This is a genomic window from Staphylococcus sp. GDY8P57P (assembly GCF_017892585.1).
In the GTDB taxonomy this organism is placed as follows: Bacteria; Bacillota; Bacilli; order Staphylococcales; family Staphylococcaceae; genus Staphylococcus; species Staphylococcus borealis.
Map to the genome: position 1 here is coordinate 51,728 of NZ_JAESLK010000040.1, position 88,893 is coordinate 140,620.

Sequence of the window (88,893 nt, forward strand, 5' to 3'; positions counted from 1 at the left end):
CCCAGCAAAGAGAATTTCATCAAGAAATTCTACAAGCAAAGCAAGCTGGGAGTGGACAACGAATTTAAAAGAATTCTGTCCCACTCCCTTACTAGTCTAAGGTTTTAAAATCTTAGACGTATTATTTACGATGTTTCTTTTTATATTTTCTTGCAGCTCTTCTATATTTACGTTGATCTTCAGTTAAGAAGAAGAAATAGTATATTAAATAAATAATGATTGCGATAATTATAAAAGTAAAAATAGTTTTAGCAAATGACATCATAAACGCATTCAGATTTAAGATTAAGCCAATTGCTGCAATAATTAATACTAAATAAAACAATATATTTTTCAAAACAAAAACTCCTATATTTATGAATTATTGGACATGTTAACTTGAGATAGCTTTGTCTTACCTTTATTTAATTTATTAGAATTATTAGTTTCATATCCACTCTTTATATCTTTAAATGCTGATTGTAATTCTTTATTCATTTGTCTAATATTCTTATCTTCATTCTTATTGGCACTTGATAAATCTTTTGTTGAAATCGTGCCTTTATATTTACTATACGCATCATCAATATCGTTTGTTATAGTATTTAATTTTTCAAGATTTTGCTTTTTATCCTCTTTTTTCTTTTTAGTTAAATCTAGTTGATTATAATTACTAATCACTTTAGTAATATCCTGATAGTATTTTGAAGAAGCATCTAGAAATTTAGCTTCTTTATTGTTATCAACAGTTTTAGATACGTTCTTTTTATCTTTATTAAGAGCTTCAACTTGTGCTTTTTGATTACTTATATCTTGATTTAGCTGTTGGATATCTAACTTCAAGTTATGGTTTTCATCTCTTAATTTGGTTGTCTTGTCTTCCAAAGGTCCTAAATTTTGAGAGCCACAACCAACCAATAAACATGAAGCTCCTAGAATAACGATTAATTTTTTCATTAAAATCTCCCTAAACCAAAATCTCTTTATTTCTAAAATAATTATGCTATTATTTTAATGTAAATAGAGCAAATGTACAAACGTTATACTAGGAGTGATTTGTATGAATAAATTAGCAAAAGTTCAAGAACTACTAAATCATCATCAAATAGATGCTTTAGTTATCTTATCAGATTATAATCGAAGATATTTATCTGATTTTACTGGTACAAGTGGTGCATTAGTTATTTCAAAAGATCGTTATCAACTAATAACAGACTTCCGTTATATTGAACAAGCTACCGAACAGGCTACTCATTTCGAAATTATCAAGCGCAGTGGTGGATTAATTGAAGAAATCGTTGAAATTATCAATCATAACCAATTTAAGTCAATTGGGTTTGAAGGTCACTTAGTAAGTTACGATACTTACCAAACGTTAAATCAATCAAGCGCAAATTTAGTTTCAATTGGTGACGACATTGAAAAAATTAGAGAAGTAAAAACACCTGAGGAAATTGAGAAAATTAAATATGCTGCTAAAATAGTTGATGATACATATAATTATATCTTAGAAATTGCCGAGGCTGGCATGACTGAAAGAACATTAAAGGCGAAATTAGAGAGCAAAATGCTAGAATTAGGTGCAGATGGACCTTCATTCGACACAATTGTAGCATCGGGTTATAGAGGCGCCTTACCACACGGCGTAGCAAGTGATAAAGTTATTGAACAAGGGGATATGATCACGTTAGACTTTGGTGCATACTACAGAGGATATTGCTCTGATATTACAAGAACATTTGCTATAGGTGAACCTGATCCAAAGATGAAAGACATTTATAATATTGTTCTTGAATCCCAAATAAAAGCCATCAATGAAATTAAAGCTGGCATGACTGTGGCAGAAGCAGACGCTTTATCAAGAGATTATATTGCGTCTCATGGATATGGAGAAGCATTTGGTCATTCACTCGGTCATGGTATTGGATTAGATATACACGAAGGGCCATTATTGTCTAAAAATGCAAAGGGTACGATTCAAGTAAATAATTGTGTTACTATTGAACCAGGTATTTATGTAGATGGTCTTGGCGGTGTACGTATAGAAGATGATATTTTAATCACTGAAAATGGCTGCGAAGTCTTTACTAAATGTACAAAAGACCTTATTATTTTATAGAAAGCGCATATTTGAGGAGGAAACTGAATGATTTCGGTTAATGATTTTAAAACAGGTTTAACAATTTCTGTAGATAATGGCATTTGGAAAGTTATTGATTTCCAACATGTAAAACCAGGTAAAGGTTCTGCCTTTGTTCGTTCTAAATTACGTAATTTAAGAACAGGTGCAATCCAAGAAAAAACATTTAGAGCTGGAGAAAAAGTTGAACAAGCAATGATTGAAAATCGTCGCATGCAATATTTATATGCAGATGGTGATAATCATGTGTTCATGGATAATGAAACGTTTGATCAAACTGAATTATCAGCAGATTATTTAAAAGATGAATTAAAATTCTTAAAAGCAAACATGGAAGTTCAAATTCAATCATATGAAGGTGAAACAATCGGTGTTGAATTACCTAAGACCGTTGAATTAGAAGTTACTGAAACTGAACCTGGTATTAAAGGTGATACTGCTACTGGTGCAACTAAATCAGCTACAGTTGAAACTGGTTATACATTAAATGTACCTTTATTTGTTAATGAAGGTGATGTATTAGTAATTAATACTGGTGATGGAAGCTATATTTCAAGAGCTTAATTTATTATGAACGATAACTAGAGTCTTTCTGATTACCAATTAGAAAGACTTTTTTTAATACTCAAATCATGCATACAAAAAATTATAAAATATCAGAGTATCATTTATAATATTCATATAATGATATTAACTATTTGCCATAAAATGACACATGCTTGAATTGGCAAGTTGAGTCAAGTAAAATAGATTGGTAGATGAAAACTAAGTCGAGGAGTCAGTAACTTATGAATTTTAAAGAAATAAAAGAATTAATCGAAATTCTTGATCAATCAAGTTTAACTGAAATTAATATTGAAGATAATAAAGGTAGTGTAGTTAATCTAAAAAAACAAAAAGAAACTGAAATAATTACACCACAATATACACAACAAGCACCTTTAGCACCTGCTGCACCAACAATGTCAACACCAAATCAAAGTGTATCAGAAGCACCTGTTGAAGAAAATAAAAGTCAAGATGATGAATCATCATATCAAACGATTAATGCACCAATGGTTGGTACATTTTATAAATCTCCATCACCTGAGGAAGATGCTTATGTTCAAGTTGGTGATAAAGTTACAAATGAATCAACTGTATGTATTTTAGAAGCAATGAAATTATTTAATGAAATTCAAGCAGAAGTTTCTGGAGAAATCGTTGAAATATTAGTAGAAGACGGACAAATGGTAGAGTATGGCCAACCGTTATTTAAGGTGAAATAATGAAAAAAATCTTAATCGCTAACCGTGGCGAAATTGCGGTTAGAATTATCAGAGCTTGCCATGATTTAGGCATACAAACCGTTGCTATTTATTCTGAGGGAGATAAAGACGCATTACATACTCAAATTGCTGATGAAGCATATTGCGTTGGTCCTACTCAGTCTAAAGATTCATATTTAAATATTCCTAATATCTTATCTATAGCAACATCAACAGGGTGTGATGGTATTCATCCGGGTTATGGCTTTTTAGCTGAGAACGGTGACTTTGCAGAACTATGCGAAGCTTGCCAATTGAAATTCATTGGTCCTAGCTATGAATCTATTCAAAAAATGGGTATTAAAGACGTTGCAAAAGCTGAAATGATTGCTGCCAATGTGCCAGTTGTGCCAGGAAGCGATGGACTTGTCACATCTATAGAGGATGCTAAACAAATTGCTGAAGAAATCGGCTATCCTGTAATTATAAAAGCGACAGCAGGCGGTGGCGGTAAAGGGATCCGAGTGGCCAGAACAGAGAAAGAACTTGAAAATGGCTATCGAATGACCCAGCAAGAAGCAGAAACTGCTTTCGGTAATGGGGGACTTTATCTTGAAAAATTTATCGAGAACTTCCGCCATATCGAAATTCAAATAATTGGTGACCAATACGGAAATGTAATTCATCTCGGAGAAAGGGATTGCACGATTCAGAGACGTATGCAAAAGTTAGTTGAAGAATCACCATCACCTATATTAACAAATGAACAACGTGAAGAAATGGGAAATGCTGCAATTAGAGCTGCTAAAGCAGTAAATTATGAGAACGCAGGTACAATTGAATTTATTTATGACTTAAATGACAATCAATTTTACTTTATGGAAATGAACACGCGTATCCAAGTTGAACATCCGGTTACTGAAATGGTTACGGGAATAGACTTAGTTAAATTGCAATTAAAAGTTGCGATGGGTGAAACATTACCATATACACAAGATGATATTACTATTAATGGGCATGCGATTGAATATCGTATAAATGCTGAAAATCCATATAAGAATTTCATGCCTTCTCCTGGTAAAATTACCCAATACCTTGCGCCTGGAGGTTATGGTGTGAGAATTGAATCAGCTTGCTATACGAATTATACAATCCCTCCATATTACGATTCTATGGTTGCTAAGTTAATTGTACATGAACCTACTCGTGAAGAAGCGATTATGACTGGAATCAGAGCATTAAGCGAGTATTTAATTTTAGGAATCGATACAACAATTCCGTTCCACTTGAAATTAATGAATAATGATATTTTTAGAAGTGGATCATTTAATACAAATTTCTTAGAGCAATATAATATTATGAATGACAATGAGTAGGAGGTAGTATAAATGGTTAAAGTGGCAGATTATTCAAATTCAAATTTAGGTAAAATTGAAATTGCACCAGAAGTTATCTCTGTAGTTGCAAGTATTGCAGTATCAGAGGTAAACGGTGTTACCGGACATTTTGCAGAATTAAAAAATAGTAATATTGAGAAAATGAGTCGAAAAAATCTCAATAGAAATTTAAAAATAGATGTTAAAGAAGATGGCATTCAAATTGATGTATATTGCTCTATTAAACATGGTATCAATATTTCTAAGTTTGCGAGCAAAATTCAAACATCCATTTTCAACTCAATTAAAACAATGACTGCAATCGAGCCTAAAGAAATTAACGTTCATATCATGCATATCACTGTCGAATAATATAAAGATTACATTAACAAGGAGTTATTTATGAGTCGAAAAGAATCAAGAAAGCAATCATTTCAAACTTTGTTTCAGTTAGAAATGAAAGATACAGAATTAACTATCAATGAAGCAATCAATTTTATTAAAGATGATGAGCCAGATTTAGACTTTGAATTTATACACTGGTTAGTGACTGGTGTAAAAGATCATGAACCGGTTTTAGATGATACGATCAAACCATATCTTAAAGATTGGTCACTTCAACGTTTGCTAAAAACAGACCGTATTATACTACGTATGGCTACATTTGAATTATTACACAGTGATACACCACCAAAAGTAATCATCAATGAAGCTGTAGAATTGGCAAAACAGTTTAGTGACGATGAACATTATAAATTTATTAACGGTGTGCTAAGTAACATAAAATAATTAATTTGAGTGATGACTATGTCTGAATACTTAAGTGTAACAACATTAACAAAATATATTAAATACAAATTTGACCAAGACCCACATTTACAGTCTATTTTGCTTAAAGGCGAACTATCTAACTTTAAAAGGCATTCTAGCGGACACCTTTATTTCAATGTTAAAGATAAAGATAGTGTCATTAGTGCAATGATGTTTAAGGGCAATGCTAGCAAACTTACTTTTGATCCTAAAGAAGGTGACGAAGTTCTCTTAGAAGCACGTGTTTCAGTATATGAGCGACGTGGAAACTATCAAATTTATGTCAATAAGATGGAATTAGATGGTATAGGGAACTTGTATCAAAAGTTAGAACAATTAAAGATAAAATTAAAAAAAGAAGGCTATTTTAGTAATAAATATAAAAAGCCTATTCCCCGGTTTCCTAAAAAAATTGCGATTTTAACTGCAAGTACTGGTGCAGCAATTAGGGATATTGTGTCTACAATCAATAGCAGATATCCTTTAGTTGAAAAAATTCAATTAAGTACTTTAGTGCAAGGAACTCAAGCAAAAGAAGATATTATCGAAAAAATAAAACACGCTGACGCGCTTGGCGTCGATACTATTATAGTTGGTCGTGGTGGTGGTTCTATAGAAGATTTATGGAACTTTAACGAAGAGGATGTTGTGAAAGCAATCTTTGAATGTCAAACTCCTATTATTTCAGCTGTCGGACATGAAACTGATTTTACATTGAGTGATTTTGTCGCTGATGTAAGGGCAGCAACACCTACTCAAGCTGCGGTCATCGCTACACCCGATCAGTACGAATTGATGCAACAAATTAAACAATATCAATTTTCGCTTTCAAGATATATAAAACAATATCTTGAAAAACAACATAAACAGCTCGACCATTTATCATCGTATTATAAATTTAAACAACCTTCATTATTATATGATCAACAAATTCAACGAAAAGATGATTTAGAAAAGCAATTATCTCAATTAATATCATCTAAAATTGAAAGTAAAAAGTATCAAATTAAAGTACTTCGTCAAAATTTTAATTTAAAAGCTTTAAAGCAATCCATTACGCAAAATAATAAACACTTAATGAACATTAATAGTCGATTAACAAACTTAACAAAGAAAAGTATTCAAAATAATCAATTAGAGCTCAAAAATAAAATTGAACTATTAAACAACTTAAGTCCGACTAATACAATGCTAAGAGGCTATACTATTATTAATAAGAACGACCAAGTGATTACAAGTACACAAGACTTAAATGAAAATGATGAAATTACATTAGCAATGAAAGATGGTAGCGTTGATGCTATTGTTAAAAAGGTTAGGTGTGAACATGAGTAAAGATCAACAAAGTTTTGAAGAAATGATGCAAGAATTGGAAAAAATCGTTCAAAAGTTAGATAATGAAACTGTATCTCTTGAAGAATCACTAGAGTTATATCAGCGAGGAATGAAACTTTCAGCCACATGTGATGCAACGCTAAAAGATGCGGAAAATAAAGTTAATCAACTTATTAAAGATGAAGCAGAGGATGAAGATAATGACAAAGATGTCAATGAATGAGTTAATTGAACAAATTAATAGCGCTCTTGACGGTGTAATTAAACCTTCACCATTAAATACCAATCTTGAAGAAAGTATGCAGTATTCACTTAATGCAGGTGGTAAAAGAATAAGACCGCTACTTGTTTTCTTAACGTTGGATGTATTAAATCAAGATTATATCAAAGGTAAACAAACGGCTTTAGCATTGGAAATGATTCACACATATTCTTTAATACATGATGATTTACCTCCTATGGATAATGATGATTATCGTCGTGGAAAATTAACAAATCATAAAGTTTATGGTGAATGGAAGGCTATTTTAGCTGGAGACGCACTTTTAACGAAGGCTTTTGAAATCGTTGCTGACGATGAGTTATTAGAACCAGAGGTTAAAGTAAAGGTGCTTTCAAGATTAGCTCACAATAGCGGTCACTTAGGTATGGTTGGTGGCCAAACATTAGACATGCAAAGCGAGGATAAACCTGTTGATTTGGAAACCCTTGAACAAATACATAAAGCTAAAACAGGTGCATTATTAAAATTTGCGATATTAAGTGCTGCCGATATTGCAAAAGTCGATCAATCGACGTCACAATTACTTGAATCATTTAGCGATCATCTAGGTCTAATGTTCCAGATTAAAGATGATTTACTAGATGTGTATGGTGATGAATCTAAGTTAGGTAAAAAAGTAGGTAGTGATATTGAAAATCACAAAAGCACTTATGTTTCATTATTAGGAAAAAAAGGTGCAGAAGATAAACTTGATTTCCATAAAAATGCTGCCACTGAATCAATTAAAAAGCTCTCTGAGCAATACGATATTAAGCCTTTACTAGATGTCGTTGATTTATTTTACACTCGTGATCATTAAGTTGAACGAATAAGAACCCTTTAAAGTTATTGTTTTATACATCAGCTTTGAAGGGTGTTTTAATACTTTATTTTAATGACTAGGTGCTCGTTATCATTATTATTAAAAATTTACATAATTATTTATAAATATATACATTTTTTCAAACAAAATCATTCAATAATAGCGCTATGTCATTAATTTAAACAATTTACGATTATTGAGTTATCAGTTACTTATGCATAATAGCAATAGTAGTAGTGAAAATTATGTTGTGTTAAAATCATTGTATAATTATTCGAAACTAGGAGTGTTCATAATGGCAAAAAAATCAGTGAGACACATAAAAATAAGAGAAATTATCTCAAGCGAAAAGATAGAAACGCAAGACGAACTCGTCAAACGTCTAAATGAATACGACCTTAATGTGACTCAAGCAACCGTATCTCGTGATATTAAAGAATTACAATTAATCAAAGTACCCGCACCGACAGGTCAATATGTTTATAGCTTGCCGAATGATCGAAAATATCATCCACTTGAAAAATTGGGACGTTATCTTATGGACTCATTTGTTAACATTGAAGGAACTGGAAATTTACTAGTCTTAAAAACATTACCAGGTAACGCTCAATCAATAGGTGCTATACTAGACCAAATCGATTGGGACGAAGTGCTCGGTACTATTTGTGGAGATGACACTTGTCTTTTAATTTGTAAAGATGAAGAAGCAAGTAATACAATTAAAACTAGAATTTTCAATTTATTATAAGGATGCGATGAATTCATGTTACAAACCTTATCAATAAAACAATTTGCAATTATTGATGAATTAGAAATTCATTTTTCAGATGGCCTTACAGTACTGAGTGGTGAAACTGGTTCAGGTAAGTCAATCATCATAGATGCTATTGGCCAATTAATTGGGGTGCGTGCTTCATCAGACTATGTTAGACATGGTGAAAAAAAGGCAATTATTGAAGGTATCTTTGACATAGACGAAAGTAAAGATGTTATTCATATCCTTCAGGACCTAGATATAGATATTGATGAAGACTTTTTATTAGTAAAAAGAGAAATTTTTAGTACTGGTAAAAGTATTTGTAGATTAAACAATCAAATCGTAACACTTCAAGATTTACGTAAAGTCATGCAAGAGTTATTAGATATTCATGGTCAACATGAAACTCAAACACTTCTTAAACAAAAGTACCATTTAAAATTATTAGATGACTATGCAGAGGATAAATATTCAACTACAAAAGAACAATATCAAAACGTGTTTAACCAATATAAAAGTAAAACAAAGGAATTAGAAGATCTAGAGTCTGCAGATCAAGCGTTACTTCAACGTTTAGATTTAATGAAATTTCAATATGAAGAATTAGAAGAAGCTTCTCTAAAAGAAGGCGAAATTGAACAATTAGAAGTTGATATTCGTAGAATTCAAAATTCTGAGAAACTAAGCTTAGCGCTTAATAATGCCCATGTTACTTTAACCGATGAACACGCGATTACAGATAGACTTTATGAATTAAGTAATCATTTGCAATCCATTGATGAAATTCTGCCGGATAAATTTAGTAAACTTAAAGAGGATATCGACCAATTTTATTATACGCTTGAGGATGCCAAACACGAGATATATGATGAAATGTCGAACAACGAATTTGATGAACAAATGCTCAATGAATTAGAATCCCGAATGAATTTATTAAATAATCTCAAAAGAAAATATGGCAAAGATATCGATGAATTAATGACTTACAAAGACAAACTGCAAAATGAAATTGCTAAAATTGAAAATTATGAGGAAAGTACATCTCAATTACGTGAGGAAATTAATCGATTATATGAAGAAGTCATGTCTCAAGGTAAGTTATTATCTAAGGCGCGTCGTACTGTAGCACGCACATTAAGAGACCATATCGTTTCCGAAATTCAAAATTTACAAATGAAAGATGCTAATTTAGAAATTTCTTTCCAATTATTAGAAAAGCCAACGATTGATGGTATAGAATTCGTTGAGTTCCTAATAAGTCCAAATAAAGGAGAACCACTTAAGAGTTTAAATAAAATTGCCTCTGGTGGTGAGCTATCTCGTATTATGCTCGCTTTAAAAAGTATATTTGTACAATCACGAGGACAAACAGCAATTCTATTTGATGAGGTTGATTCGGGTGTGTCTGGTCAAGCTGCCCAAAAAATGGCTGAAAAAATGAGAGATATCGCAGAATATATCCAAGTCATTTGTATCTCTCACTTACCACAAGTCGCATCAATGAGTGATCATCATTTATTAATAAGCAAAGCTTCCAATGATGACCGTACAACAACTCAAGTTAAAGAATTAAAAGATGATGATAAAATTGATGAAATCGCACGCATGATTTCTGGTGCTAGTGTGACGGAATTAACTAGAGAAAATGCAAAAGAAATGATTAGCCAAAATCAAAGAAAAAAATAGGGTGCGGTACTGCAATTAAAGTTAATCGTTGTCCCACCCCAGCATGCTTAGCTTGTAGAATTTTTTGATAAAATTCTCTTTGCTTGGCAATGCATAGGTAAGAATGACTAGGTTTGAAAAAAAGCTTGATTTAAGCGCATTTTCAAACGAGTCGGCTACTGCTAAAATAATAAATTAGGCTGAGACTTATATTTTGTCCCAACCTCTTAGGTAATATATTAGTTTTATTACTATTAAATTTTGATGTAAAATGTATAATAAATCACTGATTTAAATAGATTAATTTTTATGAGCTATGCTCATTGCGTTATAAATGACATAAGACATTTAAAATCTATTTATATTGAGCATTGTTGCATCATACTATTGATAAATAAATTGTAAATGCGTTAGGAGTAAAAAAATGAGCGAAAAGCAATATGACTTAGTCGTTTTAGGTGGAGGAACCGCTGGATATGTGGCGGCCATACGAGCATCTCAACTGGGTAAAAAGGTAGCTATTGTAGAGAAATCATTATTAGGTGGAACTTGTTTACATAAAGGGTGTATCCCTACAAAAGCATTATTAAAATCTGCTGAAGTATTAAGAACGGTGAAAGAATCCGCTGACTTTGGGGTGAATATAGACCATTTTTCATTTGACTTAAAAACTATGATGGAACGTAAAGACACTATTGTTAGCCAAATGCATCATGGTATAGATAGTTTAATGCAAAAAAATCACATTGATGTTTTTAATGGTACTGGAAGAATAATGGGTACATCTATTTTTTCACCACAAAGTGGTACAATCTCAGTTGAATACGAAGATGGTGAATCTGATCTTTTACCTAATCAATATGTCTTAATTGCTACAGGATCATACCCAACACAATTACCATTTTTACCTTTCAATCATGAAACAGTATTATCTAGCAGTGACATGCTTGAACTCACTGATTTACCCTCAAAGATAGCAATCATAGGCGGTGGTGTGATTGGACTTGAATTCGCTTCTTTATTAATAGACTTAGGTGTAGAGGTTAGTGTAATTGAGGCTGGAGAACGAATTCTACCTGCTGAAAGTGCTCAAATTGCAAAATTTCTTAAAACCGCTCTTAGCGAAAGAGGCGTTGCATTTTATGAAAATTGTGCTTTAAGTGATGCATCAGTAACCGTTAACGCTAATTCCGTAACCATTCAAGTCAATGAGGAAAAAACATTAGAATTAGACAAAGTTTTAGTAGCAATTGGACGTACTCCTAACACCAATGATATTGGGTTAAATAATACTAAAATTCAAACAGATCAATTAGGCAACATTTTAGTTAATGAATGCTTACAAACAGAAGATAAACATATCTATGCTGCTGGTGATTGTATAGGCAAATTACAATTAGCTCATGTGTCTTCAAAAGAAGGCATTTTAGCTGTCGAACATATGTTTAATGGATCTAACTTACCTTTAAACTATAACAAAATGCCAAAATGTATATATACACATCCTGAAGTTGCTTCCATTGGTTATAATAAGGAGTCTGCCAAAGCGCAAAATATTAAATCTAAATCATTTAAAGTGGGATTTAATGCAATAGGTAAAGCTGTGATAGAGACTAATGCTAAGGATAAAGGCTTTTGCGAAATGGTTATTGATCAAGAAACAAATGAAATTATCGGTATTAGCATGATTGGACCACAGGTTACTGAATTAATCAATGAAGCGTCATTATTACAATTTATGAATGGCTCAGCAATTGAATTAGGTCTGACAACACATGCACATCCTTCAATATCTGAAGTATTAATGGAATTGGGATTGAAAGTAGAAAATAGAGCGATACATGTTTAATAGGAGGAATATTTAAAATGATTGATTATAAATCTGTCGGACTCTCAGAAGATGACCTCAAAGAAATCTATAAATGGATGGATTTAGGCAGAAAAGTAGATGAACGATTATGGTTACTAAACCGTGCGGGTAAAATTCCCTTTGTCGTAAGTGGACAAGGTCAGGAAGCCACTCAAATAGGAATGGCTTATGCTATGAAAGAAGGAGATATTTCATCTCCATATTATAGAGATTTAGCATTTGTAACTTATATGGGTATTTCTCCTTATGATACAATGCTAGCTTCATTCGGTAAAAAGGATGATATTAATTCTGGTGGCAAGCAGATGCCATCTCACTTCAGTCATCGTGAAAAAGGGATATTATCTCAAAGTTCTCCTGTTGCAACTCAAATACCGCATTCAGTAGGTGCTGCTTTAGCTTTGAAAATGGATAAAAAACCTAATATCGCTACAGCCACTGTAGGTGAAGGAAGTTCAAATCAAGGAGATTTTCACGAAGGGTTAAACTTTGCAGGTGTACACAAACTACCTTTTGTTTGCGTCATTATTAATAATAAATACGCGATATCAGTTCCAAATTCACTACAATATGCCGCCGAAAAACTTTCTGATAGAGCTTTAGGCTATGGTATCCACGGTGAAACTGTAGATGGTAACGATCCTATTGCTATGTATAAAGCAATGAAAGAAGCTAGAACACGTGCATTAAATGGTGAAGGTGCTACCTTAATTGAGGCCGTTACAAATCGTATGACACCACATTCATCAGATGATGATGATACATATCGTACTAAAGAAGAACGAGAAGCTTTAAAAACGTATGATTGCAATCTTAAATTTAAAGATTATTTACTCGAACAAGGTATCATCGATCAAGCATGGTTAGATCAGTTAGAGCAAGCACATAAAGAAATTATTACCAAAGCCACAAAAGACGCAGAACAAGCGCCATATCCATCTGTAGATGAAACATATCAATTTGTGTATGATCCAGAAGGAGGTATTGGCAATGAGTAAAATGACTTATATTGAAGCGATACAACAAGCACAAGATTTAGCCATGGAACAAGATAACAATGTATTTATACTTGGTGAAGATGTTGGGAAGAAAGGTGGCGTATTTGGCGCTACACGTGGTTTACAAGAAAAATACGGTGTTGAAAGAGTAATTGATACCCCGTTAGCCGAATCTAATATCGTTGGTACTGCTATTGGCGCTGCAATGATTGGCAAACGACCAATTGCAGAAATTCAATTTGCAGATTTTATCTTACCAGCAGTTAATCAAATTATAAGTGAAGCAGCAAAAATGCGTTATCGTTCAAATAATGACTGGCAATGCCCGATTACAATAAGAGCACCTTTTGGTGGTGGTGTTCATGGTGGTTTATACCATTCTCAAAGTATCGAAAGTATTTTCGCTTCTACACCTGGGCTTACAATCGTCATTCCTTCATCACCTTATGATGCTAAAGGGTTATTGTTATCTTCTATTGAATCTAATGATCCAGTACTATTTTTTGAACATAAAAAGGCCTATCGCTTCTTAAAAGAAGAAGTACCAGAAGAATATTATACTGTTCCTCTTGGAAAAGCTGATGTTAAACGAGAAGGCAACGATATTACAGTATTTACATATGGATTATGTGTAAATTATTGTATGCAAGCTGCTGATATTTTAGCCGCTGATGGTATCAGTGTAGAAATTGTTGATTTAAGAACAGTTTACCCTTTAGATAAAGAGACAATTATTGAACGCGCCAAAATCAATGGCAAGATTTTACTCGTAACTGAAGATAATCTTGAAGGTAGTATCATGTCAGAAGTTTCGGCAATTATTGCTGAAAACTGTTTATTTGAACTTGATGCACCGATTATGAGGTTAGCTGGACCAGATGTACCTTCAATGCCATTTTCTCCGAATTTAGAAAATGAAGTTATGATGAATCCTGATAAAATCTTAGAAAAAATGAGAGAACTTGCACAATTTTAAGGAGGCAAAATTATGGATGTTAAAATGCCTAAACTAGGCGAAAGTGTTCATGAAGGTACAATCGAGCAATGGCTTATTTCTGTAGGAGACTATGTAGACGAATATGAACCCTTATGTGAAGTCGTTACTGATAAAGTAACCGCTGAGGTACCTTCAACGGTTTCTGGTACTATTACTGAAATCTTAGTTTCTGAAGGAGAAACAGTTCAAATAGATCATGTTATATGTAAAATTGAATCTTCTGAGTCAAATCAATCAACGAACACGCATAATAATAAACAAGAAACAGATGATAATAAGAATGAAACAACTGTTAATACAAACAATATGGATGTCTTAACTGATAAAACGCCAAAATCAGACTCAAGTGTTCACACTGATCAGAACGTTCGTCAAAATGAACAATCAAATACAGAATCAGCACCGTCACCACTAAATAATGGTCGCTATTCTCCTGTCGTATTTAAAATTGCTTCTGAAAATAATGTTGATTTATCACGTGTGCGTGGCACAGGTTTCGAAGGAAGAGTAACTAAAAAAGATATTGAAGCTTATGTGCATTCTGAGAAACAAAATTCTAAACTTAATAACAAAACAGAGCCATCTTTTGAAAATCAAGTGGCCAGCACTGATTCAAATCATACGCAACCAGGTCAGTCTATTCCGGTAAAAGGCGTACGAAAAGCAATTGCCCAAAACATGGTAACAAGTGTTACTGAAATTCCACATGGATGGATGATGGTTGAAGTTGATGCAACTAACTTGGTTAAAACGAGAAACCATCATAAAAACACATTCAAAGAGAATGAAGGATATAATTTAACCTTCTTTGCATTCTTTGTAAAAGCTGTTGCAGAAGCGCTCAAATCAAACCCACTCTTAAATAGTAGTTGGGACGGTGAGGAAATTATCATTCATAAAGACATTAATATTTCGATTGCAGTTGCAGATGAAGATAAATTATATGTTCCAGTTATCAAACATGCTGATGAAAAATCTATTAAAGGCATTGCTAGAGAAATCAATGAATTAGCACGAAAAGCTAGAAATAAACAATTAACTCAAGAGGACATGTCAGGTGGAACGTTTACGGTTAATAACACTGGTACATTCGGTTCTGTTTCGTCAATGGGTATTATTAACCATCCACAAGCTGCAATATTACAAGTAGAATCAATTGTAAAAAAACCTGTCGTGATTGATGACATGATAGCAATTAGAAGCATGGTTAATTTATGTATTTCGATTGATCACCGTATATTAGATGGTGTCCAAACAGGTCGCTTCATGTCGCAAGTAAAACAACGAATTGAGCAATTTACAGTTGAAAATACAAGTATTTATTAGTATGTAATAAGATGGCATAGCCTTGGACAACCTATTTGAACTCTATCGTTTAAATTAGTAGAATAACATTGAATAAATAAAAGATTGAAAGGTGATTCAAAATGGATTTAAATTTTGATTTATATATGAATGGTGTGGTTGAACAAGCTCGTAACGAAATTGAAAGTGCAGGATACGAGCAATTAACATCAGCAGAAGACGTTGATAAAGTATTACAACAAAATGGTACATCATTAGTAATGGTTAATTCTGTATGTGGGTGTGCAGGTGGAATTGCGCGTCCAGCAGCATCACATGCATTACATTATGATAAGTTACCAGATCGATTAGTTACTGTATTTGCTGGTCAAGATAAAGAAGCTACGCAACAGGCTAGAGATTACTTTGAAGGATATGCACCTTCAAGCCCATCTTTTGCTCTAATTAAAGATGGTAAAATTACCGAAATGATCGAACGTCATCAAATAGAAGGCCATGATGTAATGGATGTTATTAATCAATTACAAAGCCTATTTGATAAGTATTGCGACGAAAGATAAGAGGATTTACCGATGCTAAAGTTAAATCCGTATAAGATTGGATTTAGAACACTTAAAACTGCGGTAGGTATAACGCTAGGTGTCATTTTAGCCAAATGGATAGGACTTGATAATTATGCATCAAGTGCTATCCTCATTGTATTGTGTATCAAACATACAAAAGTTCATTCAGTACAAGCTATCGTATCACGATTTGTATCTTGTATTTTAATTCTACTATTCGGTTCACTTGTATTTAGCCTACTAGGTCAGAGTGCACTTGTTCTAGGATTAATTGTTTTATTATTTATTCCTATAACTGTCATGCTTAAGGTTCAAGAGGGTGTTGTAACGAGTTGCGTCATATTACTACATGTTTTTAATGCAACAACGATTAATTTACATTTAATTATCAACGAACTACTCTTATTAACTATTGGGCTAGGAATTGCATTCATCATGAATTTAATTATGCCGAGTTTGGATAAAACACTCGTTTCTTTCAAGAAAGAAATTGAAAAAGGATTCAAAGACATATTTATGGCATATAGTGAAGCGTGCTCGAATTATAGTAATGATTTGTCTTTATCTTTCGAGAAACTTCAGTTGGATATTCGTAAAGCGAAATCTATTGCATTTAGAGATGTTAAAAATCATTTTATTCGAAATGAAAACTCTTATTATCACTACTTTGATATGAGACAAGAACAACTTGAATTACTTCGTAGAATTAAACCTTTATTAAATCAAGTTACTGTCGACGATCCTCTATTGGCAGATGTATCACATTTAATGACAGAAATTGGTAATAATGTAAATAGTAACGACTATACTGCACTTCGTTTACATTCATTATATGAAATCCGTTTGTCATTAGATGAATTACCACTTCCTAAATCTCATCAATCTTTAAAATCACGTTCAAGTATGATGCAAATATTAAATGAGTTAGAAGAGTATCTAAATATTAAATCTCAGTTTGGTTCATTAAGATTGCATAATGAATTATAATAAGTTATTAAATAGAAAAGAGGCTAAGACGAGATGTTCGTCTTAGCCTCTTTTCTATAAATATTAATGCATCAATGGCACTAAACTTGTGAGTAGTAATGCTGCTATAATAGCGACTAACATTACAATAATTATAATTCTTAGTACTTTATTATTCACTATTTGACGCTCCTTATTAAAGTACTTAGTAACATGTACTTTACCAAATATATAAATTAACCATAAATGATTTTAATACAAATGGCAATCAATTTATTTTTGATATTGTAGAAAGTTAGTTAAAATAGAAATCAAATAAGAAAGGGGTTTTATCACAATGATAAACAGTCAACGATTACTTGAAACATTTCTAGAATTAGTGAAAATAAATTCTGAAACAGGTCATGAGGAAGTCATCCAACCCATTCTAAAAAAGAAATTTGAAGCATTAGGTTTACATGTTGCTGAAGACAGAGCTTCAGAAAAGTCATGGTTAGGTGCTAATAATCTTATATGTACATTGCCCGCAACAAGTGATAACCAAGATGTAGCTAAAATTTATTTCACTAGCCATATGGATACCGTAGTGCCAGGGTTAAATATTCAACCTCAAATTAATGATGATGGCTATATATACTCAGATGGAACAACCATCTTAGGTGCGGATGACAAAGCAGGATTAGCAGCAATTATTGAGACAATACAGTATCTTAATGACAATAAAATACCACATGGTCAAATTCAATTCATAATTACTGTTGGTGAAGAGTCAGGTCTTAAAGGTGCGAAAGAATTAGATAAATCACTCATAGACGCTGAATTTGGTTATGCTGTCGATGCTAGTCAACCTGTTGGTACAACAGTCGTACGTGCACCAACTCAAATGGTCATCAATTCGACTATTTTAGGTAAAACTGCTCATGCTAGTACGCCTTCAGAAGGGATTAGTGCAATTAATATTGCCGCAAAAGCAATAAGTCGTATGAAACTAAGTCAAATTGATCAATATACAACTGCAAATATAGGTAAATTTCACGGTGGTTCTGCAACTAATATTGTTGCAGATGAAGTCATGCTAGAAGCTGAAGCACGTTCTCATAATGAACAAAGTATTGAGCAACAAGTAGCACATATGAAAGAAATATTTGAGTCAACTGCGCAAGAATTTGGTGGAGAAGCCAAAGTAATGATTGAGAAAAGCTATCCTGGCTTTAAATTAAATGATGAAGATAAAGTTACGCAATATGCTATAAATAGTGCGAAAGAATTAGGATTAGCTGGTGATACTGTTATTGCTGGAGGTGGCTCAGATGGTAGTATTATTAATACATTTGGAATCCCTACAGTCATTTTAGGTGTGGGCTATGAACACATTCACACTACATCAGAACGCATTTCAATTAAGTCTCTCAACGACTTAGCAACACAAATTGTCAAAATTATTGAATTAGTAGCTAAATCGTAATTTAGTTTAGTGAAGTACATTCTAGTTTTATGATACAATACTATTGAAAAATTGAATGAGAGAGGTAAGTAATATGACTCAACAAATAGGTGTAGTAGGTTTAGCTGTAATGGGAAAAAACCTGGCTTGGAATATCGAATCACGTGGTTATAGTGTATCTGTATTCAACCGTTCAAGTGAAAAAACAGATGAGATGGTGAATGAATCTAAAGGTAAACAAATCCACCCAACATATTCTTTGGAAGAATTTGTGAATTCATTAGAAAAACCACGTAAAATTTTATTAATGGTCAAAGCTGGTCCTGCAACAGATGCAACAATTGACAGTTTACTGCCATTATTAGATGATGATGACATTTTAATTGATGGTGGTAACACTAATTATCAAGATACAATCCGTCGAAATAAAGCCTTAGCTGAAAGTGGTATTAACTTTATCGGTATGGGCGTATCTGGTGGTGAAGTAGGTGCCCTTACTGGCCCTTCATTAATGCCAGGCGGTCAAGAAGCAGCTTACAATAAAGTAAGTGATATATTAGATGCTATAGCTGCAAAAGCTAAAGATGGTGCATCATGTGTAGAATATATAGGACCAAATGGCGCAGGTCACTATGTTAAAATGGTTCACAATGGTATTGAATATGCAGATATGCAACTTATCGCAGAAAGTTATGCAATGATGAAAGATTTATTAGGCATGTCACATGAAGACATCTCTAGAACGTTTAAAGAATGGAATGCCGGTGAGTTAGAAAGTTATTTAATTGAAATCACAGGTGATATCTTTACTAAATTAGACGATGACAATGAAGCACTTGTTGAAAAAATCTTAGATACTGCAGGTCAAAAAGGTACAGGTAAATGGACTTCTATCAATGCTTTAGAATTAGGTATTCCTTTAACAATTATTACTGAATCTGTATTTGCACGTTTCATTTCATCAATTAAACAAGAACGTGTGAATGCATCTAAAGAATTAAATGGCCCTAAAGCAGAATTTACTGGTGATAAAGAAGCGTTCTTAGAAAAAATCCGTAAAGCTTTATATATGAGTAAAATTTGTTCATACGCACAAGGATTTGCGCAAATGCGTAAAGCTAGCGAAGAAAATGAATGGAATTTAAAATTGGGCGATTTAGCAATGATATGGCGTGAGGGTTGTATTATTCGTGCTCAATTCTTACAAAAAATTAAAGACGCTTATGATAATAACTCAGAATTACAAAACCTTTTATTAGATCCTTATTTCAAAGGTATTGTCACAGAATATCAAGATGCGTTGAGAGACGTAGTGGCAACAGGTGTGCGTAACGGTGTACCAACACCCGGCTTCTCTGCCAGCGTAAACTACTATGATAGTTATCGTTCTGAAGATTTACCAGCAAACTTAATTCAAGCGCAACGTGACTATTTCGGTGCACATACGTATGAACGTAAAGATAAAGAAGGTATCTTCCATACACAATGGGTTGAGGAATAATCACTAATGCTTTAGAGAAGCGCCTAAGACATATATAATATAATGATGCTATTTTGCAAAATCATAGTAGCTGACTGTATTAACAATGAACTTGTAACACGCTTCTTTCAAACCAACTCGAGGCTCTTGAAAATAGCATTTCATCAAGATATGCGACAAGCTAAGCAAGCTAGGAGTGAGACAGAAATAAATTTTGAAACAATACTATTTCTGTTTCACTCCCTTCTTTTTTGCATTTAGTGCAAACGATTGCACAAAATGATTGACTTCCTATAAGCAATTCTATACGATAAAAATATAGATGAATATGAAAGCGTTTACCATAAAATCTTAGTGAGGTGATATGCGACGGTTACAATTAAAGACGTTGCAAAAGAGGCTAATGTAGCTACATCTACAGTATCAAGAGTCATACAAAACAATCCGAAAATTAGTGATTCGACTACTATTAAAGTCAAAGCAGCTATGGCCAAATTAGGTTATATTCCTAATCAAGCGGCGAGAACATTAATAACAAATAAAACATTGACCATTGGATTAATACAAAAAAGTTCTGCGCCTGAAATACGTCAAAATCCCTTTAATAGCGATGTTCTCAACGGTATCAATCAGGCATGTAATCGAAGAGGCTATTCAACTAGAATGACTGTATCAGAGAAAAGCGCTGACCTATACGAAGAAGTAAAGACAATGATTCAATCTAAAAGTGTAGATGGCTTTATTCTTTTGTATTCTTTGCAAGATGATCCTGTAGAACGACTACTTCATGAGTTTAATGTGCCTTATCTGATTATTGGGAAATCTTTAAACTATGATCAAGTTATACACATCGATAATGATAATGTCGATGCAGCTTTTGAATTAGCAAAGTATTTGTATCAATTAGGTCATCGGTCAATGTTATTTTTACAAGAATCTGGACATTATGCAGTTACAGAAGATCGTACAGAAGGATTTAAACAATACTGTAACGACGTTAACATTCCTATTAACTACGCCGTAATAGCGTCTATCAAAGATTTGCGTGATTGTATAAAACACTATTGTATTGATGTTCGTCATAAGCCTACAGTGATTATAACGTCTGATGCTATGTTGAATATGCAATTATTAAATGTGTTGTATGAATATCAAATCCACATACCAAATGATATACAAACTGCTACATTTAATACATCTTTTCTCACTGAAAACGCAACGCCATCACAAACAAGTGTAAATATTAACCCAGATATACTTGGCCTAACAGCAGGTAATACAATCATTGATGTATTAGGAAATAAAGCTATTTCTTTTACTGCAAAAATGATTTCAACTCAAATAGTAGAAAGGGTATCAACTACAAAACGATAAAGGAGCATACTTATGACAAAAAATTGGTGGAAAGAAGCAGTAGCGTATCAAGTTTATCCAAGAAGTTTTAATGATAGTAATAATGATGGTATTGGTGATTTACCAGGTGTAATCGAAAAATTAGACTATCTCAAAGACTTAGGCATAGATGTTATTTGGCTAAGTCCAATGTATAAATCGCCTAACGATGATAATGGTTATGACATCAGTGATTATCAAGATATTATGGATGAATTTGGTACAATGGAAGATTTTGACCGTCTATTAAAAGGGGTACATGACCGTGGTATGAAACTCATATTAGATTTAGTCGTTAACCATACATCTGATGAGCATCCATGGTTTATTGAATCTAAATCTAGTAAAGATAATCCAAAAAGAGACTGGTACATTTGGGCAGACCCTAAAGAGGATGGTTCTGAACCTAATAATTGGGAGAGTATCTTTAATGGGTCAACTTGGCAGTTTGATGAGACAACGAACCAATATTACTTCCACTTATTTAGTAAAAAACAACCAGACTTAAATTGGGATAACCCAGATGTTCGTGAAGCAGTATTTAACATGATGAACTGGTGGTTTGAAAAAGGTATTGACGGCTTCCGTGTCGATGCTATAACCCATATTAAGAAAACATTTGAAGCTGGCGACTTACCTGTACCAGAAGGAAAGACATATGCTCCAGCCTTTGATGTAGATATGAATCAACCAGGTATTCAGAATTGGTTGCAAGAAATGAAAGATGCGTCTCTTAGTAAATATGACATTATGACTGTTGGAGAAGCTAATGGTGTTAATCCAGATAATGCAGAAGATTGGGTAGGAGAAGATAAAGGGAAATTCAATATGATTTTCCAATTTGAACATTTAGGTTTGTGGAGTACTGGTGATTCTCAATTTGATGTTAAATCATATAAAACGGTTTTAAATCGTTGGCAAAAGAGACTAGAAGGAATTGGTTGGAATGCACTCTTCATAGAAAACCATGATCAACCTCGACGTGTGTCTACTTGGGGGAACGATAAAGATTACTGGTTTGAATCCGCTACAAGTCATGCAGTTGTCTATTTCTTACAACAAGGTACACCGTTTATCTATCAAGGACAAGAAATCGGTATGACTAATTATCCTTTCGAAAGTATTGAAACATTTAATGATGTTGCTGTTAGAAATGAATATCAAATTGTCAAAGCGCAAGGTGGAGATGTTGATCAATTACTAGATAAGTATAAAATGGAAAATCGAGATAACTCACGTACACCTATGCAATGGGATGATAGTCCAAATGGTGGATTCACGGAAGGTGAACCTTGGTTCCCAGTTAACCCGAATTATAAAAAAATCAATGTTGCTCAGCAATTAGAAGATGCAGACTCTGTACTTAATTTCTACAAACAATTAATACAATTAAAAAAATCTCATGATATCTATACGTATGGCCAATTTGATTTGATTGATGCTGATAATGAAAATGTATTTGCATATAAAAGACAATTAGATGGCAAAACTGTAGTAGTTGCAGGTAATTTAACTGATAAACAAAGTTCATTAACATTACCTTTTGCTATCGATGACGAAGCAATCAAACTACACAATTACACAAGTCAATTAGACGTAGCATCACTCAAACCATTTGAAGCATTTGTCGCCGAAATTTAATTTATTAAAGACGAGGAAAAGACAATAATAGTATACTGTCTTTTCCTCGTCTTTTTAATTAGACTATATTCCTTGTTATTTAAGAAATGTAAGTAGATAAAAAGTACTCATTAATACTTATCATCGCATGACTTACATGTCATAATTTTCTTGTTCAATAGGCAACCATAATTGAATTTTAGTGAATGGGTCCTCAAATGAGATATCAAAAGGATAAATCTCTACATATAAGCTATCTCTTTCATATGGTAAAGTGAGTTGTAGACTGGATTCAATATAATACCAAGCTTCATTTACAGCATAATCGATTTCGCCTTGTAGATTAAATTTTGCATAATGTCTACCAGGCAATACTCTACTTTCTAAATGAGAAGGGTATCTATCACTTGGAACACCTATGAATAATTCTAAACCACGATCTAATGGGCAAGTAATTACAAATAACTCATATGGACTTATATTATTATACCTTTTCAAATCTTTAATTTTACCATCAAGAATTAAATCTTCTAAAAAATCGGGAACTTTATAAGGATTAGATAAATCGTTTGCTTCAATATAACGTACGTAACCTACTAATGCTATATCTTCTGTAGTATCTAGTCTATATGGATAAGGCGCTCGTTCAGTCGTTGTTAACTTTATATATAAACGTTCTTGTAATTTTAATTCATCTTTTTTGGTAGATGCTTGAATTGGTGAAATGCCATGGAAATCACTAAAGTCATTCGCAAAATCATTAGAACTATTGTAGTTATACTTTTTTGCGACATCTACTAACCTTGAAGAACTTTGAACCATTTCTTTAGCAGCTGCAGTCATTTTTCTTGCATGCGCATAGTGTTCAGGTGATTGTCCAACAATCATTTTAAATGATTGATCAAGATGGTAAGGAGAAAGACCAACGTAATCACTCAAATCTTGCAAATTAAACGGCTCTAACAAACGATCTTCGATAAATACAATTGCCTGTTGTATCTGCTTGATAACGTCCAAAACTCTCACTCCAATAAATATACAATCATTAACTTTTATTTTACCTTATTTTTTGAAAATATACATCTTAACATGTGCTATATAAAAAATTTTTTAAGAAGAATAGAAAAGGGGAGTGGACAGAATTCTATATAAATTCATTCATCCACTCCCAACTTGCTTATTAAATAAATATCTTTATGCTGAAACTCTCGCGCACAGTTGCTAAGAACTGAGATAAAGCCTAGTTTAAGTACATTCTCAACTCTGTGTACTTGCTCAGAAATCTCAAAATATTATCTTTGCTCCAGATGCAAAGTCATAGTTATAAATTGATGATTTATTGAATATCATCCCACCAGTGATTACCGTCTCTACTTAACAATAAATCACTTTCTAGTGGGCCATTTGTACCAGACGCATAGTTAGGGAAATTAGGTTCATTCATTGTCCATTCATCTTGAATAACATCCACAAATTTCCAAGTTGATTTTAATTCTTCCCAATGTGTAAAGTTTGTTGCATCACCTTTTAAACAGTCAAAAAGTAAATTTTCATAGGCGTCTACTGTGTTCATTTTATCTTGAGCACTCATAGCATAAGATAGTTGTACAGGTTCAGTATCAATACCTTGAATATTCTTTTTCGCGTTTAAATGTAAAGATATACCTTCATTAGGTTGAATATTGATAACTAATAAGTTCGAGTCTAATAATTTATCTGTTTGATAATACAGGTTCATTGGCACTTCTTTAAATTCAACCACAACTTGTATCGATTTCGACTTCATACGTTTACCAGTTCTAATATAGAATGGTACGCCTGCCCAACGGAAATTATCAATAGTTAATCGGCCTGAAACAAATGTAGGTGTGTTTGAATCTTCAGCAACACGATCTTCATCTCGATAAGCGATCACTTTTTGACCATCAATAAAGCCTTCATCGTATTGACCGCGTACGAAATTTTGTTTTACTTCTTGTGGGTCCAGTTGTCTAAGTGACTTCAATACTTTAACTTTTTCAGCACGAATATCTTCACTGTTCAAACTAATCGGCGCTTCCATCGCAAGAAGTGCAACCATTTGTAACATATGGTTTTGAACCATATCTTTCAATGCACCACTAGATTCATAATAACCTCCACGATCCTCAACTCCGAGCACCTCTGAAGACGTTACTTGTATATTTGAAATATATTTGTTGTTCCATAACGGTTCAAACATCGCGTTTGAAAAACGTAAAACTTCAATGTTTTGCACCATATCTTTACCTAAGTAATGGTCTATTCTATAAATTTCTTCTTCTTTAAATGATCGTCTTAATTGATTATTTAATTGCTCAGCTGATTTCAAATCACTGCCAAATGGTTTTTCTATGACTAATCGTTTAAATCCATTTGTATCAGTTAAACCTGATGATTTTAAGTAATCTGAAATAATACCGAAGAATTGAGGTGCCATTGCTAAGTAAAATAAGCGATTACCTTTTAATTGATATTTTGAATCTAATTCATTAGAGAAGTTCAATAATGAATTGTAGCTTTGTTCATCACTTACGTCATGTTTAAAATAATATACGTGTTCCATAAACGCATCGATCTGTGATGTATCTTTAACATGCTTTTGAATAGAACTTTTAACTTGTTCACGAAATACTTCATTCGTGTAATCTCTACGTCCAATTCCTATGATAGCGATATGTTCGTCTAAATTATCTTGTTGAAATAAGTGAAATAATGATGGAAATAGCTTTCTATGACTTAAATCTCCGGTTGCACCGAAAATAGTAATTAAACAAGGAATATGTTTAGAATGTTTACTCAAGTTCAAAACCTCAATTCTTTTAATACTATGATTGTATTATTATAAAATATATTTGCACCGCTTCAAACTTATTTGCCTAATTTTAATGTTTCTACAAAGGCACTTGAATTATGGAATGATGCACAATTTAATATCATTATAACTCAAAATGAAACACATGCATTTATTTTATGACTTTTTATAGCAAAATAAATCACATATGATAAAATATAATGAAAGAAAAGGAGGCATATGCATGGAAGTTACATTCTTCGGAACAAGTGCGGGGTTACCTACTAAAGAGAGAAATACGCAAGCGATTGCTTTAAACCTTGAACCTTTTTCGAATAGTATATGGCTATTTGATGTCGGAGAGGGCACACAACATCAAATTTTACATCATTCAATTAAACTTGGAAAAGTTGACCACATTTTTATAACGCATATGCACGGAGATCACATTTTCGGATTACCTGGTTTATTAACGAGTCGTTCTTTTCAAGGTGGGGAAGATAAACCATTGACAGTTATTGGCCCTAAAGGATTGCAACAATACATTGAGACTTCTTTAAGATTATCCGAATCTCATCTAAATTATCCAATCACATATATTGAAATTGATAATCAGTTTACATATCATCATAAAGGCTTTACAGTTAGTGCCAAATTATTAAATCATGGTATTCCTTCTTATGGTTATCGCATTGAATCTCCAACAACGCCAGGGACTATTGATGTCGAAGCACTCAAATCAATAGGTTTATATCCTGGGCCTAAGTACCAAGAAGTAAAGGCTTATTATAATTTTGAACATGAAGGCCAAATTTATAATTCTGAAGATTTCAAAGGACCAGCTAAACCTGGACCAATCATCTCTATCTTTGGAGATACGAAACCTTGTCAATCAGAGTTAAGCATAGCAAGAGATTCTGATGTAATGATTCATGAGGCTACTTATATTGAAGGCGAAAAAACATTAGCCAATAACTATCACCATAGTCATATTGATGATGTTTTTTGTTTGATAAAGCAAGCTAATGTTAAGAAAAGTTTAATTACGCATTTGAGTAATCGTTATAATTATGATGAGATAGATACTATTAGACATCAATTAAAAGCTAAGGAAAATGTTCCTCACTTTGAATTTGTTAAGGATTTTGATACTTTCAAAATTTAAAACAATATATTTTTTAAATACTAGTGGCAATTTTATTTCGTAGAGAGGGAGTGGGACTGAATTCTTTTTAAATTCATCGTCTCACTCCCAACTTGCTTTGCTTGTAGAATTTCTTAGTGAAATTCTCTTTGTTGGGGCCCCGCCCGCAGGGATGACTTGAACTGAGAAAAGCTTGATTTAAGCGTCTTCTCAGTTCAGTCAGCTACTGCGAATTTGCAAAATAGCTTCATTATATTAATTATATCCCAGCCTATTTTCTCTATATATTAATTTAATTATCTTCATTTTTTGATAATTCAACACTACGTTGAACTGCTGCATTTAAACAATCTTTAAATATTGCCTCAATATCATGTTGTGCTAGGGCATTTAAACCTGCCTGTGTCGTTCCACCTTTAGAGGTAATATTTTTGCGCAATTGTTCCATACTTAAATCTGATCTTTCAATCATTTTACTTGTACCGATAATTAAATTTTTAATTGATTCTTCAACTTGATCCTTTCCAAGCCCTAAATCTGTTCCTGCTTTAACATACTGTTCAAAAACATGATATAAAAAGGCTGGACCACTTCCTGTAATGGCTGTTACTTGGTGTAAATGGTCTTCGTTCACTTCAATTACCGAACCAAACGCATTAACTAAATCAATAACTTCTTCTTTTGATTTTGGTCCGAAATTTCCAGAAAAACTAATACCTGTCACTGAATGACCCACTTGGGCATTCGTATTAGGCATGATTCGAGCGATTGGATTTTCAACTTGTAATTGTTCTTGGATATAGTTAATAGGTAAACCAGCCATGATAGAAATAAACCGATTGTTTTCATTAATAAACGGTTGAATACGTTGAGCTACTTTTTCGAAATCATAAGGTTTAGATCCTAAAAATACATAATCGGCATCTTGGAGTAACTTTTCATCGTCATAACTATATTCAACACCTAATTCTTCAGCGAAATTTTTCAAAGCTTCCTCATTAGATTTATTCGTTAAGTAGATATCATGTGACTTTAATTTTTTAGAATTAATAATTCCTTTGAAAATTGCTTGTGCCATATTACCTGCACCATAAAAAACTAATTTCATTGACAACATCATCCTCACTCTTTAATTTATAAACCCATAGTAACATATAAGTGGCACTTCTTTTTATAAAAGTTAGTGCCACTATACGCATATGCTTTAGCTTAGGTGAACCTTTGGGTGATTTTTTACAATTCGTTGTCCCCTCCCAGCTTGCTTTGCTTGTGGAATTTCTTAATGAAATTCTCTCTGCTGGGGCCCCGCCCGCAAGGATGACTAGAACTGAGAAAAGCTTGATTTAAGCGCCTTTTCAGTTCAGTCAGCTACTGCGAATTTCAAAATAGTATCATCATATCATTTATAATTTCATTTTTTACGCATAAGCTTTAGCTTAGGTGATCCTTTGGGTGATTTGTTATAAAAGTTAGTGCATGCAATTAGATATAACTCAATTACTAGAAAACTTTATACACTAAATATTTTAAGGTAATATAAAATTATTCAAAGTTAGAGAGGAAATGTCTATGATAGGTAAACACTATGTGGTAACTGGTGGTACAAGCGGCTTAGGTCTCGAAATCACTAAACAGCTTATTCAAAAGGGCGCGCATGTTACATTACTTGCTAGAAGCAAACAAAAATATAAACACATTGACTTCTCACCATATGAACATAATGTCCAAATGATTCCGTGTGATATGCAAGACAAACATGCAATTAGCCAATTACCTCAATATATCGATACGCAAATAGATGGCATTATTTATAGTTCTGGTTTAGGGTACTTTAAATCAATCAACCAACACACCCCTGATGAAATGACAGAAACGTATGAAGTTAATATTATCGGGTTTAATTTATTATTACATGCTTTAATGAACCAATTGTCTCCACACGCGAGTATTGTTGGAATCTCTAGTCAAGCTGCTTTTGTCACACAAGCTAATGCCGCGCATTACGGTGCGTCTAAAGCGGCATTAAATGCGGTATTAAATGCACTACGACTGGAACACCCATCTTTTCATGTAATGTCTGTGAATACTGGTCCGATTAGAACAGCATTTCATGAAAAGGCAGACCCAAGTCTCGCTTATGCACACAAGTATGACGCAATGATGTTAGATCCAACTTTATTAGCTAATGATGTTATTAAAGGGATAATTGAACGTAAATGTGAAATCAATCAACCTAAATGGATGCACACCACTTTAAAATTTTATCACTTATTCCCTAGGTTGCTTGAATCACTTTTTCCATTTTTATTCAAAAACAAACTATAGATCGGAGTGATTGTATGTTATGTTGTGTAAACCATAACGTTAAACAATGTATTGAGAATATGAATGCACTACCGCCGCATTCCATTTTTACAATTGCAGATTTAATAGGGGAGAATAATTATGACTTATTAAATGCTGACGAACAATCATTCATAGATTTCAAATTTCATGAATTAATTTTGAGAGGTGAAATCATGAATGTGACTATCAAAGACGAAAATCACAATGGTCATTATACTTACTATAAGCAGTATTAAAGTTAGATTTGAGATGTAATAAAAAGGCGGGAGTGGGTCAAAATTCTTTTATGAATTCTTAGTCCCATCCCGCACCGAGGTTTTGCAAAATAGTATTTTTACATCATTTATGTCTCAAACGCTTCTGTATTATAACTACATTATTTTAAATGTTGTGTGTATTCTAAATTTTTCACTCTGTCTCGAGCTGCTTTTACTTGATCAAGGCTTACATGTTTATTGTAATTATTAACATTTTCTTCTAATTGTTGTGGTGAACTAGCGCCAACGATGATTGCACCAAGTGCATCGTGAGATTTTAAATATTCAAAAGATAAAGCACTAAGATTACTTTCTATTTCTTTAACTGAAGCAATCGTTTCGCCTAAATCATGATGTGTATAATCAAATATGCCCTCACTAAATTTATGATCTAGGGCATCAATACTATTAGAAGTTAATAACCCTTTAAACACAGGGCCGCGTGCTAATACTTTAACACCATTGGCATGTATGTCATTTAATAATTGTTCTGGTCGATTATCAATTAAATTGAATTGAGACATAATTGTCTCGATTTCACTATGTTTTAAATAATAATCGATAACATTAGGGCGGATTGAAGAAATACCATAGGCTTTAATAATACCTTCTTGTTTTAACTCATTAAATGCACTGATCGTTTCATCTAATGGATCATCTATTGTTCCACCATGTAATTGATATAAATCGATATGGTCCAATCCTAATCGTTGTAAAGAACCTTTAACACTTTCCTTAATATATTGTTTAGATGGATCCCATGTAGTCCCGCCATCTTCAGTAGGACGATTTCCTACCTTCGTTCCAATTATAATATCATCCCTATTTTGATATTTTTTTAAAGCTTTGCCTACAATTTCTTCGTTAACGCCTCTGTCATAAATATCTGCAGTATCAAAATACGTAATACCACTTTCAATCGCTTTTTCAATGATAGGTTCAGCCTTGGCAAAATCTGTGCCTAAACTCATACATCCTAATCCTAATTCTGAAATTTCGATGCCACTCTTTAAAATATTCTTTTGCATGTCCAATCTCCTTTCGATACACTTTAAGTAACGCATTCATCTTACCAATTTATATACTGAATTAAAAGGGACGTGAATTTTTTGGAATTTAATGAGAAAACTTTCGATAGAACTGTTATTTACAATGGTAAAATTATTGATTTAGAAATACATGATGTAGAATTGCCTGATGGGAATACATCTAGAAGAGAATTAGTTTATCATAACGGTGCGGTAGCAGTTTGTGCAATAACACCAAATGATGAGGTATTACTTGTTAAACAATTTCGTAAACCAGTTGAAAAAGCATTATTAGAAATTCCAGCTGGAAAATTAGAACAAGATGAAATACGTGAAGAAGCTGCTAAACGCGAATTAGAAGAAGAGACAGGTTATGTTGCAAATAACTTAGAATTTGTTACTGACATGTATGGTTGCCCTGGGTTCACCAATGAGAAACTTACGATTTATTTCAGCAGTAAACTAAGTGAAGGTCAACTTAATTTAGATGAAGATGAGTTTGTAGAATTGCATAAAGTGCCTATTTCAGAAATAAAAGCATTACTTGATAATCATGAAATCGAGGATGCTAAAACAATCATTGGGTTGCAGTATATATTATTAAATTATAATCATTCTAATTAAGTGCTGTAAATAGCTTGCATTTAATTGAAAATATTGGTAATTTAGTAATTGAAATATTTTCAATTTAAAATGATTATAATTATTAATAGAGGAGTGTCGCTCCCATGGAAGAACGATTAAATCGCGTAAAACAACAATTACAACAATCTTCATATAAATTAACACCACAAAGAGAAGCTACTGTCCGTGTTCTAATTGAAAATGAAAAAGATCATCTTAGTGCTGAAGATGTATATTTGAAAGTAAAAGACAAAGCACCTGAAATAGGTTTAGCTACTGTCTATAGAACTTTAGAACTTCTCGCCGAAATAAAAGTTGTCGATAAAATTAATTTTGGTGATGGTGTTGCTCGTTTCGATTTAAGAAAAGAGGGCGCTAAACATTTCCATCACCATTTAGTGTGCATGGAATGTGGTAAAGTAGATGAAATCCATGAAGATTTACTACCACAAGTTGAAGAAAGAGTCGAAACAGAATATTACTTCAAAATTTTAGATCACAGATTAACGTTTCACGGTGTTTGTGCTGAATGCCAAGCAAAAGGAAAATAAACAAATAATAGGCTAGGACAATTTCAAATGATTGTCTTAGTCTTTCTTAATATCACATCATAGTTTAATGTGAGTCTATTCAAATAGAGGTGTTGTAATGGAAACAATTATTGAAGAATATTTAAAATTTATACAAATCGAAAAAGGCTTAAGCGAGAATACGATAGGTGCCTATCGCAGAGACTTAAAAAAATATCAAATATATATGCAAGAAAACAAAATTGCGCATATTGATTTTATTGATAGACAAACGATCCAAGAATGTCTAGGTCATTTAATAGATCAGGGCGCTTCTGCAAAATCTATTGCGCGATTTATTTCAACGATTCGCAGTTTCCATCAATTTGCGCTACGTGAGAAATATGCAGCGAAAGATCCTACAGTTCTTATTGAAACGCCTAAGTATGAGAAGAAACTTCCAGATGTATTAGATGTTGAAGAAGTGATTCAGTTACTTGAAACACCAGATTTGAATAAAAATAATGGATACCGCGACCGTACAATTCTCGAATTATTATATGCGACTGGAATGCGTGTGACTGAATTAATACAAATCGAGATAGACGATGTGAATTTAATTATGGGGTTTGTAAAAGTGTTTGGTAAAGGGAACAAAGAACGTATTATCCCATTAGGGGATACTGTAATCGAATATTTAGACACATATATCAATTCTGTTAGACCTCAATTACTAAAAAAAACCGTCACAAACGTGCTTTTTTTAAATATGCATGGACGACCATTGACACGTCAGGGTATTTGGAAACTAATTAAACAGTATGGTTTAAAGGCAAATATCAATAAAACATTGACACCTCATACGTTAAGACACTCATTTGCAACACACCTATTGGAGAATGGTGCAGATTTACGTGCAGTTCAAGAAATGTTAGGCCATTCTGATATTTCGACTACACAATTATATACACATGTTTCTAAAACTCAGATTAGACAGATGTATAATCAATTCCACCCAAGAGCTTAAAAGAATTAAGTATTTATAGTAATGATTAATTATAGATAGATGACTATTTAAAAGGAGATTGGTTTATATCAAGGAATGAGGAGTGGGGAGGAGACAGAATATTTCTTGAATTCGATGTAACCGCAGCAAAAAGAATGTCTTAGTGATATTCTTTTTGCTGGGGCTCTTCCTTAAAAGACTGCTAGAGCTAAAAGCAACTTGACTTAAGTGTCTTCTTCGTTAAGTCAACTATTGGGAAAATTCCAAATAGTATTACTATATTTTTTGTCTCAGTCACTAATAGATTACGCTTTATTTCTACAGTAAAGCGAGTTATTTAGTGGCAGTTTGAATTTTAACTAATCATCCATCCAACTCCTCATCCGCTTTTTATACATCAATGCTTGTTGTCTGGCATTGATCACATCGCTTCTATCTCTCAGTTTGTGGTAATTAACAATATAATTATCTTCAGTAGAAAGAAATGTAAATGAATAATCTGGATACCTATCAATTATTTGTTTTTCAAAGTTTGAATTGATAGGCAAATATACCGGTTTGAATGGTTTCAAGTCATCTATAGCTTTAATCTCATTCACAATTAATGTTTGAAATGCGTGTTCACTAAGATTTAGCACTGTTTTATCACATGCGTCATTAAAAGTATTTAATGACTTCTCAAAAGTTATCCGCGCACCTTTGGTATTTCCTCTTCTATAATGATACATGGCAGTAGAAAATAAAATTAGGCTTACAATGCCATCCTTTTTAGAAAACTGACTATTTGCTTTCCATGCATCCTCTAAAATATCATGACATAAGAAATAATGTTGCTGTTTATGAAAATAATAATAAAAATCGATTAAGGCTTTTTCCAATCCGACTCATCCTTAATTTAATGTTTGTAATATTCATGCTATAATACTTTAGTAAATTATGCACGATTTAGATTCAGTATAAGGACGATTAACATGTATGAAGTAAAATTAGATGCCTTCAATGGCCCGTTAGATTTATTACTACACCTAATTCAAAAATATGAAATTGATATTTATGATATACCTATGAAATCATTAACAGAACAATATATGCAATATGTTCACGCTATGAAACAATTAGAAATCAATATAGCGAGTGAATATTTAGTTATGGCATCAGAGTTATTAATGATCAAAAGCAAATTATTGCTACCGCAACATGATGTTGATGAACATTTAGAGGAAGATCCACGAGAAGATTTAGTAGGTCGACTTATTGAATATCAAAATTATAAAGAATATACAGAATTATTAGCCGAAAAGAAAGAAGCACGCGAGCACTATTTCACTAAGCACCCAACTGATTTATCCCATCTTGAAAAAGACGTCACATGGGATCAGAGTCAAACATTAGATTTAACTGATTTAATTGTTGCTTATCAACGTGTTAAAAATAGACTAGCACTTAATACACCTAAGACTGTTGACATCGTTAAAGAAAGCTTTACGATTCAACAAGCAACTGAAAAAGTAACGACACAATTAAAACATCATACATCGTTTAACTTCTTTAGTTTGTTTACTTTTAGTGAACCATTAGAACAAGTGGTTACTCACTTCTTAGCAATATTAGAAATGTCTAAATCTGGACAAATCAATATTGAACAAGTTAAAAATTTTGATGATATACGTATCGTTAGAGGAGTGAATTTTAATCTTGGATAAACATGGAATCATAGAGGCATTGCTATATACAGCTGGAGATGAAGGTCTTGAAGAAAAGCAAATTTTAGAGATTCTAGATATTAATCAAGCAAAATTAGCTGAATTAGTGTCATCGTATACTTCAAGTGGTTTAATGATTCAAAAATTTGGTTCAACTTATATCTTAACTTCAAAGAAAGAAGCATCACCTTATATTGAACAACTCATTGAACAAAAATCAAATATGAAGTTATCACAGGCAGCAATGGAAACATTGTCGATTATTGCATATAATCAACCATTAACGCGGAATGATATCGAATTAATTAGAGGCATTAATTCCGATGGTGCAGTTAGAACTTTAATTGCCCGTGGTTTAATTGAAGCAAAAGATGTGGAAAATTCTCGTAGTCATGCTTTACAAACAACAGATTTATTTTTAAATGTATTCGGAATAGAAAAAATTGAAGATTTACCAACTACTGAAGAAGATGAAGAAGAGATGGAAGATTTCTTTAGTAATTTAGTAAATCAAAAAGGAGATACGAAATGAGCAAAGAATTAGAAAGGCTTCAAAAACGCATTGCTAATAGTGGGTATACATCACGCAGAAAAGCTGAAACTTTAATTTCAGAAGGAAAGGTAAAAGTCAACGGTGAAACTGTGACTGAATTAGGTACTAAAGTTAAAAGTTCTGATACTGTTGAAGTAGAAGGTATTAAAATAGAACAAGAAGACAAAATGTATATATTATTCTACAAACCAACGCAAGTGATTACAAGTGTGTCTGATGATAGAGGACGTACAGTAGTCACAGACTATTTTAAAGATTTAGAGACTAGAATTTATCCAGTTGGCAGATTAGATTATGATACTTCAGGTCTATTACTACTAACAAATGATGGTGAATTTACTAATTTAATGACACACCCTAGATACCACATTCAGAAAAAGTATGTTGCTAAATTAAAAGGATATCTCATGCGAGAAGAAGTCAAAGCTTTAGAAAAAGGGATTGAACTAGAAGATGGGTTTACACAACCAGCACAAGTGAAAGTAAAAAAACAGGATAAAGATAAAAACACTACACTTGTAGAAATTACTATAAGCGAAGGTAGAAATCGTCAAGTTCGTCGTATGTTTGAACACTTTGGTCACCAAGTTGATAAATTAACAAGAATTGAGTTCGGCAACTTAAATCTTAAAGGTTTAAATGCAGGTGAGGGTAGAGTCCTAACACCCCATGAAGTTAAAGTATTAAGACACATGGCAGAAAATGGAAAATAAATAAATAATATTTTACAATAGTAAGAGAATTTAATTTAACTTAATTTCTCTTGCTATTTTTTTCACAAAGTTAACTTTAAAGTAAAGCTTTCAATCATGCTATATGCTATAATATTGAGTGTATTGAGCATGTGTAGGAGGTATAAACAAAATGACAAACGAAATTTTAATTGTAGACGATGAGGATAGAATTAGAAGGTTACTTAAACTCTACCTAGAGAGAGAATCGTTTACGATTCATGAAGCAAGTGATGGTAAAGAAGCCTATGATCTTGCAATGGAGAATGACTATGCGTGCATACTTTTAGACTTGATGCTACCAGAGATGGATGGAATTGAAGTGGCATCTAAATTACGTGAACATAAAGACACACCTATTATTATGCTTACTGCTAAAGGTGAAGAAACAAATAGGGTTGAGGGGTTTGAATCAGGCGCTGATGACTATATTGTTAAACCATTCTCTCCAAGAGAAGTTGTATTAAGAGTTAAAGCATTATTGCGTAGAACGCAATCTTCTAAACCTGAACAAAGTGAACCTCACGCAAGAGATGTTATAGAATTTAATCATTTAATCATTGATAATGATGCTCATCGCGTTTTAGCTGATAATCAACAAGTGAATTTAACGCCTAAAGAATATGAGTTACTTATTTATTTAGCTAAGACACCTAATAAAGTTTTTGATCGTGAACAACTATTAAAAGAAGTATGGCATTATGAGTTTTACGGAGATTTAAGAACGGTAGACACTCATGTAAAACGCCTTCGCGAGAAACTTAATCGTGTATCTGAAGATGCTGCACATATGATTCAAACTGTATGGGGTGTTGGTTACAAATTCGAGGTAAAGTCTAATGACGAACCGACTAAATAGTGTGGTAATAAAACTGTGGTTAACTATACTTTTCATAGTAACGACAGTTTTAATTTTATTAAGTGCAGCTTTAATTACATTTATACAGTATTATTACACCCAACAAACTGAAAATGCTATAAGGGAAGACGCGTCTAGAATTAGTCACTTAGTTGAACAAGCAGAAAATAAGACGTTAGCCATTCAACATAGCCAACAATTAATTGATGGCTCAGGTGGCGTGATTATTATGGCAAATAAAACTTCAAGTCTTAATCATTCTAATAGTGAAACTAAAAATAAAATGCTTGAAGCAATACACAATAACGCCCAATTCCAACAAGTCTTTTCAAAGGGTAAATCTACTACCCAAAATATTACCATTAGTAATAATGGTAATTCGCACTCTTATATTCTATTGGGCTATCCAATGAAAGCACAAGACAATGCAAACTCAAAGTATAGTGCTGTATTTATATATCAAGATTTGAAATCTATTGAAGATACGAATAATGCAATTACAATTATCATTCTAATTACTGCGATTATCTTTATTGCCATTTCAACTGTATTTGCTTTCTTTTTATCAAATAGAATTACAAAGCCTTTGAGACAACTTAGAACGCAAGCGTTAAATATATCTAAAGGGGACTATTCTAAACAGACAAGCGTCTCAACTAAAGATGAAATAGGTGAATTATCACATACTTTCAATCATATGAGTTCTGAAATACAAGAGAATATTGAAGCACTTTCAACTCAAAAAAATATTAGAGATAGTCTAATCAATTCTATGATAGAAGGTGTACTAGGTCTAAATGACAAAAGAGAAGTTATCCTTTCAAATAAAATGGCTGATGATATTACTAAATCACTTAGTGCACCTGTATATAAAGACATTGAAAAGCAAATCGAAAAAACATTTGTTTCAAAGAATACAGAATTCCAAGAATACGAAATTAATAACAAATATTATGTCATTATCATGAGTTATATCGAGCGAATCCAACAAGATGGCCGTAGTGGTCTAGTAGTCATTATTAGAGATATGACCAATGAACATAATCTTGATCAAATGAAAAAAGACTTCATTGCTAACGTTTCACATGAATTGAGAACTCCTATTTCTTTATTACAAGGGTATACAGAGTCCATTGTAGATGGCATTGTAACAGAGCCCGATGAAATTCGAGACTCTTTATCTATCGTGCTTGATGAAACAAAACGTTTAAATCGTCTAGTCAATGAATTATTGAATGTAGCGCGTATGGATGCAGAAGGTTTAACTGTTAATAAAGAGAAACAACCCATTAAACCTTTATTAAATAAAATGCAAATGAAGTATAAACAACAGGCACAAGATTTAGAGTTAGACATGTCACTTGCGCCAGAAATGACTGATGAATTGTGGGATTATGATGCCGACCGTATTGATCAAGTACTAACAAATCTGATTGATAATGCCACACGTTATACTCAACCAGGTGATTCAATTACAATCACTTCATCATCTGATGACACATATCAGACATTGTACATTAGCGATACCGGAAGTGGTATATCTCCGGAACATCTTGAACTTGTTTTTGATAGATTTTATAAAGTCGAAGCATCAAGAACGAGAGGGAAACAAGGTACTGGTTTAGGACTATTTATTTGCAAAATGATTATCGAAGAACATGGTGGTTCTATTCAAGTAGAAAGCGAAGTAAACAAAGGTACAACATTTATCATTAAATTACCTAAACCTAAGTGCTAATATGATTACAATCATACGCACTTATCTATCAAGCGCTTTAATTTAAGTTACAGTAGAAACTCGTACATCACGACGTTTGACTTAACGTACTAGCTTTTATTCTAAAAATGAAATTACTAGACCAAGAGTGGGTCAGAATTCATGTTGAATCTGATTTCACTCTTTTTTTATCTAATCAGTTTAAGCACCATGATTGCGCAATGCGCTCACATAAGGTAATATAAAAATTAAATTAATATATAGTTATAATTCATCTTCGGGGTAGGGTGTAAGTCCCAACCGGCAGTAATTCAAGCCTGCGACCCGCTTCTTATGAAGTGGCTGATTCAGTGAAAATCTGAAGCCGACAGTATAGTCTGGATGGGAGAAGATGGAGATTTTTTGTTGTGCAAAATTATCTCCTATTCTAAGTAAGATGAATGGAAGGAGATAATTCAATATGCAACAAAACAAACGTCTTATCACGATAAGTATGTTAAGTGCGATAGCGTTCATTTTAACATTTATTAAATTTCCGCTACCATTTTTACCGCCATACTTAACATTAGACTTTAGTGATGTGCCAACATTATTAGCAACATTCCTTTTGGGTCCCGTTGCTGGTATTATTGTAGCACTTATAAAAAATATACTTAACTTTTTATTTAACATGGGCGATCCAGTGGGCCCAGTTGCTAACTTTTTAGCAGGTGTGAGTTTCTTATTATCCGCTTACTATGTTACAAAACGTCAAAGACAACATACACATACGCCACGTTCTTTAGTTATAGGACTCGCAATTGGTACTATAGTTATGACTATTGTGTTAAGTGTATTAAACTACTTTGTGTTACTTCCTTTATATGGGATGATTTTTAATTTAGGAGATGTATTTAATAATTTAAAAATCGTCATTTTATCTGGTGTTATACCTTTTAATATTATTAAAGGTGTTGTGATTTCAATTATATTTGTACTATTATACAATCGATTAAAACGCGTTTTATCATAAAAAAATCTCCTATTGCTGAATGAAGTACGCAGCAATAGGAGATTTAATATTTATTTGATTGTGCCATAAACTATTCAAATTTAAGGGCATCACCATCAAATGGTTCTTCTTCAATTTTAATTGAATCAGTTGGACAACCTTCAAGAGCATCTTCCATATCTTCATATAATTCTTCTGGTACTTCTGCAGTACCTTGATTATCATCAAGGATTACGAAAGCAATACCTTCGTCGTCATAATCGTAAATGTCTGGCGCCGCAGCACCACATGCGCCACAAGCAATACATGTATCCATATCAACGATTGTATACTTTGCCAAATTCTTCGCCTCCTTTGATAAAAATGCTACACTAGTATAACAAATGTTAACTAACACTTCGATTAATTTATTTACTATTTTATTAGTTACATAAAGTGAGGAATCATTAATGCATTCTATTATTACCTATGCATCAAATCATTCATTCGAATATAAAACCAATAAAAGTATCTATAATATTTTAATTGGGAAAAAATCACATCAAACTTTTTTTGATGCATGTTCCCAACAACTTTTATCATTATATCACAGTTTACCTAAATTAAAATATCCGTCTTTTGAGCGATTTTTGAATAGTAATGATGACCAGAATATCAACATTACCATTCATCTAAGGTTTACATACGATAGTATCATTCAAACATTTAGTTGTATTCAATTACTTATACAAACGATGACGCATTACAAAAATAATCATTTAGACTTTATACCTATTACGCAACAAGTCACAGTTCAAAATAAAGTAAAGCAATTATATTCAACTATCATCGAGAGTGACTTAATTGATGATTTAGAAAATGAAATTGAGCAGCTTTTTCATATCATTAATGAAACGTGCAATGGCAACTGTTTGATTCATTATTATCTACAAGGGTATGAAGAACCAATGTATACGCGTCAACAAGTTTCTCTTATTGAAGACATACCAGTAACCGATTTATTTGTCCATGAATTGAATAATTTAGTTCAAATGATGTTTGCATTAGAGCATAAAGAACAATTTCCGATATTATCTCAAACCATTATTTTACCTACATTACTAAATAAAACTACAATTACATATCATCAATTACTCAAAGGACTTTCAATGAATGAAGCTGCAGTGACTCAAAATGTTAAAATCAATACGATTGAAGACCATGTGCTTGAATTATTTATTAAAGGTTATTTTACAGCGTATCAACAATATGTAAGTACGACAGATTATAATTCGTTCATAGAATTCTATCATCAGAATAGAGGATATCGATTAAAAATATATAAAGAACAATTCAATCAATTATCTTATTTTCAAATCAAATTACTAATTATCGGAATTGAAAGAGGTGAGTTAAGTGCTTGAAGATAAATTAAAAGAATGGTTCGGTTTTTCCTCATTTAATCCGGGTCAGAAAGAAATTATTGAAAGCGTATTGAGTGATAAAGATACGTTAGGAATTCTTCCAACAGGTAGTGGCAAAAGTTTATGTTATCAAATGCCAACTTATATAAAAGAAAAGCCAACTCTCATCATTTCACCTTTAATCTCTCTTATGGATGACCAAGTCATGCAATTGAAATCTCAAGGAGAGAAATTAGTTGCTTCTATTCACTCAGGTATGGATGAAAATGAAAAAAGGCAAAATATAAATTTACTACAAAAAAGTCGATTTGTGTTTTTAAGTCCAGAATTTATGTTACAATCTCAAAATTTCAAATTAATTAAGAACATAGATTTCGGTTTAATCGTACTCGATGAGGCACATTGTCTATCAGAATGGGGATATGATTTTCGACCACACTATGCAATTATTGGAGAAATTACATCTTATTACAAGAATGCAACCATATTAGCCCTAACGGCGACAGCACCACCTCATCTCGAAAAAGATTTAAACCTTATTTTATCTAAGGAATTAACTGTTATTAAGACTTCTATGAATCGGCAAAATATTGCTTTTTCACATCTCAATTTTGATGATGATGATAGTAAAATCAAGTGGTTATTAAACTTTTTAGAACAATCTGGACCTACAATCATTTATGTTTCATCCAAAAAAGTATGCTTAGAATTAGCGACCATGATTTATCATCATGGTTATTTAACTGGTATATACCACGGTGATCTATCCTATCAAGAACGTCATACCGTTCAAAATCAATTTATGGAAAATTTTATACCCGTTATTGTGGCCACAAGCGCTTTCGGTATGGGGGTCAATAAAAAAGATATTAGAACAGTGATTCACTTTCATTTATCTACAAGTCCATCAAACTATTTACAAGAAATAGGTAGAGCAGGTAGAGATAATTTACCAAGCCAAGCGATAAGCCTATATCAACCAGATGACAGCTTTATATTGGAAACATTACTTTTTAGTGATGCGATTACAACTGAAGATATTGACGCTTTTGATATTGGCGTATTCCTACCACCACAAAAGGAAGAAATTCTATCCATTTTGAGCCAAAGATATTCATCCAAAGTGCTTAAATCAATATTCAACAACGCTTTAATACGTAAAAAATTAGGTTATCAAAGGATGATTGGATATACGTCTTTAGATCAATGTAGACGCCGCTATTTATTAGAATTTTTTGGTGATACACCAATTCAACCTAAACAATTCTGTGATATTGATTCGGATTTAGAATCCATTCACGTTACAAACCGAAAAAAAGTTAAAAGAAAATTAAATTATAGTGAAAAGTTAAAATATTTATTTAAAGTATAGTTGCTTTTCTTTACTAAAATTATTTTAAGAGGATATAATTAAAATACTTAAAGTTTTTTCAAGAAATATCGTGATACTATACATATTTCACACTTTGTGGGGTATATGGTATGTGATATTAAAATATTTAATTAAGAGAGGATGATGACCGTGTCTAAAAATAATTTTAGAGATGATTTCGAAAAAAATCGTCAGTCTATCAATTCTGATGACCAATTCGAAGAAAACACAAATGAGTTTGATGATAACTCAAACCATTCAGATGAATTTGAGAATCAATCAGATCAACAATTCCCACCTAGAAATGCACAAAGACGTCAAAGAAGACGAAACCAAGCTACAAATAAAAACAGAAAATTCGATAATCAAACTTCTGATTCAAATGCTACTGGTTCACTTGATGACCGACACGATGAAGACTCTTTAAATGAGTTACAACACAATCAAAAAGAGAATCAATTAGATAAAGCATCAATACATAAAGATGATGAACACTCACCCGAAAGAGACTTTAATAATCAATCGTCTCGAGAAAATCATCATCATGAAGCATCAAGTAGAAAGCACGATAAAGACTATGATAATGAAAGTTTAAATGATGATGATCGTCACCGTCGTGATCACCAAGAGCATATCGATGCAAACAAACATGATAAGTCAAAACATGGTAAAGATGCTGCACTAGCTGGTGGTGCTGGTGTCGCTGGTGCTGCAGGCGCCAAAGCTGCTAAGGATAAACGAAATAAAGACACGAATCATCGTTCAAATCATAATGAACATAAAGATGACGATCATTTAGAACATGATCATAAGCGTAATCGTAATAGAAAACATAACAATGAAAAGCAACTCGATGACAATCAAGAACATCTTTCTAAAGATGAATCAAAAAAAGGTAATAAAGGGAAAAAAGCTGCAGTCGGTGCTGGTGCTGCAGGTGCCGCTGGTGCTGCTGGCGTAGCAGCCGCAAAACATAAAAAAGATAATAAAGACCATCATAATCATAAAGATAATCATACGAATGAAGAACACAATGATAAAAAACATCAAGAGGATAATGATGGATTCCAAGCTCATAACGGTAAAAAGAAACGTGGTTTAGCAGGTCTTTTACTTCCATTAATTGCGTTATTACTTATTCTAGCAGCACTTGCTATCTTTATTGGTATGTATTTAAACAATGATAAAAAAGATAGCGACCAAGCTGATAATAACAAAACTGAACAAACTGCAAACAAAGATAGCAAAGACAAAGCTAGCGACGACAATGATAAAAATAAAGATAATGCTACTAAAGATGATGACTCAAGTGACAAAGCTACAAGTGATAATGAATCATCAAGTAATTCAAGCGATGATAATAGTAGTACTTCTGGCAACAATGATTCATCAAACGCATCTGACAACAGTTCATCATCAGATAGCGATGCTTATAATTCAAATAGCAACAGTGATAATGCTAATTCACAAGCCACTCAGAACAGTGGTAATCAAAATAATAGTAATAACAATCAATCAAATAATACTAATTCAGGACAACAAACGCATGTCGTATCAGGTAACGAGAACCTATATCGTATCGCGATTCAATACTACGGAGAAGGTACTGTTGAAAATGTTAACAAACTTAAACAAGCGAACGGCTTATCTAGTAATAACATTTCAAATGGCCAAAGATTAGTAATTCCACAATAATGACATTAAATTAAAATGGCTATAGGATAAAAATTAAAAAATAATGCTACGTTGTTCATTCATCGTAGCAGACTAAAATTGAGAGGGTGCTTAAATTAAGCATATCTCTCATTTTAGCTAACCTTGCAGGGGTAGGACAATGGATTCAAAAAGAATTCGGTCCTATCCCTGTTTTCTTTATAAAACTTATAATCTCATTAAATTGTAAATATTATAGGTGCGATTCTATTTAGAAATCATGTTACAACTGCTATAATTAATTGGTGATTAAAGGAGGCCAATGACATGCAAAGCATAGAAAGTATTATAATCGGCGGAGGCCCATGCGGTTTAAGTGCTGCTATCGAACAAAAAAGAAAGGGTATTGAAACATTAGTCATCGAAAAAGGGAATGTTGTAGATGCTATATATAAATATCCAACACATCAAACATTCTTCTCATCTAGTGATAAATTGAGTATTGGCGATATACCATTTATCGTTGAAGAAAGTAAACCTCGACGCAATCAAGCGTTAGTTTATTATAGAGAAGTTGTTAAACATCACCAATTAAATGTTCATGCATTTGAAGAAGTGTTAACTGTTAAAAAGATTGATAATAAATTTACTATAACAACTACCAAAGATGTGTATGAATGTAAATTCTTAACTGTTGCAACTGGATATTATGGTCAACATAATACATTAGAGGTTAAAGGTGCAGAACTTCCGAAAGTACAACATTACTTCAAAGAAGCACATCCTTATTTCAATTTAAATGTAACTGTAATTGGTGGTAAAAACTCTGCAGTTGACGCGGCATTAGAATTAGAAAAAGCTGGCGCAAATGTAACTGTATTATATAGAGGCGATCGTTATTCATCTGCTATTAAACCATGGATTTTACCTAACTTTGAATCATTAGTTAATCATGAAAAAATCACAATGGAATTTAATGCTAATGTAACTGAAATCACTGAAAATAGTGTGATTTATGAAAAAGCAGGTAAATTAATTGAAATACCTAATGATCATGTATTCGCGATGATAGGATACCATCCTGATTACGACTTTTTAGAATCAATTGGAATAGAAATCAATACAAATGAATTCGGTACTGCGCCAGTTCATAATAAAGAAACGTTTGAGACAAATGTAGAGAATTGTTATATTGCCGGCGTCATTGCTGCTGGTAATGATAATAATGCAATCTTCATTGAAAACGGTAAATATCATGGAGGGATTATTACCCAAAGCATTTTAAGTAAAAAACAAACACCTCTCGAAAGTTAAGGTGTAATCATAAAATGCTAAACGCAACGAGATAAATATTTCATAGCTACAATGCACTTTCATAGTAGCTAAATAGAAGAGTCCGGGACAAAAATAATCTAATGAAGCTATTTTGCAAATTCGCAGTAGCTGACTGAACTGAGAAGGCGCTTAAATCAAGCTTTTCTCAGTTCTAGTCATCCTTGGGGCGGGGCCCCAACACAAAAAATCACGAAAGTGATTTTACAAGCAAAGTAAGTTGGGAGTGGGACGACGAATTTAAAAAGAATTCTGTCCCACTCCCTTGTTATCTTATTTTATTCTGATCAGATTCAATTCAATGCGACTTTTTTCGGCCCTTGCTAATTTTGCTTTTCAAAATAATGCTTCAATTCTGACGTATTAAGATGATTACTTAAACCAATTAATAATTTTAGTCTCGCTTTCGGACCATTTAATCCATTCGAAAATATTAAACCTTTATTTGATAATTGGAACCCACCGCCATCATAGGCATATACAGGGCTTACAATACCATTAAAGGATCTTGAAACTAACACAATTGGTATTTTATTGTCCAAGCATGATTGAACGCCATTTAAGCAACTTGGTGGCAAGTTACCTTGACCCAAAGCTTCAATGACAATACCATCTACATGCTGTTGTGAATAGAAGTTAAATATGTCACTGTCCATCCCCATATACGCTTTAATCAATGGCACGCTTAACTCATGATTGACTGTATTAAAAGACTGTTGTTGATAGGGCTGATTATAAAATTGAACATTATCTTTGGTTAAAATACCTAATGGACCTTGATTAGGACTTTGGAAGGTATTAATGTTAGACGTATGCGTCTTAGTGACATTTCTGGCAGTATGTATTTCATCATTGAATACGACCATTACACCTTTGTCTTGCGCATCGCTGGATGAAGCTACACGAATGGCCGAAATAAAATTATATAAACCATCAGAACCAATTTCATTTGAAGATCTCATCGCTCCAGTAATCACAACTGGATATCGAATATCTATTAATAAATCAAGAAGATATGCAGTTTCTTCAAGCGTGTCTGTTCCGTGTGTAATCACATAACCATCGTATTGATTTGTCTTATTTGCATCAATAATGATATTTCTCAATTGTTCAACGTTTTGAATTGTTATGTGTGGAGACGGAATGTTAAATGGATGGATTTCATCTACGTCAGCGTATTGACCAATAATGTCTGTATGTAAAGATATTGGATTTACATCATTTGTTACTACTTGGTTGGATTGATTTTGAGACATGCTAATCGTACCACCAGTATGTATAACTAATAATCGCTTCATTGCGTTCCTCCTATTTTTGATTTACATATTTATGATAAAATAATACAAACAAAACAACAAGGAAGGATAAAATAATATGGACTTAATAAATATTGCCTTGGATGGTCCTGCAGCAGCAGGTAAAAGTACAATTGCTCGACAAGTTGCTAGTAAATTATCAATGATATACGTTGATACTGGTGCAATGTATCGCGCAATAACTTATAAATATCTTCAAAATAATAAACCTGAAGATTTTAAAGCACTCGTTGATCAAACTACTTTAGAATTAACTTATGATAAAAGTAAAGGACAACGTATCTTATTAGATGATCAAGACGTTACAGATTTTTTAAGAGAAAATGATGTGACTCAAAATGTATCCTATGTCGCTTCTAAAGCGCCTGTTAGAACATTTGCAGTTGAAAAACAAAAAGACCTAGCAGCAAAAAAAGGGATCGTCATGGATGGACGCGATATTGGCACAGTAGTGCTACCAAATGCAGAATTAAAGGTGTACATGATTGCTTCAGTTGAGGAGAGAGCTGAAAGACGACAAAAAGAAAATGAACAACGTGGTATTCCTTCAACATTATCGCAACTAAAAAAAGAAATTGAAGAAAGAGACCACTATGATATGAATCGTGACATTTCACCTTTAAAAAAAGCAGACGATGCGATTACAGTGGATACAACTGGCAAAACGATTGAAGAAGTAACTGAAGAAATAATGAACTTGGTTAACAATTTATAAATGAGCAATAATAGCTATATAGAATAATTTGTACTTAATTTAGAATAAAGTGCGAATTATTTTAAATAGCTATTTTTATTCTATATAATTAAAAGTGGTAATAATTAATCACTGTTTAAATCGTATAACATTTATTAAGGTTCATTAAAATTATAAATCTTTAAAAGTTACAAATCAGTTAAATTTCTATTTAATAATTTTGATAATTGATAATTTTTTAAGAACTTATGAAACTAAAGGGGAATTTCTTGACAATTCTACTGGTTTATAAGATGTTATATGTATGTAGTGTATAAGGAGGCAAATAAGATGACTGAAGAATTCAATGAATCAATGATTAATGATATTAAAGAAGGTGACAAAGTCACTGGTGAGGTTCAACAAGTTGAAGACAAACAAGTCGTAGTTCATATTAATGGTGGCAAATTCAATGGTATTATTCCTATTAGCCAACTTTCAACTCATCATATTGAAAACCCTAGTGAGGTTGTTAAACAAGGTGATGAAATAGAAGCATATGTTACTAAAATAGAAGTTGATGAAGAAAATGACTCAGGTGCGTATATTCTTTCTAAACGTCAACTTGAAACTGAAAAATCATATGAATATTTACAAGAAAAATTAGATAATGATGAAATAATTGAAGCAAAAGTTACAGAAGTAGTTAAAGGTGGCCTAGTTGTAGATGTAGGTCAACGTGGTTTCGTACCTGCTTCACTCATTTCAACTGATTTCATTGAAGATTTCTCTGTATTTGAAGGACAAACTATTCGTATCAAAGTAGAAGAATTAGATCCTGAAAATAATAGAGTCATTTTAAGCCGTAAAGCAGTAGAGCAAGCTGAAAATGATGTTAAAAAAGCTTCTTTACTAGAATCATTAAATGCAGGCGATGTTATTAAAGGTAAAGTAGCTCGTCTAACTAACTTTGGTGCTTTCGTTGATATCGGTGGCGTAGATGGCTTAGTCCACGTTTCAGAACTTTCACACGAACATGTTGATTCTCCAGAAGATGTTGTTTCTGTAGGACAAGAAGTAGATGTGAAAGTTAAATCTGTAGAGAAAGATGCAGAACGTATTTCACTTTCTATTAAAGACACTTTACCAACACCATTTGAAAGTATTAAAGGACAATTCCATGAAGATGATGTTGTCGAAGGTAAAGTTGTACGTTTAGCTAACTTTGGTGCTTTCGTTGAAATCGCACCAGGTGTACAAGGCTTAGTTCATATTTCAGAAATTGCACATGAACATATCGGTACACCAGGTGAAAAGCTTGAGCCAGGGCAACAAGTTAATGTTAAAATTTTAGGTATTGATGAAGAAAATGAACGTATTTCACTTTCAATCAAAGCTACTTTACCTAAAGAAGATGTCGTTGAAAGCGATGATGCTACAACTCAATCTTATTTAAGTAATGATTCAAACGAAGATAATCCAACACTTGGCGATGTCTTTGGTGATAAATTCAAAAACTTAAAATTCTAATCTAAAGTTATGATAGAAATTCATGAGGCTGGGACAAAATAAAATGTCTCAGTCTATTTTATTGTTCTGGCAGTAGCTGACAGATGTGAATCAATTTGATTTAAGCGTGTTATCAACGTGATAGGTTGCATGGATTTTGATGATTAACCTTAACAAAATTTTGACGCCAACCTGATTACCAATCTTAGTATTATCTTTTAAGCAAAACATTTAATGAATCGTTCTCTATTTAATTAAGGTGTTATCATTCAAATTTCAATTATCAATTCATTATAATGTAACTTAACTTATATACTTTGTTTGAAATAAATAGGTCATATGATAAAATTATAGAGATTTTAGAAAGAGAGGAAGTTAGCTTATGACGAAACCTATTGTAGCGATTGTAGGAAGACCAAATGTAGGGAAATCTACAATCTTTAATAGAGTAGTAGGTGAACGTGTTTCAATAGTCGAAGACACACCTGGTGTTACTCGTGATAGAATTTATTCATCAGGCGAATGGTTAACACATGAATTTAACATTATTGATACTGGTGGAATTGAAATCGGTGACGCGCCATTCCAAACACAAATTAGAGCACAAGCTGAAATTGCAATAGATGAAGCAGATGTTATTATTTTTATGGTAAATGTGCGTGAAGGTTTAACTCAAAGTGATGAAATGGTTGCACAGATGTTATATAAATCTAAAAAACCAGTTGTGTTAGCCGTTAATAAAGTAGATAATCCTGAAATGCGAAACGACATTTTTGATTTTTACGCATTAGGTTTTGGAGATCCATATCCTATCTCAGGCTCACACGGCTTAGGATTAGGTGATTTGTTAGATGAAGTGGTTAAACATTTCCCAGAGGATTATGAAGACCCTTACGACGAAGACACAATACGATTATCAATCATCGGACGTCCTAATGTTGGAAAATCTAGTTTAGTAAATGCAATTCTTGGCGAGGACCGTGTTATTGTATCGAATGTTGCTGGAACGACTAGGGATGCCATTGATACTGAATATAGTTATGATGGCCAAGATTATGTTTTAATCGACACTGCTGGAATGCGTAAAAAGGGTAAAGTGTATGAGTCCACTGAAAAATATTCCGTATTACGTGCGCTTAAAGCCATCGAACGTTCTAATGTTGTACTAATCGTTATAGATGCAGAGGAAGGTATAATAGAACAAGATAAACGTGTAGCAGGTTATGCTCATGAAGAAGGTAAAGCCGTAGTAATTGTAGTGAATAAGTGGGACACAGTCGATAAAGATAGTAACACAATGAAGAAATTTGCAGATGATGTTAGAAACCAATTTCAATTTTTAGATTATGCTCAAATCGCTTTCGTTTCTGCCAAAGAAGGTACACGCCTACGCACGCTATTCCCTTATATTAATGAAGCAAGCGAAAATCATAAGAAACGTGTTCAAAGTTCAACATTAAATGAAGTAGTGACAGACGCTATATCTATGAATCCTACGCCAACAGATAAGGGTCGTCGTTTAAATGTATTTTATACTACACAAGTAGCTATCGAACCTCCTACGTTTGTTGTATTCGTAAATGATGTCGAATTAATGCACTTTTCTTATAAACGTTACCTTGAGAATCAAATTCGTCATGCATTTGGTTTTGAAGGAACACCTATTCACATCATTCCGAGAAGAAGAAACTAAAAAGGAGATAATACTATGACTAAAATTACTGTTTTTGGTATGGGAAGTTTTGGTACTGCATTAGCCAATGTGTTAGCAGAAAATGGACATACTGTTCTAATGTGGGGTAAAAACGAAGATAGTGTCAAAGAATTAAATGATCACCATCAAAATAACCGTTATTTAAAAGATGTCGTACTCAATAGTAGTATTAAAGCCACTAGCGATATCAATGAGGCTGTGAATTTTACCGATATTTATTTAATGGCTTTACCTACTAAAGCTATGCGTGAAGTAACTAGTCAAATTGATGGTTTGATCAACTCAAAGAAAACCTTCATCCATGTAGCTAAAGGTATTGAAAATGATACATTCAAACGTGTTTCAGAAATGATTGAAGATTCTATATCTGAAGAACATAATGGTGGCATAGGTGTATTATCAGGTCCTAGCCATGCTGAGGAAGTAGTAATTAAGCAACCAACAACTGTGGCTGCATCATCAAAAGATGAAAAAGTTAGTGAGCTCATTCAAGATTTATTTATGAATGATTATTTACGTGTCTATACTAATAACGATTTAGTTGGTGTTGAATTAGGTGGCGCGTTAAAAAATATAATAGCAGTCGCAAGTGGTATCGTGTCAGGTATGGGCTATGGAGATAACGCTAAAGCTGCTTTAATGACACGTGGTTTAGCTGAAATAAGCAGATTAGGTGAAAAATTAGGTGCTGATCCTATGACGTTTTTAGGACTTGGCGGAATTGGTGACTTAATTGTTACGTGTACATCTACACATTCCCGTAACTACACATTGGGATATAAGTTAGGACAGGGCCAAACTATGGATGAAGCATTAAATGAGATGAATATGGTTGTAGAAGGTATTTATACTACTAATTCTGTATATCATTTAGCCAAACAACAAAATGTGGATATGCCTATAACGAATGCACTTTACAAGGTTTTATTCGAAGATAAACCAGTTAAAGACAGTGTTAAAGACTTGATGGGAAGAGATAAAAAATCTGAATAGCGTGTAATATTACTCTATTTCAAAAAATTTTCGCAGATTTGCACTTAAAATACTGATATTTCAGTGTTTTAAGTGCATAAATTATTGCGGTAACATTAATTGTTGTGTTAAAGTCATAGCATAATGATATAAAGATATCATTATCATTCATCTGGAGGTGAACTCGTAATGAATAAAACTGACTTAATTAACGCAGTTGCAGAACAAGCTGATTTAACTAAAAAAGAAGCTGGTTCAGCTGTAGATGCTGTTTTCGAATCAATCCAACAATCACTTTCTAAAGGTGAAAAAGTACAATTAATTGGTTTCGGAAACTTCGAGGTACGTGAACGTGCTGCACGTAAAGGACGTAACCCTCAAACAGGTAAAGAAATCGAAATTCCTGCAAGTAAAGTTCCAGCATTTAAAGCTGGTAAAGCATTAAAAGATGCTGTTAAATAATTTACTTAAAAGCCCTATAAAGGGCTTTTTTTTATACATATATCATTTCAAAAGACTTAATTTGTAATATGTAATTCAACTTGACTATTGCAAATGTCTCATCAGCGCATATATTCAAATAACTAAAGTAATATCCACTTAAGTCACTGTATTTTATTTTTATTCATATAATGTTAAGATGTATAGTGATAATAACGTGAGGTGTGAACATGGAAACAACAATAAGCAAATTAAATAGACAAATTAATCAAAAGCTTACAGGAATTCATGACTATGAAACGATTCATATAAATGCTAATTTGAGTGCATTACTTGATACTTATGACATTCCTGAAAATGCTAAACTTGCTTGCCTCACTATCGATACTTCAATGAAACATCTTGATGAGATAACACAAAACCAAAAGTCAAAAAAATCTATTTTAATTGGTGATTTACTAAGCGCTCATTTTTATACGCTTTTAGCTGAAATAAATGATCCAACATTTCAATTAGCAATGAGTAAAGCGATAGTCAAATCGAATGAATTAAAATCATCATTACATCATCAAGTATTAGAGTCTGAAGCTATCTATGATGCAATTATTGAAATTGAAACAATCTTCCCATATATAACTTTGTCTCATTTCAGTAAAGAACAAGTAACGCCTTTAGATTTATATCAACAATTAATTTCCGAGGTTGATGACTATTATCCATCTTACCTTAAGATGTACCAACCATCTGATGTACGTCAGTTTTTACAAAATATCAATCAAAGTTATATAGAGAAAAGTAGAGGTAATATTAATGACTGAAAATAATGCAAAAAAAGAACAAGTTCATACAGTCTTCCAAAATATTTCAAGTAAGTATGATCGCTTAAACAACATTATTAGTTTTGAGCAGCACAAAGTGTGGCGAAAACATGTAATGAAAGATATGCACGTTAAAGTTGGTAGTAAGGCACTTGACGTGTGTTGCGGTACTGCTGACTGGACGATTGCACTTAGTAAAGCAGTAAGTGCGCATGGTGAAGTAACTGGTTTAGACTTCAGTGAAAACATGCTAGAAGTCGGTAAAGAGAAAACAAAGCATATGGATAATATTCATTTAGTTCATGGAGATGCAATGAATTTACCATTCGAAGATAATTCATTTGATTATGTCACAATTGGCTTCGGTCTCCGTAACGTACCTGATTATTTAGTTGCATTAAAGGAAATGAATAGAGTATTAAAACCAGGTGGAATGGTCGTTTGTCTTGAAACAAGTCAACCAACAATGCCCGTATTTAAACAAATCTATAAGTTATACTTTAAATTCATAATGCCAATTTTCGGTAAATTATTCGCTAAATCTAAGGAAGAATATGAGTGGTTACAACAATCTACGTTCGATTTTCCAGATAAAGACAAATTAAAACAATTATTTGAACAAGCTGGCTTCACTAAAATTAAAATCCGTAGCTTTACAGGTGGCGTTGCTGCAATGCATCTAGGCTATAAACAAAAAAGTTAGACAAAATAAAAGGTGATTAACGTGGCAAAGTTAAACATGAATAGCGAAATTAAGAACGTAGAAAAACGCCTTCAAAAAGCTATCGAAAGCAATGATCCAATTTTACATGAAGCATCATCTCATTTGCTTTCTTCAGGAGGCAAAAGAGTTAGACCCGCATTCGTAATCTTAAGTAGTCAGTTCGGACCACAAAAGAAAACTGAAGATACGTATCGAGTTGCAGTTGCCCTTGAATTAATTCATATGGCAACACTAGTACATGATGATGTTATCGATAAAAGCGACAAGCGGCGTGGGCGTTTAACCATAGTTAAAAAGTGGGACGTTACTACCGCAATATTAACTGGAAACTTCTTACTTGCATTGGGTCTTGAACATTTATCTGAAATTCGTGATAACCGAATTCATCATATTATTTCAAATTCGATTGTAAACGTAGGACTTGGTGAATTATTCCAGTTTCAAGACCAATTCAATAGTGAGCAAAGTATTACCAATTATTTGAGACGCATCAATAGAAAGACCGCTTTGTTAATTCAATTAGCGACTGAAGTCGGTGCGATTACTTCTGAGGCTGATGATGAAACTATTCGCAAACTTAAAATGATAGGCCACTATATTGGCATGAGTTTCCAAATTGTTGATGATATTTTGGACTTCACTAGCACTGAAAAGAAATTGGGCAAACCTGTGGGTAGTGACTTAATGAATGGACACATTACGTTACCAGTGCTACTTGAAATGAAAAAAGATATATCATTCAAACGTCAAATTGCTTCACTCAACCATCAATCTAATTCTCAAGACTTTGAACCTTTGATTGAGCAAATTAGAAACTCTAATAGCATTAAAGAATCTAAAGCAATTAGTGATAAATATTTAGCTAAAGCGCTCAAGTTAATTAATGAACTTGATGAACCCAATGCTCAAAGTCTTTTTATTAAATTAATAAAGAAAATGGGATCACGTAACGTTTAAAACGAAAAAATATTGAAAGCGCTTTAACAACCTGTTACTATTGAATAGTAGCAGGTTTTTTGTTACGCCAAAATACGATACATATTTAAATATTCATCATTTAAGTCTTATGTTTATATCATTGAGACTTCACACACAGGGGGATAATTTACGATGGAAAGAACATTTTTAATGATTAAACCAGATGCAGTTCAACGTAATTTAGTGGGAGAAATTATTTCACGCATTGAGAGAAAAGGTTTAAAACTAGTAGGTGGTAAATTGATGACTGTTCCTCAATCATTAGCTGAAGAACATTATTCAGAACACACGGATAAACCATTCTACGGCAAATTAATTTCATTTATTACTTCTGCACCTGTTTTTGCAATGGTTGTTGAAGGCGAAGATGCCGTTGATGTATCAAGACATATTATAGGTAAAACAAATCCATCTGAAGCAACACCAGGTTCTATTAGAGGCGATCTTGGCTTAACTGTAGGACGAAATGTAATTCATGGCTCAGATTCAGTTGAATCAGCACAACGTGAAATTGCACTATGGTTTAATGAAGACGAATTAAGTAGCTATGCGTATGCGTCACCTAGAGATGCTTGGTTATACGAATAGAAATTTAATACGCATATAATACTGATAAGGGTAGTCTAGATAAATAGGTTGAGGCTTACCTTTTAGATAAATCACAATGAATGACAAAATAGTGAAGCCGTTAATAATACGTTGCCTCACACTTGTCATCCTTTAGAGGGCGAACTAGAATGCATTATGAATACTAGTTCGCTCTCTTTCTATTTATTTAAGATGAAATATCATCATTTCATTTTTCATTCTTTAATTATTGAAATATTCTAATAAATTCAAATTTACTATTGCACACTAGTTATGTTATACGGTTGAATGTGATATGATAACACATATCACAATTTAACGTAGTAAAGGGAAAGGAGCGTATTCTCATGAGATATTTAACGTCAGGAGAATCACATGGTCCTCAATTAACAGTAATTATTGAAGGTGTACCTGCGAATTTAGAAATTAAAGCAGAAGATATTAATACGGAAATGTTTAAGCGTCAAGGTGGCTACGGTAGAGGACGACGTATGCAAATTGAGAAAGATGCTGTAGAAATTGTATCAGGTGTCAGAAATGGTTATACACTTGGCAGTCCAATCACACTTGTTGTCACAAACGATGATTTCACACATTGGAGAAACATTATGGGTGTTGCGCCTATTACAGATGAAGAAAGAGAGAATATGAAACGTACTATTACAAAACCACGTCCTGGACATGCGGATTTAATTGGTGGTATGAAGTACAATCATAGAGATTTAAGAAACGTTTTAGAACGTTCTTCTGCTCGCGAAACAGCAGCGCGTGTTGCAATTGGGGCAGTATCTAAAATACTGTTAGAACAATTAGATATTCATATGTATAGTCGTGTAGTTGAAATTGGCGGTATTAAAGACGAAGGGTTATATGATACTGAAACTTTCAAACAAAATATAGATAAGAATGATGTACGTGTTATCGATGAATCTATCGCACAGAAAATGAGAGATAAGATAGATGCCGCTAAAAAAGAAGGCGATTCAATTGGTGGCGTTGTTCAGGTAATGGTCGAGAATATGCCTGTGGCTGTTGGTAGTTACGTACAATATGATCGTAAATTAGATGGTCGTATTGCTCAAGGTGTTGTTAGTATTAATGCTTTTAAAGGAGTAAGTTTTGGTGAAGGTTTTAAAGCCGCAGAAAAACCAGGAAGCGAAATACAAGATGAAATCTTATATAATAGCGAATCAGGCTTCTACCGTGGTTCTAATCACCTAGGTGGCTTTGAAGGTGGTATGACAAATGGTATGCCAATTATCGTAAATGGCGTTATGAAACCAATCCCAACTTTATACAAACCGCTTAATTCTGTTGATATCAACACTAAAGAAGATTTCAAAGCTACGATTGAACGCTCTGATAGTTGTGCCGTACCTGCAGCAAGTGTAGTTTGTGAACATGTTGTTGCTTTTGAAGTAGCCAAAGCGATTACAGAAGAGTTTCAATCCAACCATATTGATCAATTAAAAGCCCAAATTGAGGAACGAAGACGTCTGAACATTGAATTTTAAATCAATGTAAGTATAGAAACGAGGTATTTTGAATGCAATTACTAACAACGTATCCAAATAATAATTATCCAATTATCGTCGAACATAATGCGTTTGAAACATTATCTGACTATATACTAGACTATGATAAAGTCTTTCTCATCGTTGATGAATTTGTTGATTTTAATTTTAAACATAAGTTCGCTTCACTACTTAACGCATCAAACACTTATAAGATCGTTGTACCTGCCGGTGAGAAAATGAAAACATTTGAGCACTATCAACAAACATTAGAACAATTACTTGAATATAACTTAACGCGCAACACGTGTTTAGTTGCGATAGGTGGCGGTGCTACAGGTGATTTCACTGGATTTCTAGCTTCATCTTTATTAAGAGGTGTTGATTTCATACAAGTACCTACGACGATACTTGCGCATGATTCAAGTGTTGGAGGCAAAGTAGGTATTAATTCTATTCATGGGAAGAATTTAATCGGTGCATTTTATCGACCAAAAGCTGTCATATATGATTTAAACTTTTTAAATACTTTACCCTATGAAGAAATTTTAAGTGGCTATGCTGAAGTTTATAAACATGCTTTATTAACAGGACAAGTCGCTACAGATGATATTGAGAAGCACTTTTCTACTAGAGAAAAGCTAAATTCTCTAAAAGATATGGATCAGTTTATCTTCAAAGGCATTAAGACGAAATTGAACGTCATCGTTAAAGATGAAAAAGAGCATAATATGCGAAAATATTTGAATTTAGGGCATACGTTCGGCCATGCTGTTGAATATAAGACTAAAATACCACATGGTCACGCCATAATGATTGGTATTATCTATCAATTTATTATCGCCAACAGACTATTTGAATCACAATTTGATGTTTCACATTATGCTAATTATTTAAAAACATTATGTTATCCAGTTGAATTGGTTCAACAATTAAACTTTAATGATATGTATCAATATATGTTAACGGATAAAAAGAATAATGGTGAAGGTATTCAAATGGTCTTACTAGAAGAGCTTGGTAAACCACGTGTCTGCCACGTTGAAAAAGACATATTAATTCAAGCATTTGAGGATTTACAATTAGTATTAAAGTAGGTGGATGATAGTATGTCAAATGAACAAATGATCGATATTAAGGGACCACTAGTTGGTGAAATTGAAGTGCCTGGAGATAAATCCATGACGCACAGAGCCATCATGTTAGCTTCTTTAGCAACTGGCCAATCAACGATATTCAAACCGTTATTAGGCGAAGATTGTTTACGTACAATCGAAATATTTAAATTATTGGGTGTTGACATACACATTGCGGATGACAAAATCGTTGTTAATTCACCAGGCTATAATAAATTTAAAACACCACATCAAACTTTATACACAGGTAATTCGGGAACTACGACACGCTTATTAGCAGGTTTGCTAAGTGGTCTCAACCTTAATTGTGTGTTATCTGGTGATGCGTCAATAGGTAAGCGGCCTATGGATAGAGTGATGAAACCACTCAGATTGATGGGTGCTAATATTTCAGGAATAGATGATAACTATACGCCTCTAATTATTGAACCCGCTTCACTAAACGGTATTACCTATGAAATGGGAGTAGCAAGTGCACAAGTTAAAAGTGCGTTATTGTTTGCTAGTTTATTTTCAAATGAAGTTTCTGAAATTACTGAGTTAGATATAAGTCGAAATCATACTGAAACAATGTTTGAACATTATGGCATTCCAATTAGCATTTCTGGTAAGGTAATTACTACGCAGGCAAACGCTATCCAATATATCAAAGCTACAGACTTTAATGTTCCGGGAGATATTTCTTCAGCAGCATTCTTTATTGTAGCAGCACTTATTACGCCTGGAAGCGATATAATAATTCATAATGTTGGCATCAATCCAACTCGTTCAGGTATTATAGATATCGTTGAACAAATGGGAGGGCGTATTGAGTGCTTTAATGTCACGCAAACGTCAGAACCAACTGCATCGATTCGTGTAAAATATACACCTAACTTAAAACCAGTCCATATTGAAGGCGATTTAGTACCGAAAGCGATTGACGAATTACCTATCATTGCACTATTGTGTACACAAGCAACTGGTACAAGTATCATTAAAGATGCAGAAGAATTAAAAGTGAAAGAAACAAATCGAATTGATACAACTGCAGACATGCTTGGATTATTAGGCTTCGAATTACAACCAACTGAAGATGGGTTAATTATTCATCCTTCAGAATTCAAAAAATCAGCAACCGTAGATAGTTTAACTGACCATAGAATTGGGATGATGTTAGCTATAGCTTCATTATTGAGTGATGAACCGCTTAACATCCGACAATTTGATGCTGTAAATGTATCATTCCCTGGTTTCCTTCCTAAATTAAAGCTTTTAGAAAATGAGGGATAAAATAAAATGGAAGATATCTATAAATTAATAGACGATATCAATCTTCAAAAATTAGATCATTTAGATACACGCGTAAATGATGCATTGAGCTCTAATAATGATGATGCATTATTTATTCTTGGTGAAACCTTATATAATTTTGGATTAACACCTCAAGGACTAGAGGTGTTTAGAACTTTATACCATAAGTATCCAGATGAGAGTGAATTACTAATATACTTTATTGAAGGCTTAATGTCAGAGAACCAAACTGATGAAGCGTTAGAATATTTAAGTCAGGTTGCAATATCAACCGAAAAACTAATGTTAGAAGCTGATTTATATCAACAAATTAATATGACTGAAGTTGCTATTGATAAATTAATAGAAGCAAGAGAATTAGAACCTAACGACCCAATCATCCATTTTGCATTAGCTGAATTGTTGTATTTTGATGGTCAATACTTGCGTGCGACTCGTGAATATGAAGTCGTATTAGACACAGGTGAGTACGAAGTAAATGGCATTAATTTGTTTGCTCGCATGGCAGATTGCGCATTACAAAGTGGTAACTATAGTGATGCGATTCATTTATATGATGAAATTAATGAAGATGAAATGACTTCTGAAGATTTCTTCAAAAAAGCCATCGCATATGAAAAAAATGATATCACTCAAGAAGCCATTAAAATCACGAAAAATCTTCTATCTAAAGATCCTGACTTTATACAAGGATACTTCTATTTACAATCACTTTATGAAAATGAAAAAAATTATCCTGATGCAATTGAAACTGGTAAAGAAGGCTTACGCTTAAATCAATTTTATAAAGAATTGATGGTTTCAACAGGAAGTTTAGAAATTGAGCATGGCGATGCTAATGAAGGTGTTGAATTACTCAAACAAGCGCTTGAAGTGGACAACGCTTATCATGAGCCATTATTAATTTTGAGTGATTTATTCCGAAACGAAGAAGATTATGAAGCAATTATTGCATTGTTATCATATGTTGATGAAGATGATTTAGATCCTGTTTTCATGTGGCATTTAGCGCATGCATTTGGTCAAGAAGAACGTGATAAAGAAGCACAACATTTCTTTGAACTTGCTTATCCAACAATGAAAACGCAAAGCGCATTCTTAAGTGACTATTACTATTATTTAATTGAAATCGGTAATAAAGAAAAAGCAATGACACTCTTACAACAATTACTAGAAATGGACCCTAGTAATGAGACTTGGCAAGAAGAAGCCAATCGTCTTGATTATTAATGAAGGTGATTTACTTGAGTCAAACCCTTAATCAGATGAAACAAAGTTATATTGAATATGCTTTGTTTCATTATCATTTTAAATCGCGTATTAGTGTATGGATTTTAAACTATATTAAATCTCATTACGATCTGCTTGAACACGTTCATTTTGTTAATCAAAAAATATCCAATCATAAAACGCTAGAAATGAGTTTAAGTAATGCAGATGCTCCAGCAATTAAGTTGGTTAATAATCATCACATACTCATAAACACAAATGAGATTTTCAATTATATTATATCTCATCATTGTGAATTTGATATTCTGATTCATTTTTCAGACGAACACGCTACCGATTTTAAATTAAATGACTTGATGATTCATCAATTAATGTATTCAACTCAATATATGGCTTATCTAAATACGATTTACAATTTATCTCTTGATTCGACAAGTGTCTACTCACTCATTGAGCACTTGCGCCATAATATTGATTTAAGCCTTCAATTAAATGATCGAGAACAATTCTATCAATTAACTCAAATTTTAGAGGTGCTTGAAAATCGATAAAAGTCATTAAAGGAAATAAAACGAATGCTAACATTTAAACAAATGTGGGAGTTAACGTTATATCGTCAATCCTGCTTAATCTTTTTACTTATTTGTAACTTACTTGGCACGTTATATGGGTTCATTTGGTATGGTGATCAATTAGTTCAAACACCTTGGTATTTCTTACCTTTTATACCTGATAGTCCAATTGCTTCGCTTTTTTTATGTATTGTTATTTTTTGTTTAATTATCAATAAACATGTCCCGTTTATTGAAGCCCTTGCTTTCGTTACTTTATTAAAATATGGGCTATGGGCTGTAATAATGAATATTCTAATGATTCATTTAAATCATAATATAACAATCATGAATATATTTTTAATTTTGAGTCATGGTATTATGGCGATACAAGCAATTTACTTTTATCCTCGCTTAAAAATTAGAATAAGTAGTTTGCTAATTGCGATGGTGTGGGTGTTTCATAATGACTTCATTGATTATGTTTTAAATAAGTATCCGTACTATGACTTTATTGAGCAACATAAAGTTATGGTTGGCTATATCGCGTTTTGGTTAAGTTCATTAGCATTATGCTTATATTATTATTTACAAAAGATAATACCAATTAAATTATTTGATTAAATTAAGGATTCTCAGTAGAATATGGATAAAGGAGAGTGGAATTATTGTCTATAATGTCTTATATAATATATATCGTCATTATTATGCTCATTCCAATGTGGGCACAACACAAAGTAAAATCGAATTATGAAAAATATGCACAAGTGAGATCAACAAGTGGCAAAACTGGCCGTGAGGTAGCTGAAGAAATCCTTCATGCGAATGGCATCTATGATGTTGACGTCGTTAAAGGTGAAGGTTTCCTAACTGACCACTATGATCCTAAAAAGAAAGTTGTTTGTTTATCTCCTGCAAACTTCGATAGACCTTCAGTAGCTGGTACAGCTATTGCTGCACACGAAGTTGGACACGCGATTCAACATCAACAAGGTTATGTATTTTTAAGATTCAGAAGTGCGTTAGTACCATTTGCCAATTTAGGTAGTTCTTTAAGTTACATGATTATCATGTTAGGAATTATCCTTACAGCTATGGGAAGTGCATTTGGATCAACAGCATTATGGATTGGCGCTGGATTAATGTCACTCGCTGTCCTATTCTCGATTGTAACGTTACCTGTTGAGTTCGACGCAAGTTCACGAGCAATGAAACAAATAACTGCTTTGGATATTGTCAATGAAAAAGAATATAAACATGCTAAAAAAGTTCTTTCAGCAGCTGCAATGACGTATGTTGCCGCAACTGCAACAGCTGTCGCAGAATTAGTAAGAATTATTCTTATCGCTAAAGCGAGTGATAATTAATTTAGCTTATAAATATTTAGCATAATACAACATCATTTTTATGCTACTAGTATTAATCGTTCACTAAAGTTGAGTAAGTAATTATAATATGCTTTTCAATCTTAGATAGCGACGTGGGAGTAGGACATTGAATTCGTAAAGAATTCTGTTCTACTCCCAATTTTTTATTTTATAATTCTTGAAAATTTAATTAAAATATAATCCGTTCTTTTCATATTCATAAAATGCATGATTGTTTAATATGATATATACTTATTAAGTATCAATAATAAAGGAGAAAGTGAACACAATGAAATCTATGAAAGAAATGCAAAATGAAGTGGATGCTTACATTGGACAGTTTAAAACTGGTTATTTTTCTCCACTTGCAAATTTAGCACGTTTGACAGAAGAAGTCGGAGAACTTGCTAGAGAAATCAATCATTATCACGGTGAAAAGAAAAAGAAAGACACCGAAGATGAAAATACAATTAAAGCCGAATTAGGAGACAATTTATTTGTTTTACTTTGCTTAGCAAACTCACTCGATATCGACATGACTGAAAGCTTTAATGAAACAATGGAAAAATTCAACACTAGAGATAAAAATCGTTTTGAACGAAAATAATCATTTTTAAAAAGGAGGATAGTGTAACATGAAAATAGGTATTACATGTTATCCATCAATGGGCGGTTCTGGTATCATCGCTACTGAGTTAGGCATTAAAATGGCTGAGAGAGGTCATGAAGTACATTTTATAACGTCGAATATTCCTTTTAGAATCCGCAAACCTTTACCTAATATTACGTTTCATCAAGTTGAAGTAAATCAGTATGCCGTCTTTCAATATCCTCCATATGATATCACTTTGAGTACTAAAATTTCCGAAGTGATAAAAGAATATGATTTAGATGTATTGCACATGCACTATGCCGTGCCTCATGCTGTTTGTGGCATTCTAGCACGTCAAATGTCTGGTAAAGATATTAAAATAATGACGACGTTACACGGCACAGATATTACCGTATTAGGTTACGATCACTCACTTAAAGGTGCTATCAAATTCGGAATTGAGCAAAGTGATATTGTTACAAGCGTGAGTCATTCATTAGCACGTCAAACAAAGTCCATCATTGAAACTGAGAAAGAAATTATCCCTATTTATAATTTTGTTCGTGAAAATGAATTTCCAACACATCATGATGAAAAACTTAAAGAAGTCTATGGCATCAAACCAAATGAAAAGGTACTGATTCACGTATCTAATTTCAGAAAAGTAAAACGTATTGATACTATTTTAGAAACGTTTGCGAAAGTTCATCATCATATACCAAGTAAACTCATTTTATTAGGAGACGGTCCAGAATTATTAGATATGCGAAAGTTAGCACGTCAATTAGATATCGAAAATGATGTGTTATTTTTAGGTAAACAAGATCAAGTAAGTGAATTCTATCAAATGTCTGATTTAGTGCTTCTATTAAGTGAAAAAGAGAGCTTTGGATTAACATTACTAGAAGCAATGAAGACAGGTGTTGTGCCTATCGGTTCTAATGCAGGTGGTATAAAAGAGGTTATCAAACATAATGAAACAGGTTATATCGTAGATATTGGTGATAGCACTAGCGCAAGTGATTATGCCATACAACTTCTTACTAACCCTGATTTATACCAACACATGCAAACTGCTATGTTAAATGACATAGAAGAACGCTTTGGTTCAGAATTAATTACAGATCAATACGAACACTACTATAGAAAAATGTTAAATCAAAAAGAGGATTAGTATGGGAACAAAACTATTTACTCAAGCAAAACCCATTTTAGAAAAAATAGAACACCATGGCTTTGAAGCATACTTCGTCGGAGGGTCTGTGCGTGATTATTTAATGGATAGACCTATCCATGATATCGATATTACAACTAGCGCAACACCAGATGAAATAGAATCGATCTTTGATAAAACAATCCCAATCGGAAAAGAGCACGGAACGATTAATGTCGTGTACGAAGGAACGAATTACGAAGTGACAACTTTTAGAGCTGAATCAGATTATGTTGATCATCGCAGACCTAATGAAGTGTATTTTGTACGTGATTTAAAAGAAGATTTACAACGTCGTGACTTTACAATTAATGCTATTGCTATGGATAAAGATTTTAAAATTTATGACTATTTTGATGGTCAAACGGCATTACAGCAACGGATTATAACTACTGTTGGTATACCACACGAGCGTTTCGATGAAGATGCTTTACGCATTTTGAGAGGCGTACGCTTTCAATCACAATTAAATTTCACAATCTCACATCATACGTTTGAGGCAATGCAACATCATATTGCAGATATCGAATTTTTATCTATAGAACGTATCGTTGTAGAACTTAAGAAATTAATACAAGGTCAAAATGTTAGTGAAAGCTACACAACTTTATTGACATTGAACTTCTTTAATTATGTACCATTTTTTAAAGATCTGGATATGAAAGCAACAAGGATTAATGCACCGATAAGCTTTGAATTATGGCTAGCAATTTTGAAGACCATTGAGCAATCAGACACGCCACTTTCAAGCTTGAAAATAAGCAATAAAGAAAAAGCTAAAATTAATCAATATCATAAACTATTATTAGAGATGCCAAAAATCTCAACTAAAAATCAATTACAGTTATTTGTATATGATTATGGCGCAAGTAATATTTTGGACATCATTGACATAATTCCTTTACTTAAAGAAAATAATATTAAAGTAGCGTCACCTCTAATCTTTAATTATCAATCAATTAAAGAAATTAATCATCAATTACCAATTAAAAGTCGTAAAGCGCTTAATATCAATGGTGGCGATATACTCAAAGTTGTGTCTAAAAAAAGTGGTCCTTGGTTAAAAGAGGTGTTACGACAAATCGAAAGTGAAGTTGTTACACATAAAGTTTCAAATTCTAAAGATGAATTATTGAAGTGGGTGAAAGAGAATGTCAAAATATAGTCAAGATGTTATTCGTATACTATATAAGCATCAATCTGAATATATTTCAGGACAATATATTGCTGATCAATTAAATATTTCAAGAGCAGCTGTAAAAAAAGTCATCGATCAACTAAAAAAAGATGGGTGTAAAATAGACTCCATCAATCATAAAGGCCATCAATTAAATGAACTACCAGATTGTTGGTATCAAGGTATCGTAGCTTATATTTTAAAAGATTCGCAATTAGCCTCAGAAATAAAGGTATTCGAGAGTGTTGCGTCAACTCAAACGATTGCTAAGCAAGAATTAGTTGGCAATAGTGCATCAATGATTATTTTAAGTGATGAACAAACACAAGGACGTGGGCGATTTAATCGTAATTGGGCATCTTCAAAAGGTAAAGGTTTATGGATGTCATTAGTATTACGTCCTAATGTACCTTTTTCAATGATTCCAAAATTCAATTTGTTTGCTGCTTTAGGAATTAAAGATGCTATACAGTCATTTACAAATGACAAAGTAGAAATTAAATGGCCGAATGATATTTATATCGCTGACAAAAAAGTATGCGGTTTTTTGACTGAGATGATAGCAAATTATGATTCAATTGACGCAATCATTTGTGGTATTGGCATCAATTTAAACCATGAAGATAGTGATTTCTCTGATGAGATTAAACATAGCGCGACAAGTGTCGGTTTACATAGTGATACTAAAATCAATCGATATACATTTTTAGAAGCGCTCATTTCATCAATTGAAAAACGTTATACTCAATTTTTAACTCAACCATTTGCAGAAATTAGAAATGAGTATATTCAAGCTTCTAATATTTGGCAACGCCAATTACGTTTTACTGAGAATAACACACAATTTATTGGTGAAGCGATTGATATTGATCGTGATGGTTTCTTAATTGTAAAAGATGAGAATAATGAAGTTAGACGCCTTATTAGTGCGGATATAGATATATAAAGCGTATGACAAGAAGATAAGGAGAGTTAGTTATGGGACACACAAGTTATGCAGTTGTCGACTTAGAAACAACTGGCAATCAACTTGATTATGATGAAATTATACAAATTGGTATAACCTTTGTAAGTAATAATAAAATATCTGGGACTTATCATTCTATGATTCGTACTGATTTGGAAATTCCACCATTCATCCAAGCATTGACCTCAATTGAAGATACAATGTTAGAACAAGCCCCTTATTTTCATGAAATCGCAAAAGATATTTATCAACAACTAAAAGATTGTGTATTTGTGGCGCATAATGTAGATTTTGACTTGAATTTTATTAAGAAGGCTTTTAAAAATTGTAATATACATTTCGAACCTAAAAAAGTCATCGATACATTAGAGTTATTTAAAATTGCTTATCCAACAGATAAAAGTTATCAACTTAGTGAATTAGCGGAGTCTCATGATATACCTTTAGATAATGCACATAGAGCTGATGAGGATGCTACAACTACTGCATTATTAATGATTAAAGCCTTTCAGAAATTCGAACAACTTCCAATAGATACGTTAAAACAACTCTATTATTTAAGTAAAAATTTAAAATATGATTTATATAATATCTTGTTTGAAATGGTTCGTCAGCATCCATCATTACCTTTAGATAATACGCTTGGACAATTTGAACAAATTATTTATAAAAAGCAAGTGGATTTAAAAGCACCAAAAACTAAATTTAATGGATCACTTAAAGATCTGTATCGTGATGCAGTTAAAGCACTCAATCTTACATATCGTCCTCAACAATTATATTTATCTGAAATTATATTAGAACAATTGATGCACAACGATAAAGCAATGATAGAAGCACCTTTAGGTAGTGGGAAGTCATTAGCATATCTATTAGCAGCGCTAATGTATAATATTGAAACAGGACGTCATGTCATGATTTCAACCAATACTAAATTATTACAGAATCAGCTTTTATTAAAAGACATACCTAGTTTAAATCAAGCGCTAAATTTTAAAATTAATGCAACACTTATTAAAAGTAAAACAGAATATATTTCACTTGGTCTAATTAGTCAAATATTAAAAGATGAAACTACTAACTATGAAGTTAATATTTTAAAAATGCAATTATTGACATGGATTATCGAAACTGAAACAGGGGATATTCAAGATTTAAATCTTAAAGGTGGTCAAAAAATGTATTTTGACCAAAAAGTTGAAACCTATGTGCCCGTTAGACATGATATTCATTATTACAATTACATCAAACGAAATGCACAACACATCCAAATCGGCATCACTAATCATGCGCATCTTATACATTCAGATCAAGAGAACTCAATATACCAACTGTTCGATGATTGTATCATTGATGAGGCCCATCGCTTGCCTGATTATGCATTAAATCAAGTTACAAATGAACTTGATTACTCAGATTTAAAATATCAACTTGGCTTAATAGGGAAGAATGAAAATGAAAAATTGTTGAAAGCAATCGATCATCTTGAACAACAACGTATATTAGAACGTTTAGATATTGCACCAATTGATGTATTTGGACTGAAGATGAACATCTCAGAAATACACGATTTAAATGAGCGTTTATTCAATCATATATTTGAAATCATTCAAAATTCGGACGTTCACGATGATGACATTCATCGACACCACTATGTATTTGAATTTGATTCAACACAGATTCTTAAAGATTTACATTTAATTGTTGATAAAATAAATAAAACATTAGAAATATTTAATGGCATGACGCATAAAACAATTAAGACGTTACGTAAACAACTGCTATATATTAACGATACTTATCGAAACATAGAACAAAGCCTTAAAGATCATCATACAGCTTATTTATCTATTAGAAATTTGACTCAGAAATCAACAATTAAATTAATTGTTAAAGATTACGCTGTCCGAGATATTCTTACAACACGTGTCTTAGATAAATTTAACTCTTTAACCTTTATTTCAGGGACATTAACTTTTAATCATAAGTTCGATGCCTTCAAAAATTGGTTCAAAGAGGATGTGCAATTTAACACTTATCAAGTTCCATCGACATTATCAAATCGTATGAATACGAATGTGTATATTCCTAGCGATGTTAGTGCTTATAACTTCAAAAATATCGATGATTATGTAGCATCTATTGTCGTTTATATACAGGAATATGTTACAATCACGCAGTCGAAATGTTTAGTATTATTTACAAGTTATCGCATGATGCATATGGTTCAAGAGTTATTAAATGAACTACCTGCATTTGAGGACTATGTTGTACTCACACAGCAGCAAAATCAAAATTATAAAATCGTTCAACAATTTAATAGTTTCGATAGAACGATATTGCTTGGTACGTCGACCTTTTTTGAAGGCTTTGATTATCAATCAAATGGTATTAAATGTGTCATGATTGCCAAACTACCATTTATGAATAAATATAATACAAAACATTGGCTCATGGATTCAGAGTTTGAGTCTACCTTTAAAGACTATGTATTACCTGATGCAGTTACACGTTTTAGACAGGGACTCGGTCGATTAATTCGAAATGAGGATGATCAAGGACTTATTGTTTCATTTGATGACCGTTTAATTAGTAGTAACTATAAGAACTTTTTTGCTCAAACGCTAGAAAATTATAAACAGAAAAAAGGGGATATCAAACAGTTTGGTAAACTCATTAAAAAAATCCAGCAAAATATTGATAAGAAACAATAATTAATAGGATTAAACGATTAAACAACATCGTCACATGCTAGAACTTCACAATTTATTTTGTTAAAATAAATAAGTATTGACTATATAGAATGACAATTAGGAGATTGGTTATGAAAACAACGATTAAACAAGCTAAACAACACCTTAACCAAGAAGTGACTATTGGTGCTTGGTTAACGAATAAACGTTCAAGTGGCAAGATTGCCTTTTTACAATTACGTGATGGTAGTGGCTTCATGCAAGGCGTGGTAGTTAAATCAGAAGTGGATGAAGAAACTTTCCAACTTGCAAAAGAAATCACACAAGAATCATCACTTTATGTGACTGGAGTTATTACTGAAGATAACCGCTCAGATTTAGGATATGAAATGCAAGTGAAATCAATCGAAGTTATACACGAAGCACATGATTATCCAATTACACCTAAAAATCACGGTACTGAATTTTTAATGGATCACCGTCATTTATGGTTACGTTCTAAAAAACAACATGCTGTTATGAAAATTAGAAATGAAATTATTAGAGCAACATATGAATTCTTCAATGAGAATGGATTTACTAAGATTGATCCACCAATTTTAACAGCAAGTGCGCCAGAGGGCACAAGTGAACTATTCCATACGAAATACTTTGATGAAGATGCTTTCCTCTCTCAAAGTGGCCAATTATATATGGAAGCAGCTGCAATGGCTCATGGTCGCGTATTCTCATTTGGTCCAACTTTTAGAGCAGAGAAATCTAAAACAAGACGCCATTTAATTGAATTTTGGATGATTGAACCAGAAATGGCATTTACTAATCATGCTGAAAGTTTAGAAGTACAAGAACAATACGTAACACATGTCGTTCAATCTGTACTTAAAAATTGTCAATTAGACCTTAAAGCATTGGATAGAGATACGAGTAAACTTGAAAAGGTATCAACACCATTCCCAAGAATTTCGTATGATGACGCAATTAAATTCTTAAAAGAAGAAGGTTTCGACGATATCGAGTGGGGCGAAGATTTTGGTGCACCACATGAAACTGCAATTGCAAATCATTATGATTTACCTGTATTTATTACAAATTATCCAACTAAAATTAAGCCATTCTATATGCAACCAAATCCAGATAATGAAGACACTGTACTCTGTGCTGATTTAATTGCACCAGAGGGTTATGGTGAAATCATCGGCGGTTCTGAACGTATTAATGATTTAGAATTATTAGAACAACGTATTGATGAACATCAATTGGACGCGGAAAGTTACAATTATTATTTAGATTTACGTCGTTATGGTAGTGTGCCACATAGTGGATTTGGATTGGGCTTAGAAAGAACAGTTGCTTGGATTTCAGGTGTAGAACACGTAAGAGAAACTGCACCATTCCCACGATTATTAAATCGTTTATATCCATAGGTTTTATGATTACTTTTCATACACAGTTATTTACTCGTCCAGTCAGCAGTTTGACTGGACGCTTTTTCAACTTTAAAGAGGGAGGAATATCAATTTGAATAAATTTCAACTTAAAAAACGTCCTGTTGTCATTAGAAGAGAATTATTTGATCATTATAGTGAATTAGGACTATCTGAAAAAGATTTAATCATTTTAATTAAATTGATTTACGCCTCTGAATCATCAAATAAGCAACCATCCGTCGATGAATTAAAATTAGGGTCAGACATGGAGCCAAGGGAAATTACTAGTATTATTCAACATTTAATTCAAAAAGATTTGTTACAACTTCAAGTGAAGAAGGATGAAGAAGGTAAATTTACTGAATATATGGATTTGGATGGCTTTTTTGAGAAATTAAGTACTATTTTATCTCAGGAACAAACAAATCAAAAAACGAATCAAACGCAACAAAATTTCAAAGATTTGTTTCAATACATTGAAACTTTGTTTGCTAGACCTATTTCTCCTTATGAAATCGAAACGCTTAATCAATGGATTGATGTAGACCAACATGATTTTGCTTTAATACGAGCTGCATTAGATGAAGCATATAGCCATGACAAGCTTAGCTTTAAATATGTTGACCGTATTTTATTGAACTGGAAAAGGAACAACGTAACGACGACTGAAGAATCTAAGAAAATTAGAGAACAATTTAACAAACCAACTATGACACATACGGTTAAACATATACCAAAGTTTGATTGGTTAAATGGGGAGAAATTAGATGATAAGTAAAAAGAAAGCACTTGAAATGATAGACGTCATAGCTGAAATGTTTCCAGATGCAGAATGTGAACTTAAACATGATAATGCTTTTGAATTAACGATTGCGGTATTATTATCTGCACAGTGTACAGACAACTTAGTGAATAAGGTGACACGTACACTTTTTCAGAAATATAAAACGCCTCAAGATTATTTAAACGTTGATATCGAAGAATTACAAAATGACATACGTTCCATTGGTTTGTATCGTAATAAAGCTAAAAACATACAAAAGCTATGTCAGTCACTTATCGACCAATTTAATGGTGACATTCCTAATACGCATAAAGCGCTAGAAAGTTTAGCGGGTGTTGGACGCAAAACAGCAAATGTTGTAATGAGCGTAGCATTTGACGAACCTTCATTAGCAGTTGATACACATGTTGAGCGTGTTTCTAAGCGACTTGGTATCAATAGATGGAAAGATAATGTTACACAAGTGGAAGAGCGATTATGCAGTATTATTCCTAGGGAAAGATGGAGTAAAAGTCATCACCAACTTATTTTCTTTGGTCGTTATCATTGCTTAGCTAGAAAGCCTAAGTGTGACATTTGTCCTTTACTAGATGATTGTAGAGAAGGGCAAAAACGTATGAAAGCACAAACAAAATAATAATTTAGGAAGCTTGATTAAATGATTAATAAACAGGATTTTATAGAAATTGAAGAACAACTTGATGAATTTGCTAATCAGCGCAGATTAAACTCAAATGAAGCTAAAAAGGTTATTGATAAATATTTTGACTTAATCATTCAATTCTTTAAAGAGATAAATGAAATTGAGACGATTGATTTCAAATTATTAGATCAATATCCAGTGGTACCTATGAACTTTGAGGAACGCTATCAGTATATGTTAGCTAGAAAGTATCATTTTATGGGCTATAGTCAAATGAAGACGCTAAAAAGTGAGTTAATTAAAATGAATGCTTCGTATCAAATTAGAAGGAAGCGTTAGGACTAAAATTAAGATAATAGCCGTTGAGATTGAGACGTTATTTTTAGATATGGGTCACACAACAATAGGGTTACAGTTTAATGATTTCAATTTCTTGCAATACGCTCTTCTGAAAAGGCCCTTAAAATAAACGCTTCTCAGTTCTAGTCATTCTTGCGGCCGGGGCCCCAACAAAAAGCATTTCATTAAGAAATTTTACAAGCAAAATAAGTTAGGCAAGCAATCCAACAATACTAATTATTATAAATAAAGAAGCCAGTAAATGAATTTATCAAAACTCATTTACTGGCTATTTTACTAGGAATGATGTCCCAGTCTTTCATTTAAATATTTAACACTTCAAAAACACTATGAAGCTTTTTTAAAGTCGAAAATACTATTTAAATTAAAAATGTTTGAAAGGGTACTTCCGAAACTATTTGAACTTTGTGTTGATGAATTGTTATTCGTATTTCCTGAATTAGTATTGCTACTATTGTTACTATTACTACTATTTGAACTGTTAGAGTTAGTTGATGTACTTGAGCCACTGCTTCCGTTTACTTCACGATTAGTTGTGTTGTTATCAGGATGACCACTAACTGATAAATTATCAGGACTAGAACCGATAACTGAATCTGGTTTTTCAAAGTCACCATCATTACTAGAAGATATATCTGACATCACATCTTCATATAAGAATTGTGGATATTCTTGTTCTGTGTGACCTAAGAATGAGTTAACGCCACCTTCTTTAATTTCACTGAAGCCCATCCAGATAGACATCGTGTATTTAGGTGTAAAGCCATTAATCCAAACGTCTTTTGCAGCGTTATCAGGTAGGTTATATTGTTGGTTAATTTCAGTACCATAAGTACTTGTACCAGTTTTAGCACCCATTGTAACGCCTGAAACGCCATGTCCATAAGCTGAACCATAGGCTTTAAATGTACCTGTGAGCATTTCAGCTAACATGTAAGCTGTGTAGTCTTCCATCGCTTTATGACTCGTATGATCAAACTCAATTGTATCATCGTCAGCTGTTACAACTTTCTGAATCGAATGCGCATTATTATAAGTACCACCATTAGCAATTGCTGCAAATGCAGATGCTAATTGAGTAGGTGAGAACTCAGAAGCGCCACCACCAAGTACTTCAGAAGGACCAATATCACTTTGATAATCTAATCCAACTTTTGATGCAAATTTCTTAACTGCATTGTCACCAGCTTGTGCATTCACTTGTTGCCAAGTTTTAAGTGCTGGGATATTGAAACTTTGTCTTAATGCATCATACGCAGTTACAGTACCATGACCACTTCCATCATAGTTCTGGAATGTACCGCCATCAATTGAATAACTAGATTCATCTTGAATTGCATGATTTGTAGCCCATTGCATATTTTCGATTGCTGGACCATAAGATAAGAATGGTTTCAATGATGAACCAGTTAAGTGTGCATCTGTTGCAGCATTATTATCTACAACGTCTTTGAAGTTACGTCCTCCAGAGATTGCAACTAGACCACCCGTTTTACTATCAAGAATTGTTGAACCAACTCGTTGGTCATCATTTTTGTAGTAATTACCATTATCTATACGATTTTGTAATGTTTGTTGAACATCTTTATCCATATTAGTGTAAATTTTGATTCCACTTTGAAGAACATCAGCCAAGTTTTTATCCTTGAATTCTTTGTTGTTCATCAATTCAGATTTAACAAAGTTTACATATGAATCGTATTCTGAATCAGAATCATCTGTGCCAATTTGACGTTCCTTAGCTGTACGATCTACTAAATTCGCTTTTAAGTTGATTTTCTTAGCATCATTATATTCTTTATCAGAAATTCTATTATGATAATGCATTAAGTAAAGTACAGTGTTCTTACGATTTTCTGCCTGTTTAGGATTATCGTAAATGTTATAAAGGTTAGGCACCTGTGGTAAACCTGCTAAATATGCTTCTTCAGCAAGATTTAAATCTTTCAAATCTTTATTAAAGTAATATTTAGCTGCAGCTTTAACACCATATACACCGTCTGAGTAATAAATTTTATTTAAGTACATTTCAAAAATTTCATCTTTACTGTACTCTTGCTCTAGACGATAAGATAGGTAAGCTTCTTGGGCTTTACGTCCGATAGATTTCTCTTCACTTAGAAATGCTCGCTTAACTACTTGTTGCGTTAAGGTAGATGCACCTTGTGAACCAAATCCACCAGTTAAGTTTTTACCAATAGCACCAAATAAACGTTTATAGTCAATTGCACCATGTTCATAGAATCGATTATCTTCAGTTGCTAGCACGGCATTTCTCATATTTTTAGGAACATCTTTTAATTCAACATGTTCTCGTCTTGCGCCGTTATCTAATTTTTTAACCAAGTCACCATTTTTGTCGTAAATTTCTGCCGGTTTAGGATCTTGTAATTTAGATTCGGTAAATGCAGGTGCTTTCCATGCATAGTACGCAAATAATAAAATGCCTAGTAGAACTAAAACGATAAAGGCGATTAATAAAAAGCCAATAATCTTAATAATCGTTCTTTTCACATTCTTATTCTTTTTTGCTTTGGACTTCCCATTTTTACCATTTTTAGGTTGAGAAGATCCTTTATTTTCCGTCATACGCGGTCCTCACTTTCATCTAATATCAACTTATCAACTGCATTGAGGTAATTTAATCTTGGTTGATACTGATAAGGAATATAGTAACTATTTTTTCTTATTTCTTCAACTGTTATTGATTTTTTTATTTCATTTTTATATCTTTCCCAAAATTTTTGGAATTTGGAAAATGGCAATAGATATACTTCATCAAGTATTTTAAATCTTATAATTAAAAATACAATTCCTTTTTGAAGAAATGCTTTTTTCATATGTTCTACTTGATGATCATGAATATTATTCAAAGGAAAAGAAGTTTTATTCTTAGTCTCCTTTGCTTCAAAATCAATATAATGACCATTATACACGCCATTATAATCCGTAGTTGAAGGTGTACGAAAGTAAGCTTCATTAATAACTGCTTTACTTCGTTTCGGATAATGAACATTAACGATTTGAACCGGTGTCGGCTTTTTATGTATAACCGCTTTGCCATGGTTTAAATAGTAATCGTTAGAACGTTCAATATCTTTTTCAAGAGTCATACCACGGCCACCATATTCTATATTACTAGAATTCGATTTGCCATTTCTTCCGACCTTAGTCGTATTTCCCTTAAAAGGTTTGCCATTAGGGTAATTCATTAGATTCACCACACAAGTTTGAATACATTTAATAGTGGATATGTAACACTAATACCAACCAATTCTAAATGGTATCCTTAAGTGATTACGGATTGTAATTTCAAACTAGGATAGATAATAATGAAGCATAAACAAATAAGCACTTATACTTATGAGTGACTTTCATTATTAATCTTCTTCATTTTAACGTTATTTATCTGGTAAAACAATATTTCAATGTATTTATCCTATTAATGAAGCTATCAGTTAAATGACGGTCGGATTAAATTATGATAAATTAAATTGGATATAAGGAGGGCGTCTTCATGGATACGAAAACAATAAATGACTTACTTAATGAACTACAAACAATTGAAGAACGCTTTAATAACGTGAAAGTGTCACAAAATGATTATGATTTTTACAATGTGGTTTATCCATACACACAAATGATAGATGCTAAATTAGAAAGCCTAATCAAATTAAAACCACAGATTATTCAACTAAGTTATATGAACGCCAACAAATTTGATTTACTTATCAAGTCTTATAAAGAATTATCTGTCGACTGCCATTTTCATAGAACGAGTAAAAAGTTGTTCACTGAAAAGGTAAAAGCAGTCAATTACGATTTAAATTATATTTATCAAACTATTGAAGGGTGATGTCGCACAAATGAAAACTGTGTATGTTACAGGATATAAATCATTTGAGTTAAATATATTTAAAGATGATGCACCTGAAGTCTATTATTTAAAAGCATTTCTCAAGCACAAATTACTTCAATATATTGATGAAGGTCTTGAATGGGTCCTCATCCAAGGTCAACTTGGTATTGAATTATGGACTGCTGAGGTTGTTATCGATTTACGTTCTGATTATCCAGAATTGAAATTAGGCATTATAACACCATTTTACGGACATACGTCGAAGTGGAATGAACAAAATCAAATGAAGTATAATAAGATTGCGCAAGAAGCTGATTTTATGGAAAGTGTTCATCATTCAGAATATGAGGGGCCGTATCAGTTCAAACAAACAGATCAATTTATGCTAGATCACTCTGATATGTCTTTACTTATATATGATGATGAGCAAGAAGGAAGCCCGAAATTCTTTAAAAGGATGTTAGTTGATTTTATAGATAAAACAAACTATACTTGTGATATTGTGGCATTTGATGAACTCACTGATTTTATAAATGACATGCAGTGGGAGCAAGATCAAAGTTTCGAATGAGGTGGAAAAAATGGCAGATGTTTCTTTAAAGCTTTCAGCAAAAGATATCTATGAAAAAGATTTCGAAAAAACTATGGCCCGTGGTTATCGTCGTGAGGAAGTAGATGCTTTCCTAGATGATATCATTACAGACTATCAAAAAATGGCTGATATGAATAATGAAGTTGTAAAATTGTCTGAAGAAAATAACAAACTAAAAAAAGAAGTTGAAGAATTAAGACTACGAGTGGCAACATCAAGACCTTCTGACAATAAATCATTTTCTTCAAACAACGCTAATTCATCAAACAATAATGTTGATATTTTAAAACGAATTTCTAACTTAGAAAAAGCTGTATTTGGAAAGTAATGTAAGCGTCTTTAGATTTAATGAATGTAATAATAGGTAACTATTGTGTAGTGTCATTTTCACTAAACAATAGTAAATCTACAAAAATATCTGTAATAGTATAGATAATTATGATATAATCGCAAAAGTGATATTTTGGGTAATCGCTATAGCAATATAGAGGAAAGTCCATGCTCACACAATCTGAGATGATTGTAGTGTTCGTGCTTGATGAAACAATAAATCAAGGCATTAATTTGACGGCAACGAAATAACCTAAGTCTAATGATACGGTTAAATTAGTTTGAAAGTGCCACAGTGACGTAGCCTTCTTAGAAATAAGAAGGGTGGAACGCGGTAAACCCCTCGAGTGAGCAATCCAAATTTGGTAGGAGCACTTGTTTAGCGGAATTCAACGTATAAACGAGACGTCTTTATCGAAATATAAAGATATGTAGACAGATGGTTACCACCGACGTACCAGTACAACTAGTGTACGATATGAGTACAACGGTACAGAACATGGCTTACAGAAATATCATGAACTAGTTTAGCTCTCCCATTGATTGGAGAGCTTTTATTTTTTTCTAATCATACATAAGATTTTAAATATTTGTTAACATATAAATGTAATTATAAAAAAGGAGATCACGTCATGTTCCAATTATTAGCAGTTTGTCCTATGGGATTAGAGGCTGTTGTTGCCAAAGAAATTCAAGAACTCGGATATGAAACACAAGTTGAAAATGGGCGCATCTTTTTCGAAGGTGATGCTAAAGCGATTGTAAAATGTAATTTATGGTTGCGTACAGCTGATCGTATTAAAATCGTAGTTGGCCGCTTCAATGCCAAAACATTTGATGAACTTTTTGAGAAGACGAAATCATTACCTTGGGAAGACATTATTGATAAAGAAGGCCAATTTCCTGTTCAAGGTAGAAGTGTTAAATCTACACTTTATAGCGTGCCAGACTGCCAAGCAATTACAAAAAAAGCAATTGTGGAACGCTTAAAGAAAGCATACGATGAAAAAGGTTGGTTAAACGAAAGTGGCGCGAAATATCCTGTTGAAGTAGCTATTTTAAAAGATAACGTCTTACTAACCATTGATACATCAGGCTCTGGTTTGAATCGACGTGGCTACCGAATTGCTCAAGGGGAAGCACCGATTAAAGAAACATTGGCTGCAAGTTTAGTTCGATTAGCAAATTGGAAAGGAGATACACCTTTCATTGATCCATTCTGTGGTTCAGGTACCATTGCGATAGAAGCTTGTTTAATTGCTCAAAATATCGCACCTGGATTCAATCGTGATTTCGTTTCTGAAGAATGGAATATTATGCCACCTAATATATACGATGAAATGAGAGACGAAGCTGATCAGCAAGCAGATTATGATAAAGATATTCAAGTATTTGCATCCGATATAGATCCTGAAATGGTTGAAATTGCTAAACGTAATGCTGAAGAAGTCGGCTTAGCAGATATTATTCAATTTAGCGTGAAAGATGTTAATACATTAACGATTGATACGGATAACCCTGTTGCTTTAGTTGGGAACCCTCCGTATGGCGAACGTATTGGGGATAGAGAAGAAGTTGAAGAAATGTATCGTTATATTGGTAAGTTGATGAATCAACATGCACATCTATCAACCTACATTCTTACTAGCAACAAAGAATTCGAATTCTTAGTTAATCGAAAAGCGACTAAGAGAAGAAAATTATTCAATGGTTATATTGAATGTACGTATTATCAATATTGGGGTAAAAAACCAACTAAGATATAATTTTTATTAAATTTGTAAATTTTTCTTGATGTATCTAATAATATTTAATTAATTTAATCAATTCATTAGCGCTCTTATTATTACTGATGTAAAGTGATAGTAAGAGTGTTAAATTTAGATACAATTACATATATTTTTATACATCATAGTTAGGAGAGAAATCATATGCAAACAGTTTTAATTATTGGCGCAAACGGTAAGGTCTCTATCGAGGCTACTAAAATATTTTTAGAGGATTCAAATTTTAATGTTGATTTATTTTTAAGAAATGCACATCGAATTCCAGATTATGCATCAAATCGAGTGACAGTATATGAAGGCGATGCAAAAAATGCGGAAGATTTAGAACAGGCATTAGATAAAGTTGATGTTGTCTTTGCGAGCCTATCTGGTTCATTAGATGTTGAAGCACAAGCGATTGTAGATGCAATGTCTAAAAAAGATGTAAAACGTCTAATCTTTGTAGCTGCCCCTGGGATTTATGATGAATTACCGCCTAAATTTAATGCATTTAATCAATCTCAATTTGGAGAAAAATTAACTAAATATCGTAAAGCCGCAGACATTATTGAAGCGTCAACACTAGATTATACAATTATACGTCCTGCTTGGCTTACATTTAAGAATGAAACAGATTACGAAGTTACTTCAAAAGACGCTCAATTTAAAGGAACAGAAGTTTCACGTCGAAGTGTTGCAAGTTTAGCTGTCCGCATTGCTAAAAACCCAGAACTGTACTCAAAAGAAAATATTGGTGTTAATAAACCTAACACTGATGGAGATAAACCTGCTTGGTTTAATTAACAATTCTTTATATTTGTTTCAAACTAGTGTTGTGATAAAATTTAATAAATAGGTAGCTTGGCAGAATTGATATTGTAATGCCGTTCATTCAATTCTATAGAATACTACCATTTTTAAAATAGCCTGTTACATTTAGTATGTCTCAGGCTCTTACTTTTTTATTAGAATGTTTGAAATAAAGGGGACTTAGCATGGCTAATAATGAACAACTGGATATTTTATATAAATTAAAAAAGGAAGTTGAAAAATCTAAAAACTCAACTTTAGTACATACCATTAATCAAGTCATTAAAAAAGTATATTTAAATCAATATACTGCTTCTTTTGTAGGACACTTTTCAGCGGGTAAATCAACTTTAATCAACTTATTATTAGAACAAGATATTCTTCCAAGTTCACCAGTACCAACAACAAGTAATACAGCAATTGTATCTGTTTCAGATAAACAAGGTATTATAGCTAATTTAGAAAATCAACAATATTCTAAATTAAAAACTTATGATGAAGTTAAAAAAATGAACCGTTTAAATGTAGATGTAGAATCTGTTGAGATTAATTTTCCATCTACAAAATTTAAAAATGGCTTCACTTTGCAAGATACACCTGGCGTAGATTCAAACGTTGCTACACATCAATCCACTACTGAACAATTCATGTACACAAGTAATATTCTATTCTATACAGTAGATTATAATCATGTACATTCAGCCTTAAATTTTCAATTTATTAAACGAATGAATGATGTAGGGATTCCTGTCATCTTTATCATTAATCAAATTGATAAACATAATGAAGATGAAATTACTTTTGAAACTTTTAAAGAGAGAGTCAATAAGTCAATTGAGGATTGGGAGATTAATCTAACAGATATCTTTTATGTGTCTAAATTCGATCACCCTGAAAATGAACTATCACGCCTCTCTCAGTATTTAATAGAGAAAGATAATAATAGAGAAGCTATTGAAGATTATGTCAATCGTACAGTGAAATTCATTACAGAAGCACAATTAGGATATATTCAAAATGAGCGACAAGATATATTGGAACAACTTAACATTAATGAAGATGAATTTGAACAAGCTTATGCCAAGTTTCAACAAAATCAAGCTGTTAGCGAAGAAGCTAGACTTTTGAATAATCCTGATCAATTATTAAGCTTTTTAAAACAAAAGCGTAAAGATGTATTAGATAACGCATATATAATGACGCATGACATGCGTGAAGAAATTAGACAATACCTTGAAAGTATGAGTGACGATTTTAAAGTTGGAGGCTTCTTAAATAAAAAGAAGAAAAAGCAAGAAGAACAAGAAGCGCGGCTACAAAATGTTGTAACTAAATTACAAGATAAGATGAATCAACAAATTCGACAACCACTAAGAGAGGATATGTCGTTCTTAACTCGCTTTATTAATAATTCCGAGGTGAATCATGACATTCTAAATCAGCATTATGATATTGATTCAAGTTTAATTTCAAATTTATATCAACCTCAAACGAGTATAAGTAATACGTATGTACTTACTTTCAGTGATGACGTGCTAAAAGCAATCAGAAATGATGTAGAAAAACAATCTAATCCATTGTTTGATAAAGCAATTAAGTATACACAAGCGCAAGATTTAACTGAGGAGACGACTGATGACTTACAAATTTACGAGCATTATCTAGAGTTACAAAATTTAAAATCATCTCTAACTACTAAGAATTATTTACATTATTATATCCATATGGAAGATTCTTTAGATAAATTAATAGGTAGAACTGAGGCAAATTATGTTCTAGAAGATACCGAACAGGCTACCATAAACGATGAGGACGCATCAAATCATCATTCGAATGTCAATAACATTAATGAAGTTAATATTCAAGCAGCATTGGATATTATTAATCCTGTACCTTTATTTGAAAGAACGAAAAAAGATATTAAAGATACATTAGAACGATTAGACAATAAGTTAGTTAAAATTGGTGTATTTGGCACATTCAGTGCAGGTAAAAGTAGTTTAATTAACGCTTTATTAGGGGGACAATATTTAGTAAGTTCACCAAATCCAACTACTGCAGCGACGACTGAATTATCATATGGAGAGAATAGTCAGATTACACTTAAAACTGAAGAACAACTATTAAGCGAACTTAATCAACTGATTGAATATCACGATGTTTCTTTTGACACACTTGACTCATTTATCAATTCTGATATTCAACGTTTAAAGCGTAAATTAGAAAAGAACCAACTTGCCTTTGTAAGCGCAGTTCACAAACATTATTCGATGTATAAAGATATGTTAGAAGAAGGTGCTAAACATGTGATTTCTCGAGAAGAAATTAAGAAATGGAGTGCCGAAGATGAATTCGCTACATTTGTTAAGACTGTCCATATCAATTTACCGATAGAATGGCTTAAAGGAAAAATCATTGTTGATTCTCTAGGTTTACATTCTAATAATCAACGACATACAAATGAAACTGAACAAATTTTGACTTCATCTGACTTAATTTTATATGTGAGTTATTTTAATCATTCCTTTACAGATAACGATAAACATTTTATTGAACATATGAAAGAAATGAATCAACTTAATGAAAATCAAGCATTTAAAATGGTCATCAATGCGGTAGACTTAGCAGAAAGCACTGATGATTTAAACGCTGTGAAACATTATGTTAAAGATGCGCTCACTCAAGTCAACCTAAAATCAGATATCTTTGGCGTTTCAAGTAGACAAGCACTGAAACAAAGTGATGAAGGCATTAATCAATTACGACAAAGTATTGATCAATTTGTAGAAATAGATTCAAATCGTATATTAGAACAACAAATGGTTAAGCAGCTTGAACAAATCAATCTTTCATTTAAAGAAATGATTAATGACTATCAAACAAACCAATCTCATATTGAGCAACGTCAACAGCAATTAAAGCAATATCAAAATAAGCAAAGATTATCAAATCAATTGTTAATGACTACGGAACAACATACTAATAATGAGGTTGAAGATCAGATTTATCATTTAAATGGAAGATTAAAGTTACAATTATTAGATGATGTTAAAAGTGTTTATAATAGTCAAATGACTCAAAATAGTGATTTTAATGATGAAAAGAAAATTTCTTCTAAAACATTTTTAAACCAAATTCATCAACGCCTGTATTTGGAACAAAGTCTATTAGTTGAGCGTATAAAAAAATATTATAATCATCAACTTAGCGATCAAGTCGCACCAATACTACAAAAATTAAACCAATTGCATGTGTTTATTAATCCTGAGTTTAATGTCACGCCTGAATTTACTGAAAAAGCATTTTTACGTATAGATTTAAACGATATGCTTGCTGCATTACCTAAACAATTAACTAAACGAAGAATTCTTAATCCTAATACTCAAAGAGCATTGCAAGAACAAATTAGTATAAGCACACTTGAATTATTACAAAATCAAATGAGTGAATTCAGACAAGCATTAATTCAATTTGTTGCCTCAATGAATGAAGAGGCAAAAGATAAATTTGCGCAACTTGAAGGTGCGATTCAAAGCCAAATTGATGAATTAGTATCATTTAATTTGGACAATACTTTAATTGAACAATTACAAACAGCGCATCAAAAATTAAATGCACTATTAAAATAGAAAGAAGGCACAATCTATGGAAAATCGTGTCCTATTAGTGGATGGAATGGCTTTACTTTTTAGACATTTCTATGCAACTAGTTTACACAAACAATTTATGTATAATTCAAAAGGGGTACCAACTAATGGTATCCAAGGATTTGTCAGACATATTTTTACAGCGATTAATGAAATTAAACCTAGCCATGTTGCAGTTTGTTGGGATATGGGACAATCAACATTTAGAAATGAGATGTATAGTGCTTATAAGCAAAACCGTCCAGCGCCTCCAGAAGAACTCATACCTCAATTTGATTATGTCAAAGACATTTCAGATCAATTTGGTTTCATTAATGTAGGTATGACAAATTATGAAGCTGATGATGTTATAGGTACGCTTGCAAAATCTTTTTCAAAAAATAATGAAGTTCACATCATCACTGGAGACAAAGACATCTTACAATGCATCAATGAAAAAGTAGAAGTGTGGCTAATTAAAAAAGGATTTAACATATATAATCGCTATACTTTAACACGTTTCAATGATGAATATCAGTTAAATCCGCAACAACTGATTGATATTAAAGCATTTATGGGTGATAGTGCAGACGGATATCCCGGTGTAAAAGGGATAGGCGAGAAAACAGCTCTCAAATTAATTCAAACCTATGGAAGTGTCGAAAATGTGCTGTCTAATATTGATAAATTAACACCTGCACAACGCAAGAAAATTGAAAGTGATAAAGATAACTTAACTTTATCCAAACGCCTAGCCGAAATATATACTGACGTACCACTTAATAGTATTGAAATATATAAAGATATGGCTTACGCACATTCAATTAATCACATACTTTCAATTTGTAATGAACATGAACTATATGTATCAGGTAAATATATTTCATCGAAGTTATAACGGACGCAATGAATCTAGAACATATATAAAATAATGATGTATTTTGGAAATTTGCAGTAGCTGACTGAACTGAGAAGGCGCTTAAACCGAGCTTTTCTCAGTTCTACTCATCTTTGCGGGAGGGGGTCCTAGCAAAGCGCATTTTACTAAGATATTTTATAAACAAAGCAAGATAGGAGTGGACGATGAATTTTAAAAGCATTCCGTTCCACTCTTTATTTTTTCATTAATTTTAAATGCCGCTCAATTCATAAATTAATTTATTTTATTGACAAAAATTCTAATTCACAGTGAATTGAATTAGTGCTACAATTAAAGAGAACAACAATTGAATTGTTCATTTCATAATGATAATTGAAATTTAATACCCGAGAGGAGTTGTAAAACTTTTGTCGAGTAATTTTTTTGTGTTTAAGTGACACTTAAAATTTTGACAATAATAACGGTAACTTAATTATCAACCTTTTGATATTGAGCTATGTGTTATCGGAATTACTTTTCAATCAAACTCATAACATCAACATCAAGAATATACAACATAGAATAGGAGAGACGCGCATCAATGAATCATCGAGATAAATTGCAGAAATTCAGTATCCGAAAGTATGCAGTGGGAACATTCTCAACTTTAATTGCCACGCTCGTATTTCTAGGGACGCATACGGATCAAGCGCATGCAAGTGAGAATGCTAATGCTACCGTAGAAAAAGCTAAGACGAATACTGATACACAAGCAAACCGAGACATAAATAGTTTTCAAAATGATGCAACAACAATTCAAAGTAAGCAAACGTTAAATGCAACTGTAGATAATAATAATCAGTTACAGCAAATTGATAAGCCTTCCACTGAAAAAAGCGCTTTGAACTCTAAGACTGATGACAAAGTATTAACTGATACATCAACCTCTTCTAATAAAGAAATAAAAGAGGAACGTTCATCTGTCATTCAAAATGAAACATCAGAACCGCTTAAGTCTAAGTCGTCTTCAGTTGCAAAAGATCAATTAACTCATCAACAAACGCAGTCTTCTAATTCAAAACCATCTCAACAAATAGAAGATAAATCAGATAAACACCAAATAACGGAATCAGACAATAAGCCAAATGTAGACCCTAAACATTTAACTAAAGTGTCTCATCTTACTCAAGAAATCCAAAGCAAGATACCAGAAGCGAGTGCTTTAGAACCAACTAATTCTCGTATTGAGGAAGCTAGACAATTAGTTATAGAAAGTAATCATCTTACTCAATCTAGTAATGTATCACAACAGTCCCTTATTGATTTAATTAAAAGGCTAGAACGCACTCGTAATTCATTAGCAAATATTATTACGAGATCACATTCAGGTAAACGTGACCCAAGAAATGGCCAACATATTACACCAGGTAGTAATTTTAGATTTACTACATTAAACGGGCGTTGGAATTCAGGTAGAAACGTTATTGTGTATCAACGTAACTATGCTTCATTACCTGATGGTAGAGCCCTTGGAACTGGTCAACAAGCTAACGGTGTAGAAAGTATTACATCAAGAAAAACAGTTATGCGTGCATATTATAAACATGATGGTAACTCTAAATACTTAGTTTATGATGTATTCTTTAATAATGACGGAATTAACTTCATACCTCCCGGTTCTCAACATCGTTTAGGTATGGCTTTACTATTACCTTACAAAGTTATGAAACTTAATTCAGATGGTTCATTTGCTAGTGATTCAGTTAGAAATCTTTCTTACGCAGCATATGAAAGAAGAAGTGGTCATAATAGTTTATTGAGTGAATCACCTAGTGATTTCATTATCGATCCAGATAATAGTACTCAAGTGATTGATATGCTAAGAAGTAATCAACGTGATTTCGGTCATACAACATTTTATCTTAGTTATGGTGTTCGTCCAGGTAGAAGCTTCAATGCAGATGCTAACGAATATTTCCATTCAAATAGAAATAATCCTGATTTAAGAAGAGCAGTAGAAGATCAAAGAGGGAAATTTAGTGGCTGGAACTATGGTATTGGGATACAAGTAGACCCTAACCATCCTGAAGGCGCCAATCGTGCATATCATATGCATCTTGAAGTTAAATTAAGAGATAACGTGACTACAGCAGAATTAGAAAATGCATGGTCATATGCCAATACAGCTGCAATGGGTGGTACAAGTAAATCTGCTTATACAGTTTTATCAGGTCGTATATTACCAGAAGATAGTGCATTACCTTCAATTGAGAACCAACCACCAGTAAAACCCGTTATTAATTCAAATTTAGTAGGTAAAGCGACGACAGTATCAGTTATCGATGTCTCTACTGACCCAAATACTAAAGTTGAGATTTTCGATAAAAACGGAAATAAAATTGGAACAGGAACAACAAATGCTAGTGGTCATGCATACATTACACCAACAAGTCCCATTCCTGAGGGTAATGTCACTGCCAAAGCATACAATCACAGTGATGAATCAAAAGTTTCGACGTCTGATCCAAAATTCGCATCAGATACAACACCACCATCTACACCTGTGATTAACACAAACTTAGTATATAAAGCTGGAACATTAACACCAATTGATGTTTCTACTGACCCTAATTCACATGTTGCATTAATCGATAAGAATGGCCGAATTTTTGGTGCTGGTACGACAGATGCTAGTGGTCATGTCATTATTACGCCAGATCGCCCAATCCCAGAAGGTAATGTAACTGCGAAAGCAACAGATAATGCCTTACATCCGAATAGTTCAGTTTCTAATCCAGTTCAAGCGACAACGTTAATTCCAGTAATAAAACCCGTTATTAATACGGATGTTTCAGGTAAAGCATTTTCTTCACCTGTCATAGATATTACAACCACACCAAACACGCGTGTCGAATTATTAGATAAACATAATAATGTTATTGGACGAGGCATTACCGGCTCAAATGGTCATGCATACATTACACCTGACCATTATCTATTTGAAGGTAATATTACAGCAAAAGCATATGATCAAATAGATGCAACTAATAACGCAACATCTGATCCAAGACATGTTACAGATACAACACCACCTAGAAAACCGGTTATTAATACTAACTTAGTAAATAAAGTTGGAACAAGAACGCCAATTGATGTTTCTACTGATGTATTAACAAGAGTAGAAATTTTTGATGAGAATGGAAAGAGTTATGGCGTTATCATCACAGGCATAGATGGTCACGGAATCATTACACCTAGAGAACCATTACCATTGGGTAAAATATTCGCTAGAGCTTCAGATGGCGCAGAAACACCAAATACAATAGATTCAGATCATGTACCAGTAACAGATACAATTCCACCTACAGTGCCGACAGTGGATACAAACCTAATTGGTAAAGCAACGACGTTAACACCAATAACTGTTACAACTGACCCTAATACTAGAGTAGATTTGATCGATAAAAATGGTCATATTATAGGTACTGGCACAACTGATAAAAATGGTCATGCAATTATAACACCTACTAAATTAATTCCTGAAGGACCTGTAACAATCAAAGCTACAGATCATGCGGAACATCCAAATAGTTCAACGTCTGATCCAATTGAGGCTACAGATACAATACCTCCTTCAATACCAAAATTAAATACAAATTTAACTGGCAAAGCTTACACACTAACACCGATATCAGTGACTACTGATCCACTCACTAAAGTAGAAATCATCGATGATAAAGGGAATGTAATTGGAAGTGGCGTGACTGATGAACATGGTCATGCATTAATTACACCTACTAAGCTAATTCCAGAGGGTAATATTTATGTTAAAGCAACTGATAATGCAACTCATCCAAATAGTTCTATTTCAAAACCAGTTAAAGCGACTGATACAACACCACCACCTGTACCTAAGGTCAATGGAAGTTTGAAAGGTAAAGCGGGAACAAAAGATCCAATTGAAATTATTACTGAACCGTTTACTCATGTAGAAATACTTGACGGTAAGGGGAATGTAATTGGAAGTGGTATAACTGATAAAAATGGTCATGTGGTTATCACACCTAATAAACCATATCCAGAAGGAACAATTATTATTAAAGCAACCGACAATGCGCAACCACCTAATAGTTCATTCTCGAAACCTATTAATGTAACTGATACAACAGCACCAAAAGAACCAATCATTAAAACGAGTCTAATTCATAAAGCTAAAACTAAAACACCTGTCAGCGTCACTACTGATCCTAATACTTTAGTAGAATTACTTGATAAAGACGGACATGTGATTGGCTCATCTACAACAGATGATAAAGGCAATGCAATTATAATACCTAATACGCCAATCCCAGAAGGTAATGTGATAGTTAGAGCTACAGATCACGCTGAACATCCGAATAGTTCATTATCAAAACCAGTTAAAGCTACATTGTCTGATGATGACAAAAATAATCGAAATCGAAAAAATGTTAAGGTTGATCAAAGTGATTCAAACTATGGTCACCAAAATTTAAATGGTCAAGATAATCATAACTCAAAAGATCACATTTCAAATAAACACAATCATAATGGTATCCAAACATTACCTAACACAGGTCTCACACATAGCGATGCATCATCTACAGCTTTATTTACTGCATTACTAGGTGGTTTAGCATTATTAACAAAACGACGTAAAAAAGAGCATAAATAGATAGTTGACGATCTAAAGTTATACCCCCCTAATTAATTCTAAATTAGGGGGGTATGTTACATTTTTATATTATTTTTTCCTTTTTGTCAGTTTGAATAAAGCTTGTTGAGCATGTTGATTTGCTTCTTTGTTTTGTTCTCTAGGAACCCACTTTACAAACAACAATTCAAAGCTCTGCTCAAGTATTTCTAAATTTTCAAAATAGGGCTTGAATCGAATGTTTTTTACAAACCCTTGATTGACACTATCTTCAATCAATTTCGAATCTGTATATAATAGCGCATTCATTACATTCAGCTCACGAGCATGTTCAAGTGCATAAATTAAGGCAGCCCATTCCGCACTATGATTATCCATTTCACCTAAGTCATGCGTATATACATATTTCTTATCATCTTCCTTAATTACTATGCCACATGTACTTCTTCCAGGATTGCCTTTAGTCGCTGCGTCGAAGTAAATTTTCGCCATAAAAAATTTCACCTTTTCATCAAGTCATTGATTTAATCATAACAAATTAAAAATGAATAGAATAGAAAGAGAATGGGACATAAATAATATAATTATGCTATTTTGCAATTTCGCAGTAGCTGACTGAACTGAGAAGGC

General features: G+C 32.8%; 83 protein-coding genes, 1 other RNA gene and 1 riboswitch. Of the genes, 71 read left to right on the forward strand and 13 right to left on the reverse strand.

What is annotated here, in order from left to right; translation table 11 throughout:
* Positions 1 to 121: 121 nt before the first annotated feature.
* Both KA878_RS11950 and KA878_RS11955 read right to left on the reverse strand, forming a co-directional pair.
* The gene (locus tag KA878_RS11950; RefSeq protein WP_053029487.1) at positions 122 to 337 is read right to left on the reverse strand and encodes an SA1362 family protein; all 216 of its coding nucleotides are present in this window, start codon (positions 335 to 337) and stop codon (positions 122 to 124) included.
* Between the two features lie 17 nt (positions 338 to 354).
* The gene (locus KA878_RS11955) at positions 355 to 936 is read right to left on the reverse strand and encodes a putative periplasmic lipoprotein (protein ID WP_053029486.1); all 582 of its coding nucleotides are present in this window, start codon (positions 934 to 936) and stop codon (positions 355 to 357) included.
* A gap of 103 nt (positions 937 to 1,039) precedes the next feature.
* Here KA878_RS11955 and KA878_RS11960 point away from each other — a divergent pair, with 103 nt between their 5' ends.
* From KA878_RS11960 to KA878_RS12040, 17 genes are all read left to right on the forward strand, one after another.
* Entirely contained in the window at positions 1,040 to 2,098 is a 1,059-nt protein-coding gene (locus KA878_RS11960) for a M24 family metallopeptidase (RefSeq protein WP_075109085.1), read from the forward strand.
* Between the two features lie 27 nt (positions 2,099 to 2,125).
* Entirely contained in the window at positions 2,126 to 2,683 is a 558-nt protein-coding gene (efp, locus tag KA878_RS11965) for an elongation factor P (protein WP_053029484.1), read from the forward strand.
* Positions 2,684 to 2,907: 224 nt separating this feature from the next.
* A complete protein-coding gene (gene accB, locus KA878_RS11970) occupies positions 2,908 to 3,387 on the forward strand; it encodes an acetyl-CoA carboxylase biotin carboxyl carrier protein (protein ID WP_070854978.1) in 480 nt (159 codons plus the stop codon).
* Positions 3,387 to 4,742: an acetyl-CoA carboxylase biotin carboxylase subunit gene (gene accC, locus KA878_RS11975; RefSeq protein WP_053029482.1), complete on the forward strand. Its 1,356-nt coding sequence runs from the start codon at positions 3,387 to 3,389 to the stop codon at positions 4,740 to 4,742. The genes accB and accC overlap by 1 nt, the downstream gene beginning before the upstream one ends.
* Positions 4,743 to 4,754: 12 nt before the next feature.
* On the forward strand, positions 4,755 to 5,114 hold the full coding sequence (locus tag KA878_RS11980; RefSeq protein ID WP_053029481.1) for an Asp23/Gls24 family envelope stress response protein: 360 nt from the start codon (positions 4,755 to 4,757) through the stop codon (positions 5,112 to 5,114).
* 30 nt (positions 5,115 to 5,144) lie between these two features.
* Complete coding sequence (gene nusB, locus KA878_RS11985; RefSeq protein ID WP_053029480.1) at positions 5,145 to 5,531, forward strand: transcription antitermination factor NusB; 387 nt, start codon at positions 5,145 to 5,147, stop codon at positions 5,529 to 5,531.
* Between the two features lie 18 nt (positions 5,532 to 5,549).
* Positions 5,550 to 6,887, forward strand: a complete 1,338-nt coding sequence (xseA, locus tag KA878_RS11990) for an exodeoxyribonuclease VII large subunit (RefSeq protein ID WP_193839297.1) — start codon at positions 5,550 to 5,552, stop codon at positions 6,885 to 6,887.
* On the forward strand, positions 6,880 to 7,110 hold the full coding sequence (locus KA878_RS11995) for an exodeoxyribonuclease VII small subunit (protein ID WP_053029478.1): 231 nt from the start codon (positions 6,880 to 6,882) through the stop codon (positions 7,108 to 7,110). Before xseA ends, KA878_RS11995 begins: the two co-directional genes overlap by 8 nt.
* Positions 7,088 to 7,969: a polyprenyl synthetase family protein gene (locus tag KA878_RS12000; RefSeq protein WP_193839298.1), complete on the forward strand. Its 882-nt coding sequence runs from the start codon at positions 7,088 to 7,090 to the stop codon at positions 7,967 to 7,969. The genes KA878_RS11995 and KA878_RS12000 overlap by 23 nt, the downstream gene beginning before the upstream one ends.
* Before the next feature lie 298 nt (positions 7,970 to 8,267).
* A complete protein-coding gene (ahrC, locus tag KA878_RS12005; RefSeq protein WP_053029476.1) occupies positions 8,268 to 8,720 on the forward strand; it encodes a transcriptional regulator AhrC/ArgR in 453 nt (150 codons plus the stop codon).
* Positions 8,721 to 8,735: 15 nt separating this feature from the next.
* Complete coding sequence (gene recN / locus KA878_RS12010) at positions 8,736 to 10,415, forward strand: DNA repair protein RecN (protein WP_193839299.1); 1,680 nt, start codon at positions 8,736 to 8,738, stop codon at positions 10,413 to 10,415.
* 403 nt (positions 10,416 to 10,818) lie between these two features.
* Positions 10,819 to 12,243 (forward strand): dihydrolipoyl dehydrogenase, encoded by a 1,425-nt coding sequence (gene lpdA, locus KA878_RS12015; RefSeq protein WP_193839300.1) that lies wholly within the window; start codon positions 10,819 to 10,821, stop codon positions 12,241 to 12,243.
* Between the two features lie 17 nt (positions 12,244 to 12,260).
* A complete protein-coding gene (locus tag KA878_RS12020; RefSeq protein WP_070854983.1) occupies positions 12,261 to 13,262 on the forward strand; it encodes a thiamine pyrophosphate-dependent dehydrogenase E1 component subunit alpha in 1,002 nt (333 codons plus the stop codon).
* On the forward strand, positions 13,255 to 14,238 hold the full coding sequence (locus tag KA878_RS12025; RefSeq protein ID WP_193839301.1) for an alpha-ketoacid dehydrogenase subunit beta: 984 nt from the start codon (positions 13,255 to 13,257) through the stop codon (positions 14,236 to 14,238). Before KA878_RS12020 ends, KA878_RS12025 begins: the two co-directional genes overlap by 8 nt.
* A 12-nt stretch (positions 14,239 to 14,250) precedes the next feature.
* Entirely contained in the window at positions 14,251 to 15,585 is a 1,335-nt protein-coding gene (locus KA878_RS12030) for a dihydrolipoamide acetyltransferase family protein (RefSeq protein WP_193839302.1), read from the forward strand.
* A 101-nt stretch (positions 15,586 to 15,686) separates the two neighbouring features.
* Entirely contained in the window at positions 15,687 to 16,124 is a 438-nt protein-coding gene (gene brxB, locus KA878_RS12035) for a bacilliredoxin BrxB (protein ID WP_070854986.1), read from the forward strand.
* 12 nt (positions 16,125 to 16,136) lie between these two features.
* Complete coding sequence (locus tag KA878_RS12040) at positions 16,137 to 17,114, forward strand: aromatic acid exporter family protein (protein WP_193839303.1); 978 nt, start codon at positions 16,137 to 16,139, stop codon at positions 17,112 to 17,114.
* A gap of 63 nt (positions 17,115 to 17,177) precedes the next feature.
* Here the strand turns inward: KA878_RS12040 and prli42 are convergent, their stop codons facing one another.
* Positions 17,178 to 17,273, reverse strand: a complete 96-nt coding sequence (gene prli42, locus KA878_RS12045; RefSeq protein WP_154392014.1) for a stressosome-associated protein Prli42 — start codon at positions 17,271 to 17,273, stop codon at positions 17,178 to 17,180.
* A gap of 157 nt (positions 17,274 to 17,430) precedes the next feature.
* Here prli42 and KA878_RS12050 point away from each other — a divergent pair, with 157 nt between their 5' ends.
* The 4 genes from KA878_RS12050 to KA878_RS12065 all read left to right on the forward strand — a co-directional run bounded on the left by KA878_RS12050 (position 17,431) and on the right by KA878_RS12065 (position 23,050).
* Positions 17,431 to 18,558, forward strand: a complete 1,128-nt coding sequence (locus KA878_RS12050) for a M20/M25/M40 family metallo-hydrolase (RefSeq protein ID WP_193839304.1) — start codon at positions 17,431 to 17,433, stop codon at positions 18,556 to 18,558.
* 73 nt (positions 18,559 to 18,631) lie between these two features.
* On the forward strand, positions 18,632 to 20,038 hold the full coding sequence (gene gndA, locus KA878_RS12055; protein ID WP_193839305.1) for an NADP-dependent phosphogluconate dehydrogenase: 1,407 nt from the start codon (positions 18,632 to 18,634) through the stop codon (positions 20,036 to 20,038).
* 357 nt (positions 20,039 to 20,395) lie between these two features.
* Entirely contained in the window at positions 20,396 to 21,391 is a 996-nt protein-coding gene (locus tag KA878_RS12060; protein ID WP_193839969.1) for a LacI family DNA-binding transcriptional regulator, read from the forward strand.
* Between the two features lie 12 nt (positions 21,392 to 21,403).
* Positions 21,404 to 23,050 carry a glycoside hydrolase family 13 protein gene (locus KA878_RS12065; RefSeq protein WP_193839306.1) on the forward strand — a complete coding sequence of 549 codons (1,647 nt, stop codon included), beginning with the start codon at positions 21,404 to 21,406 and terminating at the stop codon, positions 23,048 to 23,050.
* Positions 23,051 to 23,182: 132 nt separating this feature from the next.
* Here KA878_RS12065 and KA878_RS12070 read toward each other — a convergent pair whose 3' ends face one another.
* Both KA878_RS12070 and zwf read right to left on the reverse strand, forming a co-directional pair.
* A complete protein-coding gene (locus KA878_RS12070; protein WP_075109097.1) occupies positions 23,183 to 24,046 on the reverse strand; it encodes an AraC family transcriptional regulator in 864 nt (287 codons plus the stop codon).
* A gap of 319 nt (positions 24,047 to 24,365) precedes the next feature.
* Positions 24,366 to 25,850: a glucose-6-phosphate dehydrogenase gene (gene zwf, locus KA878_RS12075; RefSeq protein WP_053029463.1), complete on the reverse strand. Its 1,485-nt coding sequence runs from the start codon at positions 25,848 to 25,850 to the stop codon at positions 24,366 to 24,368.
* A gap of 235 nt (positions 25,851 to 26,085) precedes the next feature.
* Between zwf and rnz the strand changes: the two genes are divergently transcribed.
* Positions 26,086 to 27,006 carry a ribonuclease Z gene (rnz, locus tag KA878_RS12080; RefSeq protein ID WP_193839307.1) on the forward strand — a complete coding sequence of 307 codons (921 nt, stop codon included), beginning with the start codon at positions 26,086 to 26,088 and terminating at the stop codon, positions 27,004 to 27,006.
* A 271-nt stretch (positions 27,007 to 27,277) separates the two neighbouring features.
* Here rnz and proC read toward each other — a convergent pair whose 3' ends face one another.
* Positions 27,278 to 28,093, reverse strand: a complete 816-nt coding sequence (proC, locus tag KA878_RS12085; protein ID WP_107629496.1) for a pyrroline-5-carboxylate reductase — start codon at positions 28,091 to 28,093, stop codon at positions 27,278 to 27,280.
* Between the two features lie 461 nt (positions 28,094 to 28,554).
* On the opposite strand from proC, the gene KA878_RS12090 reads away from it, so the two are divergent.
* Positions 28,555 to 29,310 (forward strand): SDR family NAD(P)-dependent oxidoreductase, encoded by a 756-nt coding sequence (locus KA878_RS12090; RefSeq protein ID WP_193839308.1) that lies wholly within the window; start codon positions 28,555 to 28,557, stop codon positions 29,308 to 29,310.
* Between the two features lie 14 nt (positions 29,311 to 29,324).
* Positions 29,325 to 29,567 carry a hypothetical protein gene (locus KA878_RS12095; RefSeq protein WP_193839309.1) on the forward strand — a complete coding sequence of 81 codons (243 nt, stop codon included), beginning with the start codon at positions 29,325 to 29,327 and terminating at the stop codon, positions 29,565 to 29,567.
* Positions 29,568 to 29,707: 140 nt separating this feature from the next.
* Here KA878_RS12095 and KA878_RS12100 read toward each other — a convergent pair whose 3' ends face one another.
* Positions 29,708 to 30,616 carry an aldo/keto reductase gene (locus KA878_RS12100; protein ID WP_193839310.1) on the reverse strand — a complete coding sequence of 303 codons (909 nt, stop codon included), beginning with the start codon at positions 30,614 to 30,616 and terminating at the stop codon, positions 29,708 to 29,710.
* 81 nt (positions 30,617 to 30,697) lie between these two features.
* Between KA878_RS12100 and KA878_RS12105 the strand changes: the two genes are divergently transcribed.
* From KA878_RS12105 to xerD, 3 genes are all read left to right on the forward strand, one after another.
* Positions 30,698 to 31,240, forward strand: coding sequence for an NUDIX domain-containing protein (locus KA878_RS12105; RefSeq protein ID WP_193839311.1), 543 nt, complete (start codon positions 30,698 to 30,700; stop codon positions 31,238 to 31,240).
* Between the two features lie 104 nt (positions 31,241 to 31,344).
* Entirely contained in the window at positions 31,345 to 31,791 is a 447-nt protein-coding gene (gene fur / locus KA878_RS12110) for a ferric iron uptake transcriptional regulator (protein ID WP_193839312.1), read from the forward strand.
* Positions 31,792 to 31,888: 97 nt separating this feature from the next.
* Positions 31,889 to 32,776 carry a site-specific tyrosine recombinase XerD gene (xerD, locus tag KA878_RS12115; protein ID WP_070854997.1) on the forward strand — a complete coding sequence of 296 codons (888 nt, stop codon included), beginning with the start codon at positions 31,889 to 31,891 and terminating at the stop codon, positions 32,774 to 32,776.
* Positions 32,777 to 33,114: 338 nt separating this feature from the next.
* On the opposite strand, the gene KA878_RS12120 is transcribed toward xerD, so the two are convergent.
* Positions 33,115 to 33,633 carry a DUF309 domain-containing protein gene (locus KA878_RS12120; RefSeq protein WP_193839313.1) on the reverse strand — a complete coding sequence of 173 codons (519 nt, stop codon included), beginning with the start codon at positions 33,631 to 33,633 and terminating at the stop codon, positions 33,115 to 33,117.
* 93 nt (positions 33,634 to 33,726) lie between these two features.
* On the opposite strand from KA878_RS12120, the gene KA878_RS12125 reads away from it, so the two are divergent.
* From KA878_RS12125 to KA878_RS12150, 6 genes are all read left to right on the forward strand, one after another.
* Positions 33,727 to 34,458, forward strand: coding sequence for a segregation and condensation protein A (locus tag KA878_RS12125; RefSeq protein WP_193839314.1), 732 nt, complete (start codon positions 33,727 to 33,729; stop codon positions 34,456 to 34,458).
* Entirely contained in the window at positions 34,451 to 34,990 is a 540-nt protein-coding gene (scpB, locus tag KA878_RS12130; RefSeq protein WP_193839315.1) for an SMC-Scp complex subunit ScpB, read from the forward strand. Before KA878_RS12125 ends, scpB begins: the two co-directional genes overlap by 8 nt.
* On the forward strand, positions 34,987 to 35,724 hold the full coding sequence (locus KA878_RS12135; RefSeq protein WP_053029452.1) for a pseudouridine synthase: 738 nt from the start codon (positions 34,987 to 34,989) through the stop codon (positions 35,722 to 35,724). The genes scpB and KA878_RS12135 overlap by 4 nt, the downstream gene beginning before the upstream one ends.
* 151 nt (positions 35,725 to 35,875) lie before the next feature.
* Positions 35,876 to 36,601, forward strand: a complete 726-nt coding sequence (locus KA878_RS12140; protein WP_053029451.1) for a response regulator — start codon at positions 35,876 to 35,878, stop codon at positions 36,599 to 36,601.
* Positions 36,582 to 38,339 carry an ATP-binding protein gene (locus KA878_RS12145; RefSeq protein WP_193839316.1) on the forward strand — a complete coding sequence of 586 codons (1,758 nt, stop codon included), beginning with the start codon at positions 36,582 to 36,584 and terminating at the stop codon, positions 38,337 to 38,339. The genes KA878_RS12140 and KA878_RS12145 overlap by 20 nt, the downstream gene beginning before the upstream one ends.
* Positions 38,340 to 38,587: 248 nt before the next feature.
* A riboswitch (FMN riboswitch) is annotated at positions 38,588 to 38,715 on the forward strand.
* Positions 38,716 to 38,778: 63 nt separating this feature from the next.
* Positions 38,779 to 39,330, forward strand: a complete 552-nt coding sequence (locus tag KA878_RS12150; RefSeq protein WP_193839317.1) for an ECF transporter S component — start codon at positions 38,779 to 38,781, stop codon at positions 39,328 to 39,330.
* 70 nt (positions 39,331 to 39,400) lie between these two features.
* On the opposite strand, the gene KA878_RS12155 is transcribed toward KA878_RS12150, so the two are convergent.
* On the reverse strand, positions 39,401 to 39,649 hold the full coding sequence (locus KA878_RS12155; protein WP_002449743.1) for a ferredoxin: 249 nt from the start codon (positions 39,647 to 39,649) through the stop codon (positions 39,401 to 39,403).
* A gap of 109 nt (positions 39,650 to 39,758) precedes the next feature.
* Between KA878_RS12155 and KA878_RS12160 the strand changes: the two genes are divergently transcribed.
* From KA878_RS12160 to ypdA, 4 genes are all read left to right on the forward strand, one after another.
* Positions 39,759 to 40,712: a YpbB family protein gene (locus KA878_RS12160; protein ID WP_193839318.1), complete on the forward strand. Its 954-nt coding sequence runs from the start codon at positions 39,759 to 39,761 to the stop codon at positions 40,710 to 40,712.
* Positions 40,705 to 42,084 (forward strand): RecQ family ATP-dependent DNA helicase, encoded by a 1,380-nt coding sequence (locus tag KA878_RS12165; protein WP_193839319.1) that lies wholly within the window; start codon positions 40,705 to 40,707, stop codon positions 42,082 to 42,084. Before KA878_RS12160 ends, KA878_RS12165 begins: the two co-directional genes overlap by 8 nt.
* A 144-nt stretch (positions 42,085 to 42,228) precedes the next feature.
* Positions 42,229 to 43,779, forward strand: a complete 1,551-nt coding sequence (ebpS, locus tag KA878_RS12170; RefSeq protein WP_228480710.1) for an elastin-binding protein EbpS — start codon at positions 42,229 to 42,231, stop codon at positions 43,777 to 43,779.
* 285 nt (positions 43,780 to 44,064) lie between these two features.
* Entirely contained in the window at positions 44,065 to 45,051 is a 987-nt protein-coding gene (ypdA, locus tag KA878_RS12175) for a bacillithiol disulfide reductase YpdA (protein WP_075109241.1), read from the forward strand.
* Between the two features lie 341 nt (positions 45,052 to 45,392).
* On the opposite strand, the gene KA878_RS12180 is transcribed toward ypdA, so the two are convergent.
* A complete protein-coding gene (locus KA878_RS12180) occupies positions 45,393 to 46,367 on the reverse strand; it encodes an asparaginase (RefSeq protein WP_193839321.1) in 975 nt (324 codons plus the stop codon).
* Between the two features lie 76 nt (positions 46,368 to 46,443).
* Here KA878_RS12180 and cmk point away from each other — a divergent pair, with 76 nt between their 5' ends.
* The 25 genes from cmk (at position 46,444) to KA878_RS12305 (ending at position 71,728) form a co-directional block, all read left to right on the forward strand.
* Complete coding sequence (gene cmk, locus KA878_RS12185; RefSeq protein ID WP_075108764.1) at positions 46,444 to 47,100, forward strand: (d)CMP kinase; 657 nt, start codon at positions 46,444 to 46,446, stop codon at positions 47,098 to 47,100.
* Between the two features lie 309 nt (positions 47,101 to 47,409).
* The gene (rpsA, locus tag KA878_RS12190) at positions 47,410 to 48,588 is read left to right on the forward strand and encodes a 30S ribosomal protein S1 (protein ID WP_053029443.1); all 1,179 of its coding nucleotides are present in this window, start codon (positions 47,410 to 47,412) and stop codon (positions 48,586 to 48,588) included.
* A 361-nt stretch (positions 48,589 to 48,949) separates the two neighbouring features.
* Positions 48,950 to 50,260, forward strand: coding sequence for a ribosome biogenesis GTPase Der (gene der, locus KA878_RS12195; protein ID WP_070854888.1), 1,311 nt, complete (start codon positions 48,950 to 48,952; stop codon positions 50,258 to 50,260).
* Positions 50,261 to 50,275: 15 nt separating this feature from the next.
* Positions 50,276 to 51,274: an NAD(P)H-dependent glycerol-3-phosphate dehydrogenase gene (locus KA878_RS12200; RefSeq protein ID WP_193839322.1), complete on the forward strand. Its 999-nt coding sequence runs from the start codon at positions 50,276 to 50,278 to the stop codon at positions 51,272 to 51,274.
* Positions 51,275 to 51,442: 168 nt separating this feature from the next.
* Complete coding sequence (locus KA878_RS12205; RefSeq protein ID WP_011275733.1) at positions 51,443 to 51,715, forward strand: HU family DNA-binding protein; 273 nt, start codon at positions 51,443 to 51,445, stop codon at positions 51,713 to 51,715.
* Positions 51,716 to 51,924: 209 nt separating this feature from the next.
* On the forward strand, positions 51,925 to 52,512 hold the full coding sequence (locus KA878_RS12210; protein ID WP_075108767.1) for a heptaprenyl pyrophosphate synthase subunit A: 588 nt from the start codon (positions 51,925 to 51,927) through the stop codon (positions 52,510 to 52,512).
* On the forward strand, positions 52,505 to 53,215 hold the full coding sequence (locus tag KA878_RS12215) for a demethylmenaquinone methyltransferase (RefSeq protein ID WP_075108768.1): 711 nt from the start codon (positions 52,505 to 52,507) through the stop codon (positions 53,213 to 53,215). Before KA878_RS12210 ends, KA878_RS12215 begins: the two co-directional genes overlap by 8 nt.
* A 21-nt stretch (positions 53,216 to 53,236) precedes the next feature.
* Positions 53,237 to 54,193 (forward strand): polyprenyl synthetase family protein, encoded by a 957-nt coding sequence (locus tag KA878_RS12220; protein ID WP_193839323.1) that lies wholly within the window; start codon positions 53,237 to 53,239, stop codon positions 54,191 to 54,193.
* A 153-nt stretch (positions 54,194 to 54,346) separates the two neighbouring features.
* Positions 54,347 to 54,802, forward strand: a complete 456-nt coding sequence (ndk, locus tag KA878_RS12225) for a nucleoside-diphosphate kinase (protein WP_193839324.1) — start codon at positions 54,347 to 54,349, stop codon at positions 54,800 to 54,802.
* Between the two features lie 347 nt (positions 54,803 to 55,149).
* Positions 55,150 to 56,316 carry a chorismate synthase gene (gene aroC, locus KA878_RS12230; protein WP_193839325.1) on the forward strand — a complete coding sequence of 389 codons (1,167 nt, stop codon included), beginning with the start codon at positions 55,150 to 55,152 and terminating at the stop codon, positions 56,314 to 56,316.
* 32 nt (positions 56,317 to 56,348) lie between these two features.
* Positions 56,349 to 57,413 carry a 3-dehydroquinate synthase gene (gene aroB / locus KA878_RS12235; protein WP_193839326.1) on the forward strand — a complete coding sequence of 355 codons (1,065 nt, stop codon included), beginning with the start codon at positions 56,349 to 56,351 and terminating at the stop codon, positions 57,411 to 57,413.
* A 12-nt stretch (positions 57,414 to 57,425) separates the two neighbouring features.
* Entirely contained in the window at positions 57,426 to 58,724 is a 1,299-nt protein-coding gene (gene aroA / locus KA878_RS12240; RefSeq protein ID WP_193839327.1) for a 3-phosphoshikimate 1-carboxyvinyltransferase, read from the forward strand.
* Between the two features lie 6 nt (positions 58,725 to 58,730).
* Positions 58,731 to 59,975, forward strand: coding sequence for a tetratricopeptide repeat protein (locus KA878_RS12245; RefSeq protein ID WP_075108772.1), 1,245 nt, complete (start codon positions 58,731 to 58,733; stop codon positions 59,973 to 59,975).
* Positions 59,976 to 59,980: 5 nt separating this feature from the next.
* Entirely contained in the window at positions 59,981 to 60,526 is a 546-nt protein-coding gene (locus KA878_RS12250) for a YpiB family protein (protein WP_256713933.1), read from the forward strand.
* 24 nt (positions 60,527 to 60,550) lie between these two features.
* Positions 60,551 to 61,150, forward strand: a complete 600-nt coding sequence (locus tag KA878_RS12255) for a DUF1405 domain-containing protein (RefSeq protein WP_075108774.1) — start codon at positions 60,551 to 60,553, stop codon at positions 61,148 to 61,150.
* Between the two features lie 44 nt (positions 61,151 to 61,194).
* Entirely contained in the window at positions 61,195 to 61,893 is a 699-nt protein-coding gene (locus tag KA878_RS12260; RefSeq protein WP_075108775.1) for a zinc metallopeptidase, read from the forward strand.
* A 289-nt stretch (positions 61,894 to 62,182) separates the two neighbouring features.
* Positions 62,183 to 62,500, forward strand: a complete 318-nt coding sequence (locus tag KA878_RS12265) for a nucleotide pyrophosphohydrolase (protein WP_075108776.1) — start codon at positions 62,183 to 62,185, stop codon at positions 62,498 to 62,500.
* Positions 62,501 to 62,528: 28 nt separating this feature from the next.
* Positions 62,529 to 63,659 (forward strand): N-acetyl-alpha-D-glucosaminyl L-malate synthase BshA, encoded by a 1,131-nt coding sequence (bshA, locus tag KA878_RS12270; RefSeq protein WP_193839328.1) that lies wholly within the window; start codon positions 62,529 to 62,531, stop codon positions 63,657 to 63,659.
* A 1-nt stretch (position 63,660) separates the two neighbouring features.
* Positions 63,661 to 64,863: a CCA tRNA nucleotidyltransferase gene (locus tag KA878_RS12275; RefSeq protein ID WP_193839329.1), complete on the forward strand. Its 1,203-nt coding sequence runs from the start codon at positions 63,661 to 63,663 to the stop codon at positions 64,861 to 64,863.
* The gene (locus KA878_RS12280; protein ID WP_193839330.1) at positions 64,850 to 65,821 is read left to right on the forward strand and encodes a biotin--[acetyl-CoA-carboxylase] ligase; all 972 of its coding nucleotides are present in this window, start codon (positions 64,850 to 64,852) and stop codon (positions 65,819 to 65,821) included. The genes KA878_RS12275 and KA878_RS12280 overlap by 14 nt, the downstream gene beginning before the upstream one ends.
* 32 nt (positions 65,822 to 65,853) lie before the next feature.
* Entirely contained in the window at positions 65,854 to 68,556 is a 2,703-nt protein-coding gene (locus KA878_RS12285) for a helicase C-terminal domain-containing protein (protein ID WP_193839331.1), read from the forward strand.
* Between the two features lie 110 nt (positions 68,557 to 68,666).
* On the forward strand, positions 68,667 to 69,959 hold the full coding sequence (gene asnS / locus KA878_RS12290; RefSeq protein ID WP_053029424.1) for an asparagine--tRNA ligase: 1,293 nt from the start codon (positions 68,667 to 68,669) through the stop codon (positions 69,957 to 69,959).
* 94 nt (positions 69,960 to 70,053) lie between these two features.
* On the forward strand, positions 70,054 to 70,740 hold the full coding sequence (locus tag KA878_RS12295) for a DnaD domain-containing protein (RefSeq protein WP_193839332.1): 687 nt from the start codon (positions 70,054 to 70,056) through the stop codon (positions 70,738 to 70,740).
* Positions 70,730 to 71,383 carry an endonuclease III gene (nth, locus tag KA878_RS12300; RefSeq protein WP_053029422.1) on the forward strand — a complete coding sequence of 218 codons (654 nt, stop codon included), beginning with the start codon at positions 70,730 to 70,732 and terminating at the stop codon, positions 71,381 to 71,383. The genes KA878_RS12295 and nth overlap by 11 nt, the downstream gene beginning before the upstream one ends.
* 21 nt (positions 71,384 to 71,404) lie before the next feature.
* Complete coding sequence (locus KA878_RS12305; protein ID WP_193839333.1) at positions 71,405 to 71,728, forward strand: YpoC family protein; 324 nt, start codon at positions 71,405 to 71,407, stop codon at positions 71,726 to 71,728.
* Positions 71,729 to 72,076: 348 nt separating this feature from the next.
* On the opposite strand, the gene KA878_RS12310 is transcribed toward KA878_RS12305, so the two are convergent.
* Both KA878_RS12310 and recU read right to left on the reverse strand, forming a co-directional pair.
* Positions 72,077 to 74,338, reverse strand: a complete 2,262-nt coding sequence (locus tag KA878_RS12310; protein ID WP_193839334.1) for a transglycosylase domain-containing protein — start codon at positions 74,336 to 74,338, stop codon at positions 72,077 to 72,079.
* Positions 74,335 to 74,961 carry a Holliday junction resolvase RecU gene (gene recU / locus KA878_RS12315; protein WP_053029419.1) on the reverse strand — a complete coding sequence of 209 codons (627 nt, stop codon included), beginning with the start codon at positions 74,959 to 74,961 and terminating at the stop codon, positions 74,335 to 74,337. Before recU ends, KA878_RS12310 begins: the two co-directional genes overlap by 4 nt.
* A gap of 305 nt (positions 74,962 to 75,266) precedes the next feature.
* Here recU and KA878_RS12320 point away from each other — a divergent pair, with 305 nt between their 5' ends.
* From KA878_RS12320 to KA878_RS12365, 9 genes are all read left to right on the forward strand, one after another.
* Entirely contained in the window at positions 75,267 to 75,605 is a 339-nt protein-coding gene (locus tag KA878_RS12320; RefSeq protein WP_193839335.1) for a DUF1798 family protein, read from the forward strand.
* Between the two features lie 10 nt (positions 75,606 to 75,615).
* On the forward strand, positions 75,616 to 76,179 hold the full coding sequence (locus KA878_RS12325) for an SLOG family protein (RefSeq protein WP_075108785.1): 564 nt from the start codon (positions 75,616 to 75,618) through the stop codon (positions 76,177 to 76,179).
* Positions 76,180 to 76,189: 10 nt separating this feature from the next.
* Positions 76,190 to 76,528: a cell division regulator GpsB gene (gene gpsB / locus KA878_RS12330; protein ID WP_053029416.1), complete on the forward strand. Its 339-nt coding sequence runs from the start codon at positions 76,190 to 76,192 to the stop codon at positions 76,526 to 76,528.
* A gap of 131 nt (positions 76,529 to 76,659) precedes the next feature.
* Positions 76,660 to 77,042: RNase P RNA component class B (gene rnpB, locus KA878_RS12335), an RNA gene on the forward strand.
* 120 nt (positions 77,043 to 77,162) lie between these two features.
* Positions 77,163 to 78,296, forward strand: a complete 1,134-nt coding sequence (locus KA878_RS12340) for a THUMP domain-containing class I SAM-dependent RNA methyltransferase (RefSeq protein ID WP_193839336.1) — start codon at positions 77,163 to 77,165, stop codon at positions 78,294 to 78,296.
* Positions 78,297 to 78,461: 165 nt separating this feature from the next.
* Entirely contained in the window at positions 78,462 to 79,100 is a 639-nt protein-coding gene (locus KA878_RS12345) for an SDR family oxidoreductase (protein WP_075108787.1), read from the forward strand.
* 191 nt (positions 79,101 to 79,291) lie between these two features.
* The gene (locus KA878_RS12350; protein WP_193839337.1) at positions 79,292 to 82,735 is read left to right on the forward strand and encodes a dynamin family protein; all 3,444 of its coding nucleotides are present in this window, start codon (positions 79,292 to 79,294) and stop codon (positions 82,733 to 82,735) included.
* Positions 82,736 to 82,751: 16 nt separating this feature from the next.
* Positions 82,752 to 83,630, forward strand: a complete 879-nt coding sequence (locus tag KA878_RS12355; RefSeq protein ID WP_075108789.1) for a 5'-3' exonuclease — start codon at positions 82,752 to 82,754, stop codon at positions 83,628 to 83,630.
* A gap of 562 nt (positions 83,631 to 84,192) precedes the next feature.
* Positions 84,193 to 88,284: a YSIRK-type signal peptide-containing protein gene (locus KA878_RS12365; protein ID WP_228480712.1), complete on the forward strand. Its 4,092-nt coding sequence runs from the start codon at positions 84,193 to 84,195 to the stop codon at positions 88,282 to 88,284.
* Between the two features lie 69 nt (positions 88,285 to 88,353).
* Here KA878_RS12365 and KA878_RS12370 read toward each other — a convergent pair whose 3' ends face one another.
* Positions 88,354 to 88,755, reverse strand: coding sequence for a ribonuclease HI family protein (locus tag KA878_RS12370; protein WP_075108496.1), 402 nt, complete (start codon positions 88,753 to 88,755; stop codon positions 88,354 to 88,356).
* Between the last annotated feature and the right edge of the window lie 138 nt (positions 88,756 to 88,893).

Bases quoted from the DNA above. Each gene is read 5' to 3' on its own strand.
- KA878_RS11955 (WP_053029486.1), bottom strand. From the start codon at position 936: ATGAAAAAATTAATCGTTATTCTAGGAGCTTCATGTTTATTGGTTGGT.
- KA878_RS11960 (WP_075109085.1), top strand. From the start codon at position 1,040: ATGAATAAATTAGCAAAAGTTCAAGAACTACTAAATCATCATCAAATA.
- efp (WP_053029484.1), top strand. From the start codon at position 2,126: ATGATTTCGGTTAATGATTTTAAAACAGGTTTAACAATTTCTGTAGAT.
- accB (WP_070854978.1), top strand. From the start codon at position 2,908: ATGAATTTTAAAGAAATAAAAGAATTAATCGAAATTCTTGATCAATCA.
- accC (WP_053029482.1), top strand. From the start codon at position 3,387: ATGAAAAAAATCTTAATCGCTAACCGTGGCGAAATTGCGGTTAGAATT.
- KA878_RS11980 (WP_053029481.1), top strand. From the start codon at position 4,755: ATGGTTAAAGTGGCAGATTATTCAAATTCAAATTTAGGTAAAATTGAA.
- nusB (WP_053029480.1), top strand. From the start codon at position 5,145: ATGAGTCGAAAAGAATCAAGAAAGCAATCATTTCAAACTTTGTTTCAG.
- xseA (WP_193839297.1), top strand. From the start codon at position 5,550: ATGTCTGAATACTTAAGTGTAACAACATTAACAAAATATATTAAATAC.
- KA878_RS11995 (WP_053029478.1), top strand. From the start codon at position 6,880: ATGAGTAAAGATCAACAAAGTTTTGAAGAAATGATGCAAGAATTGGAA.
- KA878_RS12000 (WP_193839298.1), top strand. From the start codon at position 7,088: ATGACAAAGATGTCAATGAATGAGTTAATTGAACAAATTAATAGCGCT.
- ahrC (WP_053029476.1), top strand. From the start codon at position 8,268: ATGGCAAAAAAATCAGTGAGACACATAAAAATAAGAGAAATTATCTCA.
- recN (WP_193839299.1), top strand. From the start codon at position 8,736: ATGTTACAAACCTTATCAATAAAACAATTTGCAATTATTGATGAATTA.
- lpdA (WP_193839300.1), top strand. From the start codon at position 10,819: ATGAGCGAAAAGCAATATGACTTAGTCGTTTTAGGTGGAGGAACCGCT.
- KA878_RS12020 (WP_070854983.1), top strand. From the start codon at position 12,261: ATGATTGATTATAAATCTGTCGGACTCTCAGAAGATGACCTCAAAGAA.
- KA878_RS12025 (WP_193839301.1), top strand. From the start codon at position 13,255: ATGAGTAAAATGACTTATATTGAAGCGATACAACAAGCACAAGATTTA.
- KA878_RS12030 (WP_193839302.1), top strand. From the start codon at position 14,251: ATGGATGTTAAAATGCCTAAACTAGGCGAAAGTGTTCATGAAGGTACA.
- brxB (WP_070854986.1), top strand. From the start codon at position 15,687: ATGGATTTAAATTTTGATTTATATATGAATGGTGTGGTTGAACAAGCT.
- KA878_RS12040 (WP_193839303.1), top strand. From the start codon at position 16,137: ATGCTAAAGTTAAATCCGTATAAGATTGGATTTAGAACACTTAAAACT.
- KA878_RS12050 (WP_193839304.1), top strand. From the start codon at position 17,431: ATGATAAACAGTCAACGATTACTTGAAACATTTCTAGAATTAGTGAAA.
- gndA (WP_193839305.1), top strand. From the start codon at position 18,632: ATGACTCAACAAATAGGTGTAGTAGGTTTAGCTGTAATGGGAAAAAAC.
- KA878_RS12065 (WP_193839306.1), top strand. From the start codon at position 21,404: ATGACAAAAAATTGGTGGAAAGAAGCAGTAGCGTATCAAGTTTATCCA.
- rnz (WP_193839307.1), top strand. From the start codon at position 26,086: ATGGAAGTTACATTCTTCGGAACAAGTGCGGGGTTACCTACTAAAGAG.
- proC (WP_107629496.1), bottom strand. From the start codon at position 28,093: ATGAAATTAGTTTTTTATGGTGCAGGTAATATGGCACAAGCAATTTTC.
- KA878_RS12090 (WP_193839308.1), top strand. From the start codon at position 28,555: ATGATAGGTAAACACTATGTGGTAACTGGTGGTACAAGCGGCTTAGGT.
- KA878_RS12095 (WP_193839309.1), top strand. From the start codon at position 29,325: ATGTTATGTTGTGTAAACCATAACGTTAAACAATGTATTGAGAATATG.
- KA878_RS12100 (WP_193839310.1), bottom strand. From the start codon at position 30,616: ATGCAAAAGAATATTTTAAAGAGTGGCATCGAAATTTCAGAATTAGGA.
- fur (WP_193839312.1), top strand. From the start codon at position 31,345: ATGGAAGAACGATTAAATCGCGTAAAACAACAATTACAACAATCTTCA.
- xerD (WP_070854997.1), top strand. From the start codon at position 31,889: ATGGAAACAATTATTGAAGAATATTTAAAATTTATACAAATCGAAAAA.
- KA878_RS12125 (WP_193839314.1), top strand. From the start codon at position 33,727: ATGTATGAAGTAAAATTAGATGCCTTCAATGGCCCGTTAGATTTATTA.
- KA878_RS12135 (WP_053029452.1), top strand. From the start codon at position 34,987: ATGAGCAAAGAATTAGAAAGGCTTCAAAAACGCATTGCTAATAGTGGG.
- KA878_RS12140 (WP_053029451.1), top strand. From the start codon at position 35,876: ATGACAAACGAAATTTTAATTGTAGACGATGAGGATAGAATTAGAAGG.
- KA878_RS12145 (WP_193839316.1), top strand. From the start codon at position 36,582: ATGACGAACCGACTAAATAGTGTGGTAATAAAACTGTGGTTAACTATA.
- KA878_RS12150 (WP_193839317.1), top strand. From the start codon at position 38,779: ATGCAACAAAACAAACGTCTTATCACGATAAGTATGTTAAGTGCGATA.
- KA878_RS12160 (WP_193839318.1), top strand. From the start codon at position 39,759: ATGCATTCTATTATTACCTATGCATCAAATCATTCATTCGAATATAAA.
- ebpS (WP_228480710.1), top strand. From the start codon at position 42,229: ATGACCGTGTCTAAAAATAATTTTAGAGATGATTTCGAAAAAAATCGT.
- ypdA (WP_075109241.1), top strand. From the start codon at position 44,065: ATGCAAAGCATAGAAAGTATTATAATCGGCGGAGGCCCATGCGGTTTA.
- KA878_RS12180 (WP_193839321.1), bottom strand. From the start codon at position 46,367: ATGAAGCGATTATTAGTTATACATACTGGTGGTACGATTAGCATGTCT.
- cmk (WP_075108764.1), top strand. From the start codon at position 46,444: ATGGACTTAATAAATATTGCCTTGGATGGTCCTGCAGCAGCAGGTAAA.
- rpsA (WP_053029443.1), top strand. From the start codon at position 47,410: ATGACTGAAGAATTCAATGAATCAATGATTAATGATATTAAAGAAGGT.
- der (WP_070854888.1), top strand. From the start codon at position 48,950: ATGACGAAACCTATTGTAGCGATTGTAGGAAGACCAAATGTAGGGAAA.
- KA878_RS12200 (WP_193839322.1), top strand. From the start codon at position 50,276: ATGACTAAAATTACTGTTTTTGGTATGGGAAGTTTTGGTACTGCATTA.
- KA878_RS12205 (WP_011275733.1), top strand. From the start codon at position 51,443: ATGAATAAAACTGACTTAATTAACGCAGTTGCAGAACAAGCTGATTTA.
- KA878_RS12210 (WP_075108767.1), top strand. From the start codon at position 51,925: ATGGAAACAACAATAAGCAAATTAAATAGACAAATTAATCAAAAGCTT.
- KA878_RS12215 (WP_075108768.1), top strand. From the start codon at position 52,505: ATGACTGAAAATAATGCAAAAAAAGAACAAGTTCATACAGTCTTCCAA.
- ndk (WP_193839324.1), top strand. From the start codon at position 54,347: ATGGAAAGAACATTTTTAATGATTAAACCAGATGCAGTTCAACGTAAT.
- aroC (WP_193839325.1), top strand. From the start codon at position 55,150: ATGAGATATTTAACGTCAGGAGAATCACATGGTCCTCAATTAACAGTA.
- aroB (WP_193839326.1), top strand. From the start codon at position 56,349: ATGCAATTACTAACAACGTATCCAAATAATAATTATCCAATTATCGTC.
- aroA (WP_193839327.1), top strand. From the start codon at position 57,426: ATGTCAAATGAACAAATGATCGATATTAAGGGACCACTAGTTGGTGAA.
- KA878_RS12245 (WP_075108772.1), top strand. From the start codon at position 58,731: ATGGAAGATATCTATAAATTAATAGACGATATCAATCTTCAAAAATTA.
- KA878_RS12255 (WP_075108774.1), top strand. From the start codon at position 60,551: ATGCTAACATTTAAACAAATGTGGGAGTTAACGTTATATCGTCAATCC.
- KA878_RS12265 (WP_075108776.1), top strand. From the start codon at position 62,183: ATGAAATCTATGAAAGAAATGCAAAATGAAGTGGATGCTTACATTGGA.
- bshA (WP_193839328.1), top strand. From the start codon at position 62,529: ATGAAAATAGGTATTACATGTTATCCATCAATGGGCGGTTCTGGTATC.
- KA878_RS12275 (WP_193839329.1), top strand. From the start codon at position 63,661: ATGGGAACAAAACTATTTACTCAAGCAAAACCCATTTTAGAAAAAATA.
- KA878_RS12280 (WP_193839330.1), top strand. From the start codon at position 64,850: ATGTCAAAATATAGTCAAGATGTTATTCGTATACTATATAAGCATCAA.
- KA878_RS12285 (WP_193839331.1), top strand. From the start codon at position 65,854: ATGGGACACACAAGTTATGCAGTTGTCGACTTAGAAACAACTGGCAAT.
- asnS (WP_053029424.1), top strand. From the start codon at position 68,667: ATGAAAACAACGATTAAACAAGCTAAACAACACCTTAACCAAGAAGTG.
- nth (WP_053029422.1), top strand. From the start codon at position 70,730: ATGATAAGTAAAAAGAAAGCACTTGAAATGATAGACGTCATAGCTGAA.
- KA878_RS12305 (WP_193839333.1), top strand. From the start codon at position 71,405: ATGATTAATAAACAGGATTTTATAGAAATTGAAGAACAACTTGATGAA.
- KA878_RS12310 (WP_193839334.1), bottom strand. From the start codon at position 74,338: ATGACGGAAAATAAAGGATCTTCTCAACCTAAAAATGGTAAAAATGGG.
- recU (WP_053029419.1), bottom strand. From the start codon at position 74,961: ATGAATTACCCTAATGGCAAACCTTTTAAGGGAAATACGACTAAGGTC.
- KA878_RS12320 (WP_193839335.1), top strand. From the start codon at position 75,267: ATGGATACGAAAACAATAAATGACTTACTTAATGAACTACAAACAATT.
- KA878_RS12325 (WP_075108785.1), top strand. From the start codon at position 75,616: ATGAAAACTGTGTATGTTACAGGATATAAATCATTTGAGTTAAATATA.
- gpsB (WP_053029416.1), top strand. From the start codon at position 76,190: ATGGCAGATGTTTCTTTAAAGCTTTCAGCAAAAGATATCTATGAAAAA.
- KA878_RS12340 (WP_193839336.1), top strand. From the start codon at position 77,163: ATGTTCCAATTATTAGCAGTTTGTCCTATGGGATTAGAGGCTGTTGTT.
- KA878_RS12345 (WP_075108787.1), top strand. From the start codon at position 78,462: ATGCAAACAGTTTTAATTATTGGCGCAAACGGTAAGGTCTCTATCGAG.
- KA878_RS12350 (WP_193839337.1), top strand. From the start codon at position 79,292: ATGGCTAATAATGAACAACTGGATATTTTATATAAATTAAAAAAGGAA.
- KA878_RS12355 (WP_075108789.1), top strand. From the start codon at position 82,752: ATGGAAAATCGTGTCCTATTAGTGGATGGAATGGCTTTACTTTTTAGA.
- KA878_RS12365 (WP_228480712.1), top strand. From the start codon at position 84,193: ATGAATCATCGAGATAAATTGCAGAAATTCAGTATCCGAAAGTATGCA.
- KA878_RS12370 (WP_075108496.1), bottom strand. From the start codon at position 88,755: ATGGCGAAAATTTACTTCGACGCAGCGACTAAAGGCAATCCTGGAAGA.